Origin of the sequence: Pseudomonas putida (assembly GCF_030159595.1) — a bacterium.
Lineage (GTDB): Bacteria > Pseudomonadota > Gammaproteobacteria > Pseudomonadales > Pseudomonadaceae > Aquipseudomonas > Aquipseudomonas putida_AC.
In genome coordinates, this window is sequence record NZ_BSKJ01000008.1 from 1 (window position 1) to 112,629 (window position 112,629).

At 62.7% G+C, this 112,629-nt stretch carries 104 protein-coding genes and 1 tRNA gene (1 of these 105 only partly in view); 58 read left to right on the forward strand and 47 right to left on the reverse strand.

Annotated features, from left to right (window positions below; translation table 11 throughout):
• The 6 genes from QQL85_RS18085 to QQL85_RS18110 all read left to right on the forward strand — a co-directional run.
• A partial coding sequence (locus QQL85_RS18085) for a type I secretion C-terminal target domain-containing protein (RefSeq protein WP_284355321.1) occupies window positions 1–3,573 on the forward strand: 3,573 nt, incomplete at its 5' end.
• Between the two features lie 145 nt (window positions 3,574–3,718).
• On the forward strand, window positions 3,719–4,060 hold the full coding sequence (locus tag QQL85_RS18090) for a tryptophan synthase subunit beta (protein WP_284355322.1): 342 nt from the start codon (window positions 3,719–3,721) through the stop codon (window positions 4,058–4,060).
• Between the two features lie 198 nt (window positions 4,061–4,258).
• Window positions 4,259–5,158, forward strand: a complete 900-nt coding sequence (locus QQL85_RS18095; RefSeq protein ID WP_284355323.1) for a TauD/TfdA dioxygenase family protein — start codon at window positions 4,259–4,261, stop codon at window positions 5,156–5,158.
• Between the two features lie 17 nt (window positions 5,159–5,175).
• Window positions 5,176–6,195, forward strand: a complete 1,020-nt coding sequence (locus QQL85_RS18100) for an ABC transporter substrate-binding protein (RefSeq protein ID WP_284355324.1) — start codon at window positions 5,176–5,178, stop codon at window positions 6,193–6,195.
• A gap of 6 nt (window positions 6,196–6,201) precedes the next feature.
• Window positions 6,202–7,065 carry an ABC transporter ATP-binding protein gene (locus QQL85_RS18105; protein WP_284355325.1) on the forward strand — a complete coding sequence of 288 codons (864 nt, stop codon included), beginning with the start codon at window positions 6,202–6,204 and terminating at the stop codon, window positions 7,063–7,065.
• A 14-nt stretch (window positions 7,066–7,079) separates the two neighbouring features.
• Complete coding sequence (locus QQL85_RS18110) at window positions 7,080–7,943, forward strand: ABC transporter permease (protein ID WP_284355326.1); 864 nt, start codon at window positions 7,080–7,082, stop codon at window positions 7,941–7,943.
• A gap of 60 nt (window positions 7,944–8,003) precedes the next feature.
• On the opposite strand, the gene QQL85_RS18115 is transcribed toward QQL85_RS18110, so the two are convergent.
• Window positions 8,004–8,561, reverse strand: a complete 558-nt coding sequence (locus QQL85_RS18115; RefSeq protein ID WP_284355327.1) for a WYL domain-containing protein — start codon at window positions 8,559–8,561, stop codon at window positions 8,004–8,006.
• Window positions 8,562–8,768: 207 nt separating this feature from the next.
• On the opposite strand from QQL85_RS18115, the gene QQL85_RS18120 reads away from it, so the two are divergent.
• From QQL85_RS18120 to QQL85_RS18150, 7 genes are all read left to right on the forward strand, one after another.
• A complete protein-coding gene (locus tag QQL85_RS18120) occupies window positions 8,769–9,563 on the forward strand; it encodes a tetratricopeptide repeat protein (protein WP_284355328.1) in 795 nt (264 codons plus the stop codon).
• A gap of 151 nt (window positions 9,564–9,714) precedes the next feature.
• Window positions 9,715–10,167, forward strand: a complete 453-nt coding sequence (locus QQL85_RS18125) for a MarR family winged helix-turn-helix transcriptional regulator (RefSeq protein ID WP_060499478.1) — start codon at window positions 9,715–9,717, stop codon at window positions 10,165–10,167.
• On the forward strand, window positions 10,164–12,251 hold the full coding sequence (locus QQL85_RS18130; protein WP_284355329.1) for an FUSC family protein: 2,088 nt from the start codon (window positions 10,164–10,166) through the stop codon (window positions 12,249–12,251). Before QQL85_RS18125 ends, QQL85_RS18130 begins: the two co-directional genes overlap by 4 nt.
• On the forward strand, window positions 12,248–12,460 hold the full coding sequence (locus tag QQL85_RS18135) for a DUF1656 domain-containing protein (protein ID WP_003255905.1): 213 nt from the start codon (window positions 12,248–12,250) through the stop codon (window positions 12,458–12,460). Before QQL85_RS18130 ends, QQL85_RS18135 begins: the two co-directional genes overlap by 4 nt.
• Complete coding sequence (locus tag QQL85_RS18140; RefSeq protein WP_284355330.1) at window positions 12,457–13,332, forward strand: efflux RND transporter periplasmic adaptor subunit; 876 nt, start codon at window positions 12,457–12,459, stop codon at window positions 13,330–13,332. The genes QQL85_RS18135 and QQL85_RS18140 overlap by 4 nt, the downstream gene beginning before the upstream one ends.
• Window positions 13,329–14,747: an efflux transporter outer membrane subunit gene (locus QQL85_RS18145; protein ID WP_284355331.1), complete on the forward strand. Its 1,419-nt coding sequence runs from the start codon at window positions 13,329–13,331 to the stop codon at window positions 14,745–14,747. The genes QQL85_RS18140 and QQL85_RS18145 overlap by 4 nt, the downstream gene beginning before the upstream one ends.
• Window positions 14,748–14,869: 122 nt before the next feature.
• Window positions 14,870–16,801 carry a cytochrome c/FTR1 family iron permease gene (locus QQL85_RS18150; RefSeq protein WP_284355332.1) on the forward strand — a complete coding sequence of 644 codons (1,932 nt, stop codon included), beginning with the start codon at window positions 14,870–14,872 and terminating at the stop codon, window positions 16,799–16,801.
• A gap of 27 nt (window positions 16,802–16,828) precedes the next feature.
• Here the strand turns inward: QQL85_RS18150 and QQL85_RS18155 are convergent, their stop codons facing one another.
• Both QQL85_RS18155 and QQL85_RS18160 read right to left on the reverse strand, forming a co-directional pair.
• On the reverse strand, window positions 16,829–17,074 hold the full coding sequence (locus QQL85_RS18155) for a TIGR02647 family protein (protein ID WP_016714401.1): 246 nt from the start codon (window positions 17,072–17,074) through the stop codon (window positions 16,829–16,831).
• A 69-nt stretch (window positions 17,075–17,143) separates the two neighbouring features.
• Window positions 17,144–17,446, reverse strand: coding sequence for a hypothetical protein (locus QQL85_RS18160; RefSeq protein ID WP_284355333.1), 303 nt, complete (start codon window positions 17,444–17,446; stop codon window positions 17,144–17,146).
• A gap of 147 nt (window positions 17,447–17,593) precedes the next feature.
• Here QQL85_RS18160 and QQL85_RS18165 point away from each other — a divergent pair, with 147 nt between their 5' ends.
• The gene (locus tag QQL85_RS18165; RefSeq protein ID WP_284355334.1) at window positions 17,594–18,256 is read left to right on the forward strand and encodes a glutathione S-transferase; all 663 of its coding nucleotides are present in this window, start codon (window positions 17,594–17,596) and stop codon (window positions 18,254–18,256) included.
• Between the two features lie 124 nt (window positions 18,257–18,380).
• On the opposite strand, the gene argH is transcribed toward QQL85_RS18165, so the two are convergent.
• The gene (argH, locus tag QQL85_RS18170) at window positions 18,381–19,775 is read right to left on the reverse strand and encodes an argininosuccinate lyase (protein WP_014861057.1); all 1,395 of its coding nucleotides are present in this window, start codon (window positions 19,773–19,775) and stop codon (window positions 18,381–18,383) included.
• 296 nt (window positions 19,776–20,071) lie between these two features.
• Here argH and QQL85_RS18175 point away from each other — a divergent pair, with 296 nt between their 5' ends.
• The 7 genes from QQL85_RS18175 (at window position 20,072) to rsd (ending at window position 26,530) form a co-directional block, all read left to right on the forward strand.
• Complete coding sequence (locus QQL85_RS18175; protein WP_043203260.1) at window positions 20,072–20,815, forward strand: LytR/AlgR family response regulator transcription factor; 744 nt, start codon at window positions 20,072–20,074, stop codon at window positions 20,813–20,815.
• Window positions 20,816–21,011: 196 nt separating this feature from the next.
• On the forward strand, window positions 21,012–21,953 hold the full coding sequence (gene hemC / locus QQL85_RS18180; protein ID WP_284355335.1) for a hydroxymethylbilane synthase: 942 nt from the start codon (window positions 21,012–21,014) through the stop codon (window positions 21,951–21,953).
• Window positions 21,950–22,717 carry a uroporphyrinogen-III synthase gene (locus QQL85_RS18185; protein WP_284355336.1) on the forward strand — a complete coding sequence of 256 codons (768 nt, stop codon included), beginning with the start codon at window positions 21,950–21,952 and terminating at the stop codon, window positions 22,715–22,717. Before hemC ends, QQL85_RS18185 begins: the two co-directional genes overlap by 4 nt.
• 45 nt (window positions 22,718–22,762) lie before the next feature.
• A complete protein-coding gene (locus tag QQL85_RS18190; protein ID WP_284355337.1) occupies window positions 22,763–23,863 on the forward strand; it encodes a uroporphyrinogen-III C-methyltransferase in 1,101 nt (366 codons plus the stop codon).
• The gene (locus QQL85_RS18195) at window positions 23,860–25,098 is read left to right on the forward strand and encodes a heme biosynthesis protein HemY (protein ID WP_284355338.1); all 1,239 of its coding nucleotides are present in this window, start codon (window positions 23,860–23,862) and stop codon (window positions 25,096–25,098) included. Before QQL85_RS18190 ends, QQL85_RS18195 begins: the two co-directional genes overlap by 4 nt.
• 223 nt (window positions 25,099–25,321) lie before the next feature.
• Window positions 25,322–25,828, forward strand: a complete 507-nt coding sequence (locus QQL85_RS18200) for a disulfide bond formation protein B (RefSeq protein ID WP_284355339.1) — start codon at window positions 25,322–25,324, stop codon at window positions 25,826–25,828.
• A 231-nt stretch (window positions 25,829–26,059) separates the two neighbouring features.
• Window positions 26,060–26,530, forward strand: a complete 471-nt coding sequence (gene rsd / locus QQL85_RS18205) for a sigma D regulator (RefSeq protein ID WP_284355340.1) — start codon at window positions 26,060–26,062, stop codon at window positions 26,528–26,530.
• A gap of 9 nt (window positions 26,531–26,539) precedes the next feature.
• Here rsd and QQL85_RS18210 read toward each other — a convergent pair whose 3' ends face one another.
• The gene (locus tag QQL85_RS18210; protein WP_284355341.1) at window positions 26,540–27,178 is read right to left on the reverse strand and encodes an FKBP-type peptidyl-prolyl cis-trans isomerase; all 639 of its coding nucleotides are present in this window, start codon (window positions 27,176–27,178) and stop codon (window positions 26,540–26,542) included.
• A 179-nt stretch (window positions 27,179–27,357) separates the two neighbouring features.
• On the opposite strand from QQL85_RS18210, the gene QQL85_RS18215 reads away from it, so the two are divergent.
• Window positions 27,358–28,356, forward strand: coding sequence for an AlgP family protein (locus QQL85_RS18215; protein ID WP_284355342.1), 999 nt, complete (start codon window positions 27,358–27,360; stop codon window positions 28,354–28,356).
• On the opposite strand, the gene QQL85_RS18220 is transcribed toward QQL85_RS18215, so the two are convergent.
• Window positions 28,332–28,814, reverse strand: a complete 483-nt coding sequence (locus tag QQL85_RS18220; RefSeq protein ID WP_284355343.1) for a TIGR02444 family protein — start codon at window positions 28,812–28,814, stop codon at window positions 28,332–28,334. The genes QQL85_RS18215 and QQL85_RS18220 overlap by 25 nt on opposite strands.
• 50 nt (window positions 28,815–28,864) lie before the next feature.
• Here QQL85_RS18220 and QQL85_RS18225 point away from each other — a divergent pair, with 50 nt between their 5' ends.
• The 3 genes from QQL85_RS18225 (at window position 28,865) to QQL85_RS18235 (ending at window position 32,075) form a co-directional block, all read left to right on the forward strand.
• Window positions 28,865–30,775 carry an ATP-binding cassette domain-containing protein gene (locus QQL85_RS18225; RefSeq protein WP_284355344.1) on the forward strand — a complete coding sequence of 637 codons (1,911 nt, stop codon included), beginning with the start codon at window positions 28,865–28,867 and terminating at the stop codon, window positions 30,773–30,775.
• Window positions 30,775–31,362 carry a mechanosensitive ion channel family protein gene (locus QQL85_RS18230; RefSeq protein ID WP_019099861.1) on the forward strand — a complete coding sequence of 196 codons (588 nt, stop codon included), beginning with the start codon at window positions 30,775–30,777 and terminating at the stop codon, window positions 31,360–31,362. The genes QQL85_RS18225 and QQL85_RS18230 overlap by 1 nt, the downstream gene beginning before the upstream one ends.
• 80 nt (window positions 31,363–31,442) lie before the next feature.
• On the forward strand, window positions 31,443–32,075 hold the full coding sequence (locus tag QQL85_RS18235; protein ID WP_284355345.1) for a LysE family transporter: 633 nt from the start codon (window positions 31,443–31,445) through the stop codon (window positions 32,073–32,075).
• A 30-nt stretch (window positions 32,076–32,105) separates the two neighbouring features.
• Here the strand turns inward: QQL85_RS18235 and QQL85_RS18240 are convergent, their stop codons facing one another.
• Both QQL85_RS18240 and QQL85_RS18245 read right to left on the reverse strand, forming a co-directional pair.
• A complete protein-coding gene (locus tag QQL85_RS18240; RefSeq protein ID WP_284355346.1) occupies window positions 32,106–32,858 on the reverse strand; it encodes a slipin family protein in 753 nt (250 codons plus the stop codon).
• Window positions 32,859–32,860: 2 nt separating this feature from the next.
• Window positions 32,861–34,207 (reverse strand): NfeD family protein, encoded by a 1,347-nt coding sequence (locus tag QQL85_RS18245; protein ID WP_284355347.1) that lies wholly within the window; start codon window positions 34,205–34,207, stop codon window positions 32,861–32,863.
• A gap of 98 nt (window positions 34,208–34,305) precedes the next feature.
• On the opposite strand from QQL85_RS18245, the gene QQL85_RS18250 reads away from it, so the two are divergent.
• From QQL85_RS18250 to QQL85_RS18260, 3 genes are all read left to right on the forward strand, one after another.
• The gene (locus QQL85_RS18250; protein WP_284355348.1) at window positions 34,306–34,764 is read left to right on the forward strand and encodes an aminoacyl-tRNA deacylase; all 459 of its coding nucleotides are present in this window, start codon (window positions 34,306–34,308) and stop codon (window positions 34,762–34,764) included.
• A gap of 61 nt (window positions 34,765–34,825) precedes the next feature.
• Window positions 34,826–35,068, forward strand: a complete 243-nt coding sequence (locus QQL85_RS18255) for a DUF2789 domain-containing protein (RefSeq protein ID WP_284355349.1) — start codon at window positions 34,826–34,828, stop codon at window positions 35,066–35,068.
• 69 nt (window positions 35,069–35,137) lie between these two features.
• Window positions 35,138–35,776, forward strand: coding sequence for an NADH:ubiquinone oxidoreductase subunit N (locus tag QQL85_RS18260; protein ID WP_284355350.1), 639 nt, complete (start codon window positions 35,138–35,140; stop codon window positions 35,774–35,776).
• A 6-nt stretch (window positions 35,777–35,782) separates the two neighbouring features.
• Here the strand turns inward: QQL85_RS18260 and QQL85_RS18265 are convergent, their stop codons facing one another.
• The 5 genes from QQL85_RS18265 to QQL85_RS18285 all read right to left on the reverse strand — a co-directional run bounded on the left by QQL85_RS18265 (window position 35,783) and on the right by QQL85_RS18285 (window position 40,985).
• Complete coding sequence (locus QQL85_RS18265) at window positions 35,783–36,220, reverse strand: CBS domain-containing protein (protein ID WP_284355351.1); 438 nt, start codon at window positions 36,218–36,220, stop codon at window positions 35,783–35,785.
• A gap of 231 nt (window positions 36,221–36,451) precedes the next feature.
• The gene (locus QQL85_RS18270) at window positions 36,452–38,182 is read right to left on the reverse strand and encodes a dipeptidase (RefSeq protein ID WP_284355352.1); all 1,731 of its coding nucleotides are present in this window, start codon (window positions 38,180–38,182) and stop codon (window positions 36,452–36,454) included.
• A 161-nt stretch (window positions 38,183–38,343) separates the two neighbouring features.
• Window positions 38,344–38,420, reverse strand: a tRNA-Arg gene (locus QQL85_RS18275).
• Window positions 38,421–38,520: 100 nt separating this feature from the next.
• Window positions 38,521–39,384 carry an ABC transporter ATP-binding protein gene (locus QQL85_RS18280; protein ID WP_284355353.1) on the reverse strand — a complete coding sequence of 288 codons (864 nt, stop codon included), beginning with the start codon at window positions 39,382–39,384 and terminating at the stop codon, window positions 38,521–38,523.
• Complete coding sequence (locus QQL85_RS18285) at window positions 39,381–40,985, reverse strand: ABC transporter permease (RefSeq protein WP_284355354.1); 1,605 nt, start codon at window positions 40,983–40,985, stop codon at window positions 39,381–39,383. Before QQL85_RS18285 ends, QQL85_RS18280 begins: the two co-directional genes overlap by 4 nt.
• A 297-nt stretch (window positions 40,986–41,282) precedes the next feature.
• On the opposite strand from QQL85_RS18285, the gene QQL85_RS18290 reads away from it, so the two are divergent.
• The gene (locus QQL85_RS18290; RefSeq protein ID WP_284355355.1) at window positions 41,283–42,320 is read left to right on the forward strand and encodes an ABC transporter substrate-binding protein; all 1,038 of its coding nucleotides are present in this window, start codon (window positions 41,283–41,285) and stop codon (window positions 42,318–42,320) included.
• Between the two features lie 39 nt (window positions 42,321–42,359).
• Window positions 42,360–43,265, forward strand: a complete 906-nt coding sequence (locus QQL85_RS18295; protein WP_284355356.1) for a TauD/TfdA dioxygenase family protein — start codon at window positions 42,360–42,362, stop codon at window positions 43,263–43,265.
• A gap of 129 nt (window positions 43,266–43,394) precedes the next feature.
• Here the strand turns inward: QQL85_RS18295 and QQL85_RS18300 are convergent, their stop codons facing one another.
• Window positions 43,395–44,309, reverse strand: a complete 915-nt coding sequence (locus QQL85_RS18300; protein ID WP_284355357.1) for a LysR family transcriptional regulator — start codon at window positions 44,307–44,309, stop codon at window positions 43,395–43,397.
• Between the two features lie 192 nt (window positions 44,310–44,501).
• Here QQL85_RS18300 and QQL85_RS18305 point away from each other — a divergent pair, with 192 nt between their 5' ends.
• The 5 genes from QQL85_RS18305 to QQL85_RS18325 all read left to right on the forward strand — a co-directional run bounded on the left by QQL85_RS18305 (window position 44,502) and on the right by QQL85_RS18325 (window position 53,174).
• Window positions 44,502–46,838, forward strand: a complete 2,337-nt coding sequence (locus tag QQL85_RS18305) for a TonB-dependent receptor (protein WP_284355358.1) — start codon at window positions 44,502–44,504, stop codon at window positions 46,836–46,838.
• 17 nt (window positions 46,839–46,855) lie between these two features.
• A complete protein-coding gene (locus QQL85_RS18310) occupies window positions 46,856–48,532 on the forward strand; it encodes an aryl-sulfate sulfotransferase (protein WP_284355359.1) in 1,677 nt (558 codons plus the stop codon).
• Window positions 48,533–48,871: 339 nt separating this feature from the next.
• A complete protein-coding gene (gabD, locus tag QQL85_RS18315) occupies window positions 48,872–50,314 on the forward strand; it encodes an NADP-dependent succinate-semialdehyde dehydrogenase (RefSeq protein ID WP_284355360.1) in 1,443 nt (480 codons plus the stop codon).
• A 181-nt stretch (window positions 50,315–50,495) separates the two neighbouring features.
• The gene (gene gabT / locus QQL85_RS18320) at window positions 50,496–51,773 is read left to right on the forward strand and encodes a 4-aminobutyrate--2-oxoglutarate transaminase (protein ID WP_284355361.1); all 1,278 of its coding nucleotides are present in this window, start codon (window positions 50,496–50,498) and stop codon (window positions 51,771–51,773) included.
• 138 nt (window positions 51,774–51,911) lie between these two features.
• Window positions 51,912–53,174, forward strand: a complete 1,263-nt coding sequence (locus QQL85_RS18325) for a response regulator (protein ID WP_284355362.1) — start codon at window positions 51,912–51,914, stop codon at window positions 53,172–53,174.
• 30 nt (window positions 53,175–53,204) lie between these two features.
• On the opposite strand, the gene QQL85_RS18330 is transcribed toward QQL85_RS18325, so the two are convergent.
• Window positions 53,205–54,191 (reverse strand): GGDEF domain-containing protein, encoded by a 987-nt coding sequence (locus QQL85_RS18330; protein WP_284355363.1) that lies wholly within the window; start codon window positions 54,189–54,191, stop codon window positions 53,205–53,207.
• 141 nt (window positions 54,192–54,332) lie between these two features.
• On the reverse strand, window positions 54,333–55,517 hold the full coding sequence (desA, locus tag QQL85_RS18335; protein WP_284355364.1) for a delta-9 fatty acid desaturase DesA: 1,185 nt from the start codon (window positions 55,515–55,517) through the stop codon (window positions 54,333–54,335).
• A gap of 146 nt (window positions 55,518–55,663) precedes the next feature.
• On the opposite strand from desA, the gene dibA reads away from it, so the two are divergent.
• On the forward strand, window positions 55,664–57,559 hold the full coding sequence (gene dibA, locus QQL85_RS18340) for a phosphodiesterase DibA (RefSeq protein ID WP_284355365.1): 1,896 nt from the start codon (window positions 55,664–55,666) through the stop codon (window positions 57,557–57,559).
• A 7-nt stretch (window positions 57,560–57,566) separates the two neighbouring features.
• Here dibA and QQL85_RS18345 read toward each other — a convergent pair whose 3' ends face one another.
• The 11 genes from QQL85_RS18345 to tcyJ form a co-directional block, all read right to left on the reverse strand.
• On the reverse strand, window positions 57,567–58,817 hold the full coding sequence (locus QQL85_RS18345; RefSeq protein ID WP_284355366.1) for a HipA domain-containing protein: 1,251 nt from the start codon (window positions 58,815–58,817) through the stop codon (window positions 57,567–57,569).
• A complete protein-coding gene (locus QQL85_RS18350) occupies window positions 58,814–59,041 on the reverse strand; it encodes a helix-turn-helix domain-containing protein (protein ID WP_284355367.1) in 228 nt (75 codons plus the stop codon). The genes QQL85_RS18345 and QQL85_RS18350 overlap by 4 nt, the downstream gene beginning before the upstream one ends.
• Before the next feature lie 220 nt (window positions 59,042–59,261).
• Entirely contained in the window at window positions 59,262–59,906 is a 645-nt protein-coding gene (locus QQL85_RS18355) for a methionine ABC transporter permease (protein ID WP_008096606.1), read from the reverse strand.
• Entirely contained in the window at window positions 59,896–61,005 is a 1,110-nt protein-coding gene (locus tag QQL85_RS18360; protein ID WP_284355368.1) for a methionine ABC transporter ATP-binding protein, read from the reverse strand. Before QQL85_RS18360 ends, QQL85_RS18355 begins: the two co-directional genes overlap by 11 nt.
• A 1-nt stretch (window position 61,006) precedes the next feature.
• Window positions 61,007–61,807 (reverse strand): MetQ/NlpA family ABC transporter substrate-binding protein, encoded by an 801-nt coding sequence (locus QQL85_RS18365; protein WP_284355369.1) that lies wholly within the window; start codon window positions 61,805–61,807, stop codon window positions 61,007–61,009.
• On the reverse strand, window positions 61,800–63,191 hold the full coding sequence (locus tag QQL85_RS18370; protein ID WP_284355370.1) for an LLM class flavin-dependent oxidoreductase: 1,392 nt from the start codon (window positions 63,189–63,191) through the stop codon (window positions 61,800–61,802). Before QQL85_RS18370 ends, QQL85_RS18365 begins: the two co-directional genes overlap by 8 nt.
• The gene (locus QQL85_RS18375; protein ID WP_284355371.1) at window positions 63,191–64,372 is read right to left on the reverse strand and encodes an SfnB family sulfur acquisition oxidoreductase; all 1,182 of its coding nucleotides are present in this window, start codon (window positions 64,370–64,372) and stop codon (window positions 63,191–63,193) included. The genes QQL85_RS18370 and QQL85_RS18375 overlap by 1 nt, the downstream gene beginning before the upstream one ends.
• 141 nt (window positions 64,373–64,513) lie before the next feature.
• Window positions 64,514–65,755, reverse strand: a complete 1,242-nt coding sequence (locus QQL85_RS18380) for an SfnB family sulfur acquisition oxidoreductase (RefSeq protein ID WP_284355372.1) — start codon at window positions 65,753–65,755, stop codon at window positions 64,514–64,516.
• Window positions 65,756–66,081: 326 nt separating this feature from the next.
• Window positions 66,082–66,840, reverse strand: a complete 759-nt coding sequence (gene tcyN / locus QQL85_RS18385; RefSeq protein WP_016497536.1) for an L-cystine ABC transporter ATP-binding protein TcyN — start codon at window positions 66,838–66,840, stop codon at window positions 66,082–66,084.
• Between the two features lie 2 nt (window positions 66,841–66,842).
• Entirely contained in the window at window positions 66,843–67,511 is a 669-nt protein-coding gene (tcyL, locus tag QQL85_RS18390) for a cystine ABC transporter permease (protein WP_284355373.1), read from the reverse strand.
• Window positions 67,508–68,302, reverse strand: a complete 795-nt coding sequence (tcyJ, locus tag QQL85_RS18395; protein ID WP_284355374.1) for a cystine ABC transporter substrate-binding protein — start codon at window positions 68,300–68,302, stop codon at window positions 67,508–67,510. The genes tcyL and tcyJ overlap by 4 nt, the downstream gene beginning before the upstream one ends.
• Before the next feature lie 308 nt (window positions 68,303–68,610).
• Between tcyJ and epsC the strand changes: the two genes are divergently transcribed.
• Both epsC and betT read left to right on the forward strand, forming a co-directional pair.
• Window positions 68,611–69,543, forward strand: a complete 933-nt coding sequence (gene epsC, locus QQL85_RS18400) for a serine O-acetyltransferase EpsC (protein ID WP_284355375.1) — start codon at window positions 68,611–68,613, stop codon at window positions 69,541–69,543.
• 334 nt (window positions 69,544–69,877) lie between these two features.
• Entirely contained in the window at window positions 69,878–71,839 is a 1,962-nt protein-coding gene (gene betT, locus QQL85_RS18405; RefSeq protein ID WP_284355543.1) for a choline transporter BetT, read from the forward strand.
• A 71-nt stretch (window positions 71,840–71,910) separates the two neighbouring features.
• Here betT and tauD read toward each other — a convergent pair whose 3' ends face one another.
• The 4 genes from tauD to tauA are packed head-to-tail and all read right to left on the reverse strand — an operon-like array spanning window position 71,911 to window position 75,402.
• A complete protein-coding gene (tauD, locus tag QQL85_RS18410) occupies window positions 71,911–72,744 on the reverse strand; it encodes a taurine dioxygenase (RefSeq protein ID WP_284355376.1) in 834 nt (277 codons plus the stop codon).
• Between the two features lie 48 nt (window positions 72,745–72,792).
• Window positions 72,793–73,632 carry a taurine ABC transporter permease TauC gene (tauC, locus tag QQL85_RS18415; RefSeq protein WP_284355377.1) on the reverse strand — a complete coding sequence of 280 codons (840 nt, stop codon included), beginning with the start codon at window positions 73,630–73,632 and terminating at the stop codon, window positions 72,793–72,795.
• The gene (gene tauB / locus QQL85_RS18420) at window positions 73,629–74,417 is read right to left on the reverse strand and encodes a taurine ABC transporter ATP-binding subunit (protein ID WP_016497543.1); all 789 of its coding nucleotides are present in this window, start codon (window positions 74,415–74,417) and stop codon (window positions 73,629–73,631) included. The genes tauC and tauB overlap by 4 nt, the downstream gene beginning before the upstream one ends.
• Before the next feature lie 13 nt (window positions 74,418–74,430).
• The gene (tauA, locus tag QQL85_RS18425) at window positions 74,431–75,402 is read right to left on the reverse strand and encodes a taurine ABC transporter substrate-binding protein (RefSeq protein WP_284355378.1); all 972 of its coding nucleotides are present in this window, start codon (window positions 75,400–75,402) and stop codon (window positions 74,431–74,433) included.
• A gap of 498 nt (window positions 75,403–75,900) precedes the next feature.
• On the opposite strand from tauA, the gene QQL85_RS18430 reads away from it, so the two are divergent.
• The 8 genes from QQL85_RS18430 to QQL85_RS18465 all read left to right on the forward strand — a co-directional run bounded on the left by QQL85_RS18430 (window position 75,901) and on the right by QQL85_RS18465 (window position 82,960).
• Window positions 75,901–77,229, forward strand: coding sequence for an OprD family porin (locus QQL85_RS18430; protein WP_284355379.1), 1,329 nt, complete (start codon window positions 75,901–75,903; stop codon window positions 77,227–77,229).
• 165 nt (window positions 77,230–77,394) lie between these two features.
• Entirely contained in the window at window positions 77,395–78,033 is a 639-nt protein-coding gene (locus QQL85_RS18435; RefSeq protein WP_016497546.1) for a peroxiredoxin, read from the forward strand.
• A gap of 198 nt (window positions 78,034–78,231) precedes the next feature.
• Entirely contained in the window at window positions 78,232–78,825 is a 594-nt protein-coding gene (ssuE, locus tag QQL85_RS18440; protein WP_284355380.1) for an NADPH-dependent FMN reductase, read from the forward strand.
• An 84-nt stretch (window positions 78,826–78,909) separates the two neighbouring features.
• Complete coding sequence (locus QQL85_RS18445; RefSeq protein WP_284355381.1) at window positions 78,910–79,875, forward strand: sulfonate ABC transporter substrate-binding protein; 966 nt, start codon at window positions 78,910–78,912, stop codon at window positions 79,873–79,875.
• A gap of 59 nt (window positions 79,876–79,934) precedes the next feature.
• A complete protein-coding gene (ssuD, locus tag QQL85_RS18450; RefSeq protein ID WP_284355382.1) occupies window positions 79,935–81,083 on the forward strand; it encodes an FMNH2-dependent alkanesulfonate monooxygenase in 1,149 nt (382 codons plus the stop codon).
• 10 nt (window positions 81,084–81,093) lie between these two features.
• Window positions 81,094–81,891: an aliphatic sulfonate ABC transporter permease SsuC gene (gene ssuC / locus QQL85_RS18455; protein ID WP_284355383.1), complete on the forward strand. Its 798-nt coding sequence runs from the start codon at window positions 81,094–81,096 to the stop codon at window positions 81,889–81,891.
• Window positions 81,888–82,700, forward strand: a complete 813-nt coding sequence (gene ssuB / locus QQL85_RS18460; protein WP_284355384.1) for an aliphatic sulfonates ABC transporter ATP-binding protein — start codon at window positions 81,888–81,890, stop codon at window positions 82,698–82,700. The genes ssuC and ssuB overlap by 4 nt, the downstream gene beginning before the upstream one ends.
• 44 nt (window positions 82,701–82,744) lie before the next feature.
• Entirely contained in the window at window positions 82,745–82,960 is a 216-nt protein-coding gene (locus QQL85_RS18465; RefSeq protein WP_008095172.1) for a TOBE domain-containing protein, read from the forward strand.
• 142 nt (window positions 82,961–83,102) lie between these two features.
• Here QQL85_RS18465 and QQL85_RS18470 read toward each other — a convergent pair whose 3' ends face one another.
• The 4 genes from QQL85_RS18470 to QQL85_RS18485 all read right to left on the reverse strand — a co-directional run bounded on the left by QQL85_RS18470 (window position 83,103) and on the right by QQL85_RS18485 (window position 88,173).
• A complete protein-coding gene (locus tag QQL85_RS18470) occupies window positions 83,103–83,735 on the reverse strand; it encodes a TetR/AcrR family transcriptional regulator (RefSeq protein WP_284355385.1) in 633 nt (210 codons plus the stop codon).
• Window positions 83,735–85,312, reverse strand: a complete 1,578-nt coding sequence (gene gshA / locus QQL85_RS18475) for a glutamate--cysteine ligase (RefSeq protein WP_284355386.1) — start codon at window positions 85,310–85,312, stop codon at window positions 83,735–83,737. Before gshA ends, QQL85_RS18470 begins: the two co-directional genes overlap by 1 nt.
• A 153-nt stretch (window positions 85,313–85,465) precedes the next feature.
• Complete coding sequence (locus QQL85_RS18480; protein WP_016484405.1) at window positions 85,466–85,849, reverse strand: PaaI family thioesterase; 384 nt, start codon at window positions 85,847–85,849, stop codon at window positions 85,466–85,468.
• Window positions 85,849–88,173: a Tex family protein gene (locus tag QQL85_RS18485; RefSeq protein WP_284355387.1), complete on the reverse strand. Its 2,325-nt coding sequence runs from the start codon at window positions 88,171–88,173 to the stop codon at window positions 85,849–85,851. Before QQL85_RS18485 ends, QQL85_RS18480 begins: the two co-directional genes overlap by 1 nt.
• Before the next feature lie 217 nt (window positions 88,174–88,390).
• On the opposite strand from QQL85_RS18485, the gene ompR reads away from it, so the two are divergent.
• Together ompR and QQL85_RS18495 are read left to right on the forward strand one after the other, a co-directional pair.
• Complete coding sequence (ompR, locus tag QQL85_RS18490) at window positions 88,391–89,131, forward strand: osmolarity response regulator transcription factor OmpR (protein ID WP_284355388.1); 741 nt, start codon at window positions 88,391–88,393, stop codon at window positions 89,129–89,131.
• A 13-nt stretch (window positions 89,132–89,144) separates the two neighbouring features.
• Entirely contained in the window at window positions 89,145–90,458 is a 1,314-nt protein-coding gene (locus QQL85_RS18495) for an ATP-binding protein (protein ID WP_284355389.1), read from the forward strand.
• Between the two features lie 115 nt (window positions 90,459–90,573).
• On the opposite strand, the gene rimK is transcribed toward QQL85_RS18495, so the two are convergent.
• Together rimK and QQL85_RS18505 are read right to left on the reverse strand one after the other, a co-directional pair.
• Entirely contained in the window at window positions 90,574–91,479 is a 906-nt protein-coding gene (gene rimK / locus QQL85_RS18500) for a 30S ribosomal protein S6--L-glutamate ligase (RefSeq protein WP_012316721.1), read from the reverse strand.
• Complete coding sequence (locus QQL85_RS18505; protein WP_434482148.1) at window positions 91,476–91,958, reverse strand: ATP-dependent zinc protease family protein; 483 nt, start codon at window positions 91,956–91,958, stop codon at window positions 91,476–91,478. The genes rimK and QQL85_RS18505 overlap by 4 nt, the downstream gene beginning before the upstream one ends.
• A gap of 109 nt (window positions 91,959–92,067) precedes the next feature.
• Here QQL85_RS18505 and QQL85_RS18510 point away from each other — a divergent pair, with 109 nt between their 5' ends.
• Window positions 92,068–92,469, forward strand: a complete 402-nt coding sequence (locus QQL85_RS18510; RefSeq protein ID WP_284355390.1) for an RNA-binding S4 domain-containing protein — start codon at window positions 92,068–92,070, stop codon at window positions 92,467–92,469.
• A 40-nt stretch (window positions 92,470–92,509) separates the two neighbouring features.
• Here the strand turns inward: QQL85_RS18510 and QQL85_RS18515 are convergent, their stop codons facing one another.
• Window positions 92,510–93,304: a phosphatase PAP2 family protein gene (locus QQL85_RS18515; protein WP_284355391.1), complete on the reverse strand. Its 795-nt coding sequence runs from the start codon at window positions 93,302–93,304 to the stop codon at window positions 92,510–92,512.
• A gap of 108 nt (window positions 93,305–93,412) precedes the next feature.
• Here QQL85_RS18515 and hslO point away from each other — a divergent pair, with 108 nt between their 5' ends.
• The 3 genes from hslO (at window position 93,413) to QQL85_RS18530 (ending at window position 96,706) form a co-directional block, all read left to right on the forward strand.
• Complete coding sequence (gene hslO / locus QQL85_RS18520) at window positions 93,413–94,312, forward strand: Hsp33 family molecular chaperone HslO (protein ID WP_284355392.1); 900 nt, start codon at window positions 93,413–93,415, stop codon at window positions 94,310–94,312.
• Window positions 94,313–94,491: 179 nt separating this feature from the next.
• Window positions 94,492–96,033, forward strand: a complete 1,542-nt coding sequence (locus QQL85_RS18525) for a phosphoenolpyruvate carboxykinase (RefSeq protein ID WP_284355393.1) — start codon at window positions 94,492–94,494, stop codon at window positions 96,031–96,033.
• 232 nt (window positions 96,034–96,265) lie between these two features.
• Window positions 96,266–96,706 carry an acyl-CoA thioesterase gene (locus tag QQL85_RS18530; RefSeq protein ID WP_060501251.1) on the forward strand — a complete coding sequence of 147 codons (441 nt, stop codon included), beginning with the start codon at window positions 96,266–96,268 and terminating at the stop codon, window positions 96,704–96,706.
• Window positions 96,707–96,761: 55 nt separating this feature from the next.
• Here QQL85_RS18530 and QQL85_RS18535 read toward each other — a convergent pair whose 3' ends face one another.
• The 3 genes from QQL85_RS18535 to fdhD all read right to left on the reverse strand — a co-directional run bounded on the left by QQL85_RS18535 (window position 96,762) and on the right by fdhD (window position 100,619).
• Window positions 96,762–97,241, reverse strand: a complete 480-nt coding sequence (locus QQL85_RS18535) for a glycine zipper domain-containing protein (protein ID WP_284355394.1) — start codon at window positions 97,239–97,241, stop codon at window positions 96,762–96,764.
• Between the two features lie 196 nt (window positions 97,242–97,437).
• Window positions 97,438–99,783, reverse strand: a complete 2,346-nt coding sequence (locus QQL85_RS18540) for an FdhF/YdeP family oxidoreductase (protein ID WP_284355395.1) — start codon at window positions 99,781–99,783, stop codon at window positions 97,438–97,440.
• A 5-nt stretch (window positions 99,784–99,788) separates the two neighbouring features.
• Entirely contained in the window at window positions 99,789–100,619 is an 831-nt protein-coding gene (fdhD, locus tag QQL85_RS18545) for a formate dehydrogenase accessory sulfurtransferase FdhD (protein WP_284355396.1), read from the reverse strand.
• A 177-nt stretch (window positions 100,620–100,796) separates the two neighbouring features.
• Here fdhD and lysM point away from each other — a divergent pair, with 177 nt between their 5' ends.
• Entirely contained in the window at window positions 100,797–101,237 is a 441-nt protein-coding gene (gene lysM, locus QQL85_RS18550; RefSeq protein WP_284355397.1) for a peptidoglycan-binding protein LysM, read from the forward strand.
• A gap of 112 nt (window positions 101,238–101,349) precedes the next feature.
• Here lysM and yrfG read toward each other — a convergent pair whose 3' ends face one another.
• Window positions 101,350–102,012 (reverse strand): GMP/IMP nucleotidase, encoded by a 663-nt coding sequence (gene yrfG, locus QQL85_RS18555; protein WP_284355398.1) that lies wholly within the window; start codon window positions 102,010–102,012, stop codon window positions 101,350–101,352.
• A 64-nt stretch (window positions 102,013–102,076) separates the two neighbouring features.
• On the opposite strand from yrfG, the gene nudE reads away from it, so the two are divergent.
• Window positions 102,077–102,643: an ADP compounds hydrolase NudE gene (gene nudE / locus QQL85_RS18560; protein WP_284355399.1), complete on the forward strand. Its 567-nt coding sequence runs from the start codon at window positions 102,077–102,079 to the stop codon at window positions 102,641–102,643.
• Window positions 102,640–103,458, forward strand: coding sequence for a 3'(2'),5'-bisphosphate nucleotidase CysQ (gene cysQ / locus QQL85_RS18565; RefSeq protein ID WP_284355400.1), 819 nt, complete (start codon window positions 102,640–102,642; stop codon window positions 103,456–103,458). The genes nudE and cysQ overlap by 4 nt, the downstream gene beginning before the upstream one ends.
• Before the next feature lie 230 nt (window positions 103,459–103,688).
• Here cysQ and QQL85_RS18570 read toward each other — a convergent pair whose 3' ends face one another.
• Genes QQL85_RS18570 through rfbC form a run of 4 tightly spaced genes read right to left on the reverse strand, consistent with a single transcriptional unit; the run spans window position 103,689 to window position 107,949 of the window.
• Window positions 103,689–104,144, reverse strand: a complete 456-nt coding sequence (locus QQL85_RS18570) for a YiiD C-terminal domain-containing protein (protein ID WP_284355401.1) — start codon at window positions 104,142–104,144, stop codon at window positions 103,689–103,691.
• Window positions 104,144–105,550: a sigma-54-dependent transcriptional regulator gene (locus QQL85_RS18575; protein WP_284355402.1), complete on the reverse strand. Its 1,407-nt coding sequence runs from the start codon at window positions 105,548–105,550 to the stop codon at window positions 104,144–104,146. The genes QQL85_RS18570 and QQL85_RS18575 overlap by 1 nt, the downstream gene beginning before the upstream one ends.
• Window positions 105,547–107,361 carry a sensor histidine kinase gene (locus QQL85_RS18580; protein WP_284355403.1) on the reverse strand — a complete coding sequence of 605 codons (1,815 nt, stop codon included), beginning with the start codon at window positions 107,359–107,361 and terminating at the stop codon, window positions 105,547–105,549. Before QQL85_RS18580 ends, QQL85_RS18575 begins: the two co-directional genes overlap by 4 nt.
• Before the next feature lie 42 nt (window positions 107,362–107,403).
• Window positions 107,404–107,949 (reverse strand): dTDP-4-dehydrorhamnose 3,5-epimerase, encoded by a 546-nt coding sequence (rfbC, locus tag QQL85_RS18585; RefSeq protein ID WP_284355404.1) that lies wholly within the window; start codon window positions 107,947–107,949, stop codon window positions 107,404–107,406.
• Between the two features lie 278 nt (window positions 107,950–108,227).
• On the opposite strand from rfbC, the gene aguA reads away from it, so the two are divergent.
• The gene (gene aguA, locus QQL85_RS18590) at window positions 108,228–109,334 is read left to right on the forward strand and encodes an agmatine deiminase (RefSeq protein ID WP_284355405.1); all 1,107 of its coding nucleotides are present in this window, start codon (window positions 108,228–108,230) and stop codon (window positions 109,332–109,334) included.
• A gap of 195 nt (window positions 109,335–109,529) precedes the next feature.
• Window positions 109,530–109,727, forward strand: a complete 198-nt coding sequence (locus tag QQL85_RS18595; protein ID WP_284355406.1) for a hypothetical protein — start codon at window positions 109,530–109,532, stop codon at window positions 109,725–109,727.
• A 50-nt stretch (window positions 109,728–109,777) separates the two neighbouring features.
• Here the strand turns inward: QQL85_RS18595 and QQL85_RS18600 are convergent, their stop codons facing one another.
• Complete coding sequence (locus tag QQL85_RS18600; RefSeq protein ID WP_284355407.1) at window positions 109,778–111,853, reverse strand: TonB-dependent receptor; 2,076 nt, start codon at window positions 111,851–111,853, stop codon at window positions 109,778–109,780.
• 475 nt (window positions 111,854–112,328) lie between these two features.
• On the opposite strand from QQL85_RS18600, the gene QQL85_RS18605 reads away from it, so the two are divergent.
• Window positions 112,329–112,629: the start of an OprD family porin gene (locus QQL85_RS18605; protein ID WP_105947381.1), read on the forward strand. Its footprint extends 1,019 nt past the window's final position; 301 of the gene's 1,320 nt are visible here — the first part of the coding sequence; its start codon is at window positions 112,329–112,331; the stop codon falls past the right edge of the window.

Consider the following 112,629-nt stretch of genomic DNA (forward strand, 5'->3'; position numbering starts at 1 on the left):
GCGCTGACCTTCACGCTGAACGATGGCAAGACCACCATCACCGTGCCGGCCAACGGCACCGTGGGTACTACCACCGTGACTGCCCCGGACAACCCGTATGTGGGTGCCAACGACCCGGTCGTGAAATCGATCGCTTCGGTCAGCGGCACCGATGTCGGCAAGTTCGAGCAACTGACCCTGGACAAGGCACCGGTGACCACCACCGTGACCGACGAACCAGGCTCGGGTACTCCGGGTACGGGCAACCAAGGCGACGTCACCACAGTCGGCATCACCGGCACTACTTCGCTGACCGAGGGCGAAACCGGCCAGTACACGCTGACCTTGAGCAACGCGTCCAAGACCGAAGTCACCATCACCCTTAGCTACAGCGGTACCGCCAGGAACGGTGAGGACTTCAACGGCGTCACCACGGTCAAGATCCCGGCCAACAGCACAGGCACGACGTTCAACATCGCTACCATCGACGACAAACTGGTCGAGAGTACCGAGAACTTCACCGTGAAGATCGAGACCGCCACCGGCGGCAGCTTCGAAAACCTGCAGGTCGATAGCACCAAGTCGAGCGTGACTACTTCCATCCTCGACAATGACCACCTGCCGGTTTCGCCTGGCAGCGCAGTGTTTGGCGTGGAAGACACCGACTATGTGTTTGCCTGGAGTGACTTCAAAGTCACCGATGCCGATGGCAACACTGGCCTGTTCGTGACGATTACCTCGCTTCCGGCCGCCGGCAGCCTGCAGTTCTTCAACGGTACTGCGTGGGTGAATGTGACCGTCAATCAGGTGATCAGCCAGGCTGATATCACTGCCCAGAACCTGAAGTTCGTCCCGGCCCTCAACCAGTCGGGTGCGGACAACTATGGTGGCAACGGCGTGGGCAACCAGCAGGCCGACTACGCACAGTTCAAGTTCAAGCCGAACGATGGCACCAACCTGGGCAGCGAAGTGACCATGAAGGTCGACATCAGCCCGGTTGCCGACAAACCGACCCTGAGTTTCGGCAGTGCTGATATCGGGTCCAAAGGCCTGACCAAGGAAGTCTGGAACACCCTCAAAGGTCTGGGTACTGGCGGTAATGGCATTACCGGTGAGGATCTGAAGACGGTCTTTGCCAACTCTGGCAATGCCAACTCCAGCAGCACCACTACCAACGTGCAGTCCGATGGCAGCGTCACCGCTGGCACTGGTTCGAAAACGTCGGGCCTGATTTACCTGGAAGCCGGCAAGACCTACACCTTCAGCGGTTCCGCTGACGACAGCTTCGTGGTCACCATCGGTGGCAAGACTGTGGTCACGGCCACCTGGGGCGCTGGTGGCCAGGTTTCGGGCACCTTCACCCCGAACACCAGCGGCTACTACCCGATCGAGGTCTACCATGCCAACCAGTCCGGTCCAGGCAGCTATGACCTGAACATCCAGGTAGGCTCGGGTGCTGCCACTGACCTGAGCAGCTCGAACGTCAAGATGTACCAGAACGTGACCGAGATGGCCAACGCTGGCCTGGGCGTGTCCGATCTGCACACCGTGAATGGCCAGAGCTACTACGATGGTTACAAACTCAACGAAGGGCCGGAAGGTGGCTCGGTGAAACTGGTCGGTATCTCTACCGCCCTGACCGACACCGACGGCTCGGAAACCCTGAACGTAACCCTGAGCGGTATTCCGAAAGGTACCGTGCTGAGCGATGGTGCTGGCCATACCGTAACGGTAGGCAGTAGCCCGGTTGATGTGACGGGCTGGAAACTCAGCAGCCTGACACTGACTCCGCCGGCCTACTACAAAGGCTCGTTCGACATCACTGTCACCTCGACAGCCACCGAAAGCCTGGGCGGCTCGGCCACCACTACCGGCAATATCCCGGTGACGGTGTATGCCGCAACCTACAAGGCCAGCGTGGGTACCTCGGGTAACGACACGATGACCGGCACCGAAGGCAACGACATCATCGTTGCTGACGTGGCGGGCCTGAACGTGGTCCAGGGCAAGAACTACAACATCGCGTTCATGGTCGACAGCTCGGGCAGTATGAGCGACAAATCGATCGCCGACGCGAAGACGCAGTTGGCCTCGGTGTTCAATTCGCTCAAGGCCAGCCTGGGCTCCGACACCTCGGGTACCGTGAACATCTTCCTGGTCGACTTCGACACTCAGGTGAACAAGAACGTGGCGGTGAACCTTGCCGACCCGGATGCCCTGAGCAAGCTGCAGGCGGTATTGAACTCGATGGTGGGTGGCTACTACGGTGGTGGTACCAACTATGAAGACGCGTTTAAAACGACTTCAAACTTCTTCAACAGCACCATGGCCACCAGCAATAAAGGTGCGGAGAACCTGACGTACTTCATCACTGACGGTAAACCGACCTACTACCAGAGCGGGGAGAACACCAACCCTAGCCTGTGGAAGAATGGCAAGAACCTTGATGATGTAGTCAACGTCAACAACTACAAGATGGGCGACACTTTCAGTGCTTGGGCCGACTCGACTCACAAGGTCGAGATCAGCAGCAGCGGCGTAGTCAAAGTGATGACCTATTCAGTGAACCGCAAGGGTGAGTTGGAGCTTGACTCAACCAAGACGGTCGGCACCCTTCATGCGCAGGGGGATGGAACGTACGAGTTCTCCAGCCTGGACGGTACTGGCTACGCTGATTACTCCAACTACTACTATTCGGCAGCAGGTTCCACAGCAAGCTTTACTGTGTTGGGGGACAAAGATACGGGCTTGAGCAAGGTGCAAGCCATCGGCCTGAACAGTGATGTCACGCTGAGCGACCTGAAGCCGTACGACAGCGCCGGCAAGCCGCAGACCAACATCGACCCGTCCGACCTGGCGAAGGCGATTCTTGGCCACACCGAAGCAACGGTGCCAGGTGCCGACACCGTCGACGGTGGCAACGGCAACGACATCATCTTCGGCGACTTGATCACCCTCAACGGTGTTGTCAGCGAGGGTTACCAGGCCCTGCAGACTTACGTCGCGCAGAAGAGTGGTGTCGAGGTCAGCTCCGTTACCACCAGCAATGTCCACCAGTACATCACCGAGCACTACACCGAGTTCGATATCTCCGGTGCCAAAGACGGCAACGACATTCTGTCGGGCGGCAATGGCAACGACATCCTCTTCGGTCAGGGTGGTAACGACACGCTCGATGGCGGCAAAGGTAATGACATCCTGCTGGGCGGTACCGGCAATGACACCCTGATCGGTGGCCAAGGCAACGATATCCTGATCGGTGGCAGCGGTGCTGACACCTTCGTGTGGAAGGCGGGTGACATCGGCAACGACGTGATCAAGGACTTCAAGGTGGCCGAGGGTGACCGTATCGACCTGAAGGACCTGCTCCAGGGCGAGAAGGGCAGCACCATCGACAACTACCTGAAGCTCACCACGGTGGAAGGCACGACCACGCTGCAAGTCAGCAGCGAAGGCAAGCTGAACGCCGAAGGTGGAATCGCCAACGCCGACGTGACCATCAAGCTGGAAGGGGTGAACTGGTCCAACACCACGATCAACTCGTTGATCAGCGGTGCCGACCCAACCATCATCATCCACAACAAGGACAACTGACAGACCACCGGGGCCGCCTAGCGGCCCCGGCTCTTTCCTGCCATCCGCCAACAGCGCATACTCTTGCGCCGGGCCTGCGCGCCCGGCGATCTTTGCCTATGCTGCTGTCTACCAACAAGGATTCAACGTGACGAGGGACACCGCCATGTTCTACGTGCAACGCGACGCCGCCGGCCAGTTGCAGCGGGTAGAAGCAGCCGCTTTTGACCAGTTCACCGAAATGCTCCCCTCTGACCACGCCGAGATTCAGGAGTGGTTTGCCGACGACGTTGTCGAGAACAGCCTCAACCAGCTCAAGCAAAGCGACCTGGACATGATCCGCGTGCTTGAGGACCTGATCGATGTGCTGACCGCCAAGGGCGTATTCAAGATCACAGACCTGCCCCCAGGCGCCCAGGCCAAGCTGCTCAACCGCTCCACGGCGCGCAAGGCGCTCAGCAGCCTGAACAACCTCATCGATGAAGAAGAGCAGGGCGGGCTGATCTGATCGCTGGCCGCCCCGCCCCCAGTGCTATGGTTATGCGTTAAAGATATTTAAAGTATTTCTCTTATGACTTTATAGTCACTTCCACTGCGTACACGTCGACCAATCGATGCGCCGCACGACTTGAACCCACACGGGAAAACCCCGTGCGTTTCTGATCGTTGCGCGCCATTGAAGTCGCGCACTGCGTGGGAGTGAAAAATGTCAGCCGCCTTGAACGCCTTGTCGACCATCGACAGCGCCCAGCCGCAAGTTTTCGAGATCCGCCCCTTCTCGGGTGCCGTCGGCGCCGAGATCATAGGCCTGGACCTGGCCAAGCCGGTCAGCGCCGAGGATTTCACCCGTATCCATCGCGCCCACCTCGACCACCATGTGCTGGTGTTCCGCGACCAGCGGATCAGCCCGGAACAGCAGATCGCCTTCAGCCGCCGCTTCGGTGAGTTACAGATCCATGTGCTCAAGCAGTTCCTGCTGACAGGCCACCCCGAGATCCTGATCGTTTCCAACATCATCGAAAACGGCCAGAACATCGGCCTGGGTGATGCCGGAAAATTCTGGCACTCGGACCTGTCGTACAAAGAGCTGCCAAGCCTCGGCTCCATGCTGCATGCCCAGGAACTGCCCAGTGAAGGCGGTGACACCCTGTTCGCCGACATGCACAAAGCCTGGGACGGCGTACCCGACGCCCTGCGTAAAGTGGTCGAGGGCCGCAGCGCCGCTCACTCCTACACCGCCCGTTACGCCGAGACCAAATTCGAAGGCAACTGGCGCCCGACCCTGACTGCCGAACAATTGGCGCAGGTAAAGGAAGTCATCCACCCGGTGGTGCGCACCCACCCGGAAAACGGCCGCAAGGCGCTGTTTGTCAGTGAAGGCTTCACCACCCGCATCGTTGGCCTGCCAGACGATGAAAGCCGCGACGTGCTGCAGCAGCTGTATGCCATTAGCGTGCTGGAGCAGAACATTTACCGCCACCAGTGGCAGCCCCATGACCTGGTGTTCTGGGACAACCGCTCGCTGATCCACCTGGCCACCGGCTGCCCCGCGCAGCTGCGGCGCAAGCTGTACCGCACCACCATCCAGGGCGATGCCCCGTTCTGACGACTGAGGAAACCATCATGCGCAAATCCATCAGCCGCCTGGCGGCAAGCATCGGCCTGGGCGCAAGCCTGGTCGTCGGCAGCCTGGCTGCCCCCGCCGTGGCTCAGGCCGAAGGCAAGATCCGTATCGCTGAGCAGTTCGGCATCGTCTACCTGCTGCTGAACGTGGTGCGTGACCAGCACCTGATCGAGAAGCACGGCAAGGAGCAGGGCATCGACATCGACGTCGACTGGGCCCAGCTGTCGGGTGGTTCGGCCATCAACGATGCACTGCTGTCCGGTTCGGTGGACATTGCCGGTGCCGGCGTCGGCCCGCTGTTGACGGTCTGGGACCGCACCAAAGGCAGGCAGAACGTGAAGGCCGTGGCCTCGCTGGGTAACTTCCCGTATTACCTGGTCAGCAGCAATCCCAACGTGAAGACCATCGCCGACATCTCCGACAAAGACCGTATTGCCGTACCGGCGGTAGGCGTTTCGGTGCAGTCGCGTTTCCTGCAGTACGCCGCCGCCCAGCAGTGGGGCGACAAGGAATACAACCGCCTGGACAAATACACCCTCGCCGTACCGCACCCGGATGCCACCGCTGCGCTGCTGGCCGGCGGCACCGAGCTGAACGGGCATTTCTCCAACCCGCCGTTCCAGGACCAGGTGCTGGCCAACAAGGATGTACATGTAGTGCTCAACAGCTATGACCTGCTCGGCCCCAACTCGCCGACCTTGCTGTTTGCCACCGAGAAGTTTCGCAAGGACAACCCTAAAACCTACAAGGCCTTCGTAGACGCCCTGGCCGAAGCTGCAGACTTCGCCCAGAAAGACAAGGCGGCTGCCGCTGATACCTATATCCGCGTAACCAAGGCCAAGATCGACCGCGACGCGCTGATCAAGCTGATCGACAACCCACAGTACGAATTCACCGTTACGCCCAAGAACACCTACAAACTGGCCGATTTTCTCTATCGGGTAGGTGCCATCAAGCACAAGCCGGAATCGTGGAAGGACTACTTCTTCCAGGATGAACGCCCGCTGCAGGGGAGCTGACCGATCATGACCGCCCCATTGCCAGGCCACACGGCCAGCAACCTGAGCCGAGTCGCAACGCCGCCTTTGCTCAAGGTGGATAACCTCAGCCTCGAATACCGCACCGCGCAACGCGTGGTGCGGGCCACTCACCAGGTCAGCTTCGAAGTCGACCGCGCTGATCGTTTTGTACTGCTCGGCCCCTCCGGTTGTGGCAAGTCCACCTTGCTCAAAGCCGTAGCCGGTTTCATCCAGCCGCAAGAAGGGCAGATTCTGCTGCAGGGGCAGGCAGTCCGAGGCCCGGGCCCCGACCGCATCGTGGTGTTCCAGGAGTTCGACCAGCTGCCGCCGTGGAAAACGGTGAAGCAGAACGTCATGTTTCCGCTGTTGGTGTCTGGCCGGCTCAAGCGCGCGGAGGCGGAGGAACGGGCGCTGCATTATCTGGAAAAGGTCGGTCTGGCCGCCTTTGCCGATGCCTATCCGCACACACTGTCGGGTGGTATGAAGGCGCGTGTGGCGATTGCCCGGGCCTTGGCCACCCAGCCCAAGATCCTGTTGATGGATGAGCCGTTTGCGGCTCTGGATGCGTTGACCCGGCGCAAGATGCAGGAAGAGCTGTTGCTGCTGTGGGAGGAAGTGCGGTTCACCCTGCTGTTCGTCACCCACTCCATCGAAGAAGCGCTGGTGGTTGGCAACCGTATCTTGCTGTTGTCGCCGCACCCGGGGCGGGTGCGTGCCGAAGTGCACAGCCACCAGTACAACCTGGGCAGCCTGGGAGGTAGCGACTTCCAGGCCAGTGCCCGGCGTATCCACCGTTTGCTGTTCGACGAGGTGGATCCCCCGGAGCAGGCTGGCGACCTTGGCTTCAACGATATCCGCATCGCTTACTGAAAGGAGCTTCAGCCATGACCACTACACCTGTACGCCAGGAATACGAGGTGCAGCTGGAGCCCCTGCTCAGTGTGCCTGTAGAACGCCAACTCCCCTTGGCCCAGCGCCTGTGGCAGCAAGGTTGGTTGCGCAAGGCGGTTATCCTGCTGATGATCGCTGTGCTATGGGAGGCCGTTGCTCGCTATCAGGACAATGACCTGCTGCTGCCAAGCTTCCTGCAAACCGCCGCAGCCCTGTGGGACGGGCTGATTACGGGTGAATTGCCGGCCAAGGTCGGGGTTTCGCTGGTGATACTGCTCAAGGGCTATGTGCTGGGCATCGTCCTGGCTTTTGGCCTGACCAGTCTGGCGGTTTCGACCCAGCTGGGCCGTGACCTGCTGGGTACGCTGACTTCGATGTTCAACCCATTACCGGCCATTGCGCTGTTGCCGCTGGCCTTGCTGTGGTTCGGGCTGGGTGACAACAGCCTGATCTTCGTGCTGGTGCATTCGGTGCTGTGGGCGTTGGCGCTCAATACCTACGCCGGCTTCCTTGGCGTGTCGGAAACGCTGCGCATGGCTGGCCGCAACTATGGCCTGAAAGGGCTGCGGCTGGTGTTGCACATCCTGGTGCCGGCGGCCTTGCCATCGATTCTGTCGGGGCTGAAGATCGGCTGGGCGTTTGCCTGGCGCACCCTGATCGCTGCCGAACTGGTGTTTGGTGCCAGCAGCGGCAAAGGCGGGCTGGGCTGGTACATCTTCCAGAACCGTAACGAGCTGTATACCGACAAGGTGTTTGCCGGGTTGGCGGTGGTGATCCTGATCGGTTTGCTGGTGGAAGGGCTGGTGTTCAACACCCTGGAGCGGCTGACCGTGCGGCGCTGGGGGATGCAGCGCTAGATCGTAAGCCTGTCCCGGCCTCTTCGCGGGGCTTGCCCGCGAAGAGGCCGGGACAGGTTATCAACCAAGGTACTGAGCCGCCGCATTGCTCAAAATCTTGCCAATCTCTTCGCGCAACCCCGCCGGCTGCTCCACCACAACCCCATCCCCATGGCTCAAAAGCCACCAGCGCAACGGCCAGCCATCGCTCACAGTGGCCCGTAACCGGTGCCCATGCTCCAGCGCTGTCAACTGCATGTCGCTACTCAAAGGCGCATCCCGCAGCTGCCGTGCCAACGCATCGCTGATCCGCGCCACAAGCTCCACACCCTCACCTTGCGCCGGTTGCAACGCATCCCCCCGCAGATGCGTCAGCAAATCGAAATTGCCGCGCAACTCGCCCACCGCACTCGCCGACCAGTGCCAGCCGAACGGGATGCTCTTGTCGTTGCGTTCCAGCGGAAATATCAGCGAGAGCTCGTTGAGGTCACGCTCGACAGTACGTTTGCTGACCGTGAAGCCCACGTCACGCAGGCGCCACACCAACTCGGCGCTGGTTATGCCTGGGGAGCGGCTGGGCAGCTGGCGCAGCAGTGCCCACTGTCGGCTGAGGGTGGCGCGGGTGGTGGCGAACGGCAAAAGATAACGTCCTTGTCTAGGCTTGCCGCAATAGGATGGCGGCACGCGAGGGGCATGGCAATTGGCCACAGCCTGCTCAGATCAAGGAAGTCGCATTTGGTTGCCTGGTACCGAATCGTTCGCGACAGGTTTTGACGTGACGTCACGCAGAATCACGCCTCATCGCAGCCGAAGGTTGGGGCTGTGCGTCGTTCAATGAGGATGAACATGTCTGCTGCCAGCAATATCCATTCGCTGCTTGCCCGCCTTCTGCCCGAGCGGGTCATCGCGCCACCGACCCCCGTCGGTAGGCGGTTGCCTCTGTTCGCCGGTGTGGGCTTGCCCAGCCAGCGCTCATTGCTGGTCAACCGCCTGGATGAGGCCAGCGATCTGCAGGCGGTATACGTCGATCTGCGCTGCCAGGCGTTGCAAGGCAGTGTGGCGGCACTAAACGACCTTGGCTGGATCTGGCTCAACGGTAAGTACTGGCGCGCTGATACCGTGCTGGCCGGCCACCTGCTGCGCATGGCTGCTCTGCAGGGTAATGCCGCCGCCTGGTTCAATCTTGGGCAGCAGCATTACTTCGGCAAAGGCATCGACCCCTCCTATGTGCAGGCGGCGGAGTGCTACCGGCAGGCCTTCGAACGAGGCATGTTGCACGCGGCTGCGGCATTGGGTGACCTGTATGAGGAGGAAGTGTGCGATGGCGACCAGGATTGGCAGGTCGACCTGGTGCAGGCCTACCAGTGGTTCATGCGCGGGGCCGAACGCGGCGAGGCACGCTGCCGTTTCGAGGTGGGTTACCGGTTGATGCACGGGCTGTATGTGGACGCCGACCTCAAGGCGGCGCTGTACTGGTTGGAACTGGCGGCAGCGGCGGGGGTGGTACAGGCAGCCGAGGAGCTGGCGGTGCACTTCAGCAGCCGGGACGCGGTGCGCTACCAGGCGTGGCGGGACCGGGCGGTACAGATGGGCAGTACATTGGCCCTGACCATGAAACTGGAAGATCAGATTCAGCCCTGACCGTCTGTCGTCTGTACCCGCGAAGAGGCCGGTACAGGCGAAAAAATGAACAACATTTAACCTGGGCTATCCGTCGCCCCCTGTTGACGACAGGGGGAGGGCAAGGCGTATATTGATAGTTAGCAAACTATGAATATCCTTGGTTCCTTCCATGTCCCTTGATCTCCTGCGCCTGCAAGTCAGCAGCGGCATGGTGGTTGCCGCCCGCCACTGGCGGCGCATCTGCCACACCGCCCTGACCGGTTACGGTATTTCCGAGGCCTGCGCCGCGCCTCTGCTGATGATCGTGCGCCTGGGTGATGGCGTGCATCAGGTGGCTGTTGCCCAGGCTGCCGGCCTCGAAAGCCCGTCGCTGGTGCGCCTGCTCGACCAACTGTGCAAGGCCGGCCTGGTATGCCGCAGCGAGGACCCACTGGACCGCCGCGCCAAAGCCCTGAGCCTGACCGCCGAAGGCCGCGCCTTGGCCGAAGCCATCGAAGCCGAGCTGGTGCGCCTGCGTCGCGATGTGCTGAACGGCATCGACCAGGCCGACCTGGAAGCTGCCTTGCGCGTGCTGCGCGCCTTCGAAGCGGCCGGCCTGGGCAGCACGGGCGGGGCGGCATGAACGGTTTCTTCAGCTCAGTCCCCCCGGCGCGTGACTGGTTCTACGGCGTGCGTACCTTCGCCGCCTCGATGATCGCCCTGTACATCGCGCTGCTCATGCAGTTGCCACGTCCCTACTGGGCCATGGCCACGGTGTACATCGTCTCCAGTCCGTTCGTCGGCCCAACCAGCTCCAAGGCCCTGTACCGCGCCGTGGGCACGTTGCTGGGGGCCGGTGGCGCGATTTTCCTGGTGCCGCCGCTGGTGCAGTCGCCGTTGTTGCTGAGCATCGCCATTGCCCTGTGGACGGGCACCTTGCTGTTCCTTTCGCTGAACCTGCGTACGGCCAACAACTATGTGCTGATGTTGGCCGGCTACACCCTGCCGATGATCGCGCTGGCGGTTGTGGATAACCCGCTGGCCGTGTTCGACGTGGCATCGTCCCGGGCTCAGGAAATCTGCTTGGGCATCGTCTGCGCGGCAGTGGTCGGCGCCATCTTCTGGCCGCGCCGGCTGGCCCCCGTGGTGGTCGGTGCGACCGGTAACTGGTTCACCGAAGCGATTCGTTACAGCGACACTTACCTGGCCCGCGCAGCCAGCGCCGACAAGGTCGGCGGCATGCGCGGGTCGATGGTCGCCACCTTCAACTCGTTGGAGCTGATGATCGGCCAGCTCGGCCACGAAGGCGCAGGCCCGCATACGCTGAAAAACGCCCGCGAGTTGCGTGGGCGCATGATTCACCTGCTGCCCGTGATCGACGCCCTCGATGACGCACTGATTGCCCTGGAAGGCCGCGCCCCGGCCCAGTTCGTCCAGCTTCAGCCCGTGCTTGAAGCCGCCCGCGAATGGCTGAAAGGCACTGCCGAAAGTGCTTCGGTAGCACGCTGGGCCGCGCTGCATGAACAGATCGATCGCCTTCAGCCTGGCGCTGCCGCCCTCGACCAACGCGCCGAGTTGCTACTTTCCAACGCCCTGTACCGCCTGACCGAATGGGCCGACCTGTGGCAGGACTGCTGTACCCTGCAACATGCCCTGCGTACCGACGATGCCAAGCCTTGGCGCGCGGTGTACCGCCACTGGCGCCTTGGCCGCCTGACGGCGTTCTTCGACCGTGGCCTGATGCTGTATTCAGTGGCCTCCACCGTATTGGCGATCGTTGTCGCCTGCGGCCTGTGGATCGGCCTGGGCTGGAACGACGGCGCCAGCGCGGTGATCCTCGCCGCTGTGTCGTGCAGCTTCTTTGCCGCCATGGACGACCCGGCACCGCAGATCTATCGGTTCTTCTTCTGGACGCTGATGTCGGTCATCTTCTCCAGCCTGTACCTGTTCCTGGTGCTGCCCAACCTGCACGACTTCCCGATGCTGGTGCTGGCCTTCGCCGTGCCGTTCATCTGCGTTGGCACCCTGACCGTGCAGCCGCGCTTCTACCTGGGTACCTTGTTGACCATCGTCAACACCTCGACCTTCATCAGCATCCAGGGCGCCTACGACGCCGACTTCTTCACCTTCCTCAACGCTAACCTGGCCGGCCCCGTGGGCCTGCTGTTCGCGTTCATCTGGACGCTGGTCATGCGCCCGTTCGGCGTAGAACTGGCGGCCAAGCGCATGACCCGCTTCGCCTGGCGCGACATCGTCGACATGACCGAACCCGCCACCCTGGCCGAGCATCGCCAGGTGGGCGTGCAAATGCTCGACCGCCTGATGCAGCACCTGCCGCGCCTGTCGCAAACCGGCCAGGACAGCGGCGTGGCGCTGCGCGACCTGCGCGTGGGGCTGAATCTGCTCGACCTGCTGGCCTACATGCCGCGTGCTGGCCAGCAGGCCCGCGAACGCCTGAGCACGGTGGTCGAAGAAGTTGGCGCGCACTACGCCGCGTGCCTGCGTGCCGGCGAACGCCTGCACGCCCCGGCCGCGCTGCTGCGCAACATGGAGCGCGCACGCTTGGCACTGAACCTGGATGAACTGTACGAGCGCGGCGATGCCCGCACCCACCTGCTGCATGCCCTGAGCGGTTTGCGGTTGGCGCTGTTGCCTGGCGTGGAAGTGATGCTCGAGCCCGCCGAACAACCGCAACTGCCCCCCGGCCTGGACGGAGCGCCCCTGTGATTGGTGAACTGGATATCAGCGGGGTGTTCCTGCCCACGCTGCTGGTGATGATGTTTGGCACCTACCTGTTGTTCCTGGGGGTGCACGCGGTGCTGGTGCGCCTGCACTTCTACCGCCTGGTCTGGCACCGGGCGTTGTTCAACGTTGCTCTGTATGCCGTGCTGCTTGGCGCGGTGGACCACTTTTGCCGAAACCTGATGCTGCCATGAAAAAACCTTTGCTGACCCTGGGCCGTGTGGTCCTGACCTTGCTGGTAGTGACCTTCGCCGCCGTGCTCGTGTGGCAGATGGTGGTGTACTACATGTTTGCCCCCTGGACCCGCGACGGCCACATCCGCGCCGACGTGATCCAGATTGCCCCGGATGTGTCCGGGTTGATCCAGAAGGTCGAGGTGCGCGACAACCAGACCATCAAGCGCGGCGACGTACTGTTCACCATCGACCAAGACCGCTTCACCCTGGCCCTGCGCCAGGCCAAAGCCACTCTCGGCGAGCGCCAGGAAACCCTGGCCCAAGCCTCCCGCGAAGCACAGCGCAACCGCAAACTGGGCAACCTGGTGGCCGCCGAGCAACTGGAAGAAAGCCAGTCCCGCGAGGCCCGCGCCCGCTCGGCTGTCAGCGAGGCACAGGTGGCGGTCGATACCGCCCAGCTCAACCTCGACCGCTCGGTGGTGCGCAGCCCGGTGGACGGCTACCTCAACGACCGTGCGCCGCGTAACCACGAATTTGTCACCGCCGGCCGCCCTGTACTGTCGGTGGTCGACAGTGCTTCGTACCACGTCGATGGCTACTTCGAGGAGACCAAACTTGGCGGCATCCACATCGGTGATGCCGTGGACATCCGCGTGATGGGTGACAGCACCCGCCTGCGTGGCCATGTGCAAAGTTTCGCTGCCGGCATTGAAGACCGCGACCGCAGCAGTGGTGCCAACTTGCTGCCCAACGTTAACCCGGCGTTCAGCTGGGTGCGCCTGGCCCAGCGTATTCCGGTGCGTATCGCCTTCGACGAAGTGCCGGCAGATTTCCGCATGATTGCCGGGCGTACCGCCACGGTGTCGATTATCGAGGGTCAGCGCCCATGAAACAGCTGATCCTGGCCGGCCTGTGCCTGTCGCTGGGGGCCTGCATGATGGTGGGCCCCGACTATGAGGTGCCGAAGGACGCGGCGGTACAACGCAGCGACGTCAACGGCCCGTTGCGCCAGGATGCCGACAGCGTGGTCTCGGCACCGGTGCCTGAGGACTGGTGGCAGCTGTATCAGGATCAGCGGCTGAACGAGCTGGTGCGCCAGGCTTTGAGTGCCAATACCGAATTGCGCGTAGCCGCCGCCAACATCGCCAAGGCCCGCGCCCAGGTCGAAGTGGCCGAATCGCAAGGTGGTTTCAACGGCGGTGTCAAACTGGGTGCCCAGCGCTTGCAGGAGTCGGGTGAAGCCTTCCTGCTGCCCGAGAAGGTGCCGGTGGCCAACATCGGCGAGGCCATCATCAGCGCTTCGTATCAGTTCGACCTGTGGGGCACTTTCAAGCGTGGTACCGAGGCTGCCAAGGCCAATGCCGACGCAGTGCAGGCCGCTGCCGACACTGCCCGCATCACCCTGGTGGCAGATGTGGTCAAGGCTTATACCCAAGTGTGCTCGGCCAACGAGGAATACCACATCGCCCGCGAGTCGCTCGATTTGCAGGAGCAGAGCGTGAAGCTGAACCAGCGCTTGCGCGATGCTGGCCGCGGCGATGAAACCCAGGTCACCCGGTCGCAAACCCAGTTCAAGTCGTTGCGTGCCGAACTGCCGCGTTTCAAGGCTGAGCGCGAGACCGGCATGTATACCCTGGCGGCTCTGCTGGCCAAACCTGTTGACCAGTTGCCTGCTGGCACCGCCGATTGTGCCGAGCTGCCGCACCTGAACCAGTTGGTTCCAGTGGGTGATGGCGCTGCGTTGCTCAAGCGCCGTCCAGACGTGCGTCAGGCTGAACGTCAATTGGCCGCAGCCACCGCGTACATTGGCGTTGCCACCGGTGCGCTGTACCCGGACATCAGCATCGGTGCCCAGGTCGGTACTATCGGCATCCTGGAGAACCTGGGTGAGCCCGCGACCAACCGCTGGGGCTTTGGCCCGCAAATCAGCTGGACCATCCCCACCAACGGCACCCGTGCGCGCATTCGCATGGCTGAAGCCTCTACCCAGGCGGCCTTGGCGAACTTTGATGGCGTGGTGCTGAACGCCATTCGCGAAACCCAGACCCGCCTGGCGCAATACAGCGCGCTGCTGGACCGGCGCGATGCGCTGGCCGAGGCAGAAAAATCGGCCAAGGAAGCGGCGGACCAGACGCATCGCTATTACCAGGCGGGACGTGAGTCGTTCCTGGCGGATTTGCAGGCGACGCGGACCTATACCGACATGCGCGCGCAGTTGGCGGCGGCCAATAGCCAGGTGACGCAGGGGCAGATTGGGGTGTTTCTGGCGTTGGGTGGGGGGTGGAAGGGCACCGCCAAGCCTTGAGGCCCAATCGCCGGCAAGCCCGCTCCCACGAGTCCCGCGAATCCCCGCCCCATCAGATTTGTAGCAAGATTTTTCATGAAATCCGCCCAGCACCCTTGAGGGAAGCCAAGTCGGAGTGAACAATGTTCTCTTTCGCATTCCCTTCGAGACTGGCCATGAAAACCCGTTCCCGTCTGCTTGCCTGGCTTCTGTGGCCGGTGCTGGCGCTGTGCAGCACCATGGCGATGGCCGAAGCCCCCGCCGAGGCCGCCAAGGCCTTGCACCTGCTCGATTACATCGGCGCCGACTACCCGCCGACTGTGCGCGATGGCAAGGTGATCGACGATGGCGAATACCGTGAACAACAGGAGTTCAGCACGGTATTGGCCGACCTGGTAAAAGCCTTGCCGGCACACGCTGAGCAAACTGGGCTTGAGCAGGGTGTACGGGCGCTGCGCCAAGCCATCGATGAACGCCAGGATGGCGCTGCTGTGGCCAAGCAAGCCAGGCAACTGGGCGCACGTCTGGCGGTGGCTTACGAAGTTAGCCAGGCCCCGGTAATTACCCCGGATCCGGCCCGTGGCGCCGCGTTGTATGCGCAGAACTGCTCCATCTGCCACGGTGACACAGGCGCAGGCGATGGTCCTGCGGGCGTTGGGTTGGAGCCTGCGCCTGCTAACCTGCGTGACGCCACGCGCCTCGACCAGTTGAGCCTGTTCGACCTCTACAACACCCTGGCCCTTGGTATCGACGGCACCGAAATGCCGTCCTTTGCCGACCAGCTGGATGATCGCCAGCGCTGGGATGTAGCCGCTTACATCGCCAGCTTCTCAGCCAACCCACAGGCCGCCAAAGGCGACAAGACCTGGAACATCGCCGACCTGGCACGCCAGACCCCGGCCGAGGTCGCTGCCAACGAAGGCGCGGCGGTGCTGGAGGCGTTCCGCGCCCAGCGTGCCCAGCCGCCGCAGGTCAAACGCGGCCCGGCGCAATTGCTCGAATACACCGCCAGCACGCTGGACAAGAGCCTGGCTGCCTACCGTGCAGGCGACCACGACCAGGCCTATGACCTGTCGGTGGCGGCCTACCTGGAAGGCTTCGAGTTGGTGGAAAGCTCACTGGACAACATCGACACCCAGGTGCGCAAGGACACCGAGAAATCCCTGATGGCCTACCGCCAATCGTTGCAGGACGGGCTGCCCGTGGCCCAGGCCGAGCAACGGCTAGCCGAAGCCAAGATCAAGCTCGACCAGGCCGCGAAGCTGTTGGGTAGCGATGGCCTGAGCTGGTCGCTGAGCTTTATCTCCGGTTTGCTGATCCTGCTACGCGAAGGCCTTGAAGCCATTCTGGTTCTGGCGGCGATCCTGGCCTTCCTGCGCAACACCGGCCAGCAGTCGGCGGTGCGTAGCGTCAACATTGGCTGGGGCCTGGCGCTGGTTGCAGGCTTTGCCACCTGGGCGCTGGCGGCTTATGTGATCGATGTGGGTGGTGCCCAGCGCGAGCTGCTGGAAGGTTGCACGGCGCTGTTCGCTGCAGTGATGGTGCTGTGGCTCGGCGTGTGGATGCACGACCGACGCCACGCCGCAGCCTGGCAGAACTACATCAAGAGCAGCCTGGTCAGCGGCGGTGGGCGATTCGGTTTCGCCTTGCTGGCGTTCTTCTCGGTTTACCGCGAACTGTTCGAAGTGATCCTGTTCTACGAAACCCTGTGGCTGCAGGCAGGCCCTGCCGGGCACCAGGCGGTGCTGGCGGGGGGCGCCACGGCGCTGGTGGTGTTGGTGGGATTGGCCTGGGTGATCCTGCGTGGTTCTGCGAAGCTACCGCTTTCGCTGTTCTTCAGTATCAATGCCGCGCTGCTGTGCGCGCTGTCGGTGGTGTTCGCGGGGCATGGCGTGAAGGCGCTGCAAGAGGCCGGGGTGCTTGGCACACGACCGGTGGCGTTCTTCGAGTTCGACTGGCTGGGGATTCACGCAGATGCCTACTCGCTGTCGGCACAGGCGGTGGCCTTGCTGGCCATCATGTTCCTGTATGGGCGCTCGCGGTTGGCGGAAAAACGCAGGGCGGCGGCCAACTGAGGCCGCCATCCTGGGAAAGCTATATGATCAGGCAGGTTGTGGCGCCTTGAGAATGTTCTGCAGCAGCTGGACACTTTCGACGGCGTCATGACCCAGGCTGGTCAGGTAGCCGCCATCGGGTTGATCGGTCAGCCCTTTTTCATGCAGGCGTTGCGCAGCCGCGATCAGGGCAGGGGCGGCGGTGCTGGTTATCTTGATGCCTTCCTGGCTGCTGTCGTGTTTGAACAGCGCGAGTACTTCCAGTTCGTCGATCAGATCGGGGGTAAAAGGCATGGCAGCTCCTGACTTCCAGACAAGGATGGCGGCACCGTCAGCGGTGCCTGACCTTCGAGTGTAGTCGGGTTATTCGTCCTCGCCTTGATCCATCTCAGGCGGCAGCTCCGGCAGCGCCCGCAGAGCGCTCTCATACCACTCGCCGTTGAACGCGCGGTCCTCTACCAGCATGTTGTCGATCTCGAAGGCCAGCACATGGGCCATCAGGTTGAGGATGTCCTCGCGCTCGTAACCGACCAGGGTCAGCTTGTTGAAGGTGGCCTTGGCCGCAGGTGGCTCGCCGCTTTCAATCTGGTTCTCGATGGCCTGGGTCAGCGTCGCCTCGGCGAAGGCTTCGTCGTCGTCATTGTCGATGTCGGTGGGCTCGCTCATGGCGGTACTCCTGTGATGGGATGCACAGTGTGCCACGCCTGTGGCGGCAATGCCCGGGCATTGACGGGGTGCATGACGCTGGTCAGGTAAGGTCGATGGGTCTATAAAAGCCGAGCCAACCCCTTACGGCCTGGAGGCTGTTACCTCATGCTCAAGCTCTACGGATTCTCGGTCAGCAATTACTACAACATGGTCAAGCTGGCCCTACTGGAAAAAGGCCTGCCCTTCGAGGAAGTCACCTTCTATGGCGGCCAGGCGCCACAGGCGCTGGAAGTGAGCCCGCGGGGCAAAGTGCCGGTGCTTGAAACCGAACACGGCTTTCTCAGCGAAACCAGTGTGATCCTCGACTACATCGAACAGACCCAAGGCGGCAAGGCACTGCTGCCAGCCGATCCGTTTGGCCAAGCCAAGGTGCGTGAGCTGCTCAAGGAAATCGAGCTGTACATCGAGCTGCCGGCGCGTACCTGCTATGCCGAGTCGTTCTTTGGCATGTCGGTTGAGCCGCTGGTCAAAGAGAAAGCCCGTGCCGATTTGCTGGCAGGGTTTGCCACCCTCAAGCGCAACGGCCGCTTTGCGCCGTTTGTGGCAGGGGAACAGGTGACGCTGGCAGACCTCATGTTCTGCTTCTCGGTCGACCTGGCGTATGCCGTGGGCAAGAAAGTGCTGAACATCGACTTCCTGGCGGACTTCCCGCAGGCCAAGGCGTTGCTGCAGCTGATGGGCGAGAACCCGCACATGGCGCGGATCGTGGCGGACAAGGAGGCGGCGATGCCGGCCTTCATGGAGATGATTCGCAGCGGTAAACGCTGAAATCAGAGGTGGGCCATTCGCGGGCAAGCCCGCTCCCACAGGTACAGCACCGCTTTTGAGGCCAGTGCAATACTTGTGGGAGCGGGCTTGCCCGCGAACGAGGGCGAAGCCCTCGCAATGGGCCTTAACGCGAAGCCAGCAGCGCTTTGCCGCGCACAACCGCGGCACGCACCTGCGCCGGTGCCGTACCACCAATGTGGTCACGGGCATTCACCGAACCTTCCAGGGTCAGCACGGCAAACACGTCCTGCTCGATCTGGTCGCTGAACTGGCGCAGTTCGTCCAGGCTCATCTCGGCCAGGTCCTTGCCGGTGTCCACGCCATACTTCACCGCGTGGCCAACGATTTCGTGGCAGTCACGGAACGGCAGGCCACGGCGTACCAGGTAGTCGGCCAGGTCGGTGGCGGTGGAGAAACCGCGCAGGGCCGCTTCACGCATGATGGCGTGCTTGGGCTTGATCGCCGGGATCATGTCGGCAAAGGCACGCAGCGAGTCGCGCAGGGTGTCGGCGGCGTCGAACAGCGGCTCCTTGTCTTCCTGGTTGTCCTTGTTGTAGGCCAGCGGCTGGCCTTTCATCAGGGTCAGCAGGCCGGTGAGGGCGCCGAACACGCGGCCGCTCTTGCCACGAACCAGCTCTGGCACGTCCGGGTTCTTTTTCTGCGGCATGATCGAGCTGCCGGTGCAGAAGCGGTCCGGCAGGTCGATGAACTGGAACTGCGCGCTGGTCCACAGCACCAGTTCTTCGGAGAAGCGCGACAGGTGCATCATCGCCACGCTGGCAGCGGCGCAGAATTCGATGGCGAAGTCACGGTCCGACACGCCGTCCAGCGAGTTGCCGGCCACGGCTTCGAAGCCCAGCAGCTTGCAGGTCAGCTCGCGGTCGATCGGGTAGGTGGTGCCCGCCAGCGCGGCGCTGCCCAGAGGCATGCGGTTGGTGCGCTTGCGGCAGTCGACCAGGCGCTCGTAGTCGCGGCTGAGCATTTCGAACCAGGCCAGCAGGTGGTGGCCGAAAGTGACCGGCTGGGCCGTCTGCAGGTGGGTGAAACCAGGCATGATGGTTTCGGCTTCACGCTCGGCCTGCTCCAGCAGGCCCTGCTGCAGGCGGGTGATTTCGGCCAGGATCAGGTCGATTTCATCGCGCAGCCACAGGCGGATATCGGTGGCCACCTGGTCATTACGGCTACGGCCGGTGTGCAGCTTCTTACCAGTGATGCCGATGCGGTCGGTCAGGCGTGCCTCGATGTTCATGTGCACGTCTTCGAGGTCGACGCGCCAGTCGAAGTTGCCGGCCTCGATCTCGCCCTGGATGGTCTTCAGGCCATCGATGATGGTGTCGCGCTCGGCATCGCTGAGCACGCCGACCTGCGCCAGCATGGTGGCATGGGCGATCGAACCCATGATGTCGTGGCGGTACAGGCGCTTGTCGAAATCGACCGAGGCGGTGAAACGGGCGACGAAGGCGTCGACGGGCTCACTGAAGCGGCCGCCCCAGGACTGATTGGTCTTGTCGGTGCTCATGGATTCACTCATTGCAGGCGTGAACGAAAAAGTGGCGCCGATGATAGCAGGGTTGGGCTGGCCGCCGCAGGGCGCTGGTCGAGAGAAATGCCCGGATAACGGCAGAGAACGATTTTAAGGAATGAACGGCAGTGTTCCACGGACCGTCTACAGTTGGACAAAGGACAGGCAGTGAATCTGCCGTCCGAGTGAATCTTTGGCCATCGCACCGGTCTAGAGCGTGACCGCAGTGTCGCTCGAACCACACCTGTCTACGCTATACCTGTGCGAGACTCATTCAGGAATCCAGCGCAATTATGAATGTCCTGATCGTTGATGACGAACCCCAAGGCCGTGAACGCCTCAGCCGGCTGCTCGGCGAACTGGAGGGTTACACCGTGCTGGAGCCTAGCGCCACCAACGGCGAGGAGGCCCTTGCGTTGATCGAAAGCCTCAAGCCCGATGTGGTCCTGCTGGACATCGGCATGCCAGGCCTGGATGGCCTGCAGGTCGCCGCTCGCCTGTGCGAACGTGAGGCGCCGCCGGCGGTGGTGTTTTGCACCGGGGATGATGAATACGGTGCCGAGGCATTCAAGGACAGTACCCTCAGCCATGTGACCAAACCCTTCCAGGCCCAGACGCTGCGCGATGCCTTGCGCAAGGCCGAAAAACCCAACCGCGCCCAGCTGGCGGCGCTTACCCGGCCGGCCAATGAAGGTGGTGGCCCACGCAGCCATATCAGTGCCCGCACGCGCAAAGGCATCGAGCTGATCCCTTTGCCCCAGGTGATCTACTTCATTGCCGACCACAAGTATGTGACCTTGCGCCACGAGGCAGGGGAAGTGTTGCTCGACGAGCCACTCAAGGCCCTGGAAGACGAGTTTGGCGAACGTTTTGTACGTATCCACCGCAATGCGCTGGTCGCCCGCGAGCGCATAGAGCGCCTGCAGCGCACCCCGCTGGGGCATTTTCAGTTGTACCTGAAAGGCCTGGACGGTGATGCCCTGACTGTCAGCCGGCGGCATGTGGCCGGCGTGCGCAAGATGATGCAGACCCTCTAAACCTGTACCGGCCCAATCGCCGGCAAGCCAGCGCCCACAGGTACAGCGCCAACCTTGAACCTTGCACGGTTCCTGTGGGCGCTGGCTTGCTGGCGATTGGGCCGGTACAGGTGAGCACAGGAACCTGATCCACATCTGCTAGCGATACCGGCGATGCTGTTATCATCGACGGTATTTCTCTGGATCGGGGCGTTTCATGTCCACTCGCGAAATCCGCATTGCCACCCGTAAAAGTGCCTTGGCCCTGTGGCAGGCCGAATACGTCAAAGCCCGCCTCGAGCAGGCCCACCCCGGTCTGCTGGTGACCTTGGTGCCCATGGTCAGCCGTGGTGACAAGTTGCTCGATGCGCCGCTGGCCAAAATCGGCGGCAAGGGCCTGTTCGTCAAGGAACTGGAAACCGCCCTGTTGGACAACGAAGCCGACATCGCCGTGCACTCGATGAAGGACGTGCCCATGGACTTCCCCGAAGGCCTGGGCCTGTACTGCATCTGCGAGCGCGAAGACCCGCGTGATGCCTTTGTTTCCAATACCTTTGACAGCCTGGAAGCGCTGCCTGCCGGCAGCATCGTCGGCACATCCAGCCTGCGCCGCCAGGCCCAGTTGCTGGCGCGCCGCCCGGACCTGCAAATCCGCTTCCTGCGTGGCAACGTCAACACTCGCCTGGCCAAGCTGGATGCCGGCGAATACGACGCCATCATCCTCGCCGCCGCCGGCCTGATCCGCCTGGGTTTTGAAGACCGTATCACCGCCTCCATCAGCGTCGATGACAGCCTGCCCGCTGGCGGGCAGGGCGCGGTGGGTATCGAATGCCGCAGTGCCGACGTCGAGATCCACGCGCTGCTGGCGCCGCTGCACCATGCCGACACCGCCGACCGGGTGGTGGCCGAACGCGCCTTGAACAAACGGCTGAATGGCGGCTGCCAGGTGCCGATCGCCTGCTACGCAGTACTCGAAGGCGACCAATTGTGGCTGCGTGGCCTGGTCGGCCAGCCTAGCGGCGGCACCTTGCTGGTGGCCGATGCCCGTGCTCCCCGCGCGGCTGCCGAAACCTTGGGCGTGCAGGTGGCCGAAGACCTGCTGGGCCAAGGTGCCGAGGCCATCCTCAAGGAAGTCTACGGCGAGGCCGGCCACCCGTGAGCCAATGGCGCCTGTTGCTGACCCGGCCTGCCGAGGACTGCGCGGCACTGGCGCAAAGCCTGGCAGCAGCGGGGGTAGGCAGCAGCTGCCTGCCGCTGCTGGCGATAGAGCCTGTCACCGTGGAGGCCCGGCAACAGCAGCTGTTGCAAGGCTTGCATGGCTTCCAGGCGATCATCGTGGTCAGCAAGCCGGCGGCTCGGCTGTTGCTTGAGCGACTGGCCGAGGCCAATCGGCAGCCGCCACGTCAAGGCTGGTTCACCGTGGGCGAGGCAACCGCTGCCGTGCTGCAAGGTGCGGGGCTGGAGGTAAGCACCCCTGCGCGTGGCGATGACAGCGAAGCCTTGCTGGCGCTGCCGGCCTTGCTTCAGGCCGTTGCCGTGCCTGCACCGCGAGTGTTGATCGTTCGCGGCCTCGGAGGTCGCGAACTGCTGGCAGAGCGTCTTGCAGAGCAAGGTGCTAGTGTCGAATATCTGGAACTGTATCGTCGCTGCCTGCCGGCTTACCCGGCGGGCACCCTGAAGCGCCGCATCGAAGCGGAACGCCTCAATGGCCTGGTGGTCAGCAGTGGGCAGGGTTTTGAACATTTGCAGCAGCTGGCCGGCGCCGATTGGCCGCAGCTGGCACGCTTGCCGCTGTTTGTACCCAGCCCTCGGGTAGCCGAACAGGCCAGGGCCGCCGGGGCCCAACAGGTTGTGGATTGCCGTGGCGCCAGTGCCACGGCCTTGCTGGCAGCTGTGCAGCACAGCGCTGCACCTGCCTCTTAAGGCGCTAAGCTGAACGCGATGCGCCCCCATGCAAAGGATGGATACGTGAGCGAGACTGTCTTGTCCAATAACGATCAGCCGTCGGCACAGGCGCCGGCGGAACCCGTTACCGCCCCACCTGCCAAGCGCTCCGGCAGCGGCCTGGCAGCGTTGGCCTTGTTACTTGGCGCCGCCGGGGTGGCAGTAGGTGGTTGGGGTGTCTGGCAGGTGCGTCAACTGCAAGGCAGCGAGTTCAACCAGGGCCAGCACATCGAGGCGCTGAACCAGCGCGCCGAAGCCCTGCAGCAGCGCGAACAGCAGATCAGCGCGCAGTTGGCCAGCCTACCGGCAGCCAGCGAGCTGGAAGACCGCCGCCGCCTGGTGGCGCAATTGCAGGGCGACCAGCAACGCCTCAGTCAGCGGCTGGAAACCGTGCTTGGCGAGAGCCGCAAGGAATGGCGCCTGGCCGAGGCCGAGCACTTGCTGCGCCTGGCTACCCTGCGCCTGTCGGCCTTGCAGGACATCACCAGTGCCAAGGCGCTGGTCGAAGGCGCAGACGAAATCCTGCGCGAGCAGAGCGACCCGGGTGCCTTCGCCGCCCGCGAGCAACTGGCACGCAGCCTGGCCACGCTTAACAGCACCCAGCAACCGGATCGCACCGGCCTGTTCCTGAAACTGGCCGCTCAGCGCGAGCTGGTGCAGCAGCTCAGCGCCCAATCGCCCGAATTCGCCAGCGATGCCGATGCGCTCGGCGCCCTGACCGCTGACGGTGATGGTGCCAGCCGCCTGTCGCAGTGGTGGGCAGAGATCTCCAAGTACTTCCAGATCGACTTCAATGCCGATGACAACGTGCGGCCACTGCTGGCCGGGCAGCAACTCAATCAGCTCCGCCTGGCCCTGAGCCTGACCATCGAGCAAGCTCAGTGGGCTGCACTCAATGGTGATGCCAAGGTCTACACCCAGGCGCTGGACGACGCCCGCAGCGTGCTGCTGGCCAATTTCAACGCCGACAACCCGCAAAGCAAAGCCATGCTCGACAGCCTCAACGCCTTGGCCGATCAACCGGTGTCGGTGGTTACCCCCGACCTCAGCGAAAGCCTGGCGGCCGTGCAGGCCTACATTCAGCGCCGTCACCTGCCGGCCGAGGCTGAAGGGGGCAAGCCATGAAGCGTGTCTACCTGCTGGCCGTGCTGGCGATCGTGGTCGCTGCGGCGTTGGGTATCGCAGTCGCCAAGCACAGCGGCTATGTACTGATTTCCTATGGCGGCTTCCGCTACCAGTCCGGGCTATGGGCGGCCTTGGCTGGCCTGCTGGCCGTGGTCGCACTGCTGTGGCTGTTGCGCTACCTGGTTGGTCTGGTGCTGACCTCCAGCGGCGTGGTCAACCCGTGGTCGCGGCGTAACCGCAGCCGACGCATCCGTGTGGCCATCGAACAAGGCCAGCTGGACCTTGCCGAAGGCCGCTGGGCCAGTGCCCAGCGCCACTTGCACCGTGCCGCCGAGGCCGAACGCCAACCGCTGTTGTACTACCTCGGTGCCGCGCGTGCTGCCAACGAGCAAGGCCGGGCCGAAGACAGCGATAACCTGCTGGAGCGTGCCCTGGAGCGTCAGCCGCAAGCGGAATTGGCCATTGCCCTGACCCATGCACAATTGCAGATGGACCGTGGCGAAAGTGACGGAGCCCTGGAAACCCTGCTGGCCATGCAGGAACGCCACCCGCACAACAACCAGGTGCTGCGCCTGTTGCAGCGCCTGCACCTGGAGCGCGGCGACTGGTCGGCACTGATCCGCCTGCTGCCGGACTTGCGCAAGGGCAAGGTGCTGCCGGCCGCTGAGCTGGCTGCCCTGGAGAAACGTGCCTGGGGTCAGAACCTGAGCCTGGCGACCACGCGTGGCGAAGATTCGCAAAGTGCACGCCAGGCCCTGGAACGCGCCTGGCAGCAACTGACCGCAGCCCAGCGTCAGGAACCACAGCTGGTGCTGGCCTACGCCGAGCAATTGCGCCAGGTCGGTGCGCAGAGCGAAGCGGAGCAAGTACTGCGTACGGCCCTCAAGCGCGACTACGAAAGCCACCTGGCCCGCTTGTACGGCCTGGTGCGTGGTGATGACCCGGCGCGTCAGCTGCAAACCGCTGAAGGTTGGCTCAAGGCTCACCCGCAAGACGCCAGCCTGCTGCTGACCCTGGGCCGCCTGAGCCTGCAGAACCGCCTGTGGGGCAAGGCGCGTGATTACCTGGAAAGCAGCCTGCGCATGGAGCGCAATCCCGAGGCCTGTGCCGAACTCGCCCGCCTGCTCGCCGGCCTGGGCGAGACCGAGCGCAGTAACCAGCTGTTCCAGGAGGGCCTCGGCCTGCTGGACGAACGCCTGCTGGCCCTGCCGTTGCCAGAAGGCGTACGCGCCTGACCTACCCCAGGGCCCGCGCCAAGGTGCGGGCTTTGGGGGTCGGTAATTTATCTATCCTTGCAAGTTAGATCTGAAGTCCATTTCTTCAGGCACCTCCTACTGCATCTCTGGAAATTTCCTACGCGATTCAGCGATTTGTCGTTGCTGTCGCGCCTTGAAACAAAGCACGTCTTTCCTCTACCGTTTCAAGCCACTACATCTTCCCCCGGGACCTTCACTGCCCATGCTGCCGGCCCGATTGCGCGCTTGTTTCCTTCCTGCCTGCCTGGCCGCCCTGGCGGTACTGGTTGCGTCTTTTCAACTGGAAAACATCCCAGGGCTGGTGCCGTGCCCTTTGTGCTTCAGCCAGCGCTTGCTGCTGGGTGCGTACGCGCTGCTGAGCCTGGCAGCCGTGCTGCAGGCACCGGGCACGCAGGGCATCCTTCGTTATGCACGGGTGGCGTTGGGTTGCTCACTGGCCGGCGCGTTGCTGGCAGCACGGCATGTCTGGTTGCAGGGCGCTGACGGGGCCGCTCATGTATGCCCGGTGCCAATCGGGCGGGTGTTCGAGCAATCCTGGGGCGAAGCGGTGCGGCAACTGCTGCTCGGTGGCCCGGATTGCAGTTCGCTGACCTGGAGCTTTTTCGACCTGACGTTACCCGAGTGGAGCCTGTTGGCCTTCCTGCTGTTGGCGGCGCTGCCCTTGAGTTGCCTGTTGGCGTATCGTTTCCGCACCCTGGCAAGAAGTTGACCTGGAACAAGGCTTGGCCACTAGCGCGACCAGTGGTGGTGTAACAGCGTATTAAACACTTGTATGAACTTTGTCCGCTGCGTACCTTGATGGGCAGCACGCGCGGGAATAATCTCCCAGCACGGATACCGAAAATACAACTGCCCGATGCCGTCCTGCTGATGTCACCTTTGTGCCGCGCGGTCGTGGTGCGAGGTGCAGCGGCATCTACCCAGAAGGGAAGAGATCGCCATGCTCGATAGTTGTCAGAACGCCCAGGAACGCTGGGGTGGGGTTCATGATCTGATCGACCGTTGGCTGACGGAGCGCCAGGAACTGGTGCAGGCTTTCCGCGCCCTGCGCGATGTGAAGCCGGCCTTCGCCGACAAGGATACGCACGGGGACTTCTGTGCTCTCCTTGTCGACTATGTGTCGGCGTGGCACTTCGAGGTCAGCGAACAATTGGTCAGCGAAGCCAAGGCATTTGGTGACACGCGCGGTCTGGAGCTGGCTACGCAGATCAATCCTCGTATTGATGACAGCACCCAGATTGCGCTGGCCTTCAACGACCATTGTGCCAAGGGTGAGTGCTCGGACCCGGAGCGTTTCGCCGAGAAACTGGCGAAGTTGGGTGCCTTGCTGCACGAGCGCTTCGAACTCGAGGATTGCCTGATCGAAGTGCTGCACAACGCGCACAAGGAAGAGGGCGCAGTCCAGGCCTGAGGGTTGGCGTCAGTCGCTAACCGCCAGCAGTTCGATCTCGAATACCAAGGGTGTAAAGGGTGCGATAAGGTCACCCGCGCCCTCGGCGCCGTAGGCTTTCGCTGATGGAATCACCAGGCGCCATTTGGCGCCCGCGTGCATCTGCGGCAGGGCCACCTGCCAGCCTTCGATTACCGAATCCAGATTGAACCACTGGGGCGTCTGGTTCTGGTCGAACACCGAGCCATCCGGCAACCTGCCCACATAGCGTACCTGTACTTTGCCGTCTGCTTTGGGCTGCGCGCCATTGCCCGCCTGCAGTTCGCTGTAGAGCACGCCTTCTGGTAGTTCGTGTACCCCATAACGCCCACGCTCATTGGCCATGAAGCGTGTTTCGGCTGCCTGCAGTTTCTGCGTGGCGGCATCACCTTCCTGCGCTTCATGCTGCTGAAGTACTGCCTGCATGCGTGCCTTGTCGAGCTTTAGCGGTTGCCCCTGATAGGACTGTTTAAGGCCTTCGACCAGTGCATCCACTTGCAAGCCCGGCATCTCCTGGCGTAGTCGCTCACCCAGGCTGGCTCCCAGGCTGTAGGCCAGGTCGTGGTCGTCGCTGTCGGCCAGGGCGATGGGTGCCAGCAGGCATAAACCTAAAACAAAATATCGAGGCAATGCCCTGGCTCCCAAATATCAGCAATGATTAATTCAGCAACTACACTTTCACGCAGCTGCAAGATAACAACTTTGCCCAGGCATGCAACGCGGCGTAAATATTACGGTCAACATGCCCTAGCGGCGGTAGCAGCAGAAGCATAGTATGAGCCGCAATCTCGTCAGCCAGGAGGTAAACCATGTCGGCCAAAAAGAAGCCAGTAAGTACGCCGTTACACCTGCTCCAGCAACTTTCGGGCAGCCTGCTCGAACACTTGGAAGATGCCTGCTCGCAAGCGCTGGCTGATGCGGAAAAACTGCTGGCCAAGTTGGAAAAGCAGCGTGGTAAAGCCCAGGAAAAACTGCACAACGGTCGCCTGAAATTGCAGGATGCGGCCAAGGCAGGTAAAGCCAAGGCGCAGACCAAGGCGCAAAAAGCCATTGGCGAACTTGAAGGGCTGCTCGACGCCCTCAAGGAACGTCAAACCCAGACCCGCTCTTATATCCAGCAACTCAAGCGTGACGCTCAGGACAGCCTCAGGCTGGCCCAGGGTGTCGGCAAGGTTCGCGAAGCAGCAGCCAAGGCGCTGGATTCGCGTGCTGCCAAGACCACCAAGCCGGCTGCCAGAACCGCTGCAGCAGCCAAACCTGCAGCCAAGCCAGTTGCCAAAGCGACCGCTGCTGCCAAGCCTGCGGCGAAACCCGCTGCGAAAGCGACCGCTGCTGCCAAGTCTGCGGCGAAACCCGCTGCGAAAGCGACCGCTGCTGCCAAGCCTGCGGCGAAGCCAGCTGCGAAAGCGACCGCTGCTGCCAAGCCTGCGGCGAAACCCGCTGCGAAAGCGACCGCTACTGCCAAGCCTGCGGCGAAACCCGCTGCGAAAGCGACCGCTACTGCCAAGCCTGCGGCGAAGCCAGCTGCCAAAGCGACCGCTGCTGCCAAGCCGGCGGCCAAACCAGCGGCCACAGCCGCCAAGCCTGCAGCCAAGCCAGCGGCGAAACCCGCAGCTGCCAAGGCCCCAGCACGCACGGCTGCCAAGCCAGCTGCCGCCAAACCTGTTGCCAGCAAGCCAGCCGAAGCCAAACCCGCTACGCCTGCCAGCACCGCGGCCGCCGCAACCAACTCGGCCACTCCGGCTGCTTCGGTAGCACCATCGGCACCCGCCAGCACCCCGGCTCAGGCCCCGTCTTCGGCGTCCTGAAGCGTAGCTGCCGCGACGCGCAGCTGATCCAGCGCGTCGTGGCGGCGGGCAGGCTCCGGCGCCAGCCGGGTCAGCCAGTCGTCCGTGAGCCCACGCGAGTCCGTGGGCCACTGTCGCGAGCGTTCCTGCAAACGCTCCAGCAAAGTCTTCTCGGCCTGCAACTCCAGCCCCTTCACCTGCTCACGTAACGCTGCCAGCTGCGCATCACTCTGCGCTGCCGCTCGCCATTGCTGACGCAGGCTGCGTAACGGGAAGACCACTTCACGCTGCCAACGCTCGGCAATCTCGCTCAACGCCTGTGCGCGCTTATCCAGCACAGCCACGCCACGCGTCTGCAGCCAGGTTGCGCATAACAGCAGGCAGACATCGCCACCCTGCGCCTGAAGCTCCAGGCAAGCCGCTTCCACGCCGGGCCGGGCATACAGGGCCAGGGCGTGATTCCACAGGTCGGTGTACATGGTTCTACTCGCGCTATGGGCCGAGGAAGCTGATAGACTCCGCGACCATCATGATCAGACTATCCAACCTCACTTTACAGCGTGGTCCGCAGCGCTTGCTAGACGGCGCCGACATGACCCTGCACCCCGGTCACAAGGCCGGCCTGATCGGCGCCAATGGCGCCGGTAAATCCAGCCTGTTCGCCTTGCTGCGCGGTGAGCTTTCGCCCGACGGCGGCGATTGCCATTTGCCCGGCGACTGGCGCATTGCCCATATGCGCCAGGAAGTCGATACCCTCGACCGCGTGGCCGTGGACTATGTGCTCGATGGCGATGTGCGCCTGCGCAAGGTCCAGGCCGAGCTGGCCGCTGCCGAGCAGGCACACGACGGTACCGCACTGGCGCGCCTGCACAGTGAGCTGGAAAGCGCCGACGGCTATACCGCCGACGCCCGCGCCCGAAAATTGCTGGCGGGCCTGGGCTTCACCAACGAGCAGATGGACCGCCGTGTCGGCGACTTCTCGGGTGGCTGGCGGATGCGCCTTAACCTTGCCCAGGCACTGATGTGCCCGTCCGACCTGTTGTTGCTCGACGAGCCCACCAACCACCTCGACCTCGACGCCATCCTGTGGCTGGAAGACTGGCTCAAGGGTTACCCCGGCACGCTGATGCTGATTTCCCACGACCGCGACTTCCTCGACGCCGTGGTCGACCATGTGCTGCACGTCGAGCAACGCAAGCTCAACCTCTACAAGGGCGGTTACACCGCTTTCGAGCGCACCCGTGCCGAGCGCCTGGCGCAGCAGCAGCAGGCCTACGAGAAGCAGCAGGCGCAGCGCGCGCACATGGAAAAGTACATCGCCCGCTTCAAGGCCCAAGCCACCAAGGCCCGCCAGGCACAAAGCCGGATCAAAGCCCTGGAGCGCATGGAGGAGCTGTCGGCGGCGCATGTGGATTCGCCGTTCGACTTCGTCTTCCGCGAGTCGCAGAAAATTTCCAGCCCGTTGTTGAGCCTGTCCGAAGGCCGCCTGGGGTATGGCGACAAGGCCATCCTCGACAAGGTCAAATTGCAGCTCATTCCGGGCGCACGCATTGGTTTGCTCGGCCCCAACGGCGCCGGCAAGTCGACCCTGATCAAGAACCTCGCTGGCGAGCTTGAGCCGTTGTCGGGCCGCCTGGTACGTGGCGAGAATCTGGCTGTTGGCTACTTTGCCCAGCACCAGCTGGACTCACTGGACGACAAGGCCAGCCCGCTGCTGCACCTGCAGCGTATTGCTCCCGCCGAGCGAGAACAGACCCTGCGCGACTTCCTGGGTGGTTTCGACTTCCATGGCGACCGCACTGACGAGCCGGTAGTGAATTTCTCTGGTGGCGAGAAGGCCCGCCTGGCGCTGGCGTTGATCGCCTGGGAACGGCCGAACCTGCTGCTGCTCGATGAACCGACGAACCACCTCGACCTGGAAATGCGCCTGGCGCTGACCATGGCCTTGCAGGAGTTTGCCGGTGCCGTGGTGGTGGTATCCCACGACCGTCATTTGCTCAAGAGCACCACCGACGACTTCCTGCTGGTAGCCGACGGCAAGGTCGACACCTTCGACGGTGACCTGGACGATTACAGCCGCTGGCTGGTCGAGTACCGCCAGCGCAGCGCGCCGGCCAGTACTGCCCCGGTCAACCCGGACAAAACCGACAAGAAAGCCCAGCGCCAGGCTGCCGCAGCCCTGCGACAGCAACTGGCTCCGCACAAGAAGGCGGCCGACAAGCTGGAAACCGAGCTTAACCAGGTGCATGCGCAGCTGGCCGAGATCGAGACCGCGCTGGGTGACGGTGGCCTCTACGAAGCGGCGCGCAAGGATGAGCTGCGTGACCTGCTGGCGCGTCAGACCAAGCTCAAGCAACGCGAGGGCGAGCTGGAAGAGGCCTGGATGGAAGCGCTGGAAACCCTCGAAAGCATGCAGGCTGAGCTCGAGGCGCTGTCCTGATGGAGGAACTGCGTTCGCTGTTGCCAGGACAATGGATGGACACCTTCTGGCTGGGCTTGCAGATCCTGTTGATCCTGGTGGCGGCCTTCGTCCTGCAGCGCATCGTCGCACGTGGGTTGAGCCGCCTGGGCCAGCGTTATCCGCTGCCACCTGAGCTGCTGGTGCCGGTGCGTGGTGGCTTGCGTTGGCTGATCATGGGCAGCGCGCTGTTGTTCGTGCTGGAGCGGCTGGGCGTTTCGGCTACCGTGCTCTGGACGGCATTGTCCGGCTTCGTCGCGGTGGCGGCGGTGGCGTTCTTCGCCATGTGGAGCGTGCTGTCCAATCTGCTGTGCGCCGTGCTGATCTTCACGGTCGGGCCGTTTCGCATCGGCGACGTGGTCGAGCTCGTCGACACCCTGGACAAGCCAGGTGTCAAAGGGCGGGTAATCGCCATCAACCTGCTGTTCACCACCTTGCTGGAAATGCCCGAGGCGGGCGGGGCGCTGGTGCAGGTGCCCAATAGCCAGTTCTTCCAGAAATCAGTGCGGCGCTGGCGCGGGGCCGAGGTGCAAGCTATGCACAAGGATGCGGCTGTCGAGGCTGATTAAGTCCTGCAGATTTTGCTGGTTATTTTTTCGCCAACACCTTAGCTTAACGTTTTGTAACAGATGTTCGAGCGAGGTGTGTGATGTCGATGGAAGTATGGTTGGGCTTCTTTGCCGCCTGTTGGGTGATCAGCCTTTCACCCGGTGCCGGGGCGATTGCCTCGATGTCCAGCGGCCTGCAATACGGCTTCTGGCGTGGTTATTGGAACGCCTTGGGCCTGCAACTAGGCCTGATCGTGCAGATCGCCATCATCGCCGCTGGCGTCGGCGCTATCCTGGCCGCCTCGTCAACGGCGTTCCAGGTCATCAAATGGTTCGGCGTCGCCTACCTCGTCTACCTGGCCTACAAGCAATGGCGTGCCTTGCCGATGGACATGGCCGATGAATCGGGTGTGCGCCCGATCGGCAAACCGCTGAGCCTGGTGTTCCGTGGCTTCCTGGTCAACGTCAGCAACCCCAAGGCGCTGGTGTTCATGCTGGCGGTGCTGCCGCAGTTCCTTAATCCACATGCGCCGTTGCTGCCGCAATATGTGGCGATCACCGTGACCATGATCAGCGTGGACATGCTGGTGATGGCGGGGTACACCGGGTTGGCTTCGCGGGTGTTGCGCTTGCTGCGTACGCCCAAGCAGCAGAAGCGCCTGAACCGGACCTTTGCCGGGTTGTTCATCGGCGCGGCCACGTTCCTGGCTACCCTGCGTCGCGCACCTCTCTGATAGATGACTGGGGCCTCGTCGAGGCCCCAGCTATTTCTGCCTGTCCACCAACCCCTTGAGCAGATCCACCGGCAACGGGAAGACAATGGTCGAGCTCTTGTCCCCGGCAATCATCCCCAGCGTCTGCATGTAGCGTAACTGCATCGCCCCCGGTTCCTTGCTCAACATCTGCGCCGCCTGCATCAGCTTCTCCGACGCCTGCAACTCGCCTTCGGCATGAATCACCTTGGCCCGTCGTTCCCGTTCAGCCTCAGCCTGCCGGGCGATGGCACGCACCATCGATTCGTTGAGGTCCACATGCTTGATCTCGACGTTGGCCACCTTGATGCCCCAGGCATCGGTCTGCGCGTCCAGCACCTGGCGGATGTCCAGGTTCAGCTGCTCGCGTTCTGCCAGCAGTTCGTCCAGTTCGTGCTTGCCCAGCACCGCACGCAGGGTTGTCTGGGCCAGCTGGCTGGTCGCCACCAGAAAATCCTCGACCTGGATGATTGCTTTCTGCGGGTCGAGTACACGGAAGTAGAGCACCGCATTGACCTTGACCGAGACGTTGTCGCGGGTGATCACATCCTGTGGCGGTACATCCAGCACCACGGTACGCAGATCGACCCGCACCATTTGCTGGATCACCGGGATCAACAGGATCAGCCCCGGCCCCTTCACCTGCCAGAAGCGCCCCAGCTGGAACACCACGCCGCGCTCGTATTCGCGCAGGATGCGAAACGCCGACAGCAACAGCATCGCCAGCACGATCAGCACGGCACCGAAACCCATTTGCATGAACATGGTCATTCTCCTTGCGCCGCAGGCGCGGCGGCGCTCACGTCCAGCATCACGCCATGGCGCGCGGTTATCCGCACGTTCTGGCCAGCGTGCAGCGGTGTTGCGCACTGCGCTTGCCATTGCTCGCCCTGGGCTAGCACAACGCCACAGAACGGGTTGCCTGCCATCACCTGGGTAACGGTGACCAGGCTGCCGACCAGCCCGGCGTCACCGCTTACCAGAACCCGTCGACGGGCCTTGATGGCCATGCCCAGCACGCCACCGATCAGCAGCGCCGAAAGCACTGCAAGGGTACCGATCAAGGCCAGCGGGATGCCGAAGCCGGGTGCATCGGTGTCGATCAGGATCAGCGCGCCAACCACAAAAGCGACGATGCCGCCAAAGCCGACCACGCCGAAACTGGGCAAGAAGGCTTCGGCGATCATGAAGGCGATGCCGAGCAGGATCAGCGCCACCCCGGCAAAACTCACCGGCAACAGTTGCAGGGCGTACAACGCCAGCAGCAGGCTGATACCGCCAACCACGCCGCCTACCGTAGAGCCGGGGTTCATGAACTCGAACAGCAGGCCGTACACGCCGATCATGATCAGGATAAGTGCCACGCTGGGGTTGGTAATCACGGCCAGCACGCGTGTGCGCCAATCCGGCAGATGCTCGACCAGGCTGGCGCCAGTCGTGTGCAGCGGGTACGGCTGGCCGGCAACCTGAAGCGTTTTGCCATCGAGCTTGCGCAACAGGTCGGGCAGGTCATCGGCTACCTGGTCGATCACATTCAGCCGCAAGGCTTCGTTGGCAGGCAGGCTGACCGCCTCGCGCACGGCTTTCTCTGCCCAATCGGCATTGCGCCCGCGCAGTTGCGCCAGGCCACGGATGTAGGCTGCAGCGTCGTTGACCTGCTTGCGAGCCAAGGTTTCATCATCGCCGCGCTTGGCCTTGTCGTCCTTCGGCGTACCTGGAGGGCCGCCGATCTGCACGGGGGTGGCGGCACCCAGGTTGGTCCCCGGCGCCATCGCGGCAACATGGCTGGCGTAGAGGATATAGGTGCCGGCACTGGCGGCGCGCGCCCCGCTGGGCGCTACATAGGTGGCCACTGGCACGGGGCTCGCGAGAATCGCCTTGATCATCTGGCGCATGGCGCTGTCCAGTCCGCCCGGGGTGTCCATGCGGATGACCACCAATTGCGCGCCTTGCACCTGGGCTTGGCCGAGGCTGCGTACCAGGTAATCGGCGCTGGCAGGGCCGATGGCATCATCGATACCCAGCACCCAAACTGCACCAGGCGCGGCCTGGCCGCCGGGCGTAATGCCAAGCAGCAACAGCAGCAACAGCCAGCGCCAGCACCGGGCGATCACCTGTCGTCACCTCGTTTGCCTCTATTGCACAAGTTTAGCCCTGCCTGCTGCTGCCAGGCCTAAAATTGGAAATTGGGGGGCGAAACCGGAGGTGCATCATGCGTATGGCTAAAACACTGCAGGCTCGCCTGGACAAGGCCAACTGCGACTACGACATCATTCCCCACCCACATTCGGCCACCAGCCTGGAGTCGGCCCGTACGGCCGGCGTGCCCGCCGAGCGGGTCGCCAAGTCGGTGATGCTGGATGACCGTCATGGCAACTACATCATGGCTGTGCTGCCGGCCAACCGGCACCTGGACATGACCAAGGTGCGTATGTCAGGGGCCTGGCAACTCACCCGCGAAAGCGGTCTGCCGAGCCTGTTCAATGACTGCGAACGCGGCGCCGTGCCGGCCCTTGGCGATGCCTACCAGATAAAAATGCTGCTTGACCCGAGCCTTACCCGCCAGGGTGATGTCTACCTGGAGGCGGGTGACCACGATCACTTGATCCACATGAGCATGGAGCAGTACATGAAACTGGTGCCGCACGCCGAAGTGCGCGAGCTGTGCTGATGTTTTCACACCAATGCCAGGCGGGCGTCGTGGACGGCTTGCCTGGCACCGAGGAGGAACCATGGAAGCGCCGATCCATCGCTTTGCCGACCTGTTCAAGCAGTTGGGCCTGCCCGACGACCCCAAGAGTATCGATCAGTTCATCACCAGCCATTCACCGCTGAGGAACGAAATCAAGCTGGTGGATGCGCCGTTCTGGACCGACTCGCAGCGTGCCTTTCTCAAGGACAGCATCATTGAAGATGCCGATTGGGCGGAGCCGTTCGATCAACTCAACGAGGCGTTACGCCGCCCCCGAAAATAAAGCGCCGAGCGGCACCTGACGAGTGATTGGCCGTTGCTATGCTCAGGAAAACAATAAGGGGATAGCGCGATGAAAGATCCCTACGCACCAGGTTTCTGGTGTTCCGTGACGATCCTGGGCACCCTGACGGCCAGTTACTTCTACGGCATCAGGCAGACGCAGCAGATGAACCAGGCAGTGCATTTCCTGTATGCCGCTGCCGCAGTCACTGTGGCGGTTGCACTGGTGGCGCTGACCTGGATTGCCTGGCAGCAGTTGCACCTGAACAAGCGTGAAGTGATTCAGGGACGAACGTTGCTGACCATCTGGAACACCAAGGTGGCGTTACGCCGTGTCGAGACGGTGTTCGACCGCTATTTCTGGGGCAGCTACTGGCATTCGGGGCGCACGTTCGAAGAGGTCATGGGCGAGCTCAAGGGCACACCGCTGGAGCAGAGCCTGGATGCCCTGAAGCGCCAGTGCCGAGCACTCGACCGCGAAATCCACGATCACCATCACCACTGGCTGGCCAACGCTCGCGACTTGTCCAGTGTGGCTCAGGCCATGGCCCGCGAACGTTATCAGCTGGACCTGGGGGAGCCCACGCACAGCGGCCACGGCAATACCGCCGTGCTCAACCGTGATCTGGAGGTGCTGGTGTACACCTGGTCGGCGCGCCTGCGCAGCTTCGACCATCAGCTGGACGAGCTGGAGCGCACCTACCATTGAGGCGCGTCATTCACCGCGGATGTATTGCTCCAGTTGCTTAATCAGGCTGGCCTGTTCGGTGATGGTCTCCTTGACCAAGTCGCCGATCGACAGCAGGCCGAGCAGCTCGCCGTTGTCGACCACCGGCAGGTGACGCAGGTGACGGTCGGTCATCAGGTTCATGCAGAAATCGAGCTTCTGCTTCGGTTCCACGGTGACCACGGGTGCACTCATGATTTCGCGCACCGGGGTGGCGGCGGAAGAGCGGCCCTTGAGTACCAGTTTGCGCGCATAGTCCCGTTCACTGACGATACCCACCACCTTTTTGCCCTCGACCACGGGCAGCGCACCGACGTTTTTCTCCGCCAGCATTTTCAGGGCGTCGAGCACCGAGTCATCCGGGCCGATGGTGTACACGGTCTGGTGCTGGGACTTGGTCTTGAGGATTTGTTCGACGGTCTTCATACGGGCCTCTGCGGGTGAAAAAACGCTGTCTCGGTGTAACTAAAGCATCCGACACGGCGCTCTGCACGGCAATGCAGGAAACGGCATGGAGTCGATTGAAAAACGTCATGGGTGTTCGCCTGTGCCGGCCTCTTCGCGGCTGAAGCCGCTCCCACAGGAACTACACCGCCTTCAAAATCTGTGCGGTCCCTGTGGGAGCGGGTTTACCCGCGAATAGGCCAGTACTGCCGATCAAAGCTTCGGCATCTGCCCAAGCCGCGCGACCATCTCGCTCACGATCTGCAGGTCCAGCATGAACTGGTCCACGGTCTTGAACTCGTTGTCGTTGTGCCCGGTGTACTTCACATCCGGCATGGCCAGGCCAAACTGCACACCGTTGGGCAAGTCGTGCACCGACGTTGCGCCAGCCGAGGTGCCGAACTCGTGCTTCATGCCCAGGTTCTCGGTGGCCACCGCGAGCAGGGCCTTGACCCATTCGCCTTCAGGGTTGCGGTACATCGGCTCGTCCAGGCTGTAGTCGAAGGCCACCGAGGTGTGGCTTTTTCGGGTCCATTTGCCCAGCTTGTCAGCCAGCTCGTCCTTGATGGTAGCGATTGGCTTGCCCTTGGGAATACGCAGGTTCACCGCCAGTTTCAGGCCTTTGTCATCCACCCCGACAAAAGTCAGCGAGGCAGTCAGCGGGCCCATGAACGAGTCCTTGAACGCAACGCCGAGCTTGTTGCCCAAATAGTCCAGGCCCCAGTTGTCGGCGGCATAGCGGGCGGCGTCGGTGAAGTGGTTTTGCTTGAGTGGCACCTGCGGGCCCAGCCCGTTGATGAAGTCGAGCATGCGTGCAACCGGGTTGACGCCGGACTCTGGCTCCGAGGAGTGCGCGGAAACACCTGTCACGGTGAGCAACACCTGTTTGCCGTCGGCTTTGGCGTCGATGCTGAAGTCGCTGCCATGCTGCTTCACATATTTGGCACCGGCTTGCTGCAGGTGTTTGGCCAGTTGTGTCGGGTTGTCAGAAACCAGGGTCGCTACCGAGGTGGTCGGGATCTGGTTGGTGGCCAGGCCGCCGGTCAGGTTGACGATTTCTGCACCCTTGCCGGTGCCCGCCCGCTTGCTGAAGCTGGCCATGACCGTGCCGTAACCTTTCTCGGCGATCACCACCGGGTAGCCGCCGTCGAGGGCCAGGTTGTAGTCGGGCGTGGGGTTGCGCTCGAAGTAGTAGGGGATGGCGTCACCGCTGGTTTCTTCGGTGGTGTCGATCAGCAGCTTGAACTGCCGGGCCAGCGGCAGGTTCTCGTCCTTGGCAACCTTCAGGGCGTACATCGCCACCACGATTCCGTTCTTGTCGTCTTCGGTGCCGCGGCCGTACATGCGGTCGCCGACCAGGGTGACCTTGAACGGATCCAGGCGTGTGCCGTCGGCCAGCTTCCAGTTGTCCGGGTTGACCGGCACCACGTCGGCATGGGCATGGATGCCGATCACTTCCTTGCCGCTGCCGAGCGAAATCTCGTACACCCGGTTGTCGATGTTGCGGAAGGCCAGGCCGAAGCTGTCGGCCAGGGCCTTGATCTTGTCGGCGATCTTGAGGAACTCGGGGTTCGCGTGTTGCGGCGTGCCCTCGACACTGAAGGTGGGGATGGCCACCAGTTCGCGCAGGGTTTCGGTGGCGGCCTTGCCATATTTGACGCGGGTATACAGGCCGAGCAGGCGGTTGATCTCGTCTTGCTGCTCAGCGGCCAGTGGCTTGTTGGCCAGGTAGGCGTCGAGGGTTGCCTCAAGGTTATCGGCCTTGGCCAGGTCGCTGCCTTTGAGCTTGCCGAGGAACTGCTTGAAGTCGCTTGGGTTGCTGCCGTCGAAGGCTTTGACGATGGCAGCGGACTGCTGCTGGGTGAGGTTGGCCTGGGCCGGCTGGGTGAACAGGCCGATGCTGGCCAGCAGCAGGGTGGTGGCGGTCAGTTTTTTCAGGTGCATGGTTGCGCGCATTCCTTCGCCAATCATTGTTATGGGTTACCCGTCAGGAAACGGGAAGACGCCCACGCTAACACCAATGACCCGTGGCACGGGAGTACCAGAAACGCGACATGTCGCACAAACGAAAAAGCCCCGGGCTCAGGCCCAGGGCTTTTTTGATATGGCGCACTCGGCGGGATTCGAACCCACGACCCCTGCCTTCGGAGGGCAGTACTCTATCCAGCTGAGCTACGAGTGCAACGCGCACGCATGATACCCATCTGAATCGGTGGCGTCCATCGCCTTGATCTGTAGCTGTTTTTACCTGCCAAGTCACTCCGCTTGGGCGGCTAACCCGATCAGAGTGCGATCAGTTCCGGCCTCAGTCCTTCCACGCGACGCACCGACGGCGGCAGGTAGCCGCCATCCCCCGTGATCTGGTGCAGCACCTTCTCGCGCAGGCCATGCAGTGCAACGCCCGTGCGCAAGCGTGGGTGCGGCAGGTCGATTTCGACCACCGACTTGATCCTGCCCGGGCGTGGCTCCAGCACCACGACCCGGTCAGCCAGGTAAGTGGCCTCTTCTGCATCGTGAGTGACCAGCAAGGTGGTAATGCCGGCCCGCTCGCGTATGGCCAGCAACTCGTCCTGCAGTTGCTGGCGGGTCAACGCATCCAGCGCGCCGAATGGTTCATCGAGCAGCAAGATCCGAGGGCTGGCAACCAAGCCGCGGGCAATGGCCACGCGCTGGGCCATACCGCCGGACAGCTGGTGCGGGTAGGCCGATTCGAAGCCCACCAGCCCCACCAGCTGCACGAATTCATGCACGCGCCGCGCACGCTCACCTTGGGTCAGCGGTTCGTTGACCAGGCCCAGGGCGATGTTCTGTTCCACGGTCAGCCAGGGGAACAGACGATGCTCCTGGAACACGATGCCGCGCTCTCCACCAATGCCGTTCACGCGCTGCCCGTCGACGCGGATGCTGCCGCTGTAGTCGGTGTCCAGGCCCACCAGCAAACGCAGCAAGGTGGACTTGCCGCAACCGGATGCACCGACAATGGCGATGAACTCGCCTTCGTTGATCGCCAGGTTGAAGTTGCGGATGGCCTCTAACGGTTGGCCGTCCACGGTGAACACTTTACCGACCCCCTCGAAGCTGACCAGAGGCGGGGTGGTGTCGGGCTGGTTGGCCGCGTGCAGGTGTGAGGTGTTGAAGGCGTTCATGCGGTTCTCCAGCGCGTGGCGCGCGATTCGAGGCGTTGTCCAAGGGCTCCGAGCAGGGCGCCGACCAGGCCGATCAGAACCATGGCGGCCATTACCTGGTCCATGCGGAACAGTTGCTGGGCGCCGATCATCAGGCTGGCGATGCCACCGTCCGAAGGCATGAAGTATTCGGCGCCGATGGTGCCCAGCCAGGCGTAGATCAGTGACAGGCGCAGGCCGGCAAAGATTGCCGGGGCTGCGCCGGGCAGAACCAGCAGGCGCAGGCGTTGCCACAGGTTCAGGCGCAGGGTGCGGGCCGCTTCGCCCAGCTGTGGCGAGAGGCTGGCGATACCGCGTTGGGTAGCGATCAGCAGGGGAAAGAACGCGGCCAGGCCGACGAACACATGCTTGGCACCTTCCCCCAAGCCGAACCAGGCGGTGAGCAGCGGCACCCAGGCGAACAGCGCTACCTGCCGCAAGGCCGAAAGGCTGGGCCCGAAAAGGCGTTCTGCGTGGTTTGAAAGCCCCAGTAGCAAGCCGGTCAGCAGGCCGGCCCCGCCACCCAGCAGCAGGCCAGTGAGGGTGCGTTCCAGGCTCAGCAGCAAAGCCTGCGGCAACGAACCATCGGCCAGGCCGACCAGCAGCGTGCGCAGCACCTCAAGTGGCGAGGTCAGGATATTCGCGTCAACCCAGCCAAAGCTGCTGCTGGTTTGCCACAGCGCCAGCAGTGCCAGTGGCAGAAGCAGGCTTTGCCAGCCGCGAGGAACCGGCCCGCGCTGTTGTTCACCCGTGGCCGGTTGTGGCCAGTACAGCAGGCGCTTTTCCAGGGCCGAGAAGCTGCGCTCCAGCACGGCACCGACCAGGCCGATCACCAGGATGCACAGCAGCACCAGGTCGAGCATGAACAGCTGCCGACCCCACACCATCAGGTAGCCGATCCCTTCGCTGGAGGCCAGCAACTCGACCGCCAACAGCGAGGTCCAGCCGGTGGCCAGGGCCAGGCGCACGCCCGTGAGGAAGGCAGGCAGGGAAGCCGGCAGTAACAGGCGCAGGAACAGCAGGTGCCGGGGCAGGCGCAGCGCCGCTGCGGCCTCACGCAGTTTTGGCTGGGCATCGCGCACCCCGACCAGTGTGTGCAAGGTGACGGGGACCACCACGGCTTTTACCAGCACCACCAGCTTGAGCAGTTCGCCGATGCCGAAGAACAGCATGAACAACGGAATCCAGGCCAGGGTCGGGATCTGGGCCAGTGCCACGAAGGTTGGCAGCACCAGCGTCTGCGCCTGTCGCGAAGCGCCCAGCCACACCCCCAGCAGCAATCCGCTGCCGATGCCCACCGCCAGCCCCCAGAACAACCGCTGCAAGCTTATCCACAGGTGCCCCCAAAGCTCGCCGGAGCCGAACTCCACCGCGCTCTGCCACACCAGCGCCGGCGCTGGCAGGATCTGCTCGCTCATCCAGTGCTGCCGGCTGGCCACTACCCACAGCAGCGCAATCGCCACAGGCAACAACCACGACAGAACCCGTTTTCCAGAGAAGACGCGGACCCTGTGGGAGCGGCCTTGCGCCGCGAATGGGCCGCGTAGCGGCCCCCCCCGATTCCCGCTCAGAACTCCATTCATCGGCCATCTCTCGAAGCGTTGTTAGATTATTCACTTATGGAATTAAAAATTCACAAAAGCATATTTCAAGAGATAAGAGCATGCGTCCTCTGCATACGGAAGCCCCTCGCCGTTGCGTTTTCCTCATATTTTCCATGCGCTTTCCGCAAGCCCCTCGCAGGCCCGCATGCCGCCTGATTTATGCCTTCCAGTTACTGAAGAATGAAGTTTTGATCTTTGTAGGTTCTAACCAGACCTGACTAGCTTCTGGCCAAAGCGCCGGCCATCGCCGGTGGCAGCCTGCCAAGGAGCCTTGCCATGAAAACCCCGTTGCGCCACCTCGTTACCGCCCTTGGGCTGGCTTTCACCCTCGGCGCCCAGGCGGCCGAGCCAGCCAAGCCTGAGAGCATTCGTATCGCCGTGCCCGACCTCAGTGCCGGCAGCAAGCCCAGCGCGGGCGGCGTTGTCGATGTGCTGCGTGACCAGCAGCTGCTTGAGAAGGCATTTGCCAAGGACGGCATCCGCATCGAGTGGCACTTCTTCAAGGGGGCCGGCCCTGTGGTCAACGAGGCGTTGGCCAACGGCCAGGCCGACTTCGCCTACCTGGGTGACCTGGCCGCGATCGTCGGCAAGGCCAATGGCCTGGACACCCGCGTGCTGTCGGCGGGGGTGCGAGGGGTAAAGAGCTACCTGGGCGTGGTGCCCGGCTCTGGCATCAAGACCCTGCATGACCTCAAGGGCAAGCGCGTGGCGGTGTTCCGCGGCACCGCCAACCAGCTGTCGTTCGCCAGCGCGCTCGCCAGCCAGGGGCTGACCGAACGCGAACTGAAGGTGATCAATCTCGACTTCAACGCTGCCAACGCCGCGCTGGCCGCCAAGCAGATCGACGCCACCTGGGGCCTGTCCAACCTGTTGTCGCTGCGTGAGCGCGGGCTGGTCGAGTTGCCGGTCAACTCGCGGGACCTTGAAGGCGCCGGCAGCACCCAGGCGGTGCTGTTGGGCACGGGCGACTTCATCCGCAAGTACCCCGAGCTGGTCCAGCGCCTGGTCAACGCCCAGGAGCAGGCCAGTACCTGGCTGCGTGATGAGCACAACCGCGAGGCGTATGTCGACCTGGTGGCCAACAACGCCAACTGGCCGCGCAGCATCCTCAGCGATGACCTGGCCAAGGAAGACCTCGCCCACTACTTCGACCCACGCCTGGACGCCGAATTCGTCGGCCAGTTGCAGCAGGGCGTCGACCTGGCTGCCAAGGAGCGGCTGATCCGCCGTGGCTTCCAGGTCGCCGACTGGATCGAACCCCGTTTCCTCGATGCCGCCCTGCAACAGGAACAGGCCGTGCAGGCCGCCCGCTGAACCTTTGAAAACCCGACAATGACCGCAAGGACCACGACCATGAGCAATGCCGCCCTGGCCACCGCGCCACAAACCCTCGAACTCGACATTCACCTGGTAGCCGGCCGTATCGGCGCCGAAATCCGCGGGGTAAAACTGTCCGCCGACCTCGACGCAGCCACAATCGAGGCCATCCAGGCTGCACTGGTACAGCACAAAGTGATCTTCTTCCGCGACCAGGCCCACCTGGATGACCAGAGCCAGGAAGGTTTTGCCAAATTACTCGGCGAGCCGGTCGCCCACCCAACCGTGCCGGTGGTGGACGGCACCAGCTACTTGCTGCAACTCGATGGCGCCGAAGGCCAACGGGCCAATTCCTGGCACACCGACGTGACCTTCGTCGACGCCTACCCCAAGGCTTCGATCCTGCGCAGCGTGGTCGCGCCGGCCTCGGGTGGCGACACTGTGTGGGCCAACACGGCTGCGGCTTATCAGGAATTACCCGAGCCACTGCGCGAGCTGGCCGACAAGCTGTGGGCAGTGCACAGCAACGAATACGACTACGCCAGCATCAAGCCCGATGTGGACCCGGCCAAGCTGGAGCGTTACCGCAAGGTGTTCACCTCGACTGTTTACGAGACTGAGCACCCGGTGGTGCGTGTGCACCCGATCAGTGGCGAGCGGGCACTGCAACTGGGGCATTTCGTGAAGCGCATCAAGGGTTATTCGCTGGCGGATTCGCAGCACCTGTTCGCTGTGCTGCAAGGGCATGTGACGCGCCTGGAAAACACCGTGCGCTGGCGCTGGCAGGCGGGGGATGTGGCGATCTGGGATAACCGGGCGACGCAGCATTATGCGGTGGATGATTACGGGACCCAGCCACGAGTAGTGCGCCGGGTGACGTTGGCGGGTGAAGTGCCGGTCGGGGTGGATGGGCAGTTGAGCCGGACTACGCGTAAAGGCTGATATCGCCGGGGCCGCTTTGCGGCCCTTTCGCCGGCAAGCCAACTCCCACAGGTTCAGTGCAAGGCCCAAGGCAGCGGCGCTCTTGTGGGCGCTGGCTTGCCGGCGATTCGGGGGCAAAGCCCCCGCCAGTTATACCTCGGTATCACAGGCAATCAACTGCCTGACCAGCCCCTGAGCCAACGGCGACAAGCCATACCCCACCCGGCTCACCACCCCATAGCGGGTATGGCACGCCTCTTCCTGCTCGGGCGTCAGGTCTGCCAGCTTCAACTTCACCAGCCCGCCCTCGCGTTGATACGGGCGCAAGTTGGCATTGCAGGCAATGCCGATGGTGTTCGAGTGCATCACCACATTCAGCAGCGCATACCCGTGCTCGCACTCCACTGAGGGCAGGAAGTCCTGCCGCCCGCTGAGGTCGCTGAGGATCTTGCGGATGTTCGGTGGGCGGAAGGTGGTGGCCATCGGGTAGTCGAACAGGTCTCGCGCCTGCACGGTCTCCTGCTCGGTCAGCGGGTGCCCGGCGCGGCAGCAGAAATGCCAGCGCTGCGGCGTCAGCTTGTGCACCTGGTAGTCCGGGTCGGACTCGAACTGGCGGGTGTCGGCAACAAAGAACTCGATCTCTTCGGCCACCAGCTTGCGGTTCAGCGCCTGCCAGTTATCCACCTGGAAGCAGGTCCGCGCCGCGGGGTACTCGGCAACGAAGCGTGCCACCGCGCGCGGCACCAACCCCCCGGCTGGCGCAGGGCCGGAACCGAAGCGCACCAGCCCGGTGGTGGCCCCGTTGAACTGGTGAATTTCATTGACCAGGTTGTGCGCCCCATGCACCAGGCGCCGCGAATGCTCCAGTACCAGCAAGCCCTGGCGGGTGGGCGCCAGTTCCTTGCTGGCGCGGTCCACCAGGCGGCAGCCGATGTTGTGCTCCAGGGTCTGGATGCTGCGGCTGAAGGCCGATTGAGACAGGTTCACCGCCGCCGCAGCGGCCACGAAACTGCGGTGCTCGACAAGGGCGATGTAGTGGCGCAGCTGACGCAGATCGATATGCATTTTCTACATTAAAACCTTCGGTCAAATGCAATTGCTGACAAGGGTGAGTCCCCTTATAAAGGGAGTTACTTATTCCACTAAATATGAATTACAAATATTTATATCACTTAAAAGGATATAAGCCCGACTGACCGCGATTCGGTTCCGCCAACGGAAATGCTCGCCAGGGCCCATGCCTCAAGGAGCATTTGCATGTCCGGACTTTCCCGTTGGCCTGCGCGCGCGTCGCGTTTCACCTTGCAACCCTTGGCCGCCGGCGTACTGCTGGCGGCGTCCTCTGGCAGCTTCGCCGAAGAGCCGGTCAGCGCCACCCCGGCGGTGGAACAGGAGGCCAAGCTCGGCACCGTCACGGTCAATGCCCGCCGCCGCGAAGAAACCGCGCAAAGCGTGCCGACGCCGATCAGCGTGCTCGACAGTGAGACCCTGGAAACCCAGCGCATCTACCGCGTGCAGGATCTGCAACAGCTGGTGCCCAGCACCAACGTCGCCTATGTACATGCCCGCCAGTCGAGCATCTCGATCCGTGGCCTGGGCAACAACCCGGCCAGCGATGGCCTGGAGGGCAGCGTCGGCATCTACCTGGACAACGTCTACCTCGGTCGCCCCGGCATGGCGGTGTTCGACCTGCTGGACGTGGAGCAACTGGAAGTGCTGCGCGGCCCGCAAGGCACGCTGTTCGGCAAGAACACCACGGCCGGCGTGCTCAACATCACCACGCGCAAGCCCACCTTCCACCGCGAGGGCAGCATCCAGCAGTCGATTGGCGAAGACGGTTACCTGCAGACGCAGGGCAGCTTCTCGGGGCCGATCAGCGAGACCCTGGCTGGGCGCATCAGTGCCTATCGCACCGAAGACGATGGCTATGTGAAGAACATCCACAACGGCGACGACCTCAACGGCGGCAAGCGCCAGGGCTTTCGTACCCAGTTGCTGTTCAAGCCCAGCGAAACCTTCAACCTGCGCTGGATCGGCGAATACAACGAAGAAGATTCGAACAACGGCATCCTCAGCCTGTACAGCACCGGCCCGACCATCAATGGCGTCAACCGCTACGAAAACCTGGCCGCCCAGGCGGGGGCGACGCTGGTGTCGGGCAAGGACCGCAAGGTCAATTTCGACGCCGACCAGCAGGTGACGGTGTTCCAGGGCGGCACCTCGGTCGAGGCCAACTGGACCCTGCCTAACGACTTCACCCTGACCTCGATCACTGCCTACCGCTGGTGGGACTTCACCCCGCGCAACGACGATGGCCTGAACGTGCCGGTGTTCTACAGCGCCGGGGTTTCGGTACGCGACAAGCAGTACTCCCAGGAAATCCGCCTGGCTTCGCCTACGGGTGGCGCCTTCGACTATGTGCTGGGTGCCTATTACTTCAAGCAGGACCTGGACAACAAATCCTTCACTTACTACGGGCCGCAGGCGGATGTCTGGAACCTCACACCGGCCGGGGCGCTGAACAACGTCAACACCCTTGGTGATGGGCACATCGACACCGACAGCTACGCGCTGTTCGCCCAGGGCACCTGGCATGTCACCGACCGCCTGGATTTCACGGCTGGCATTCGAGGTACCTATGAAGAAAAGAGCGCCTGGGTAACCCGCGATGCGCCAACTGGTGGCGCGGCTGTAACCGGTGCCGCCGCCGCCGCGCGCCAGGCCCGGATAGGTGCCTACGATTCGGGCGACCTCAACCAGTACAGCTTCAGCCCTTCCGGTCTGTTGGGCCTGAGCTACCGCTTCAACGAGCAGTTGCTGGGCTACGCCACCCTGACCCACGGCGAGAAGTCGGGCGGCGTCAACCTTACCGTCGGTGCTGCGCCACGGCTGGGTACCGACTCGCTGCTGGTCGGTACCGAGCGGGTCAACAATGCCGAGCTGGGCTTGAAAAGCACCCTGTTCGACGGTCGCCTGCAACTCAACAGCAACCTGTTCTGGGCCGAAGTACATGGCTACCAGGCCAACGTCTATGACCAGATCAACCGCGTGCAGTACCTGGCCAACGCCGGCCGCGTGCGGTCGCGCGGGCTGGAGTTCGAGGCCACGGCGCTGCCGATCCGCGGCCTCACCGTCAACTTTAACGGCTCGTGGAATGATGTGCGCTACACCGAATACAAAGACGCGCCATGCCCGCCGGAGGTGAGCCTGGCCAATGCCACCGCCACTTGCGACCTGTCCGGCCACCAGGTGGTTGGCGCTTCCAAGTACATCGCCAACCTCAACACCCAGTACAAGTGGCAGGCCACCGAGCATGTCGAGCCTTACGTCACTGCCAGCTACGCCTTCCGCTCCAAGGCGGTGGGCACCATCGACGACTCCGATTTCGGCCAGATCCCCAGCTATGCGCTGGTCAACCTTTCCGCCGGTGTGCGCCTGGACCAGGGCGACGGCGTGGTCGACCTCTCGCTGTGGGTGAAAAACGCCGGTGACAAGACCTACTTCACCAGCCTGTGGAACTCCGCCAACGGTGGCTATGCCGGTGTTCTCGGCACCCCGCGCACCTTCGGCGCAACTGCCCGTTACGACTTCTGAGCACAAGGAGCTTTGCCATGAATGCCAAGACTGAAACCCCTGCATTGCCTGAAGGCGCCTGCCTGACCGCGAAAGTGCCGGAACGCGACGAAACGCTGCTCGGCGACGTGGTGGTCAACCCGTACCGCCTGGCACCGCTGACCGCGATTATCCGCGACGGTGGGCGCAGCCTGAGTGACGCGCATGTGCGCGTGCTGGGGCGCGGGGAGCGCGGAGTGGACATCGTCTATGACGTGTCTGATCGCTCATTGTGGACCTACGGCGGCATCCCGGTGTTTGGCCTGTACCCGGACCACGTCAACCGGGTGGAAGTGACCTACAAGCTGGACGGCGAGCGTATTCGCCAGCAGTACCAGATCTACGCCCCGGCCGTGCGCCTGCCTGTGGTGGCGAAGCAGACCGCCGCGTTGCCGGAAGTCGAGCCGATCAAGGTGGCGCCAGGCTTTGAAAAGCGCCTTTACCTGTTCAACCATTTGCAGGGTGACATTCCGGGTGGGCGTGCCTTCAAATGGAACGCCCTGGGCGGCGCGGCGGAATGGGACCAGGTCGGCAACAACTGGATCGCCGACAGCAATGGTGATGTGCGCTGGTACCTGGATATCGAACAGATCCACGACTCCAACCGCCGCGACAGCCTGGGTGGCACCATGGGCTTCCAGCAGACCCGCGATGGCAAGCTGATCTGGGGCCAGGGTCAGACCTATTCCAAGTACGACCTGCTGGGCCGGCGTATCTGGCAGCGCACGCTGCCCGACAAATTCGCCGACTTCTCCCACGAAATCCGCGAGACCACCAACGGTACCTACCTGCTGCGGGTGGGCACCAGCGACTACCGCCGCCCTGACGGCAAACGTGTACGTTCCATCCGCGATCACATCATCGAGGTAAACGAGGCTGGGGATGTGCTGGACTTCTGGGACCTTAACCAGATCCTCGACCCGTACCGCGGCGACCTGCTGGAAACCTTGGGCAAGGCCGCTATCCAGCTGCCGGAGGGCGTACAGAAGCAGGACGACCGGCTGGCCAACGAACTGGCCGAGGGTGATCTGCCCTTTGGCGATACCCCTGGCGTGGGTACCGGGCGCAACTGGGCACACGTCAATGCCATCGATTACGACGCCGATGACGACAGCATCATCGTTTCAGCACGGCACCAAGGCGTGGTGAAGATCGGCCGCGACAAGCAGGTGAAATGGATTCTTGCCTCGCCCCAAGGCTGGCCGCAGCATCTGCGTGAAAAGGTGCTGAAGCCGGTCGAGAGCGAAGGCTTCGACTGGTCGTGGACCCAGCACACGGCCTGGCTGACCGGCAAGGGCACGCTGACCGTGTTCGACAACGGCTGGGGCCGTGACTTTGCACCGACCAAGCTGAGCGGCAACTACAGCCGGGCAGTGGAATACCGCATCGACGAGGCCAAGGGCACGGTCGAGCAGGTGTGGGAGTATGGCAAGGCGCGCGGTGACGAGTGGTACAGCCCGGTGACTTCGGTGGTGGCCTACCGACCGGAGACCGACACCCAGTTCATCTACTCGGCTTCGGTAAACTTCCTGACCCCGGAGAAGCTGACCACTACCGTGCTGAACGAAGTACGGCGCGGGACCCAAGAGGTGCTGGTGGAGTTGAAAGTGCACAGCCGTCAGCCGGGCAGTGTCGGCTACCGGGCACTGGTGATCGACCTGGCCAAGGCGTTCTGATTCATCCCTGCCGGGAGGGCCGTCGGTCCTCCCTTCACATTTCTTTCAGCTCGTTCGTCTAACCTGTACCGGCCCTTTCGCGGGTAAACCCGCTCCCACAGGGACCCCACAGATTTCAGAGGCTGTGGGGTCCCTGTGGGAGCGGGTTTACCCGCGAAGAGGCCGGTTGCCATCATGCAGAATGATGAATTTTCCGCCAGGCTGTTCAACCATTCGTTCTTTTTTTCGAACAGCCTATTGTCCAACACCCCAGCAGCCGCTTAGCATTCGTTTGAGATTTCAAACGCTCGATGCCCTGCCTTGGGCGCTTTTCAACAATCAACAATTCGGGAAGCCGACATGCAGCTCAAAGACGCTCAGTTGTTCCGCCAGCAAGCCTATATCAATGGTGAGTGGCTGGATGCGGACAACGGCCAGACCATCAAGGTGACCAACCCGGCCACCGGTGAAGTCATCGGTACCGTGCCGAAGATGGGCACCGCGGAAACCCGCCGCGCCATCGAAGCCGCCGACAAGGCCCTGCCGGCCTGGCGTGCACTGACCGCCAAAGAGCGTTCGGCCAAGCTGCGTCGCTGGTTCGAACTGATGATCGAGAACCAGGACGACCTGGCTCGCCTGATGACCACCGAGCAGGGCAAGCCACTGGCCGAAGCCAAGGGCGAAATCGCCTACGCCGCCTCGTTCATCGAGTGGTTCGCCGAAGAAGCCAAGCGCGTCTACGGTGACACCATCCCGGGCCACCAGCCAGACAAGCGCTTGATCGTCATCAAGCAGCCAATCGGCGTTACCGCGGCCATCACCCCGTGGAACTTCCCGGCCGCCATGATCACGCGTAAAGCCGGCCCGGCCCTGGCCGCTGGCTGCACCATGGTGCTCAAGCCTGCTTCGCAAACCCCATACTCCGCCCTGGCCCTGGTCGAGCTGGCCCACCGTGCCGGTATCCCGGCTGGCGTGCTGAGCGTCGTTACCGGCAGCGCTGGCGAAGTTGGCGGCGAGCTGACCGGCAACTCCCTGGTACGCAAGCTGTCCTTCACTGGCTCGACCGAAATCGGTCGTCAGCTGATGGAAGAATGCGCCAAGGACATCAAGAAGGTTTCCCTGGAGCTGGGTGGCAACGCCCCGTTCATCGTGTTCGACGACGCCGACCTGGACAAGGCGGTCGAGGGCGCGATCATCTCCAAGTACCGCAACAACGGCCAGACTTGCGTCTGCGCCAACCGTATCTATGTGCAGGACGGCGTCTACGACGCGTTCGCCGAGAAGCTGGCTGCCGCAGTGGCCAAGCTGAAAATCGGTAACGGCCTGGAAGACGGCACCACCACTGGCCCGCTGATCGACGGCAAAGCTGTCGCCAAGGTCCAGGAACACATCGAAGACGCCGTCTCCAAAGGCGCCAAGGTACTGTCTGGTGGCAAGCTGATCGAAGGCAACTTCTTCGAGCCGACCATTCTGGTTGACGTACCGAAGACTGCTGCTGTCGCCAAGGAAGAGACCTTCGGCCCACTGGCGCCGCTGTTCCGCTTCAAGGACGAAGCCGAAGTCATCGCCATGTCCAACGACACCGAGTTCGGCCTGGCTTCGTACTTCTACGCACGCGACATGAGCCGTGTGTTCCGTGTTGCCGAAGCGCTGGAATACGGCATGGTAGGTATCAACACCGGCCTGATTTCCAACGAAGTGGCACCGTTCGGTGGCATCAAGGCTTCGGGCCTGGGCCGCGAAGGTTCCAAGTACGGTATCGAGGACTACCTCGAAATCAAATACCTGTGCATCAGCGTCTGATGGCACGGTAAAGGCTTTACCTCTGCCAGCGGGGCGCGAGAGCGACGTCTCGCTGGCCTTTTTTACATCGCAGTACCTGGTGGCCAGGGCGTTTGCGGCAGTCGATCAACGAATACTGTTCGCGAGCACTCCCAGCCCCCCCGAATAAAAGCGCCATTCCTGTCGGCGCAATGAGGGCATTATGAGCAAGACCAACGAATCCTTGATGCAACGCCGTGTAGCTGCCGTCCCACGTGGCGTCGGCCAAATTCACCCGATCTTCGTCGACACCGCGAAGAACTCGACCGTGATCGACGTTGAAGGCCGCGAACTGATCGACTTCGCTGGCGGCATCGCAGTACTGAACACCGGCCACCTGCACCCGAAAGTGGTTGCAGCCGTGCAAGAGCAGCTGACCAAAGTCAGCCACACCTGCTTCCAGGTGCTGGCCTACGAACCCTATGTAGAGCTGTGCGAAAAGATCAACAAGCTGGTACCAGGCGACTTCGACAAGAAGACCCTGCTGGTCACCACCGGCTCCGAAGCCGTTGAAAACGCCGTCAAGATCGCCCGTGCCGCCACTGGCCGCGCTGGCGTCATCGCCTTCACCGGCGGCTACCACGGCCGTACCATGATGACCCTGGGCCTGACCGGCAAGGTTGTGCCGTACTCCGCTGGCATGGGCCTGATGCCAGGCGGCATCTTCCGCGCCCTGTTCCCGAGCGAACTGCACGGTATCAGCGTTGACGACGCCATCGCCTCGGTCGAGCGCATCTTCAAGAACGACGCCGAGCCGCGTGACATCGCCGCGATCATCCTCGAGCCCGTACAAGGCGAAGGCGGCTTCCTGCCAGCGCCGAAAGAGCTGATGAAGCGCCTGCGCGCCCTGTGCGACCAGCACGGCATCCTGCTGATCGCCGATGAAGTACAGACTGGCGCTGGCCGTACTGGCACCTTCTTCGCCATGGAACAGATGGGCGTTGCGCCTGACCTGACCACCTTCGCCAAATCCATCGCTGGCGGTTTCCCGCTGGCCGGTGTGTGCGGCAAGGCCGAGTACATGGACGCCATCGCTCCGGGCGGCCTGGGCGGCACCTACGCCGGCTCGCCGATCGCTTGCGCCGCGGCCCTGGCCGTGATCGAAGTGTTCGAAGAAGAGAAACTGCTGGACCGCAGCAAGGCTGTGGGTGAGCGCCTGACCACTGGCCTGCGTGAAATCCAGAAGAAGCACCCGATCATCGGCGACGTCCGTGGTCTGGGCTCGATGATTGCTGTCGAAGTCTTCGAGAAAGGCACTCACACCCCGAACGCTGCAGCTGTTGGCCAGGTTGTGGCCAAGGCACGCGACAAGGGTCTGATCCTGCTGTCCTGCGGCACCTACGGCAACGTTCTGCGTATCCTGGTACCGCTGACCGCCGAAGATGCACTGCTGGACAAAGGCCTGGCCATCATCGAAGAGTGCTTCGCTGAACTCGCTTGATGTGACGCGCTTCAGAAAAAACCCGCCTCGGCGGGTTTTTTTTGTGCCCAGAAAAGCCATGGGGCGCTATCGTTAGCGGAGGATTTGCTTTGGAAGCTGCGACGGACTGTGTGTCAGGCTATTCAGGAGTTGTTGGCGATGAGCGCTGCAAACCCCACCGCACCAAACGTACTGATTGTCGAGGGCGATCCCTGGGTACGTGACATGCTCAGCGAGATGCTGCTCAGCGTGCGCTGTGATGCCCGCCTGCAGGTGTGCGCCGACGGTTCGCAGGCACTCAACCTGTTGGCCAACAAACCCGACCTGATCATCGCTGCCCGCGAGCTGGCCGGTGTCGATGGCCTGGACCTGCTGCGCAAGGTCCGCGCCAAAGGGCCGGGGTTGCCGTTCATCCTCATGAGCAACCGCAGCGACAGTGCCAGTGTGCGTGAGGCATTGCCCTTGCACCCTACCGCCTACCTGAGCAAACCACTGAACCTGGACAACCTGCGCAAGCGCCTGGAAGAGCTGCTGGTGGCTGTTGGCGAAGAGATCGCCTGCCCGGTGGTGCCGGCCTTGCAGGCCGGTGCCAGCCTGCCCGCCTACCTTGAGCAGCGCCGCGCTACCGCCGATGGTGGGCCGCTGTTGGCCGATGTGCAGGTGGCGATCAAACGGGCACTCAACCCCCAGGGCCTGAACCTGAAAGTGCTCGAAGAGGAAGTGCGTAACGACCCCCAGGTCACCGCCGTGCTGATCGCGGCGGCCAACAGCGCCGCGCTGCACCGCGAAGCACCGGTGCAAACATTGCTGCAGGCCCTGAACAAGCTTGGCAGCACCCAGAGTATGAACCTGATCCTGGGCATGACCCTCAAGCGCAGCGCACGCCTCAGCGACCCGTTGCTGGCGGAGCATGCGGCCCGTTACTGGGACCTGTCGCTGCACACTGCCGAATATGGCCGTACCTTGGCGCGCATGCTCGAACTGGACGAAGGGCGTTGCTATTGCGCGGGTCTGCTGCATTGCCTGGGTGACCTGGCGGTGTTGCGCTGCCTGCAGGAGTGGCGCCTGGCCGGCGGCGAGCTGGACGAGGACAAGGTGCAGCTGTCACTTGACGCGTTTGGTGCAGCGTTCGGCTCGGCGCTGCGTACCCGCTGGCGCTTGCCGTTGGCGCTCCGCGAGTTGATCGCGGCCATCTACCAGCTTGGCGGTGGCGTCTATTCGCGGGAGATCCTGGCCATGAACCTGGCTGGGCAGTTGTCGCGGCTGCCGGCTGATCAAGGGATGGAGAAGGTGGCCAGTGGCAAGACGGCGCGGTTGCTCAAGCTGGGTTTGCCGGAGTTGAGCCGGCTGCGCAAAGTAGAGAATCCGGAGGCGAAGCCACAGGAAGAGCCGCCTTTGGCTGAGGCGGAAGTTTCCAACTGAAGACGTGGGGCCGCGAAGCGCCCCCAAAGGCTAGCCGCGGACGATCTGGTTCTTGCCCAGCCGCTTGGCCTGGTACATCGCCGCATCGGCCCGGGCATACAGGCTGTCCAGTGTCACATCGTCGTCAGTCATCTCGGTCAGCCCCTGGCTCACCGTCACCCCATACGCCTGCTCGCCATGGCTGAAGCTCAAGCGCTGGATTTCCCGCTGTAACCGCTCGGCAATCTGCGCTGCCATCTGCGCATCGCAACCCGGGAACACCGCCGCAAACTCCTCACCGCCAATGCGTCCGAACAGGTCCCCGCGGCGTAGCACGGCTTTGCCGCTGTCGGCGATGCGTTGCAGCACCTGGTCGCCTTCCTGGTGACCGTAGCTGTCGTTGATGCGTTTGAAGTCGTCGATGTCCAGAAGCACGAAAGCCAGTGGCGTACCGTCTTCGCGGGCGCTGTCGAAGGCTTGCTGGGCGCACTCGAAGAAGTGCCGGCGGTTGCTGCTCTGGGTCAGCACATCGGTGGTGGCCAGGCGTTGCAACTCGCTTTCAAGCTGCTTCTTTTCGGTGATGTCTTCGGCGATGCCGACAATGATCACCCGGTTACCCTCGTGCTGCTGGTTGATGTAGCACTTGTCGCTCAGCCAGCGCAGCTGGCCGTTGGCATTGAGGATGCGGTATTCGCGGTCTTCCACCGAGCCCTTGAGCAGTACTTGGGCCAGGCTGCGCTCGGCAAACTCCAGGTCGTCGGGGTAAATGCTGTCGCGCCATTCGTTGTAGTCGGCCAGCACCAGGCTCACCGGTCGGCCGAAGATGCGCTCGTAGGCGGGGCTTACATACAGCACCTGGCGGGTTTCCCAGTCGAAGGCCCAGAGCACCGCATTGACGCTGTCGAGCAGCGAGCTGAACAGCTGCTCGCGTTCGCTCAGGCGGGCAACCTCGCCTTGGGCGTGGAGCAAGGCCAGCAAGGTCTGGGCGGCTTCAGGAGGCGGGGTACCGGGCAGGATCGTGGGGATGTTCTTGGCCATGTGCACGAATCAGGTCTCGACTTGAAAGCGTGCGGCCAGCATCCTGCCCGCCACGCGGGCGATGTGCCAGTTTCGACTGGTGACGCGCGGGGGAAGTTCCGAATGGCATGCCCCGTTCTGGGGCATGCCGACTAACGGTGGTCAGGCGCTGGTTGGGCGCAGAGAGTAGGTCTTGAGCTGCGCGGCAAAGTCGCGCAGGGCGTGGATACCGCTGGTTTCGGCTTCGTGTACCCAGTCCTTCATGGCCGCTAGCATGTCGTGCCCGTTGGCACTGGTGCGCGCCCAGATCTGCTGCAGGGCCAGGCGTTTTTCGTAAATGGTCTTCAATGCCTGGCTGTGCGCAAGCATGGACTCGATGCGCATGTGGTGGCGGTCTTCCAGCAGGCTGGTTTCACGCGACAGCAGGCGCTTGGCGCGGCGGAAGTGGTGACTTACCGAGGCGTCCACCCGGGCCAGCTCCTGCTTGACCAGCGGGCCGATCACCAGCTTGCGGTACTGCGCCATGATCTGGAAACGGTTGTTGAGGATGGCCATGGCAGTGTCCATGTCCAGGTTGGCCTTGCCCGCCACCCGGTGGGCGATGGGTGCCACGCGCTGCACCTTGGCCAGGCGCAGCAGGCAGAACAGGCGTATCCAGGCCCAGCCCATGTCGAACTCCCAGCGTTTGACCGACAGCTTGGCCGAGTTGGGATAGGTGTGGTGGTTGTTGTGCAACTCTTCGCCACCGATGACGATGCCCCAGGGCACCAGGTTGGTGGCCGCGTCGCGGCATTCGAAGTTGCGATAGCCCAGCGCGTGGCCCAGGCCGTTGACCACGCCGGCCGCCCAGAACGGAATCCACATCATCTGCACCGCCCAGATGGTGATGCCGATGGTGCCGAACAGCAGCAGGTCGATAACGGCCATCAGTGCAATGCCGCCCAGCTTGTAGCGCGAGTAGAGGTTGCGTTCGATCCAGTCGTCCGGGCAGTTCTTGCCATAGATACGCAGGGTTTCGGGGTTGCGGGCCTCTTCACGGTAGAGCTCGGCGCCCTTGCGCAATACCGTGCTCAGGCCCTTGTGCACCGGGCTGTGCGGGTCGTCGGGGGTTTCGCATTTGGCGTGGTGCTTGCGGTGGACGGCGGTCCACTCGCGCGTGTTCTGCGCCGTGGTCAGCCACAGCCAGAAGCGGAAGAAGTGCTTGAGCGCGCCGTTGAGCTCCAGGGCCCGGTGCGCGGAGTAGCGGTGCAGGTAGACCGTGACGCTGACGATGGTCACATGGGTCATCAACAGAGTGATGCCGACCAATTGCCAGGCCGACAAGTCGAGCAGGCCGTTGTACCACATAGGTGTAAAAACCCTCGGAATGCGGGAGGAGGGGCTGATTATCCCTCGGGAGGGAAATAAAACCAGTCACCCGTTCAGATAGGAGGTCACGACATGTTTCAGCCTTTATACTGCCCCATTATTTTTGATGGGCTATCCCACCCGACATGTCTGTTTCCGTTCGCGACGCCTTGCGCATGGCTGCGCTGTATGTGGTGCTCTCGATCCTCTGGCTGGTGCTGGCCGAGGTGGTGCTGCACGGCATGACTGACGACCCCCTTGCATTGACCGTGGGGCGGCAGATCAATGTGGTGCTGTGGGTGCTGTTCAGTGCTTTGCTGATTTATGTGTCGCGCGTGCGCCTGCTCAACTTCATCGGCCATGGCGCCCGCTTGCGTTGCGAAGACCGTGAACGGCTGCGCATGGCGGCTGCGGTGTTCGACAGCACACTCGAAGGGGTGCTGGTCACCGATCGCCAGGGCCTGATCGTGCACGTCAACCGTGCGTTCATGCGCATCACCGGCTACCAGCAGGACGAGGTCATCGGCCAGCGCCCGAACAAGTTCAAATCCGGCCGCCATGGCCTGGCCTTCTACGAGCAGATCTTCGCCACTCTTGCCGAGAAGGGTGAGTGGAGCGGCGAAATCTGGAACCGGCGCAAGAGCGGCGAGATCTACCCGCAATGGCAGACCATTTGCGCCATCCGCGACGACGAAGGTGAGCTGAGCCATTATGTGGCGGTGTTCAGTGACATCAGCGCGATCAAGCATTCGGAGCGGGAACTGGCCTACCTGGCTCACCACGACCCGCTCACCGGTCTGCCCAACCGCCTGCTCTTCACCGACCGGGTCGAGCAAGCCTTGGCAGCTGCCCAGGCCAATAAGCGTGGTTGTGCCTTGTTGCTGCTGGACCTGGACCATTTCCAGAGCATCAACGATGGCCTGGGCCACACCATCGGCGACCAGTTGCTGAAACTGGTGGGCGAACGCCTGGGCGAGGTACTTGGCGCAGGCGTGACCCTGGCACGCCTGGGCGGCGACGAATTTGGCGTGCTGGCGGAGAGCTGCCAGCAGGTTGGCCAAGCGGGCAAGCTGGCGCAGTGCATCATCGAGCGTATGCGTGAGCCGTTCCAGTTCGATGGCCATCGCCTGTTCATCAGTGTCAGCGCGGGCATCAGCCTGTTCCCCAGCGATGCCTTGAGTGCCGAGCAACTGCTGCGCAATGCCGATTCGGCGCTGTTCAAAGCCAAGAGCAACGGGCGGGCCTGTTATGCACTGTACACCGAAGAGCTGACCGCCCACGCCCAGCACCGGGTAGAGACCGCCGGTGAGTTACGACGGGCCCTGGAGCAGGATGAGCTGCGGGTGTACTTCCAGCCGGTACATGACTTGGCTTCAGGCCGGCAGGTCGGGGTCGAAACGTTGGTGCGCTGGCAGCACCCCCAGCGCGGCCTGGTGCCGCCGGGCGAGTTCATCCCGATTGCCGAGCGCACCGGGCTGATTGCCGAGATCGATACCTGGGTGCTGCGTCAGGCCTGCCGGCAAATGGTGCAATGGCAGGCGGAAGGCCGGCAGCTGGAGTTCGTGGCGGTAAACATCTCCAGCCGCCTGTTTGGCCAGCACGAGTTGTACCGGCAGGTGGCCGAGGTGCTGCACGAGACGGGCCTGGCCCCGGCGCTGTTGGAGCTCGAAGTGACCGAAAGCGCGGTGATGGAAGACCCTGAAGTGGCACTGGAGCAGCTGCACCGTTTGCGTGAGCTGGGGGTGACCTTGGCCATCGATGACTTTGGCACCGGGTATTCGTCGCTGTTGCGGCTCAAGCGTTTGCCGGTGCAGAAGCTGAAAATCGACCAAGGTTTCGTGGCTGGCTTGCCGCATGATGAAGACGACATCGCGATCGTGCGGGTGATCATCGCCCTGGCCCACAGCATGGGTATGCAGGTGCATGCCGAGGGTATCGAGCAGGCCGAGCAGGCCAGCTTCTTGCTGCAAGAGCAGTGTCAGCTGGGGCAGGGCTATTGGTTCGGGCGGCCGGTGCCGGCTGGGGATCTTCGCTGGGATTGAGGTGCCCTCAACGCATTCTTTGAGTCATATCGCGAATCACGCCATGCACGATACGCCGGACAAGCCTGCATTCGCCGGCATTCCAGCTGTCTGCATGTTTGTCCAGCAGCGCTCGAGCTGCATTTTCAACGCCCGGAACCAACGTACCGATGATCTTCTGAGCAAGGAGTGGCCGAACGCCAATGGCCTCTCCAAGGCTGATGACGCTGGCCTTGGTGACTTCGGCATGGGTTCGGATGCCCTCAGGTTTCCAGACCAGCTCTGCGTCTAGCCACGGCGCAGCTGAATCCCCATAGACGGCAGTGCATAGCAGGTCGTAGTGCGGTGCCAACTGGTAAGCGTTCGGGCGCACAAAGAATGACAGGTTCTTCAAATGTGCATCGTTGTTGCCTACCAGAATGTTGAAAACCAGCCATTTGAATAACTGTATCCGTGTCTGGGCTACATTCCGGACAAGGCCTAGAACCTTCTGCAATGTTGCGGTAGTCGCTTGCTGATACTTGAAGCTTTTGTCCAGTGTGAGCAGTTGGCAGGCATCCAGAACATGTATTCGCTCAAGCTGGTCATGAACCCGTCGCCGGTCGAAGCGCTCGATCAGGTAGGTCGCCTCAGGTACACGTCGAATGGTCACATCTGGAACATCGAGACCTACCGCACCCGCAATGTTCATCACAAACCACTCGTTTACCGAGGTCGCGTCGTACAGGTCGCGGTGGGGGTGGTCCGGTTTGAGGATATGGGTGGACGGTGTACTGCCTATGGGCTCGAAGAGCGAGTCCTCCATCATGACGATGGGAAGCTTGTGTTGCGCCCCGGCCAGCGACATACGCTTTGGTGCCCCGGTTGTCAGGGCAACACGAGGGAGGTGACGGATACGCTCACTCAGTTGCGCATGCGAGAGCGGCTGTAAACCGCTCGCTTGTGGCAGTCGCCCATCGGGTAGCAAGGTGATTGCACCTGCTGACTCGGAGCCGTAGTAACTCAATAAGCCAAAAGCGTCCGCGAACTCGACTTTCGCATCGTTTGCCAGTAAAGCGCGTGCTTGCTCTTCCGGGAGCAGGTTGTCGAAGAACCACTGCACGGGACGCGATGATGAGGTATCCGTGAGGGTACCTTTATGTCTAGGCAGTGCAGGGGAAAGATCGTAGCTTTCAGGGCTAGCCTCCCATTCGCTGGTATAGCCGAGGCTCCAGACGCCGGCATTGTCGCTGAGCGTTGCCACATGCTGGCTGTTGATGATGACGTCGAGGCTTCTCATTGGTCAGGGACATCTACATAGAGGCGTATGCCCAGTTCCTGCATTACCTGCAGCACGCTTGCGAGAGAAACACTGCCTTTGCCTTGTTCGATATCTCTGAGCAAAACATGGCTTTTACCGACGATGAGCGCCAGATCTGTTTGAGTGATTTCCTGTCTCTTACGGACCTGACGGACTGTGTTACCCACGTCAGCAGGGGTTTTAACTTGCGTGAGGGTGCCCATGGATGCTCTGCCACATTCGAAACGATACCTTCGATTATGGTGCTGGATAACGAGCATTCAAGGAAAAATAAAATATTTCTTAGTTTTTATGGCCGAGCATATTATTTCAGTGAAAAACGAAATGATGGTTTCGTTATGGTCCACAATGGCGAATGCAAGCTAGAAAGCTAAAGTAAGTTTTAGAGCTTACAGGCTGGGGCCACGGTGTGGCCCGTATGATTCAACGCTTGTTCAAGCCCTTCGCCAAGCGGTCCCCGCCCAGCTGGATCAACGCCACCAACGCCACCAACATGGCGATCACGGTCAGCATGATCTGGCTGTCGAAACGCTGGTAGCCGTACCGGTAGGCGATATCTCCCAACCCGCCTGCACCAATCGCTCCGGCCATGGCCGAGGAGTTGATCAGGGTCACCAGGGTAATGGTGAAGCCGCCGACGATGCCCGGCAGCGCCTCGGGCAACAGCACATGCCAGACGATGTGCCAACGCCGGCAGCCCATGGCTTGTGCGGCTTCAACCAATCCATGGTCGACTTCGCGCAGGCTGACCTCGGCAATCCGCGCAAAGAACGGTGTGGCGGCAATGGTCAGCGGTACCACTGCCGCCCACACGCCGTAGGTGGTGCCTACCACCAGGCGGGTGAAGGGGATCAGCGCGACCATCAGGATCAGGAACGGGATCGAGCGGAACAGGTTGACGAAGGCGCCCAGCACCCTGTTCAGCAGCGGCGCCTCGAAGATCCCGCCCTTGTCGCTGGTGACCAACAGCACCGCCATCGGCACCCCTACCAGCAGGGCGATCAGCGACGACACGCCGACCATCAGCAGGGTATCGAGCAAGCCTTCCAGCAGGCGATCAAACCACATGGCCCAGTACCTCCACGTCCTCGGCCCAGCGACGGGCACGTTCCAGCAGTTGATGGGTGTCGTGTGGCGAGTGTTGCACCGACAGGATCAGTTGCCCCAAGGCATGTTCGCCAATGGTTTCCACACCGCCTTGCAGCAGGCGCACGCGCCCACCCAGGTCGTTGAACAGGGCAGACAGCTCGGGCTCGCCCAACACCGTCAGTTTCAACACCACAGCGCTTTCGCGGCTCACCGGGCTAGCCCGCAAGCTGGCTTGCAGTGCGGTAGGCAACCTGGCCTGCAACGGCGCAAGGAGGGTGCGGGTGACCTCGTGGCGGGGAGCGCCGAACACCCGCCAGACTTCGCCCTGCTCGACCACTTCGCCGCGCTCCAGCACGACCACCCGCTGGCAGATATCACGGATCACCGCCATTTCGTGGGTGATCAGCACGATAGTCAGGCGCAGGCGCTGGTTGATGTCGCGCAGCAGCTCAAGGATCGAGGCAGTGGTTTCCGGGTCCAGCGCCGAGGTGGCCTCGTCGCACAGCAGGATCTCGGGGTCGTGCACCAGCGCCCGGGCAATGCCCACGCGTTGCTTTTGCCCGCCGGACAGCTGCGCCGGGTATACATGGTGCTTTTCCTGCAGGCCAACCAGCTCCAGCAGTTCACGCACCTTGCGCTGGCGCTCGGCCTTGGCCACGCCGGCCACTTTCAACGGCAGCTCGACGTTCTGCCACACGGTCTTGGCCGACATCAGGTTGAAGTGCTGGAAGATCATGCCGATGCGCCGGCGCAGCGCCACCAGGTGGTCTTCGTCGAAGGGGGCGATGTCCACCTGATCGATCAGTACCCGGCCCTGGCTGGGTTGCTCCAGGCGGTTGATGGTGCGCAGCAGCGATGACTTGCCTGCGCCGCTGCGGCCGATGATGCCGAAGATCTCGCCATGGCGGATGTTCAGGTCGATGCCTTGCAAGGCCGGTTGTGCCTGGCCAGGGTAGGTCTTGCCCAGGCCGATGAAGCGCACATGGGCTTCATTGACCTCCGGGCGCAGGGCCTGTTCCTTGACCGTTGGCGGCAATGGTTGGGGGGTAGGCGCCCTGAGCGCGCTGGCCTGGCTCATGTCAGCCTTCCCAGCCGGCTTGGTAGAGCTTGCCGTGGGCTTTGTCGAGCGCTGCACGCACGGCTGGCGAGTGCTGGTAGATGTCAACGAACTTGGCCAGGCGCGGGTCGTCCTTGCTCTGTGGGCGAATGACGAACTGGATCACGTATTCCTTGTTCTCCAGGCCGTCGAACAGCAGCGCAGAGCCTGCGTCGAAGCTGTTGGCCAGGCGGATGTAGGCCGGGTAACCCTGCACCAGGTCGGCGTCATCGTAAGCGCGGACCAGCTGAACCGCCTCGACCTGAAGGATTTTCAGCTTTTTCGGGTTGGCGACGATGTCGTCCTCGGTGGCCTTGTAGCCAACGCCTGGCTTCAGCGTGATCAGGCCGGCCTTGGCCAGCAGTTGCAGGCCACGGCCGCTGTTGATCGGGTCGTTGGCGATGGCCACGCTGGCGCCTTCTGGCAGGTCGGCGAAGCTTTTGTACTTTTTCGAGTACAGGCCAACGTTGTTGATGATGCCCGACGCGTAAGGCACGAGGTTGAAGCCGGCAGCAGCCTTGGCGTTTTCCAGGAACGGGATGTGCTGGAAGTAGTTCACGTCGATGTCGCCGCTATTGAGGCTGACGTTGGGCGCGATCCAGTCGCTGAATTCGATCAGCTTCACTTCCAGGCCTTGCTTGTGCGCTTCTTCCACCGCGGCCTCCAGCGGAATGGCAAAGGCTGAGGTGGTGCCGATCTTCAGCGGTTCGGCAGCCAGGGCACTGGCGGACAGGCCCAGTGTGAGGGCAATGGCCGCGACGGGCCGGAACAGTTTCTCAAGCATGGTGCAGGGCTCCAGTCGGGGCAGGGGTTGGGGTAAAGCGGTAAGTCGAGCCCGGGTGATCGGCGGGCAGGTGCGGGTGGTCGGCCTGGAACAGCTTCTCGCGCAGGGTGCCTTCGGCGTAGGCCGTCTTGTAGCGGCCACGCTGCTGCAGTTGCGGGATGACCAGGTCGATGAAGTCTTCAAAGCTTTCCGGGGTGACGGTGCGGGTCAGGTTGAAACCGTCCAGGCCGGTTTCATCGATCCACGCGATCAACTGCTCAGCCACCAGGTCAGGTGAGCCGACCAAGGTTACATAGCGGCCACCGAGGGCGTGCTGTTCAAGCAGACGGCGGCGGGTCCAGGCGTTGTCCTGCAACTGGCGCGTGGCGGACTGGATGGCGTTGCCCTGGCTGAAGCCGATTGGCTCGTCCAGCTCATAGGTCGCAAAGTCGATGCCGGTGGATGCAGCGAAGTGCGCGACGCCAGCTTCAGGGCTGGCATGGCGCAAGTACTCGGCATGCTTGGCCTGGGCTTCTTGCTCGGTGGCGGCGACGATCACCGTGATACCCATGAACACCTTGACCGCCTGCGGGTCGCGGCCGGCCGCTTGTGCAGCAGCACGCACCTTGTCGACCTGAGCGCGGGTGGCGGCCTTGTCCTGGCCACTGATGAATACGCATTCGGCATGATTGCCGGCAAAGGCCAGGCCGCGTTGCGAGCTGCCGGCCTGGAACAGCACCGGGGTGCGCTGCGGCGAGGGTTCGCTCAGGTGATAGCCTTCGACGTTGTAGAACTCGCCGTGGTGGCTGACCTTGCGCACCTTGTCGGGCCGGGCGTAGACGCGCTGCTCGCGATCGGCGACCACGGCATCGTCGGCCCAGCTGCCCTCCAGCAGCTTGTACAGCACTTGCAGGTATTCGTCGGCCTGGTCGTAGCGGCGGTCATGCTCCGGTTGCTGCGTCAGGCCCATGGCCCGGGCGGCGCTGTCGAGGTAGCCGGTGACGATGTTCCAGCCCACCCGGCCATTGCTCAGGTGGTCGAGGGTGGAAAGGCGCCGGGCGAACAGGTACGGCGCCTCGTAGGTGAGGTTGGCGGTAAGGCCGAAACCAAGATTACGGGTGACCGCGGCCATGGCCGAAACCAGCAGCAGCGGGTCGTTGACCGGCAGCTGGATCGACTCCTTGAGGGTGACGTCCAGCGACTGGCCGTAGATGTCGTAGGTGCCGACGATGTCGGCGATGAACAGCCCGTCGAACAGGCCGCGCTCCAGCAGGCGCGCCAGGTTGGTCCAGTAGTCCAGGGTTTTGTACTGGGTCGAGGTGTCCCGTGGGTGGGTCCACAGGCCGTGGTTGATGTGCCCGATGCAGTTCATGTTGAAGGCATTGAGCAGAATCTGTCTGGCCATCAGAGGGTCCCCCGGCGTGGCGGGTTGGCATCATTGAGGTAGTAGTTGCCGATGGCGTGGTACTTCCAGCGCACCGGGTCGTGCAGGGTGTGCACGCGGGCGTTGCGCCAGTGGCGGTCGAGGTTGTGTTCGGCCAGGGTGGCCTGGCTGCCGCCCAGTTCGAACAGGGCGGTACCGGCGGCAAGGGAAATCTCGGTGCTGATGGCCCGTGCTTCGGCCACGGCGATGGAGGCGGCGGCCACATTGTCGGCGGTGCTGTCGTCGCGGGCGCGGTCGAGGTATTCACCGGCGCGTTCCAGCAGGGCCTCGGCGGCGTGCAGGCGGATTGCCAGGTGGCCGAAGCTTTTGAGGGTCAGCGGGTCGTCCGTGGCTTTGTCCAGGCCGGAGTCGACCCACGGGCGGCTGCGGGTGCGCACAAAGTGCAGGGCATCTTCGTACGCGGCACGGGCGATACCGGTGTCGATGGCGGCATGAAGGATCTGCGCCAGCGGGCCGACCGGGGTAGGGCGCTCGAAGGCGCTCTGGAACGGCACGACGTCGGCAGCGCTGACGTACACGTTGTCGAACACCACCGAGCCACTGCCGGTGGTGCGCTGGCCGAAACCGCTCCAGTCGTCGATCACCTGCAGGCCCTGGCTGTCGGCCGGGACGAAGGCCAGCTGCTGCACGCCTTGTTCATCGACGACCGAGGTAGGAATGCGCTGGGCGTAGATCGCGCCAGTGGAATAGAACTTGCGGCCGTTGATGCGGAAACCGTCACCGTCACGGCTCAGGCGGGTGGTGCGTTCGTTGGCGGTCTTGGTACCCAGTTCGGCCAAGGCGTTGCCGAAGCGATTACCTGCCAGTACTTCGGCATACAGGCGGCGTTGTTGCTCGGGGGTGCCGTTTACCCGCAGCACTTCAAGGCCGTAGAAATGGTTTTGCGGGATCTGCCCGAGCGAGCCGTCGGCCTGGGCGATGCGGGCGATGACCTTGGCCAGGGTGACGTTGGACACGCCGGCGCCGCCGAAAGCCTTGGGCACGCTGATGGCCCACAGGCCGGAGCGGGTGAACAGCTCCAGTTCGGCGTGCGGCAGGCGGCGTTCGCGGTCGCGCAGGGCGCTGTCGCGGCGCAGTTGCTGGGCGATGTCTTCGGCGACGGCCAGGGCTTGGGTGTCGCTGGTGATGATAGCGATTGTCATAGTGTTCTCCGGGGGCCGCTTTGCGGCCCTTCGCGGGCTTGCCCGCTCCCACAGGTAAAGTGATACCCGTTCAGGTAGTGGTAATCCTGTGGGAGCGGGCAAGCCCGCGAAGGGCTGCGCAGCAGCCCCAAAGGCAGCAAATCAGATCCAGGAATGCCGCGCAGGCAGGGTGCCGTTGAGGTGGTACGCGCCCACCGCGTGATACTTCCAGCGCACCGGGTCGTGCAGGGTGTGCACCCGGGCATTGCGCCAGTGGCGGTCGAGGTTGAACTCGGCAAGGGTGGCTCGGCTGCCGGCCAGCTCGAACAGCTTCTCGCTGGCCTGCAGGGAAATTTCGGTGGTCAGCACCTTGGCCTCGGCCACCGCAATCGATGCCCGTGCCGCGCTGGCTGCATCGATTGGCGCGGCATTGACCTCATCGAGCACTCGCGCAGCCTTGCGCAGCAGCGCTTCGGCAGCGTGCAGCTCAAGCTTCAGCCGGCCGATGTCGGCGATCACATAGGGATCGTCGCTGGCGCGGTCCACGTTGGCTTCAATCCACGGGCGGGACTTTTCGCGCACGAACGTGATCGCATCATCGATCGCTGCTTTGGCAATGCCGGCGTCGATCGCCGCCTGGATCAGCTGCGAAGCTGCGCCCTGGATGTTGGGGATATCGCGCTGACGCCAGTTGTCGATCACCAGTTCCGCGTCTACCGGCACCTGGTCGAGCAGTACGGTGCCGCTGGCGGTGGTGCGCTGGCCGAACCCGGACCAGTCATCGACGATGCGCAGCCCCGGGCTGCCACGGCGTACGAACGCCAAGCGCTGGCGGCCTTCGTCGTCCAGTGCCTTGACCGCCACCCAGTGGGCGAACAGGGCGCCGGTGGAATAGAACTTCTCGCCGCTGATGCGATAGCTGTCGCCAGCACGAGTGATCCGGGCCTTGAGCGTGAGGGTGTCCTTGGTGCCGCGCTCAGGCCCGGCATTGCCGATGCGCCAGCCGTCGAGCACGCTGCGGAAGATCAGCGCCTGTTGCGCCTCGGTGGCCGTCAGGCGAATCAGTTGCAGCATGCCGAACTGGTTCTGCGGGATCTGCCCCAGGGCCGGGTCGGCGGCGCTGATCAGGCGGAACACTTCGGCGACGGTTTCGAACGACACGTCGGGGCCGCCGTGGGCCTTGGGTACGCTGATGCTGCCCAGGCCGCTGCGGGTGAACAGCTCGATCTCGGCCCATGGCAGCTTGCGTTGCTGGTCGCGGCGGGCGGCCTGCTCGCGGGCGACCTCGGCCAGTTCGCGGGCCGCTTGCAGGGCTTCGGCGTCGTTGCGCAGTACCCTGGCCGGCAGCAGCAGGGGCGAGCTGTCGAGATCGCTGTGGAATTGGGTGTTTGGCTGGCTGGACATCAGTACCGCTCCTTGGCTGCACTCAATGCCCTGGCGTTACGCACTGGGGTGATTGTGATCCTGACCATTCCTGACCTCACAAAAAAGTTGTGTCGCTACAGCTGGTCGCGACAAATGTGTGCTGGTCCGGTGGTCCGGTTTATATACCCTAATGCTTTATAAAAAGTTTATGAACTAACTCTTTGGAATATGTATAGAAGGAGGGATTTGCTGGGGATGTACCGGCCCTTTCGCGGGCAAGCCCGCTCCCACAGGATCCCCACCAGCCTTGAAAGCGGTGAGGTTCCTGTGGGAGCGGGCTTGCCCGCGAAGAGGCCGTAACAGGTTTACTCGGAGGCGGCAGTACCCAGGAACTTGCGCAAGAACTGCCGGGTGCGCTCTTCCTTCGGCGCCGCAAACAGCGCCTTGGCCTCACCCTGTTCCACGATCACGCCCTTGTCGAAGAAGATCACCCGGTTCGCCACGTCCCGGGCAAAGCTCATCTCGTGGGTGACGATGATCATCGTGCGCTTCTCCTCGGCCAGGCCGCGGATGGTCGCCAGTACTTCACCCACCAGCTCCGGGTCCAGTGCTGAGGTGGGTTCGTCGAACAGGATCACCTCCGGCTCCATGGCCAGGGCGCGGGCGATCGCCACCCGTTGCTGCTGGCCACCTGACAGGCGCCGGGGGTAGGCGTCTTCCTTGCCTGCCAGGCCAACCTTGGCCATCAGGCGCCGCCCCAGCTCGATGGCTTGCTCGCGGGGCGTCTTCTTGACGATCACCGGCCCCTCGATCACGTTCTCCAGGGCGGTGCGGTGCGGGAACAGGTTGAAGTTCTGGAACACGAACCCGGCCTGCTGGCGCAAGCGGCGTATCGCACTTTGCTGGCCACCCAGCGGGCGGTTGGCATCGATGCTGATGGCGCCGATCTTGATCTGCCCGGCATCGGGCGTTTCCAGCAGGTTGAGGCAGCGCAAAAAGGTGGTCTTGCCCGAGCCGCTGGGGCCGATGATGGCCACCACTTCGCCGGGCTGTACGGTCAGGTCGATACCGTTGAGCACGGTCTGGCCCTTGAACCGCTTGGTCAGGCCTTTGACTTCAATCATGCTCAGTGCTCCTGGTCATGCTGGTTGACCCGCGCTTCCATGCGGTTCTGGAAGTGCGCGAGGATGCTGCACAGCACCCAGTAGATGACCGCCACCGCCACATACATGGTGAACACTTCGAAGGTGCGTGCGGTAATCAGCTGCGCCTGGCGGAACAGCTCGGGCACCTGGATGGTCGCCGCCAGGGCGGTGTCCTTGACCAGCGAAATGAAGCTGTTGCCCAACGGTGGCAGGGCGGTACGCAAGGCTTGTGGCAGGATCGCCCGGCGCATGGCCTGGACGCGGGTCATGCCGATACTGGCAGCTGCTTCCCACTGGCCGCGGTCGATCGAGGAAATCGCTGCACGCAGGATTTCGCAGATGTAGGCCGCCATGTTTAGCGACAAGCCGATCAGCGAAGCGGGGATGGGGTCGAGTTCGATGCCGATCTGCGGCATGCCGAAATAGATCACGAAAAGCTGCACCAGCAGCGGCGTGCCGCGGAAGAACGACACATAGATCCGCGCCAGCCAGTTCAGCGGCAAAATCTTCGACAGCCGCATGAGCGCCAGGGCAAAGCCCAGCAGCAGGCCGAAGAACATGCCGCCGACACTGAGCAGCACTGTATAACCCGCGCCCTTCAGCAGGAAGGGCGTGGAGTCGACAACGAGTTGCAGGCTTTCAGCGATCATTTGGTGACATCGGCACCGAAGTATTTCTCGGACAGCTTGGCCAGCGTGCCGTCAGCCTTGAGCTTGTCGATGGCCTTGTTGATGGCCGCCAGCAGTTCAGGCTCGCCCTTGCGCAGGGCCACGCCGCTTTCCAGGCGCGAGAAGGCATCGCCGGCCAGTTCCGTGTCCTTGGCCTTTTGCGCGTACTCCAGTGCGGCCAGGCGGTCGATCAGGATGGCGTCGATGCGGCCGTTGCGCAGGTCGGCGAACTTGCTCGGGTCGTCTTCATAGGTGCGTACATCGGCTTGCGGCACGTCCTTTTTCACCCACTGCTCGTAGTTGGTGCCCAGGCCCACGCCCACTTTCTTGCCGGCCAGGTCGGCGGCCTTGTGAATGTTCAGCTGCTCGGCCTTCTTCTTCAGGATCAGCGCCTGGATACCAGAGATGGTGTAGGGCTCGGAGAAGTCATACTTCTTCTTGCGCTCTTCGGAAATGGTCACCTGGTTGATCACCACGTCCAGTCGCTTGGACTCCAGGGCAGCGAGGATGCCGTCCCATTTGGTCGGCTGGACCTTGGCCTTGACTCCCAGCTCCTTGGCCAGCAACTCGGACAGCTCCACTTCGAAGCCGGTCAGCTTGCCGTTCTCGTCCTGGAAGCTGAACGGTGGGTAGGTGCCTTCCAGGCCGACGTTGATCACGCCTTTTTCCTGGATGGTTTTCAGCTGCTCGCCGGCGAAGGCCTGGCTGAGCAGGCCGGTACCCAGCAGAAGGGCCAGGGTAGCGTTGAGTAGCGGTTTGGCGAATTTCGACATGTCAGAGCCCCGCGCTTGTTGTGTAAGTAGTGAGGTGGCGACTATAGGGTTGGCTGCTTAGGCCAGGAAATACTAAAAAATTATTTTGTTATTTCCATTTTGATTGGTGCCAGGGAATGGCTGCTTTGAGGGTAGGCGAGGATGCCCACGCCGTCATCGCGGCTTATGCCTGACTTAGCGCAGGATGGAATAAAGCGTTGTTTTTTCCAAGGGGCTGATTTGCCGTAGAGTGGATCGCATGCAGGCAGGCCCGGCCTCTTCGCGGGCCTGGCGACAACATGAGATGGCCTATACGGCAGGAGAAAACCGTGAGCGAACAACCTTCATCCGCGCACTGGCAGTTGCAGAGCATCGTCACCGGCCTGCGCGGCGCCCGTGAGCAATGGCGCACCCGCAATGGCCGCAGTATTGGCGAGCAGGGCGGGCGTGAGCTACCGTCGCGCGAGGCGATGCGGCAGATTCTGGAACAACTGTGCGGCGCGCTGTTCCCCATGCGCCTTGGGCCTGTGGACCTGCGCGAGGAGAGTGAAGACTTCTACGTTGGCCATACCCTGGATGCCGCGCTGACCGCCTTGCTCACCCAGGCGCGTCTGGAATTGCGCTATGCCGCCCGGCAAAGCAAGGCTGAGCTGGCCAGCGTCGATGCCCATGCGTTGAAGCTGATCCAGGGCTTTGCTGCTGCGCTGCCGGAATTGCGGGTGCTGCTCGATACCGACGTGCTGGCCGCCTACCACGGCGACCCGGCGGCGCGCAGCGTGGATGAAGTGCTGCTGTGCTACCCGGGCATCCTGGCGATCATCCACCACCGCCTGGCGCACCACCTGTATCAGGCCGGCTTGCCGCTGCTGGCGCGCATCAGTTCGGAGCTGGCGCATTCGGCCACCGGTATCGACATTCACCCTGGCGCGCAGATTGGCCCGAGCTTCTTCATCGACCATGGTACCGGTGTGGTGATTGGCGAAACCGCGATCATTGGCGAGCGCGTGCGCATCTACCAGGCAGTGACCCTGGGCGCCAAGCGCTTCCCGAGCGATGAGTCGGGGACCCTGCACAAAGGCCTGCCGCGTCACCCGATTGTCGAGGACGATGTGGTGATCTACGCCGGGGCCACGGTGCTGGGGCGCATTACCATCGGCAAGGGTTCGACCATTGGCGGCAATGTGTGGTTGACCCGCAGTGTGCCGGCTGAAAGCAACATTACCCAGGCCAACCTGCAACTGGATTGCCAGGACAAGAATTGATCTAGCATTTGTGTGGCCTGCGCCGGCCTCTTCGCGGGTAAACCCGCTCCCACAGGTACTGCACAGGTTTCAGGATCTGTGAGGCCCCTGTGGGAGCGGGTTTACCCGCGAAGAGGCCGGCACAGGAAGGCGCCAATCAGCGCCCCGGTTCGCATTGAAATTCGATCCATGTTTAACTTGAACGCTTGTTCAATGAAGAAAACGCTGGTCCGCTGCCGGTGTTCAACAGGAGGATTCCTTTGCTGAACCCGTTCATTCCGAACCTTACGTCATTTGACGAGGTGCATACCCCATGAGTGCACCGACCCCTTCACTTGCCAATGGCAAGATCCGCATGAACCCTCCGGTGTTCTATTTTGCGGCAAGTTTCATCCTCATTTTTGGCCTGGTAGTCATTTCCAACCCGCAAGCCGCAGGTGACTGGTTGCTGGCGGCGCAGAACTGGGCGGCCAACACGGTCGGCTGGTACTACATGCTGGCGATGACGCTGTACCTGGTCTTCGTGGTGGTCACCGCCTTGTCCGGCTACGGCAAGATCAAGCTCGGTGCCGACCACGACGAACCCGAGTTCAGTTACCTGTCGTGGGCCGGCATGCTGTTTGCCGCTGGCATCAGCATTACCCTGTTCTTCTTCTGCGTGTCCGAACCGTTAACCCACATGCTGCAGCCGCCCCAAGGCGAAGCGGGCACGGCCGAGGCTGGGCGCCAGGCGATGCAGATCCTGTTCCTGCACTGGGGCCTGCATGGCTGGGGCGTGTTCGCCTTCGTCGGCATGGCACTGGCCTACTTCGCCTACCGGCATAACCTGCCGCTGGCGTTGCGTTCGGCGCTGTACCCGCTGATCGGCAAGCGCATCAATGGGCCGATCGGCTACGCGGTCGATGGCTTCGGCATCATCGCCACGGTGTTCGGCCTGGGTGCCGACATGGGCTTTGGTGTGCTGCACCTGAATGCCGGCCTGGATTACCTGTTCGGCATCAGCCACAGCCAGTGGGTGCAGGTGATCCTCATCACCCTGATGATGGGCGCGGCGGTTGCCGTGGCCGTTGCCGGGGTAGAGAAGGGCGTGCGGGTGATGAGCGACATCAACCTGTTCCTGGCCTGTGCGCTGTTGTTGTTCGTGTTGTTCGCCGGGCCAACCCAGCACCTGTTCAACACATTGATCCAGAACCTGGGTGACTACCTGGGCGCCTTGCCGCGCAAGAGCTTCGATGTGTATGCCTACGGTGAAAACCGTGACTGGCTGGGCGGCTGGACAGTGTTCTACTGGGCGTGGTGGATTGCCTGGGCGCCCTTCGTGGGCCTGTTCATCGCCCGTATCTCGCGTGGCCGCACCATTCGCGAGTTCGTCTTCGGTGTGCTGCTGATCCCGCTGGGCTTCACCCTGGCGTGGATGTCGATCTTCGGCAACAGCGCCCTGGACCAGGTCATCAACCACGGCATGACTGCCCTCGGCCAGTCGGCCCTGGACAACCCGTCGATGAGCCTTTACCTGCTGCTGGAGACCTACCCCTGGAGCAAGGCGGTGATCGCCACGACGGTGTTCATCAGCTTCGTGTTCTTCGTGACCTCGGCCGACTCGGGCACCGTGGTGTTGTCGACCCTGTCGGCCAAGGGGGGTGAAGCCGATGAGGATGGGCCGAACTGGCTGCGCATTTTCTGGGGCGCGATGACCGCGCTGATCACCAGTGCACTGTTGTTCGCGGGCAGCATCGATTCGCTGAAGTCGGCGGTGGTGCTGACCTCGTTGCCGTTCTCGCTGATTCTGCTGTGCATGATGTGGGGGCTGCACAAGGCGTTCTACCTGGAGTCGCAACGGCAGATCGCGCAGATGCACTCGCTGGCCCCGTTTGCCCAGTCACGTCGCGGCCGTGGCGGCTGGCGCCAGCGCTTGAGTCAGGCTGTGCACTTCCCGTCGCGCGATGAGGTGTACCGCTTCATGGATGACGTGGTGCGCCCGGCAATTGCCGAGGTGCGTGAGGTGTTCGAGCAAAAGGGCCTGGTACTGATTACCCAGGATGACCCGAGCCACGACAACGTCAGCCTGAAGATTGGCCATGGCGAGGAGCAGCCGTTCATTTACCAGGTGCAGATGCGTGGCTACTTCACGCCGTCGTTTGCCCTGGGTGGGCTGGGGACGCAGGATCTGAAAAACCGCCGTTATTACCGGGCGGAAGTGCACCTGAGCGAAGGCAGCCAGAACTATGACCTGGTGGGCTACAGCAAGGAGCAGATCATCAACGACATCCTCGACCAGTACGAACGGCACATGCAGTACCTGCATCTGGTTCGCTAGATAGTCGTTGGCTGTGCCGGCCTCTTCGCGGGCTTGTCCCGCGAAGAGGCCGGCACAGGCCGCATCAATTTTCAGAAAGGCGCATCCCCCAGGATGGTCGCCCGGTGCATCACCCGCCGGTTCGGTCGGTAATCATCCACCGCGAAGTGCTGGGTCACGCGGTTGTCCCAGAACGCCACGTCATTCTCCTGCCAGCGCCAGCGAATGCTGAACTCTGGTCGCGTCGCATGGGCAAACAGCAGCCTCAGCAGCGCATCGCTTTCCAGTTCGCTCAGCTCATTGATGCGCGTAGTGAACCCTTCATTGACGAACAACGCCTTGCGCCCGCTCACCGGATGCGTGCGCACCACCGGGTGCGACAGTGGCGGGTTGTTGCGCCGGGTCGCCTCCCAGCGCGCCAGGTCTTCCGGCGTGGTGCCAAAGCGCTCCAGCGGGAACGACTTGGTGAAATCGTGGGTGGCGGTCAGCCCGTCAAGCATCTCACGCAGCGGCGCCGACAAGGCCTCGAAGGCCGCAATGCCGCTGGCCCACAGGGTATCGCCACCGTAAGCAGGCAACTGCTTGGCGCTGAGCACCGCGCCCAGTGCCGGGGTCGGCAAGAAGGTCACGTCGGTGTGCCACACGGCGTTGTCACGTACATCGGTAACCGCCGTGTCGAGCACCAGCACCTGCGGGGTTTCCGGCACGTTGGGGTAGATCGGGTGAATGTGCAGGTCGCCAAAGCGGGCGGCGAAGCGCGCCTGCTGCTCCGGGTTGATCGGCTGGTCGCGGAAGAACAGCACCTGATGCTTGAGCAGCGCCTGTTCGATGGCGTCGCGCTGTTCGGTCGTGATCTCGCGGCTGATGTCCACGCCACTGATCTGAGCGCCGAGGGCCGGGCTAAGGGGGGTAACGGTCAGGCTCATGTCTTTTCTCGTTCTAGGCGCCGGGCTGCCGGCGTGGTCAGTCGGCAATCAGTGGCTCTGCCCATGCCAGGGCACCAGTTTGCGTTGCAGGGCACGCAGGCTCATTTCCAGGGCGAAGGCGATCAGCGCAATCAACAGGATGCCCAGCACCACCACATCGGTAACCAGGAACTGCGCCGCCGACTGCACCATGAAGCCCAGGCCGCTGGTGGCGGCAATCAGCTCGGCGGCCACCAGGGTCGACCAGCCGACACCCAGGCCGATACGGATGCCGGTGAGGATGTCTGGCAGCGCGCTGGGCAGGATCACATGGCGGATCAGCTGAACCTTGCTGGCGCCCAGTGACTGCGCCGCCCGCAGCTTGGCCGGGTCGACCGTACGCACGCCGGTGGCGGTGGCAATGGCGATCGGGGCGAAGATCGCCAAGTAGATCAGCAGCACTTTCGACAGCTCGCCGATGCCGCACCAGATGACGATCAGCGGCAGGTAGGCCAGCGGCGGAATAGGCCGGTAGAACTCGATCAGCGGGTCAAGGATGCCCCGGGCTACACGGTTGTAGCCGATGGCGATGCCGACCGGGATCGCGGTCAGGGTCGCGGCGACCAGCGCCAGGCCGATACGGCCCAGGCTGGCGCCCAGGTGCTGCCACAGGCTGGCATCCATGTAGCCTTGGGTGAGCAGGGTCCAGGCCCTGGCCAGGATGTCGCCGGGCGATGGCAGGAACAGGGGCTCGATCCAGCCGGCGGCCGTCACCAGCCACCAGACCAGCAACAGGCTGGCCAGGGTCAGGGTGCTGATCCAGCGGGTGGACAGTGGCCGGCGCGGCTTGGCGGCTGGCCGGGTTTGGGCGTTGTGTTTGCCGGCGACCGGCAGGTCCAGGCTACTCATGCGCGCTCCTGCAGGCTTTGGCGTTGGGAGAACACCCGCGCCAGCACATGCTCGCGGGTTTCGATGAAGGCGGGGTCGGACTTGATGGCCCGGGCCGATTCGCCAGCGGCATAGCGCTGGCCGAAGTCCAATTGCAAGCGCTCCACTACACGTCCCGGGTTGGGTGCCAGCAGTACCAGCTCGCTGGCGAGAAACACCGCTTCTTCGATGTCGTGGGTAATCAGGAACACCGGCTTGGCGGTGCGTTGCCAGACCTGCAGCAGCAGTTCCTGCATCTGCTCGCGGGTGAACGCGTCGAGGGCGCCGAACGGTTCATCCATCAGCAATACGCGTGGGTCGGCCGCCAGTGCGCGGGCCAGGCCTACGCGCTGCTTCTGGCCACCGGACAGTTGCCAGATACGCCGCTCGCCGAAGCCATCGAGGTCGACGAGGGCGAGCATTTCACGCGCCTTGGCCTCACGCTGGGCGCGGGGTACGCCGGCCAACTCGAGGCCGAAGGCGACATTGCCCAGCACGTTTTGCCATGGCAGCAGGGCATCGTCCTGGAACACCACACCGCGCTCGGCACCCGGGCCCTGCACCGGTACGCCGTCGAGGGTGATGCGCCCGCCGCTGGGGGCGACAAAGCCGGCGATCAGGTTGAGCAGCGAAGTCTTGCCGCTGCCGGAAGGCCCCAGGGCCACCAGCAGCTGGCGTGGCCCCAGGCTCAGGTTGATGTCGGCCAGCACCGGGGTGCTGGCGCCAGGGTACTGTGCGCTGATGCGCTCCAGCTCGAGCAAGGCCATGACGGGCTCCGGATCAGTTTGGAAGGAACTTGGCGCTGACGTACGGCGAGTAGTCCGGCAGTACGGCGTCGACCTTGCCTTGCTGCTTGAGGAAATTGGCCGTGTCGGTCAGTGCCTGGGTGGTCGGCGCGCCCAGGGCATTCGCCTGGTCTGCGGCCAGTGGGTAGACATTGCCCTCCAGCAGCACCGGAATGTCGCTGGCCTTGGCGCCGGACAGTTTCACCAGCTTGTCTACGTTGCCCTTATCGGCCAGCCAGGCTTTCGGGTCCTTGCGGTAGTCGGCGTAGGCGTCCAGGGTGACTTTGGCAAAGGCCTTGACCACATCCGGGTGCTTCTCGGCGAAGTCCTTGCGCACGATCCAGGCATCGAAGGTGGGGGCGCCTTTCTGGGCCAGTTCGCCCGAGGTGATCAATACCTTGCCGTTTTCCTTGGCTACGCCCAGGGCCGGGTCCCACACATAGGTGGCGTCGATGTCGCCACGCTTCCAGGCGGCAATGATGGCCGGTGGTGCAAGGTTGAGGATCTGTACCTTGGACGGGTCGATATTCCAGCTCTTGAGGGCGGCCAGCAGGCTGTAATGGCCGGTGGACACGAACGGCACGGCGACCTTCTTGCCAACCAGGTCTTGCGGGGTCTTGATGCTGTCGCGGGCGACCAGTGCTTCACCGGCGCCAATCTGGGTGGCGATAAGGAAAGTCTCGACGGGTAGCTTGCGGGTGGCGGCGGCGGCCAGCGGGCTGGACCCCAGGTAGCCGATTTGCACGTCGCCGCTGGCCACAGCAGTGATCACGTCAGCACCGTTATCGAATTTGCGCCAGTCGATGCTGGCCTTGCTGGCTTTTTCGTAGTCGCCGTCCACCTGCGCCACTTTGGCCGGGTCGACGGTGGTCTGGTAGGCCACGGTCAGGTCGGCAGCCTGGGCAAACCAGCTGGTGCTGGCGAGGGTCAGGGCGGCGAACAGGCGCAGCGGAGCGTGCGGGATCATGGTGAACCTCTCGTCAGGCAATCGGTGTGATGGATGGCGAGAAGACTAAATGATCTAAGAATTCTAAAATAAATAACTTTTTTGCATTAGCTTAGGAGCCAAATGCTTTAAGCCCAGGATCGGTGATTACCCTCAATGGCGAATGTCGAGGCACCTGCTAGGCTTTTTCGTCCCTATAGAACGATACGGAATTAGGTTATGAGCAAACGTTTGCAAATAACCAAACGTTATGAATGGCGTTGCTGCTACAACGAATGGCAGTAAAGGTTCCTAACATATTCCGTAAAAATCTTACAAATTCATAAAACGGTCATTTTGGATTTATAGGATTGTCATTATCCTGTAGCGCAGGTGGCGCCTTAGACCAAAGTCGCGAAACGTTTAGAAACGATTGACTTACTGGTCACGCTTTGGGACTAAATCGCCAATCCACGGTGAGCGGGGCAGAAGACCCCGCCGCCAGAGATACACAAGAATTAGAACGTAGAGGAGCAAATTATGTACAAGTCCAGCCTGGCTCTGGCCGTGGCACTGGGGGTTCTCGCCCAACAAGCAGGCGCTGCCGGTTTCGTTGAAGACAGCAAACTGTCGCTCAGCTCGCGCACCATGTACTTCAACAACGACAACCGTGACGGCGGCGCTGACAACCGCGAATCGGGTCAGGGCTTCAAGCTCGACTACATCTCCGGCTTCACTGAAGGCACCGTTGGTTTCGGTGTCGATGCCCAGGCCCTGTGGGGTATCCACCTGGATGGCGGCCGTGGCAAGCACCCAGACAACAGCAGCTTCTTCCCGAGCGACAGCGACGGCTCTGCTGAAAGCCAGTGGGCTCGCGTTGGCGCCAACGCCAAGGCGCGCTTCTCGAAGACCGAAGTTCACTACGGTAGCGCCCTGGCGCCGAACCTGCCGATCCTGGTCTCCAACGATGGCCGTCTGCTGCCGCAAACCTTCGAGGGTGGCACCATCCAGTCGAAGGAAATCGACAACCTGACCATCAACGCCGGTCAGCTGACCCACGCCATGGGCCGTGCTTCGAGCAACCGTACCGGCCTGTCGGTAGCCGGTGCTACCCAGGACAGCAACAAGTTCCGTTACGGCGGCCTGGACTACAAGCTCACGCCAGACCTGACCCTGCAGTACTACTACTCGAACCTGGAAGACTTCTACAAGCAGCACTTCCTGGGCGCGACCCATGTGTTCAAGATCGCTGACGACCAGTCGTTCAAGACCGACCTGCGCTACTTCGACAGCAGCAGCGACGGCAAGAACGGTGAGGCCGGCTACCGCTTCAGCAACAACGGTGGTTTTGCCAAGAACGCTGGCGAGGTCGACAACAAGACCTGGTCCGCGATGTTCACCTACACCCTGGGTGGCCACTCGCTGATGCTCGGCCACCAGCGCGTCAATGACGACGGTGGTTTCGTCTGGCTGAACCAAGGCAACGTAGTTGACGGCAACGGCCGCAACGAAGGCGCCGGCGGTTCGAGCTTCTACCTGTTCACCGACAGCATGATCAACCAGTTCGCCAAGGCGGGTGAAAACACCACCTTCGGCCAGTACGCCTACGACTTCGCTCGCCTGGGCGTTCCGGGCCTGAAAGCCTCGGTTGCCTACCTGAAAGGTGAAGACGGCAAGAACGCCAACGGCAACGGTACCTTCAGCGAATGGGAACGTGACGCTCGCGTCGACTACGTTATCCAGGAAGGCACCTTCAAGGGCCTGGGCGCCAGCCTGCGTCACGGCGTATACCGTGGCACCGGCACCAGCTCGCTGGCTGACCAGGATCAGACCCGTCTGATCTTCAACTACACTTACAACTTCCTGTAAGCCGTAGCTGAACAAGAAGCCTCGCCTAGTGCGAGGCTTTTTTGTGCCTGCAAATTCGTATGCATTACGGTTATAAATAAATCGTTATTTATTCTTTTTGTTTTTAATCGAATGCAGGCACATTGAACCCATACGGTACAGAACCCAGCCAAGGAGCCGCAGCCCATGAGCCTCAAACTCGGCGATATCGCCCCCGATTTCGAACAGGATTCCAGCGAAGGCAAGATCCGCTTCCACGAGTGGCTGGGCAACAGCTGGGGGGTGTTGTTCTCCCATCCGGCCGACTTTACCCCGGTGTGCACCACCGAGCTGGGCCTGACCGCCAAGCTCAAGGACGATTTCGCCAAGCGCGGGGTCAAGGCCATCGCTCTGTCGGTAGACCCGGTGGACTCGCACCATAAGTGGATCGAGGACATCAACGAGACCCAGAACACCGTGGTCAATTTCCCGATCATCGCTGACGCCGACCGCAAGGTGTCCGACCTGTACGACCTGATCCACCCGAACGCCAGCGACACCCTGACGGTGCGCTCGCTGTTTGTCATCGACCCGAACAAGAAGGTGCGCCTGACCATCACCTATCCGGCCAGTACCGGGCGCAATTTCAATGAAATCCTGCGGGTGATCGACTCGCTGCAACTGACCGACAACCACAAGGTCGCCACACCAGGTAACTGGCAGGACGGTGACGAGGTGGTGATCGTGCCTTCGCTCAAAGATGAGGAAGAGATCAAGCAGCGCTTCCCGAAAGGTTACCGGGCGGTAAAACCCTACCTGCGGCTGACGCCTCAGCCCAATCGTTAATGGATTCCTCGTTGCATTGCTCTTAGCCAAGCAGGGATTTTCGGGCCGTTTCGACGGCCCTTTTTTATGCCTGCAGAAACCGCGAAGAGGACCTTGAGGTAAAGATAAAAGTGGAATAAACAAATGAAAAAATATGATTTCTAGATATATATGCCAGCTGTTAATGTCACCTCTAACCGAACACAAGGAAGCGCTGCAATGCTGGTCGTATCAATCGGTGGTAGCCCAAGTCCTCGCTCACGCTCCGGCGTGCTACTCGAGCGTTCGCGCCAGTGGCTACAGAACCGTGGCGTCGAAGTAGTGACGTTCCAGGTACGTGACTTCCCCGCCGAAGACCTGCTGCATGCCCGTTTCGACAGCCCGCAGGTGCAGCACTTCCAGCAGTTGGTAGCCCAGGCTGATGGCCTGATCGTTTCCACCCCGGTGTACAAGGCTTCGTTTGCCGGTGCGCTGAAAACGTTGCTCGACCTGCTGCCCGAACGCGCCCTGGCACACAAGATCGTGTTGCCGATCGCTACAGGCGGCAGCATCGCCCACATGCTGGCGGTGGATTACGCATTGAAACCCGTGCTGTCGGCACTCAAGGCACAAGAGACCCTGCAAGGGATCTTTGCCGACGACAGCCAGGTTGCTTATGCAGAAGGCTCAAAGCCTGCGCAGCTGGTACCGGCGCTGGAAGAGCGCCTGCTGGACTCGCTGGAAACCTTCCACGTTGCCTTGGCCCGTCGGCCGCGCCCCGTGGCCCCTGGTTTACTGAATGAACGCCTGATCAGCGCTCGCTGGAGCATCTGACCGGCCCAACCCGCTTCACCACCTTACTCGCCCGATAACGAGGCAAGCAGGTGCAACCCGAACCCAAACGTACAGGAGAGCGCCATGCGCACAGTCTTCTTGCGTCGTGGTCTGGTCGCCCTGTTTGCGGCGGCTGTGTCCTTCGGCGCCATCACCCAAGCCCAAGCCGAAAGCCTGCGTATCGGTTATCAGAAATACGGCACCCTGGTGCTGCTCAAAGCCAAGGGCACGCTGGAAAAGCGCCTGGCCGAGCAGGGCGTGCAGGTGCAGTGGACCGAGTTCCCCGGCGGCCCGCAGCTGCTTGAAGGGCTGAACGTCGGCTCCATCGATTTTGGCGTGACCGGCGAGACCCCGCCCGTATTTGCCCAGGCCGCCGGGGCCGACTTGCTCTATGTGGCCTACGAGCCGCCAGCACCACACAGCGAGGCGATCCTGGTGCCGAAGGGTTCGCCGATCCAGTCGGTGAAAGACCTGAAGGGCAAGAAAGTCGTCCTCAACAAAGGCTCCAACGTTCACTACCTTTTGGTCCGTGCCCTGGAAGACGCCGGTCTGAAGTACAGCGACATCCAGCCCGTCTACCTGCCGCCAGCCGATGCTCGCGCCGCCTTCGAGCGGGGCAGCGTGGACGCCTGGGTAATCTGGGACCCGTATCAGGCCGCCGCCGAACAGCAGTTGCAGGCCCGCACCTTGCGTGACGGCAAGGGCCTGGTCGACAACCACCAGTTCTACCTTGCCACCCGCAACTACGCGACCCAGCACCCGGCAGTGATCAGCACCCTGATCGAAGAAGTGCGCGCCGTGGGCGAGTGGTCCCAGGCCAACCCGCAGGAAGTGACCGATCAGGTCGCCCCGCTGCTCGGCCTGCCCGCCGACATCACCCTGACCTCGGTCAAACGCCAAGGCTACGGTGCTGCGCCGCTTACCCCTGAGGTAGTGGCCGCGCAACAGAAGATCGCCGACACCTTCCAGGCGCTCAAGCTGATACCCAAGCCGCTGAGCATCAAGGATGTGATCTGGACACCCCCGGCCAAGGTCGCTAGCGCGCCTTGATTGATTCGCCTGTGCCGGGGCGCCGCCCTGGCTTGAGCCACCCTGAGGAGACAACTCCAATGAGCCTTAACATTTTCTGGTTCCTCCCAACCCACGGTGACGGCAAGTACCTGGGCACTTCCGACGGCGCACGTGCGGTCGACCACGGTTACCTGCAGCAGATCGCCCAGGCCGCCGACCGCCTCGGCTTCGGTGGCGTGCTGATCCCCACCGGCCGCTCCTGCGAGGATTCCTGGCTGGTGGCCGCGTCGTTGATCCCTGTGACGCAACGTCTGAAATTTCTGGTAGCCCTGCGCCCAGGCATCATTTCGCCAACCGTGGCAGCACGCCAGGCGGCAACGCTGGACCGCCTGTCCAATGGCCGTGCGCTGTTCAACCTGGTGACGGGTGGCGACCCGGACGAACTGGCCGGTGATGGCCTGCATCTGAGCCATGAAGAACGCTACGAAGCCTCGGTCGAATTCACCCGTATCTGGCGCAAAGTGCTGGAAGGTGAAAACGTCGATTACGACGGCAAGCACATCCAGGTGAAGGGCGCCAAGCTGCTCTACCCGCCAATCCAGCAGCCGCGTCCGCCGCTGTACTTCGGTGGTTCGTCCGAAGCGGCACAGGACCTGGCCGCCGAGCAGGTCGAGCTGTACCTGACCTGGGGCGAGCCGCCGAGTGCGGTCGCTGAAAAAATTGCCCAGGTGCGCGAGAAAGCTGCCGCCCAAGGCCGCGAGGTGCGCTTTGGCATCCGCCTGCATGTGATCGTGCGGGAAACCAACGAAGAAGCCTGGGCCGCCGCCGACAAGCTGATCTCGCACCTGGACGATGACACCATCGCCCGTGCCCAGGCCTCGCTGGCGCGCTTTGACTCTGTGGGCCAGCAGCGCATGGCTGCCCTGCACGGCGGCAACCGTGACAACCTGGAAGTCAGCCCCAACCTGTGGGCGGGTGTTGGCCTGGTCCGTGGTGGTGCCGGTACCGCACTGGTGGGCGATGGCCCGACTGTAGCGGCTCGGGTCAAGGAGTATGCCGATCTGGGCATCGATACCTTCATCTTCTCGGGTTATCCACACCTGGAAGAGTCTTATCGCGTGGCTGAACTGCTGTTCCCGCACCTCGACGTAAACCGTCCGGAGCAACCGAAAACGGGCGGCTATGTCAGCCCGTTCGGCGAGATGGTGGCCAACGATATCCTGCCCAAGTCCGTGTCGCAGAGCTGAGGGCCGGACCATGAGTCGTGCAACTTCCTCCAACTTGGCCCAGCGCCTGGCGCCGTGGGCGCTGCCGGTGCTGTTGTTGGCGGCCTGGCAACTGGCGGTGAGCGCCGGCTGGCTGTCGACGCGCATCCTGCCTGCGCCTAGCGCAGTGGTCAGTGCGGGCGTCGAACTGGTACGCAGCGGCGATATCTGGACCCACCTGGCCATCAGTGGCTGGCGTGCCGGGCTGGGCTTCGCCATCGGCGGCAGCATCGGCCTGGTGCTGGGCTTCATCACCGGTCTGTCGAACTGGGGTGAGCGCCTCCTCGACAGCTCGGTGCAGATGATCCGCAACGTGCCGCACCTGGCGCTGATCCCGCTGGTGATCCTGTGGTTCGGTATCGACGAGTCGGCAAAGATCTTTCTGGTTGCGCTGGGCACGTTGTTCCCGATCTACCTGAACACCTACCACGGCATTCGCAACGTCGACCCGGCACTGGTGGAAATGGCGCGCAGCTACGGCCTCTCAGGCTTCAGCCTGTTCCGTCAGGTGATTCTGCCGGGCGCGCTGCCTTCGATTTTGGTGGGGGTGCGATTTGCCCTGGGCTTCATGTGGCTGACCCTGATCGTGGCCGAAACCATCTCGGCCAACGCCGGCATCGGTTACCTGGCAATGAACGCCCGTGAGTTCCTGCAGACCGACGTGGTGGTACTGGCCATCGTCCTGTATGCCGTGCTCGGCAAGCTCGCCGACCTCGCTGCCCGCGGCCTGGAGCGTGTATGGCTACGTTGGCACCCGGCCTATCAAGTGGCCAAGAAGGAGGGTGCATGACTGTGCTCAAGGAACAGCCGCCACGCCTGCTGCGTGGCATCCCACTGGCCTCCAACGGTCTGCGCAAGACCTTTGGCCAGCGCGAAGTGTTGAAGGGTATCGACCTGCACATTCCGGCGGGGCAGTTTGTTGCCATCGTCGGCCGCAGCGGCTGCGGCAAGAGCACCCTGCTGCGGTTGCTGGCCGGGCTCGACCAGCCTACGGCCGGGCAACTGCTGGCTGGCGCTGCGCCGCTGGAGGAGGCCCGTGAAGAAACCCGCCTGATGTTCCAGGACGCACGCCTGCTGCCGTGGAAGAAGGTGATCGACAACGTTGGCCTGGGCCTGTCGGGTGACTGGCGCTCACGTGCGCTGGAAGCGCTGGAGGCGGTTGGCTTGGCCGACCGTGCCAATGAATGGCCGGCAGCCCTCTCGGGTGGCCAGAAGCAGCGTGTGGCCTTGGCCCGCGCCTTGATTCACCAGCCACGCCTGCTGCTGCTGGATGAGCCGCTGGGTGCGCTGGATGCATTGACCCGTATCGAGATGCAGCAATTGATCGAGCGCCTGTGGCGTCAGCATGGCTTCACCGTGCTGCTGGTCACCCACGATGTCAGCGAAGCCGTTGCCGTGGCTGACCGGGTGATTTTGATCGAGGACGGCGAGGTCGGGCTCGACCTCACTGTCGACCTGGCACGGCCCAGGGCGCGTGGTTCGCACCGCCTGGCCGCGCTGGAAAGCGAAGTGCTCAACCGTGTTCTGTCGGTCCCGGGCACTGCGCCCGAGCCGGATCCTGTAGCCCCTCTGCCCACGCAACTGCGTTGGGCGCACTGAACGACTCACTTACCCGACTGAAGCCATAGAGAAGGAATTACATCATGACTATCAAAGCCATCAACGTCCGCAACCAGTTCAAAGGCACCGTGAAAGAAATCCTCGAAGGCCCGGTACTGTCGGAAATCGACGTGCAGACTGCCTCGGGTATCGTGACTTCGGTCATCACCACCCGCTCGGTAAAAGAGCTGGAGTTGCAAGTGGGCAGCGAAGTGATTGCCTTCGTGAAGTCGACTGAAGTGTCTATCGCCAAGCTGTGATGGCGCTGCTCGATATTGGGGCTGCTTTGCAGCCCTTCGCGGGCAAGCCCGCTCCCACAGGTACTGCGTAGGATCCAGTGTGCACGCGGACCCTGTGGGAGCGGGCTTGCCCGCGAAGGGCCGCAACGCGGCCCCAATGATTTCAGCTGGAGCGCTTGGCCAGAAACGGCGGCAGATACAACCCCAGATACGCCTCGAACACCCGCTTGCCTTCTTCGGCCATTCGCGGGGTGATCGCTTCGTGCAACTGCACCGATCGCGCATACACCCGATCGCTCAGTTCCATGGCCAGGGCAAACACATCCACATCCAGTGGCATCACCGGCAGGTGAAAATGCTGGTCGAACAACTTGTGCATCAAGTCGCCCAGTTCCATGTCGTGCTGCCGATCGGCCTGCACCACTTCGCTCAGCCCATGTTGGGCCAGGATTAACTGGCGCGCCGCCGCATCTTCGTTATAGATACAAAGCATGCGTTCTTCGATGAGCCGTGACAGTTCGTGCCAGGTGCTGAATGCGCTGCTGTCGATCGGTGCACTCAGTGCTTCGCGAAAGGCCCGGTGTACGTCGGCAGTCAGTGCTTCCAGCAACGCTGGCACGCTGGCGAAGAAGTGATACACCGACGACGGTGGAATCTGTGCCCGTTCGGCCACGCTGTAGATGGACAGTGCCGCCACCCCTTGCTCTGCCAGCAACTCGCGCGCAGCCGCCAGGATCGCTTCGATCCTGGCCTGGCTGCTGGCGCGCGGCTTGCGCGGGGTGGCGGTACGGGTCATCAGTTGCTGATCGCCAGGATACTGGCCTGGTAGGCACCGACGAACAGGTCGAAGTCACCGACTTCGTCCTGTTCCAGCTCAGACTGCTTGGCGAGCGATTCGCGAGCCAGTGTTTCGAACGCCTGTTGCTGTTCGTTGCTCAGGGGCTGTTCGCGGAATGTCTCGGCGTGGACCCGGCTTTGACGCAGGGAGAACTGGATGAAGGTTTCATCGTGCTCGGTCATGCGTGCCAGCACCTGGGCCGACGGGGTGAGCGCGGCGTCATCGACCTTGGCCTGCTGGGCATCCAGGGCTTTGCCGTGGGCGTCGCCGCCTTGCGCCTGGTCGAGCAGGTCGGCCAGTGGCCGGATACGCTCGATCAGCTCGCTGGCCCACGCCTTCAGGGTGATCGGCTGGCCATCACGATGCAGCTCCAGGCCCGGGCGACGGCCTTCCTTGACCACGGTCAGGAAGTTGTCGGTGCACTGGCCGCATTCGCCGTTGTCCAGCTGCGGGCTGTCTTCCAGTGCGCAGAACAGCAGGAACGCATCGAGGAAGCGCGCCTCGGGCAGGTCGATGCCCACCGGCAGGAACGGGTTGATGTCCAGGCAACGCACTTCCACATACTGCACGCCGCGCGAGGTCAGGGCCTGGATCGGCCGCTCGCCGGTGTAGGTGACCCGCTTGGGGCGGATGTTCGAGTAGTACTCGTTTTCGATCTGCAGGATGTTGGTGTTCAGTTGCACCCACTCGCCGTCCACATGCGTACCGACTTCGACGTAAGGCGGGTAGGGCGTGCCCACGGCCTTGCGCAGGCTGTCGGTGTAGCTGGCCAGGTTGTTGTAGCACGGCGTCAGGCCGGCCTGGGCGTTGCTCTGGTAGCCCAGGTCGCTCATGCGCAGGCTGGTGGCGTAGGGCAGGAACAGCGTTTCGGCGTCCAGCTCTTCGAGCTGGTGGGGGCGGCCACGCAGGAAGCCTTTGTCCAGGGCCGGCGAAGCGCCGAACAGGTACATCAGCAGCCAGCTGTAGCGGCGGAAGTTGCGGATCAGGGCAATGTAGGCCGATGACTGGTAGTCGCGGTTGTCTTGCGTGCTGCCTTCGGCTTCGCGCAGCAGCGGCCACAGGGCTTCGGGCAGCGAGAAGTTGTAATGGATACCGGCGATGCACTGCATGGTGCGGCCGTAGCGCAAGGCCAGGCCCTTGCGGTAGACGTGCTTGAGCTTGCCGATGTTCGAGCTGCCGTACTCGGCGATCGGGATGTCCTCCTCGGCCGGCAGCGTGCACGGCATCGACGGGCTCCACAGGTATTCGTCGCCCAGCTTGCTGTAGACGAAACGGTGGGTCTGTTCGAGGCTTTCGAGCACTTTGGCCGGGTCGGGCAGGGCTGGGGTGATGAACTCCAGCAGCGACTCGGAATAATCGGTAGTGATCTGCTCGTTGGTCAGTGCCGATCCCAAAGCTTCCGGGTGCGGGGTCTGGGCCAGGCGACCTTCGTCGGTCACGCGCAGGCATTCGCGCTCAATACCGTGCAGGCACTGCTTGAGCAGGGGAAGATTGGCGCCGAGCAGGCTCAGGCGGCGGTTGAGGAGTTCGCTCAAGATGTATTCCTTCACGCGTCAGTCGCCCCAATATGGGGGTAGAGATAACGGTCTACAAGGGTAGGAAGAAAGGAACTGGCGTTGTCGCCTGGTTTACGCGGTTCCAGCAGTGCCAGCGCACTGCTGAAAATACCGCAGATACGGCTTGGTGAGCTAGAGAACCGCGAAGGTTCCTTGCGCTTTCGCCACCAGCTTGTCGCCCTGGACTACGTCGGCGTCGACCACCAGGGTACGCCGCCCGGCGTGCAGCACACGGGCGGTGCACAGCACTTCGCCGTCACTGACGGCGCGCATGTAGTTGATCTTGCACTCGATGGTGACGCTTTGTTGGTCAAAGCCATGGCTGGCCGAGCAGGCCAGGCCCATGGCGATGTCCACCAGGCTGAAGATCGCCCCGCCGTGCAGCTTCTGGCCACGGTTGCGCAAGTGCGGTTCGAGGGGCAGGGCCACCTCGGCAACACCCGTATCCAGGCGTTGCAGGCGGCAGCCCAGCAGCTGGCTGAAGGCGCTTTCGACGTATTCGCGTGGTACGTCCATCACTTCTTCTTCAACTGCTTGGCGTTGGCAAACAGGGAGGCCATGGCGTTGTTGGCCGGTGCGGCAGTGGCCGTTTCACGCGGGCGTGGGGCCTGCTGCTGACGGTTGCCGCCATTACCACGGTTGCCGCCGCGGTTGCCTTCGACCTTCTCGCCCGGGGTGTCGCTCATGCGCATGGACAGGCCGACGCGCTTGCGCGGGATGTCCACTTCCATGACCTTGACCTTGACCACGTCGCCGGCCTTGACCGCTTCACGCGGGTCTTTGATGAACTTCTCCGACAATGCCGAGATGTGCACCAGACCGTCCTGGTGCACGCCGATGTCGACGAAGGCACCGAAGTTGGTGACGTTGGTCACCACGCCTTCCAGGATCATGCCGGGTTCCAGGTCCTTGAGGTCTTCGACGCCGTCCTGGAAGGTGGCGGTCTTGAACTCGGGGCGTGGGTCGCGGCCAGGCTTGTCCAGCTCTTGAAGGATATCGGTGACGGTCGGCAGGCCGAAGGACTCGTCGGTGAACTTCTTTGGGTCCAGGCGCTTGAGGAAGCTGCTGTCGCCAATCAGCGAGCGGATGTCGCGATCGGTGTCGGCAGCAATGCGTTGCACCAGCGGGTAGGCCTCGGGGTGCACTGCGGAGGCGTCCAGCGGGTTGTCGCCGTTCATCACGCGCAGGAAGCCCGCGGCCTGTTCGAAGGTTTTTTCACCCAGGCGGCTGACCTTTTTGAGTGCCGCACGGGTGGCGAACGGGCCGTTGGCATCGCGGTGGGCGACGATGTTCTGTGCCAGCGTAGCGTTGAGGCCAGAGATGCGGGTCAGCAGCGCCACCGAGGCGGTGTTCACGTCCACGCCTACGGCGTTCACGCAGTCCTCGACCACGGCGTCCAGGCCACGCGCCAGTTTCAGCTGGGACACATCGTGCTGATACTGGCCGACACCGATGGATTTCGGGTCGATTTTCACCAACTCCGCCAGCGGGTCCTGCAGGCGGCGGGCAATCGACACGGCGCCACGGATCGATACGTCGAGGTCCGGGAACTCGCGGGCGGCCAGTTCCGAGGCCGAGTACACCGAGGCACCGGCTTCGGAGACCATGATTTTGGTGATTTTCAGCGCTGGATATTTTTTGACCAGCTCAGCTACCAGCTTGTCGCTTTCGCGGCTGGCGGTACCGTTGCCGATGGCGACCAGTTCCACCGAGTGCTTGGCGCACAGGGCGGCCATGATGGAAATAGTGCGGTCCCAGTCATTTTTTGGCGCGTGCGGGTAGACCGTGGTGTAGTCCAGCAGCTTGCCAGTGGCGTCGACCACGGCGATCTTGCACCCGGTGCGCAGCCCCGGGTCGAAGCCCAGGGTGGCGCGCGGGCCGGCCGGAGCGGCCAGCAGCAGGTCGTGCAGGTTGTGGGCGAACACGTTGATCGCCTCGCCCTCGGCGTTGTCGCGCAACTCGCCGAACAGGTCGGTTTCCAGGTGGGTGTAGAGCTTGACCTTCCAGGTCCAGCGCACCACCTCGCCCAGCCACTTGTCGGCCGGGCGGCTGCGGTTTTCAACGCCGACGTGGTTGCCGATCATCACCTCGCACGGGTGCAGGGTGCCAGGCAGTTCTTCGCCCACTTTCAGCGAGGCGCTCAGCACACCTTCGTTGCGCCCGCGGAAGATTGCCAGGGCGCGGTGCGACGGGGCATTGCGCAGCAGTTCGTCGTGGGCGAAGTAGTCGCGGAACTTGGCGCCTTCTTCTTCCTTGCCCGCTACCACGCGGGCGCTGAGCACCGCTTCCTGCTTGAGGTAGTTGCGCAGTTTGTCGAGCAGGGCAGCGTCTTCGGCGAAGCGCTCCATGAGGATGTACTTGGCGCCTTCCAGCGCAGCCTTGACGTCGGCCACGCCTTTTTCGGCGTTGACGAAGCGTGCGGCTTCGCTCTCCGGGGCCAGGGTCGGGTCGTTGAACAGGCCGTCGGCCAGCTCGCCAAGGCCAGCTTCCAGGGCGATCTGGCCCTTGGTGCGGCGCTTCTGCTTGTACGGCAGGTACAGGTCTTCAAGGCGGGTCTTGGTGTCGGCCAGCTTGATTTCGCGGGCCAGTTCCGGGGTCAGCTTGCCTTGTTCCTCGATGCTGGACAGGATGCTGACGCGGCGCTCGTCGAGTTCGCGCAGGTAGCGCAGGCGCTCTTCCAGATGGCGCAGCTGGGTGTCGTCCAGGCTACCGGTCACTTCCTTGCGGTAACGCGCGATGAAGGGCACGGTCGAGCCTTCGTCCAACAGGCCCACGGCCGCCTCGACCTGCTGGGGGCGTACGCCCAGTTCCTCGGCGATACGGCTGTTGATGCTGTCCATGTAAACCACCTGACATTTGTGAATACGGGGGTCGCCTGTGGGCTTTTCGCTCGGCGGCGCTGGATGAAAGCCGCGCATTATACCCATCGCAAACGGCTTGCGGTGATGGCGCCCGGCCAGCCGGAACTGGCGCCCGGGGAAAAATCTGCTAACAATGCTCACGCAACGTGCAGCAATGGCTACGCCATAATGCGCGGCGATATCAGAGGAGTTATTCATGACCGGCACGCCAAACACCGCTGAAGGTGACAAGATTCTCATCGTCGACGACGATCCTGGGCTGAGCAGCCTGCTGGAACGTTTCTTCACCAGTAAGGGCTACCGTGCCCGCGCGGTGCCCAACACCGAGCAGATGGACCGCCTGCTGCAGCGCGAGGTGTTCAACCTGGTGGTGCTCGACCTGATGCTGCCGGGCGAAGATGGCCTGTCCGCGTGCAAGCGCCTGCGCCAGCAGAACAACCAGATCCCGATCATCATGCTCACTGCAAAAGGCGATGAGCTGAGCCGTATCAAGGGCCTGGAGCTGGGCGCCGACGACTACCTGGGCAAACCGTTCAACCCGGACGAGCTGATGGCGCGCGTCAAGGCCGTGCTGCGTCGACAGGCGCCTGCTGTACCGGGAGCCCCAGGCAGCGAGGACGAGTCGGTCACCTTCGGCGACTACGAGCTGTCGCTGGCCACCCGCGAACTCAAGCGTGGTGACGAAGTGCACATGCTCACCACCGGCGAGTTCGCCGTGCTCAAGGCCTTGGTGATGCACGCCCGCGAACCGCTGACCCGCGACAAGCTGATGAACCTGGCCCGTGGTCGCGAGTGGGATGCACTGGAGCGCTCCATCGATGTGCAGATCTCGCGCCTGCGCCGCATGATCGAGCCGGACCCGTCCAAACCGCGTTACATCCAGACCGTGTGGGGCGTGGGCTACGTGTTCGTGCCAGACGGAAACGCGGGTAAATGATGCCTCGTCGTCCATGAAGACACCGCTCTGGTTTCCGCAGAGTTTCTTCGCCCGCACCCTGTGGCTGGTGTTGATTGTCGTCCTGTTCAGCAAGGCCTTGACCCTGGTCTACCTGTTGATGAACGAGGACGTGCTGGTCGACCGTCAGTACAGCCACGGCGTGGCGCTGACCTTGCGCGCCTATTGGGCTGCCGACGAAGAAAATCGCGACAAGATTGCCGAGGCGGCAGGCCTTATCCGCGTCACCGGCTCGGGTGTGCCCGAGGGTGAGCAGCACTGGCCCTACAGCGAAATCTACCAACGGCAGATGCAGGCGGAGCTGGGCGAAGACACCGAGGTGCGGCTGCGCATTCATGCGCCACCGGCGTTGTGGGTCAATGCGCCAAGCCTGGGCCCCGGCTGGCTGAAAGTGCCGCTGTACCCGCACCCGCTACGCGGGCAGAAAATCTGGAACGTGCTGGGTTGGTTCCTGGCCATTGGCCTGTTGTCCACAGCCTCGGCATGGATATTCGTGCGCCAGTTGAACCAGCCGCTCAAGCGCCTGGTGTTCGCCGCTCGCCAGCTGGGCCAGGGGCGCAGCGTGCGCCTGCCGATCAGCGATACGCCCAGCGAGATGACCGAGGTGTACAAGGCGTTCAACCAGATGGCCGAGGATGTCGAGCAGGCCGGGCGTGAGCGCGAGCTGATGCTGGCCGGGGTGTCCCATGACCTGCGCACACCGCTGACCCGCCTGCGTCTGTCGCTGTCATTGCTGAACAGCGACAGCGATTTGAGTGACGACATGGTCCGCGATATCGAAGACATGGACGCGATCCTCGATCAGTTCCTCGCCTTTATCCGTGACGGGCGGGATGAGCCGCTGGAGGAGGTCGACCTGGCTGACCTGGTGCGCGAAGTGGTGGCGCCGTACAACCAGCCGGAAGAACGTGTGCGCCTGTGCCTGGAACCGATCCCGCCGTTCCCGCTGCGTCGGGTGTCGCTCAAGCGCATGCTGGGCAACCTGATTGGCAACGCCCTGCACCATGCTGGCAAAGGGGTCGAGGTGGCCGCCTATGTGTCGGGTGACGAGAGCGCACCCTATGTGGTGCTGAGCGTGCTTGACCGTGGCACCGGCATCGACGAGTCGGAGTTGGAGACCATCTTCAACCCGTTCATTCGTGGTGACCGGGCGCGGGGTGGCAAGGGCACCGGGTTGGGGCTGGCGATCGTCAAGCGCATCGCGGCCCAGCATGGCGGGAATGTGGAGCTGCGTAACCGGTCTGGCGGTGGGATCGAGGCGCGGGTGCGGTTGCCGTTGGGGCTGTTGTTACCTCGGAATGCTGTGTGAAATTTGCCGGCCTCTTCGCGGCTAAAGCCGCTCCCACAGGTACTGCACAGGCCTGAGGGCTGTGGTAATCCTGTAGGAGCGGGTTTACCCGCGAAGAGGCCGGTACAGGCTTACATCAGCCTTTACCCTTGGTCCGGGTCTGATTCGGCCCGCCGTTCTTCTCAAGGTGTTCGATGATCATCCCGGCCACGTTCTTGCCGGTGGTCACTTCAATCCCCTCCAGCCCCGGCGATGAGTTCACCTCCATCACCAGCGGCCCATGGTTGGAGCGCAGGATATCCACACCCGCCACACTCAATCCCATCACCTTGGCCGCACGAATCGCGGTAATCCGCTCCTCAGGGGTGATCTTGATCAGGCTGGCGACGCCCCCCCGGTGCAGGTTGGAGCGGAACTCGCCCGGCTTGGCCTGGCGCTTCATAGAGGCAATCACCTTGTCTCCCACCACGAAGCAGCGGATGTCGGCGCCGCCAGCCTCCTTGATGTATTCCTGAACCATGATGTTCTGCTTCAGGCCCATGAACGCCTCGATCACCGACTCGGCCGCCTGGGTGGTTTCGCACAGCACCACGCCGATGCCTTGGGTGCCTTCCAGCACTTTGATCACGAGCGGGGCGCCATTGACCATCTGGATCAGGTCGGGAATATCGTCCGGCGAATGGGCGAAGCCGGTGATTGGGAGGCCGATGCCGCGTCGTGACAGCAGTTGCAACGAGCGCAGTTTGTCGCGGGAGCGGGCAATGGCCACCGACTCGTTGAGCGGATACACACCCATCATCTCGAACTGGCGCAGGACTGCGCAGCCGTAGAAGGTGACCGAGGCACCGATACGCGGGATGACCGCGTCGAAACCTTCCAGTGGCTTGCCGCGGTAGTGGATCTGCGGCTTGTGGCTGGCAATGTTCATGTAGGCCCGCAGGGTATCGATCACCACCATTTCGTGACCACGCTGGGTACCGGCTTCAACCAGGCGGCGGGTGGAATACAGACGCGGATTGCGCGACAGCACAGCGATCTTCATGCAGCACCTGTGGCAGGAGAAAGAGTGGCCGGAAAGGCCGGTTTGTCTTGTACATATTTCAGACCAGGGTTTACCACCAACTGGCCGTGGATCAGGGCCTTGGAGCCAAGCAACAGGCGGTAGCGCATGTTCTTGCGGCAGGCCAGGGTGAATTCCACCTCCCATACACCATCGCCCAGCGCCAGTGACGTGCGGATGACATAACGGGTCTGGGCCTGGCCGTTGGAGCTCTTGATGGTTTTCATGGTCACCAGCGGTGCCTCGCATCGGCGGTGACGCAACTGCACCACCGAGCCCAGGTGTGCGGTGAAGCGGACCCACGGCTGGCCGTCGCGTTCGAACGGTTCCACCTCGGTAGCATGCAGGCTGGAGGTGCTGGCGCCGGTGTCGATCTTGGCGCGCAGCCCTGCCACGCCAAGGTCGGGCAGGGCGATCCACTCACGCAGGCCGATCACTGTCAAATGGTCAAATGTCTTCACGAAGCGCACCCTGCGAATGAGGTGGTGAACTGTAAGCACGGCGGGGATTTTTTGCATCCGCTGGTTACGGTAGTACAGTTCGATGAAACACAGTATTCGAGGTAACGGGATGGCACAAAAAGCCGAAGACGACGACAAGGTTCGCCTGGACAAGTGGCTGTGGGCGGCGCGCTTCTACAAGACACGGGCGCTGGCCAAGGCAGCGATCGAGAGCGGCAAGGTGCATTGCCGGGGGGAGCGTTGCAAGCCGGGCAAGGAGCCGCGGGTGGGCGACGAATTTGTGCTGCGCACCGGGTTCGATGAGCGCACCGTGGTGGTGAAGGCGTTGTCGGTGGTGCGGCGTGGGGCGCCGGAAGCGCAGACGCTGTACGAAGAAACCGAAGAGAGCGTGCGTCGTCGTGAACAGGCGGCCGACATGCGCAAGGCAGGGGCCATGGGCGTGACCACCGATGGCCGGCCGACCAAGAAGCAGCGGCGGCAGATTCACCAGCTGCATGGGCGCTTTGAATAGACGGGGCCGCTTTGCGGCCCGTCGCAGCAGCCCCAAGGATCTAGCGGACTACCGCCAACCGCCCGACCAACGGTAACCTGGCTGCGATCGTGAACAACGGCGCCGTCCACCGCATCAATGCCGCGCTCCCTTTGGCCGCCAGCGGCGTGTAATAGCTCCAGCCCAACGCCAGCACCGCCATCAGCAACCCGCCGATGTAATCATCCTGCCCCCAGTGGGCACCGGCCACCAGGCGCGGCAGCATGAACAGCACCGCCAGCCCCCAGATCACCAGGTACTGCACCAAGCGGCGGCTGAACACGCTCATGAACAGCGCCCAGATCAGCAACACCGAGGCGTGATCCCCCGGGAAACTCTTGCTGGAACGGTCTTTCAGCTCCCAGGCCGCCTCCAGGTTCGGGTAGTAGTCACTGAGGTGGACGACGTCGTCAAACATCATCGACGGGCTCTTGTGTTGCCACCCGGCTGCATCCACCCACTTGGAAAACAGCGCGCGAATCACCACTAAGAGGAGTAGCGTGACCAGAAAGCCGAAAAACGCCTGACGAACCTGGGTTGCCTTGAACACCCAGTCGCCACGGATAAGGGCTGCGAGAAGGATCAGGCCGACAACAATGTCGAACGGGCGCAGGCTGCCGACTGTCCAGATGTAGCGCCAGGTGGTGTTGTCGGCCAGCGGCGTATTCAGGCTGTGGAACAGCCACTCGTCGAAAGTCAGGCACAAGATCTGGCCAATAGGCCATAACCAGAAACACAGTAATGCGATGGGTAGCAGCGTGCAGGCTGCCAACGGGCCCCATGACCACCTTGCTTGGAACAGTGGTCGATTGTCCATAAAATACCTCGATCTACAGCAGTGAATGAGCGCCTTGCGGGCGCTCTACGACGGGTTTTTCAAAGCCCGGTAATTATTTTGTCATCATTTTCAGATAGCCAGACAACCATGAGCGACTTGCCAGATACAGATTTCACTCAACGTTTCATCTTCGACGAGCGCGATGTGCGCGGCGAGTGGGTGTCTCTCGACGACAGCTACGCGGCGGTGCTGGCGCGTCATGAGTACCCTCAACCGGTCAAGGCATTGCTCGGCGAACTGATGGCCGCCACCGCCTTGCTGGTAGGGGCGTTGAAGTTCGATGGCCTCCTGATTCTGCAGGCGCGTTCCGCAGGGCCGATTCCGCTGCTGATGGTGGAATGTTCCGGTGACCGCGAGATCCGGGGCATGGCTCGCTACGAAGCAGACCAGATCCCGGCAGATGCCAGCCTGTCGCAGTTGATGCCCGACGGCCATCTGACCCTGACCATCGATCCGGTCAAGGGCCAGCGTTACCAGGGCACCGTGGACCTTGATGGCGCCAACCTGTCGGAGTGTTTCACCAACTACTTCGTCCAGTCGCAACAGCTCAATACCCGTTTCTGGCTCAACGCCGAAGGTGGTAAAGCCCGGGGCCTGCTGCTGCAGCAACTGCCGCGTGATCGCCAGCCAGACGACGAAGAGCGCGAAGACAGCTGGCAACATGTGATCGCCCTGGCCAAGACCCTCAAGCCTGAAGAATGGGCGGAAGACAACGAAACCCTGCTGCACCGCCTGTACCACGAAGATGCCGTGCGCCTGTTCGATATCCAGCCGCTGCGCTTCAATTGCAGCTGCTCGCGCGAACGCTCCGGCAATGCACTGGTCAGCCTGGGCGAACACGATGCCAAGGCCTTGGTGGAAGAATGCGGCGGGACGGTGGAGATCGATTGCCAGTTCTGCAACGAGCGCTATTTCTTCGATGCCAGCGATGTGGCGCAACTGTTTGCCGGTGGTGGTACTGACGCAGCCTCAGAAACTCGCCACTGAAACGTTTAATCGCAGGATAATCTCCTGTCGAATTGCGCAAAAGCGCAGTTCTGACAGGAGGGGCCTACTTTTTTTGGGCGTTTCTGGCATAATCCGGCCACTTTTTTCGCTGTAGTAGTTTTTTCAAGACAACTACAAAACGTTTGGAGCACTCGGCCTCGGGCCGGATGGGGTATCTCATGACGCAAGCCAACAACACCGTGTACACCGACCTGAGCGTCGATGAGCTGGTAAAAGAAGCGCTGCAACGCGGTGAAGGCGTATTAGCCGATACTGGCGCACTGGTCGTAGAGACTGGTCACCGTACTGGCCGTTCGCCGGCTGACCGTTTCATCGTCGAAGAACCTTCCACCCAGGACGCCATTTCCTGGGGCCCGATCAACCGCAAGTTCCCGGCCGACAAGTTCGATGCCCTGTGGGACCGCGTCGAGGCGTTCAACAACGCCCAGGATCACTTTGTTTCCTACGTTCATGTAGGGGCCGCCGCCGAGCACTACTTGCCGGTGAAGATGACCACCCAGACTGCCTGGCAGAACCTGTTCGGCCGTTGCCTGTTCATCAACCCGGAGCAGTTCAACCCGGCTGGCCGCGACCAGTGGCAGGTCCTCAACGTCGCCAACTTCGTGTGCGAGCCTGAGCGTGACGGCACCAACTCCGACGGTTGCGTGATCATCAACTTCGCCAAGAAGAAGGTGCTGATCGCAGGCATGCGTTACGCCGGCGAAATGAAGAAAGCCATGTTCTCGGTGCAGAACTTCCTGCTGCCGGCTGCCGACGTACTGCCAATGCACTGCGCGGCCAACATCGGTGAAGAAGGCGATGTGACCCTGTTCTTCGGCCTGTCCGGCACCGGTAAGACCACCCTGTCGGCCGACGAAAGCCGTTACCTGATCGGTGACGACGAGCACGGTTGGGGCGAAGGCGTTGTCTTCAACATGGAAGGCGGCTGCTACGCCAAGTGCATCGACCTGTCCGAGAAGAACGAGCCGGTCATCTGGAAAGCCATCAAGCACGGCGCAGTGCTGGAAAACGTCGTTCTCGACGCCAACAAGCACGCCGACTACACCGATGTCAGCCTGACCCAGAACAGCCGTGCGGCCTACCCGCTGGAGCACGTTGCCAAGCGTTCCGAAGCGAACCTGGGCGGCGAGCCTAACGCAGTCATCTTCCTGACCTGCGACCTGACTGGTGTTCTGCCTCCGGTGTCGATCCTGAACAACGAGCAGGCGGCCTACCACTTCCTGTCCGGCTACACCGCACTGGTCGGTTCCACCGAAATGGGTTCGGGCGGCGGCATCAAGTCGACCTTCTCCACCTGCTTCGGCGCACCGTTCTTCCCGCGTCCGGCTGGCGAGTATGCCGAGCTGCTGATCAAGCGTATCAACGGCTTCAACTCCAAGGTCTACCTGGTCAACACCGGCTGGACCGGCGGTGGCTACGGCGTTGGCAAGCGCTTCAGCATCCCGACCACCCGTGCGGTGATCGCTGCGATCCAGAGCGGCGCGCTGGTCGGTGCTGAAACCGAGCACCTGGACATCATCAACCTGGACGTGCCTAAGGCCGTTCCGGGCGTTGAAACCGAGCTGCTCAACCCGCGCACCAACTGGGCTGACAAAGCGGCCTACGACGAGGCCGCCAAAGGCCTGGCCAAGCTGTTCATCGAAAACTTCAAGAAGTTCGAAGTTTCCGACGCCATCAAGGCTGCTGGTCCACAGCTGTAAGCTGAAACCAGCCGCAACAAGAAGGCCGCCCCTTGGGGTGGCCTTTTTGTTTTCTACTGCCTGTGCGGGCCTCTTCGCGGGTAAACCCGCTCCCCCAGGTACAGCGCACATCTTGAATGCAGTGGTAATCCTGTGGGAGCGGGTTTACCCGCGAAGAGGCCCGCACAGGCAGCCAAAGTCCGGAAATTCTGTTTCACTGTCAGCATCCATTGCGAAGACAAGAGCCAGACAGATGACCGAATCCCCTCAGCGCACTGCCTTCTCCCACTTCCACCCCATCCTTACCCGCCCTCAGGACAACGACCTGAACGGCCATATCGCCGGCGCCACCGTGCATGGCTTCTTCGAAACGGCCATTCAAGCGTTTCTTGTAGAGCAGGCCGAGCTGGACCTGCGTGACGGTGAACTGGCGGCCTTCGTGGTCAGTTCGGCGGCGGACTTCTACGCGCTGCCGGGCTTCCCGGATGTGCTGGAGGTGGGCTTGGGCGTGACGCGCCTGGCGGGCAGTACGGTGGAGTACCGCCTGGCGCTGTTCCGCCCAGGCGAGCCGGAGGCGTGCGCGGCAGGCACGGTGGTGCAGGTGTTCATCGAACGTGCCAGTGGCCGGCCTGTGACGCTGCCAGAGGCGCTGCAGGTGATCCTGTCCGGCCTGGTGCTGGAACCGCAGGCATAAAAAAGCCCCGCCGGCAGGGGCGGGGCTTTTGTTGCCGGGGCAGGGCCCTCAGGCATTAGTCGCGCCAGTGGCGCTTGTGCTTGCGGTGGCCGTAGTGGTGGCCACGGTCGTAGTGGCGACGGTCGTCGTAGTCACGGCGATAGCGACGGTCGTCATGGCGCTCGTCTTCGTCGGCCTTGTTGCCCATGTAGTTACCCAGCGCACCACCCGCGCCACCGCCGGCTGCTGCGCCAATGTAGCTACCTGTGGTACCCCCTACCGAGCGACCGACCACGTTACCGCCAGCCGCGCCCAGCGCGCCGCCGATAGCAGCCTCGCCACGCTGGCGCTTGTCGGCGCCCAGGGCACCGCCGGCCGCGCCGCCCAGGCCGGCACCAATGGCGCCGCCGGTGCTACCACCGATGGAGTTGCCTACCACTGAGCCCAGTACCCCACCCAATGCGCCGCCAATGCCGGCCTCGGTGGTGCCGCCTGCCATGGCCACGCCGCTGAGCAAGCTGAAAGACAACAACAGAATCGAGGAGTACTTCTTCATCAAGAGAGCCTCATAAGGATGACGAGGCGAATTTGAGGCTATCGAGCGTGGCTGGCAATGGAAATCCGACGAGTAACACGAGTTGTACACAATTCTCTAAGTTACTGTATTTGCTATGAAACTTTCTCGATTCTTGGCTGTCTGAGACTTTTATGACAAAGCCCTGAACCGCCACGGAACAGGGCTTTTTTCGTTTTTACAGGATACGCCCGCTGTCCTGCGCCCGCTCCAGTTTGATGGCGATGAACTTCGACGTTGGCGTATGGCTGTCAACGCCAATGCTCTCCAGCGGCACCAGCGGGTTCACCTCGGGGTAATAGGCCGCCGCCTGCCCGGCAGGGATGTCGAAAGCCAGCAGGGTGAAGCCCCGCACCCGGCGTACATGGTCATCCCCCCACAGCGAAACGATGTCGACTTTCTGCCCCGCCTGGAAGCCCAGGCGAATGATGTCGGCTTCGTTGGCGAACAGTACCTCGCGCTGGCCGCGCACGCCGCGATAGCGGTCGTCCAGGCCGTAGATGGTGGTGTTGTACTGATCGTGCGAACGCATCGATTGCATGATCAGGTCTGGCAGTTGGCCGCTGGCGCGCACACGTTCATCCAGCAACGTGTCCGGCAGCAGGTTGGCCTTGAAGTTGGCGCGGCCGGTGTTGGTCTTCCACTCGCGGCTGGCTGCGCTGTTGCCCAGGTAGAAGCCGCCCGGGTGCTGCAAGCGCTGATTGAAACCGCTGAATCCGGCAATGGTATCGCCAATCAGGTCGCGGATACGGTCGTAGTCGGCCACCAGCCAGTGCCAGTCCACCGGTTGCTTGCCCAGGGTGGCGGCGGCAATGCCGGCTACCACTGCCGGTTCCGAGCGCATCTGTGACGACAGAGGCTTCAGCTGCCCGTTGGATGCATGGACCATGCTGAACGAGTCTTCCACCGTTACCGCCTGCGGCCCGTCGGCTTGCAGGTCGATGTCGGTGCGGCCCAGGCACGGCAGGATCAGTGCCTGATTGCCATGCACCAGATGGCTGCGGTTGAGCTTGGTGCTGATATGCACGGTCAGTTCGCAATTGCGCAGCGCCTGGGCCGTGCGCTCGGTATCTGGCGTAGCTTGGGCGAAGTTGCCGCCCAGTCCGATGAATACCTTGGACCGACCGTCGAGCATGGCGTGGATCGCTTCGACGGTGTTATGGCCGTTGTGGCGCGGCACGGCGAAGCCAAAGCGTTTTTCGATGGCATCCAGCAGCGCGACCGGCGGGCGCTCGTTGATACCCATGGTGCGGTCACCCTGCACGTTGCTGTGCCCGCGTACCGGGCACAGGCCGGCGCCTGGCGCGCCGATGTTGCCGCGCAGCATCTGCAGGTTGACGATTTCCTGAATGGTCGGCACCGAGTGGCGGTGCTGGGTGATGCCCATCGCCCAGCACATGATCACCCGTTTGCCACGGCAGTACATGCGCGCGGCCAGCTCGATGTCGACCAGCGCCAGGCCGGATTGCGTCTGGATATGTTCCCACGGCGTGGCATCCACCACCGCCAGGTACGCGTCGACGCCATGCCCATGTTCGGCGATGAACGCATGATCGAACACGGCCGGTTCGCCGTTGGCCTGGGCCTCGCGCTCCCACTGCAGGACGAACTTGGCCATACCGCGCAGCATCGCCATGTCACCGCCCAGCGCCGGGCGGAAGAAGGCGGTGTTGGTCGGTCGGTCACTGTTGGTGAGCATCTCCAGCGGGTTTTGCGGGTGCTGGAAGCGCTCCAGGCCACGCTCCTTGAGTGGGTTGATGCACACCACCTGGGCGCCACGTTTCACCGCATCGCGCAGTGGGTCGAGCATGCGAGGGTGGTTGGTGCCAGGGTTCTGGCCCCAAACGAAAATCGCATCGGCATGCTCGAAGTCGTCGAAGGTGACGGTGCCCTTGCCGACCCCGACGCTCTGCCCCAATGCCACGCCGCTGGCCTCGTGGCACATGTTCGAGCAGTCGGGGAAGTTGTTGGTGCCGTAGGCACGTACGAACAGTTGGTACAGGTACGCCGCTTCGTTGCTGGCGCGCCCCGAAGTATAGAACTCCGCCTGATCAGGGCTGGCCAGCCTGTTCAGCTCGCGGGCGATCAGGGCGAACGCGGCGTCCCAGCTGATAGGCAGGTAGCGATCGCTGGGCGCGTCGTAGACCATCGGCTCGGTCAACCGGCCTTGGTACTCCAGCCAGTAGTCGCTCTGCTGCAGCAGCGAGGTGACGCTGTAGCGGGCAAAGAAGGCGGCATCCACGCGGCGTTTGGTCGCCTCCCAGTTCACCGCCTTGGCGCCGTTCTCGCAGAACTTGACCATACCGCTTTCCGGCGAGTCGCCCCAAGCGCAACCGGGGCAGTCGAAACCGCCGTTCTGGTTGGTCTTGAGCAGGGCGCGAATATTCTTCAGCGCGTTGTCGCTGCCAACCCAGGCCTTGGCCACGCTGCGCAGTGCGCCCCAGCCACCGGCGGGGCCGTGGTAGGGCTTGTAGCGAGGGGTGGAGGCTGGGGCGTTGTCCGGAAGGTGCTGGTACGAGGTCACGGCTGTTACGACTCCGCCGCTGGGCTGTAGACCCGCGGTGCGCTGTGCTTGGGAAAATGGATGAGGTTGAGGTTGTGCTTGCGTGCCCATTGCAGGGCAAGGCCGGTGGGCGCTGACAGGCTGACCAGGGTCTGGATGCCGGCGCGTAGCACTTTCTGGATCAGCTCCAGGCTGCAGCGGCTGGTGACGATGGCCAGGCCGCCCTGGCTGTCGATACCTTGGCGCAGCAGGGCGCCGATCAGCTTGTCGAGGGCGTTGTGCCGGCCAATGTCTTCGCGGCCGAGCAGCAACTCGCCATGGCGATCCATGAACAGTGCCGCATGCACGGCGCCGCAATGCTGGCCAAGCGGCTGGAAGGCATCGATGCGCTCGCGCAGGCCGACCAGCCATTGCGACGGTGGCAGGGGCGCACCCGGCAGCACGGCCAGCTCTGGCAGCGCCTGCTCCAGGGCCTCGACCCCGCACAGGCCGCAACCACTGGTGCCGGCCAGTTGGCGGCGCTGGTTTTTCAGGTTCCAGAATGCCCGGCTGGAGATTTCCAGGTCGGCATACATCGCCGAACCGCTGCCGGAGAGCTTCAGGTCGTAGATTTCTGCCGTGCTTTCGACAATGCCGCTGCCAACGCTGAAGCCGACGGCAAAGTCTTCCAGGTCGGTGGGGCTGACCAGCATCACCGCCTGGTTGAGGCCGTTGTAGGCAATGGCCAAGGCCACCTCTTCGGCCAGCGGCGTGCTGTCGCGTTTGGCGTCGCTGAGCTGGACGTAATCGTAGGTGTTGCTGGCGGCGGGCATGGACAAGGGCGATGAGGCCGCGCAGACCGGAGGTTTGCTGTTCATCGGGGCGTTGAGTACCGGCGGCTTTCTGATAGCACAAGCCTAGGCTTGCGGGCCGGTGGCGTCTAATCGCTAGGGTCTATGCCTTGATAGACCGCGTCGATTGGTCGCACAGGGGGCGGGAGTGGAAAAGCTGGCCTAGACTCGTGTGTCCGAGGTTTCGTCAACAAGGAGAACGCTATGAGCTTGTTCAGTTTCGTGAAGGAAGCGGGCGAGAAGTTGATCGACCTGCTGACCCCTGGCAATGCCAATGCCGAGGAGCAGCTGAAGAAACATGTGCAAGACGTTGGCCTGGGTAACCCGAACATCACCGCCACTGTAGAGGGAGACACAATCATCCTCAAGGGTGAAGTGGCCAGCCAGGAAGAGAAGGAGAAGATCATTCTCGCAGCCGGCAACATCAATGGCGTGGCCAGCGTGGATGACCAGATTACCGTGACCGGGCCGGTGGTGACGGCGGCCAGGTTTGTTACGGTGAAGAAGGGTGACACGCTGTCGGCCATCTCTGTGGTGGTTTACGGCAATGCCAACCAGTACAACAAGATCTTCGAGGCTAACAAGCCGATGCTCAAGCACCCGGACAAGATTTATCCGGGGCAGGTGCTGCGTATTCCTGAGTGATCTTTACTGCCTGTGCCGGCCTCTTCGCGGGCAAGCCCGCTCCCACAGGTACAGCGCAAGCCTCAGGGCCTGTGATATCCCTGTGGGAGCGGGCTTGCCCGCGAAGAGGCCCTCACAGGCCGACCAACAATTCCCGGTAATCCTCGACCGCGGCAAACTCCTCGGTATCCCGCGGCCCAGCCTGGCTGTCCGGCTGGCGCACCGCCAACAAATGCCCCACACCAAACTGCCGAGCACTGCGCAGTATGGCCAAGGTGTCATCGATAAACAGGCTGCGCTCCGGCTCAAAGCCGATATCCGCCTGCAACGCATCCCAGAACTGCGGGCTTTCTTTCGGGTAGCCATAGTCATGCGAGCTGATCAGCCGCTCGAAATACGGCGCCAGTTCCACCCGCTCCAGCTTCAGCGACAGCGAATCACGATGCGCATTGGTGATCATCACCACGCGCTTGCCCGCTTGGCGAATCGCTGCCAGGAAAGTATCGGCATCCGGGCGCAGGGCAATCAAATCTGCAATTTCCTGCTTCAGCTCGCGGATTGGCAGGCGCAGCTCACGGCTCCAGAAGTCCAGGCAATACCAGTTCAGCGTGCCGGCATTGCGCTCGAACAGCGGCTGCAGCTCCATTTCCGCCATGGCCCGGCTTACCCCGTGCAGCTCGGCATAGCGCTGGGGCAGGTGCTCCAGCCAGAAGCGGTTGTCGTAATGCAGGTCGAGCAGGGTGCCGTCCATGTCCAGCAGGACGGTATCGATGGCAGACCAGGGAAGAACAGGCATGGGAAACTCTCGTTCAGTCGGCAAGCCACGGTATAGTAACCCGTTCACGCCAAGGAGCCGCCCCATGCGCCAGAAACCCACCGTCCTCAGCCGCGAAATCGTCGCCAGCAGCCGCCTGTTTCGCGTCGAAGCCGTGCAATTGCGCTTCAGCAATGGCAACGAACGTACCTACGAGCGCTTGGTGGGCCGGGGTAACGGCTACGGCGCGGTGATGATCGTGGCCATGCTCGACGCCGAGCATGCCGTGCTGGTGGAGGAGTACTGCGGTGGCACCGATGAGTACGAGCTGTCGTTGCCCAAGGGCCTGATCGAGCCGGGTGAGGACGTGCTGGCGGCAGCGGACCGGGAGCTCAAGGAAGAAGCCGGTTTTGGTGCGCGCCAACTGGAACACCTGACCGAACTCTCGCTGTCGCCGGGCTACATGAGCCAGAAGATCCAGGTGGTGCTGGCCACCGACCTGTACGAAGAGCGCCTGGAAGGCGATGAGCCAGAGCCGATGCGGGTCGACAAGGTCAACCTGCGCGAGCTGTCGGCATTGGCCATGCACCCGCAATTCACCGAAGGGCGTGCGCTGGCGGCGCTGTACCTGGCCCGTGATCTGCTGATTCAGCGGGGGCTGCTGGAGCTATGAACGACCTGCAACTGATGCACGAAGTGGTCAAGCTGGCGTTGACCGCAGGCGAGGCGATCCTGCCGTTCTGGCGCGCCGATGTGGCCGTGACCAACAAGGCCGACGATTCGCCGGTGACCGCCGCCGACCTGGCGGCGCACCGGGTGATCGCCGATGGCCTGCTGGCGCTGGCGCCGCACATTCCGGTGCTGTCCGAGGAAGACTGCAACATTCCGCTGGCCGAGCGTCAGGGGTGGAGCCGCTGGTGGCTGGTCGACCCGCTGGATGGCACCAAGGAGTTCATTGCGGGCAGTGAGGAATTTACGGTCAACATCGCCCTGGTTGAAAACGGCGAGGTGGTGTTTGGCGTGGTGTCGATGCCGACCAATGGGCGCTGCTACTTTGGAGGGCGCGGGTTGGGGGCTTGGCGTGCGGAGGCCGGTGAGGCAGCACAGCCGATCCAGGTGCGCAACGCACCGGCACAGGGCGAGCGCTTTACCGTGGTGGCCAGCCGTCGGCATTCCAGCCCGGAGCAGGAGGCGCTGTTGGCCGGGCTGGGTGCCGCTGTGGGTGAACTCGAGTTGGCCAATATTGGCAGCTCGTTGAAATTCTGCCTGTTGGCTGAGGGCAGCGCCGATTGTTATCCGCGCCTGGCGCCGACTTCGCAGTGGGATACGGCGGCGGCGCAGGGTGTGGTGGAAGGGGCTGGCGGGGAGGTGATCGGGCTGGATGGCTTGCCGTTCCGGTACCCGGCGCGCGAGACGCTGCTGAATCCGTATTTCCTGGCATTGCCGGCCAATGCTGCATGGCGCCAGGCCTTCCTGAAGCTGATCTGACGCGTATCACCCTACCCTGTGGGAGCGGGTTCACCCGCGAAGAATCCAGCGCGGTGCATGGCACCGGCTTCGCCGGTGTTCGCGGGTAAACCCGCTCCCACAGGATTGCGCAAAATCTCAAGCTTGCGCTGTACCTGTGGGAGCGGGCTTGCCCGCGAACACCGGCGGAGCCGGTGCCATACACCGCGGTGCCTGTTTCGCGGGCAAGCCCGCTCCCACAGGGATCCACGTTAGCGGTGCAGGACGTACTGGCCGCTGAACTTCACGGCAGGCTCGTTGCTCGCGGCATTGCTCACGGTGGTCTCCAGCGTCAACCGTGCCCGCCCGCGGCGCTGGTACATCGTCACGAAACGCTCCCAGGTTTTCTCATCCGGTGCCGCGCAGCGTGCCACTGCGGTGCCGGTAACCGGCAACGGGTAACTGATCTGCCCCTCCTGGATGACGATATGCCCGTCATCAATCCCCAGTTCACGCAAGCGCAGATGCAGCCAGCCCCAGCCCACCAGCACGGCGGCGCAGTACAGGCTGCCGCCGAACATGGTGCTCTTGTGGTTGACGTTGGCCGCCAGCGGCAATTGCAGGCGCAGGGTGTGCTGCTGCCAATCGAGCACTTCCAGGCCCATTTCGCGGGTCAGTGGGATGTCGCTGTGCAGTACGGACTGCAAGTACTGGCTATCGGTGCTCATCAACGGTTGTCCTCGTGATCTTCGTGCCCGCCACTGCCGCCGTCGAAGCTCAGGCTGTGCTTGCGCAGCTTGTCGTGCAGGGTTTTACGGGGGATGCCCAGCGCCTCGGCCAGGCTGCGCATGGAGCTGTGTGGCTGGGCCAGCTCGGCAGCGATCAGCGAGCGCTCGAACTGCTCGACCTGTTCGCTGAGGTTGCCGCTCAGCACGGGTGCCGTAGCTGTTGTCGCTGGGGGCGCCTGGCCATCCAGGGCCAGCTCCAGGCCAAGGGCGAAACGCTCGGCAGCATTTTGCAGCTCGCGTACGTTGCCTGGCCAGTCGTGGCGCAGCAGCACGGCGCGCTGAGCAGGTTGCAGGGTGTGCGGTGGCAGGCCATGGCGCTGGCTGGCGGCGTCAGCGAAGTGCTGGAACAGCACCAGAATGTCGTCGCCGCGCTCGCGCAGCGGCGGAATACGCAGCGGTGCCACGTTCAGGCGGTAATACAGGTCGGCACGGAAGCGCCCTTGGTCGGCGGATTGGCGCAGGTCTTCCTTGGTCGCGGCGATGATGCGGATGTCCAGCGGGATCAGCTGGTTACCGCCCAGGCGTTCGACCACCCGTTCCTGCAGCATGCGCAGCAGTTTCACCTGTACATCCAGGCTCATGCTCTCGATTTCGTCGAGGAACAGCGTGCCGCCGTTGGCAAACTCGAACTTGCCGATGCGGCGTTTCTGCGCGCCGGTGAATGCACCGGGCTCATGGCCGAACAGCTCGCTTTCCACCACCGACTCGGCCAGCGCGCCGGCGTTGATCGCCACGAACGGGCCGTCGCGGCGGCTGGACAGGTCGTGCAGGGCGCGGGCCACCACTTCTTTGCCCGCGCCGGTTTCACCCAGTATCAGCACATCGGCGCGGGTGCCGGCCAGCGCGCCGATCTGCTCGCGCAGGCGCAGCATGGATGGCGAATGGCCGACCAGGCGGGTGGCCAGTTGCTGGCGGTCGCTCAGCGCCAGGCGCAGGCTGCGGTTGTCCAGCACCAGCCGGCGCAGGGCCAGGGCGCGGCGCACGCTGTCGAGCAGGGCGTCTGTGGCAAAGGGTTTTTCCAGGAAGTCATACGCTCCGGCGCGCATGGCCTGCACCGCCAACGGCACATCGCCGTGGCCGGTGATCAGCAGCACCGGCAACTCACTGTCGCGGGCGTGCAGTTGCTCCAGCAGTTGCAAACCATCGATACCGGGCATGCGAATGTCGCTGACCACCACGCCGGGCCAGTCGGCCTCGATGCGGTCGGCCAGGCCTTGGGCATCGGCCAGGGCGACCACCTTGAGGCCGGCCAGGTCCAGGGTCTGGCTCAGTGCCTGGCGCAGGTGCGGGTCATCGTCGACCAGGATGACCTGGGCTCGGCTGTCGATCAGTGTCTCGGTGGTCATGCCGAGGGGTCCTCTGAATTGGGCAAAGTAGCGCCAGGCGCGGCCACACGCAGTTGCAGGGTCAGCAGTGCGCCCCCTTCCGGGTGGTTGGCCAGCAGCAGTTCACCGCCCAGGGCGCGCATCAGGCTTTCGCAGATGGCCAGGCCCAGACCCAGGCCCTGGGTGCGGGTCTTGGTGGTGAAGAACGGTTCCTTGGCATGCTCCAGGGCCTGGCGGCTGAAACCGGGGCCGTTGTCGCGGATGTACAGGTAGACGCAGTCATCACGTTGTTCGGCACTTAGCCACAGGCGGCGCGGGTTGGCTTTTTCGGTCAGGGCGTCGAGGGCATTGGCCAGCAGGTTGCCGAGCACCTGGCGCAGGCGGGTTTCACCGGCCTGTACCCACAAGGTGGCTTCCGGCAGGTCGCGGATCAGCTCCACGGCCATTGCCCGGCGACGCTTGGCCAGCAGCGCCAGGGCATCGTCCAGGGCCGGCTGCAGGGCCACGCTCTCCGGGGCATGGCGGTCGCGGCGGGCGAAGGCGCGCAGGTGGGCGATGATCGAGGCCATGCGCCCGGTCAGCTCGCCGATCAGCTTGAGGTTGCCGCGGGCGTCTTCGGTGCGTTGGTGGTCGAGCAGGATCTCGGCGTTTTCCGCGTAGCTGCGGATGGCGGCCAGCGGCTGGTTGAGCTCGTGGCTGATGCTGGCCGACATGGTGCCGAGAACCGACAGCTTGCCGGCCTGCACCAGTTCGTCCTGGGCGCGCACCGCCTCCTGCTGAGCGTTCTCGCGCTCCAGCACGGCGCTTTTGAGGCGGGTGTTCAGGCCTTCGAGGTCGGCCGTACGCTCGGCCACACGGTTTTCCAGCTGCTGGCGGCCACGGGCCTCGAAGTCGATGCGGTCGATGTAGTGGCGCCGCCGCTGCATCACCAGCCCGGCCAACAACATCACCACCAGCAGGGTGCCTGCGCCGATGGCCATCACCGTCTGTACCGAACGGTCGACCAGTAGGCGAGGGGCGAGGATGCTGACTTGCCAGCCGGTTTCCTTGATATCGCGGGTCTGGGTGATCCAGGCGTCCGGGGTGAGCACCAGCGGTTGCGGTGCCTGGGTCGGGTAGGGCTGGATGGCAATGATGGCCTGGCGTTCGGCTTCGGTCAGCACGCGGGTAGCGCGGAAGCGCCAGTCAGGCCGCGAGGTGAGGATGACCACGCCATTATGGTCGGTCAGCAACAGTTGCTCGGGTGTGCGGCCCCAGAGGGTCTCGGTGTGGTCGAGGTCAACCTTCACCACCAGCACGCCAACGACGCGCTCACGGTCCCGCACGGCTGCGGCAAAGAAGTAGCCGCGCTTGGCCGAGGTGGTGCCTTGGCCGAAGAAGCGGCCCAGATGGCCGGCCATGGCTTCGTTGAAGTAGGGGCGGAAGGCGAAATTGCGGCCGACGAAGCTGTCGTGCTTGTCCCAGTTGGAGGCGGCCAGGGTGTTGCCGCTGACGTCCATCAGGTACATCACCTCGGCACCGGTCTGCTGCACGATGTCCTTGAGCAGCCGGTTGGCATTGGTCACCGCTTCCAGGCGGAACGGGTCGGCCAGTACGCCACGCAGCGCTGGCAGGTCGCCGAGGATCTGCGGCAAGGTTTCGTAGCGGTGCAGGGTGCCGAGCAGGTTGGCGACGTAGAGGTCGAGGGTCTGGCGGTTCTGCGAGGCCAGTTCATCCTGGTAGTAACGCTCGGCAAGGTGATGCAGGGGCCACAGCAGTGGCGCCAGGCACAGGGCCAACAGGGCCAGGCTGCGCCAGCGGGGACGGCGAGGGGGCGTGGGTTTTGCAATCATCACGTAAATGCGCCAGAAAAGTCTGACGCAATTATGCGCTAGTTAAGGCAGCAGTTCCGCCTCTGCCAGTGGCAGCCCGACCTTGTCCTTGTCTGATAGCACCGGGGGGTGCTGCAGCCCCCAGTCGATCGCCAATTCTGGGTCGTCCCAGCGGATGCAGCGGTCAGCGCCCGGGTTGTAGTAGTCGGTCGTCTTGTAGAGGAACTCGGCCGACTCGCTCATTACGGCGAAGCCATGGGCGAAACCGGGTGGAATCCACAATTGATGGTGATTGTCGGCTGAAAGATGCACGGCGACCCATTGGCCGAACGTTGGCGAGCTTTTGCGCACGTCCACGGCGATATCACGTATTTCCCCGTGCACCACGCGCACCAGTTTGCCTTGGGTATTTTCCACCTGGTAATGCAGCCCGCGCAGTACGCCCTTGATGGAGCGTGAATGGTTGTCCTGCACGAACTCGGCCTTGACGCCGGTTTTTTGCGCGAACTCACGCGCGTTGAATGCCTCGAAGAAAAAACCACGGCTGTCACCGAAAACCTTCGGCTCGATGATCAGTACTTCAGGGATTGCAGTAGGGATGATGTTCATAGCGGCTCGCTGGCCCGTTGCCCAAGTATTGACCCTAGTCGGCCTTGCCGGATTTTTCCGCGCGCAGCTGTAACAGGATGCATGAGGTGTGGCTATGGTAGACGGCATGCCGTTACTTTCACCAGAACAGGCTTGGCGTGTGTCGATTGTTATCGGTTTAATTTTGCTGAACGGTCCGTTTTTATCGGTTTTTCAGGCTTCAAATATCGATATATATCGGTTATAAATTGACAATTGCCCCAGCGCATCCAGGCTCAGGGCCATCACAGAGGTCACCCATGAAAACCCTCAACTCCACGCCCCGTGCCGATGGTTTCCACATGCCCGCCGAGTGGGCTCCGCAAACCCAGGTGTGGATGGTCTGGCCGGAGCGTCCGGACAATTGGCGCCTGGGCGGCAAGCCTGCACAGGCAGCCCACGTCACCTTGGCCAAGGCCATTGCCCGCTTCGAACCTGTGACCGTCGCAGCTTCTGCCGGCCAGTACGAGAATGCCCGCCGCCAGCTCGACCAGCCGAACATTCGCGTGGTTGAAATCAGCAATGATGACGCCTGGGTGCGTGACACCGGCCCGACCTTCGTCATCAACGACCAGGGTGAAGTACGTGGTGTGGACTGGGGCTTCAATGCCTGGGGCGGCTTCGATGGTGGCCTGTACGCACCCTGGAACCGCGACGAGGAACTGGCCGCCAAGGTGCTGGAAATGGAGCGCTGCCAGCGCTACCACACCGAAGGCTTTGTACTCGAGGGCGGTTCGATCCATGTGGACGGCGAAGGCACCGTGATCACCACCGAGGAATGCCTGCTCAACCGTAACCGCAACCCGCACCTGAACCGCGAGCAGATCGAAGCGGAGCTGCGCGATCAGCTGGCGGTCGACACTGTGGTGTGGCTGCCCGATGGCCTGTACAACGATGAAACCGACGGCCACGTCGACAACTTCTGCTGTTACGTGCGCCCGGGCGAAGTGTTACTGGCCTGGACCGATGATTCCAACGACCCCAACTATGCGCGCTGCCACGCGGCCATGGAGGTATTGAAGAATACCCGCGATGCCAAGGGGCGTGAGTTCATCGTGCACAAGATGCCAATCCCGGGCCCACTGTTCGCCACCGCTGAAGAGTGTGCCGGTGTCGATCAGGTGGCAGGTAGCCAGGAGCGCGACCCGTCGGTGCGCCTGGCCGGTTCGTATGTGAACTTCCTGATCGTCAACGGCGGCATCATTGCGCCAAGCTTCGATGACCCGGCAGATGCCGAAGCCAGAGCGATTCTGGCGAAGATCTTCCCAGACCACGAAGTGGTGATGATCCCCGGCCGCGAGCTGTTGTTGGGCGGTGGCAACATTCACTGCCTGACCCAGCAGCAGCCTGCACCAGTCAAGCGTTGAGCGCGTATTCAATGAAAAGGCCCGTCAGGTGACGGGCCTTTTTTTTGGGGCGACATCCGGAGGCCAGGCTGGCATACGTTTTGTATTACTTTTCAAACAGATAGCCAAGCAGATAGCTCGGCCAGACCGCGCGCTCGGATCTGTAACAATACTTACGTTAAATTGCCGCTCACGGGCCAGGGAGTACGTGTAGAAATGAACGCAGCAAGTGAGTCGGCATTGCGCCCATCGGCAGTGAATCACCAATCACTCAAGCTGGTTGCGAAGTGGATGAAGCACCATGGAAGCAACAAGGTCAGGACGACCGACCCACAGCGGTTGCTTGCAGGACGCTACCCTCAGGGGCTGATCAGCGAAGCAGAGATGCAGGCGTTGATGGGGGTGTGGCACTGATCGATGGGTTATGCCTGTGCCGGCCTCATCGCGGGCACAGGCAATAAAGATCAGAAGCTGTAGCGACCTGTCACCACCAGGCTACGCGGGTCGCCTACTTGAATCTGCGCCGCACTGGTCGCCGAGCTGTAGTAGGTCTTGTCGGCAATGTTGCTCAACGCCGCCCGCACATCCCAGTCATGGGTGCGATAACCCGCCAGCGCATCCCAACGACCATACCCCGGCAACACCGTGGTGTTCTGGTTGTCCGCGTAACGTTCACCCACCAGCGTCAGGCCGGTTTCGGCATACCAGCCCATCTCCGGTTTCCAGGTGACGAACAGGCTGCCGTTGCGCTTGGCCACATCATTGATGCGGTTGCCTTCCTGGGCGTTGTTGTCCTTGACGATGATCGCATCCTGCAGGCCGATACCGCTGCGTACATACCAGTTGCCGACGATGTTACCGGTGGCGGTCAGCTCGATGCCGCGCGAGCGCTGCAAGCCGCTGAGCAAGATGTTGTTCGGGTTTTCCGGATCACGCGTGCGGCGGTTGTAGAGTTCCAGCTCGTAGACGGCCAGAGTGGTGGTCAGGCGCTGGTCGAGCCAGTCGCTTTTCACCCCGATTTCTTTCTGGCGAGTTTCTTCCGGCTTGGCGTCGTTGCCGTTGCCCGGCGCATCCGGGGTGATACCGATCAGGCCGCCGCCCACCGGCGAGAAGGTCTTGCTCCACGAGGCGTAGAACGAATGGTCACGCCATGGCGTGTAGACCACGCCCAGGCGCGGGCTGGTGCTGTTACTGTCCTGCGGTTCGCGCACGCCATCCTTGTTGGTGGTTTCCACGTCGAACTGGTCGAAGCGTACGCCAGCCAGGATTTGCCATTGATCGTTCAGGCGGATCTGGTCTTGCAGGTAAAGGCCGCGGCTATCGACCACAGTGTGGTTGTCACTCGACAGCAACAGCTTGCCATTGTGCTGCTGGTTGTTGCCAGGTCTTCCCAGGCCCGGAAGCGCCTGACTAACGGCGCTATACAGCACCGGGTCTCGCTTCTGGTTACCGATCTCCAGGCCCAGCAGCAGCTTGTGCTCCAGGCCCAACGTATCGAAATCGCCCTCAGCCTCCAGGTTGTTGAACAGGTTGCGGGTGTTCAGGTCCTGCTGCCAGCGCTGGCGGGTCAGGGTATTGGTGCCGGCGTTGTAGCCCGTGACATAGGTGTTGTCGAACTCACTGTCGAGCTTGAACAGGCCCAAGGTATGGCGCAGCTGCCAGGTTTCGTTCAGCTGGTAGTTCAGGCGTGAGCGCAGGGACTGGGCGTGGTCATCGATGTAGTCGCGCTGGTCGCCGTAGGTGGTACCACGGCTGACGTCGGCCGGGCGACCGTTGACCCCGGGGATGCCACGGTCCGGGGTGCGGTTGTAGCGGCTGTATTCGTATTGCACCAGCCAGTTCAGGTCGGGGTTGATCTGCCAACTGATCGACGGGGCGAACAGCTGGCGGCTGCCGTCGATACCCTCGCGGAAGCTGTTGTTGTCCTGGTTGCCCATGTTCAGGCGCAGGCTGACGGTGTCGCTGGGGTCGGCGCTGAGGTCGGCATACAGGCTGCGCAGGTCTTCACTGCCGGCTTGCGCCTCGACGGTCGAACGGCGGCCCGGCTCCGGTGCCTTGCTGACCCGGTTGACGATACCCCCTTGGCTGCCACGGCCGTACAGCACCGCTGCTGGCCCTTTCAGTACCTCGACCCGCTCGATGTTGTGCAAGTCGCGGATGTACTGGCTGTCGTCGCGAATGCCGTCCAGATAGAAGTCGTTGCTGGCCTCGAAGCCACGGATGCGCACGCTATCGAAGCGGGTGTCGGCGCCGCTACTGACGTTGGGAATGCCTTCCAGTGCCTTGCCCAGCGTGTTGCTGCCGTAGTCCAGCACGTTGGCGGTCTTCACCGTGTCAATGGCCTGGGGCACATAGCGCACCGGCGTCGAGGTGCGGGTGGCGGTGCTCACCTCCTTGACCCGCGGGTTGTCCTTTTCGCGCTCGCTGTCAGCGGTAACCGACGACTCTGGCAGTGTGGTGGTGGCGGCACTGGCCAGGCTGGCGCTGAACAGCAGCGACAAGCCAAGCGTGAGGGGGGAAAGACGGCAGGGTACAAGCATGGGCACATCCGGACCGGGCAGGTGAAAAGAAGTCGCGAATGGTAATGCTTGCTATTTGCTCTTGCTTGGGTATTTGTAAAGGCTTGTCTTTACATATGTGTCTGTTTGTAACAGTGTCTGCCGTCATGTGTTTGCCGGCTACCCGGAAATTGTCCGTTCGATCAAATGGCGTTTTCCCGCACAAGATAAATTGTTTGCTGATAGCGCAAACCTGCATGGAAATGCACCAGACACGTCTGTAATTTTGGTTATATCAACCTGCATTTCACGACTTTTTGACATTTGTAATCGCACACGGCTAGGATTCGGCCAACGCCTGCTGGCCATGATCTTGGCCAAGCTGCTGCCAAGGGCCGCCGTGTACTTACCGGCAGGCCCACCAGGCTGGATCCGCATAGCGTCGAACCTACGAAGGGGCGTTGGTTCCTGGCGTCATAGTGCAGAGCGTTTTTGATTAAGAAATAAGGAAAACAACATGTTGAAAACCAGGATCAGCCTGGTCGCCCTGGCGATGATCGCCGCGACCCAGGCACAGGCCAATGACCAGGCCGACAGCAAGGGCTTCATCGAGGACAGCCACGCCAACGTCCTTCTGCGCAACGCCTACATCAACCGCGACAAGAAGCACGGCACCGACGACCAGATCGAATGGGGCCAGGCGTTCATCGGCACCTTCAACTCCGGTTTCACCCAAGGCACCGTTGGCGTCGGCGTCGATGCATTCGGCCTGTACGCTGTTCGCCTTGATGGCGGCAAAGGCCACAACGGTGGCGGCG

Excerpts from the sequence above, each read along its gene's own strand:
- QQL85_RS18255 (WP_284355349.1), top strand. The coding sequence starts at position 34,826 with ATGGAAGCGCCGATCCATCGCTTTGCCGACCTGTTCAAGCAGTTGGGC.
- QQL85_RS18375 (WP_284355371.1), bottom strand. The coding sequence starts at position 64,372 with ATGACAATCGCTATCATCACCAGCGACACCCAAGCCCTGGCCGTCGCC.
- QQL85_RS18290 (WP_284355355.1), top strand. The coding sequence starts at position 41,283 with ATGAAAACCCCGTTGCGCCACCTCGTTACCGCCCTTGGGCTGGCTTTC.
- nudE (WP_284355399.1), top strand. The coding sequence starts at position 102,077 with ATGCGCCAGAAACCCACCGTCCTCAGCCGCGAAATCGTCGCCAGCAGC.
- QQL85_RS18175 (WP_043203260.1), top strand. The coding sequence starts at position 20,072 with ATGAATGTCCTGATCGTTGATGACGAACCCCAAGGCCGTGAACGCCTC.
- QQL85_RS18305 (WP_284355358.1), top strand. The coding sequence starts at position 44,502 with ATGTCCGGACTTTCCCGTTGGCCTGCGCGCGCGTCGCGTTTCACCTTG.
- QQL85_RS18225 (WP_284355344.1), top strand. The coding sequence starts at position 28,865 with ATGATCAGACTATCCAACCTCACTTTACAGCGTGGTCCGCAGCGCTTG.
- hslO (WP_284355392.1), top strand. The coding sequence starts at position 93,413 with ATGAGCGACTTGCCAGATACAGATTTCACTCAACGTTTCATCTTCGAC.
- QQL85_RS18150 (WP_284355332.1), top strand. The coding sequence starts at position 14,870 with ATGTTCTCTTTCGCATTCCCTTCGAGACTGGCCATGAAAACCCGTTCC.
- gabD (WP_284355360.1), top strand. The coding sequence starts at position 48,872 with ATGCAGCTCAAAGACGCTCAGTTGTTCCGCCAGCAAGCCTATATCAAT.
- QQL85_RS18310 (WP_284355359.1), top strand. The coding sequence starts at position 46,856 with ATGAATGCCAAGACTGAAACCCCTGCATTGCCTGAAGGCGCCTGCCTG.
- QQL85_RS18370 (WP_284355370.1), bottom strand. The coding sequence starts at position 63,191 with ATGGCCAGACAGATTCTGCTCAATGCCTTCAACATGAACTGCATCGGG.
- QQL85_RS18285 (WP_284355354.1), bottom strand. The coding sequence starts at position 40,985 with ATGAATGGAGTTCTGAGCGGGAATCGGGGGGGGCCGCTACGCGGCCCA.
- yrfG (WP_284355398.1), bottom strand. The coding sequence starts at position 102,012 with ATGCCTGTTCTTCCCTGGTCTGCCATCGATACCGTCCTGCTGGACATG.
- dibA (WP_284355365.1), top strand. The coding sequence starts at position 55,664 with ATGTCTGTTTCCGTTCGCGACGCCTTGCGCATGGCTGCGCTGTATGTG.
- QQL85_RS18430 (WP_284355379.1), top strand. The coding sequence starts at position 75,901 with ATGTACAAGTCCAGCCTGGCTCTGGCCGTGGCACTGGGGGTTCTCGCC.
- tauD (WP_284355376.1), bottom strand. The coding sequence starts at position 72,744 with ATGAGCCTGACCGTTACCCCCCTTAGCCCGGCCCTCGGCGCTCAGATC.
- cysQ (WP_284355400.1), top strand. The coding sequence starts at position 102,640 with ATGAACGACCTGCAACTGATGCACGAAGTGGTCAAGCTGGCGTTGACC.
- QQL85_RS18125 (WP_060499478.1), top strand. The coding sequence starts at position 9,715 with ATGTCCCTTGATCTCCTGCGCCTGCAAGTCAGCAGCGGCATGGTGGTT.
- QQL85_RS18330 (WP_284355363.1), bottom strand. The coding sequence starts at position 54,191 with ATGGCCAAGAACATCCCCACGATCCTGCCCGGTACCCCGCCTCCTGAA.
- QQL85_RS18360 (WP_284355368.1), bottom strand. The coding sequence starts at position 61,005 with ATGAGCCAGGCCAGCGCGCTCAGGGCGCCTACCCCCCAACCATTGCCG.
- QQL85_RS18130 (WP_284355329.1), top strand. The coding sequence starts at position 10,164 with ATGAACGGTTTCTTCAGCTCAGTCCCCCCGGCGCGTGACTGGTTCTAC.
- QQL85_RS18480 (WP_016484405.1), bottom strand. The coding sequence starts at position 85,849 with ATGGACGTACCACGCGAATACGTCGAAAGCGCCTTCAGCCAGCTGCTG.
- QQL85_RS18600 (WP_284355407.1), bottom strand. The coding sequence starts at position 111,853 with ATGCTTGTACCCTGCCGTCTTTCCCCCCTCACGCTTGGCTTGTCGCTG.
- QQL85_RS18300 (WP_284355357.1), bottom strand. The coding sequence starts at position 44,309 with ATGCATATCGATCTGCGTCAGCTGCGCCACTACATCGCCCTTGTCGAG.
- QQL85_RS18355 (WP_008096606.1), bottom strand. The coding sequence starts at position 59,906 with ATGTGGTTTGATCGCCTGCTGGAAGGCTTGCTCGATACCCTGCTGATG.
- desA (WP_284355364.1), bottom strand. The coding sequence starts at position 55,517 with ATGTGGTACAACGGCCTGCTCGACTTGTCGGCCTGGCAATTGGTCGGC.
- QQL85_RS18145 (WP_284355331.1), top strand. The coding sequence starts at position 13,329 with ATGAAACAGCTGATCCTGGCCGGCCTGTGCCTGTCGCTGGGGGCCTGC.
- rimK (WP_012316721.1), bottom strand. The coding sequence starts at position 91,479 with ATGAAGATCGCTGTGCTGTCGCGCAATCCGCGTCTGTATTCCACCCGC.
- QQL85_RS18495 (WP_284355389.1), top strand. The coding sequence starts at position 89,145 with ATGAAGACACCGCTCTGGTTTCCGCAGAGTTTCTTCGCCCGCACCCTG.
- QQL85_RS18365 (WP_284355369.1), bottom strand. The coding sequence starts at position 61,807 with ATGCTTGAGAAACTGTTCCGGCCCGTCGCGGCCATTGCCCTCACACTG.
- ompR (WP_284355388.1), top strand. The coding sequence starts at position 88,391 with ATGACCGGCACGCCAAACACCGCTGAAGGTGACAAGATTCTCATCGTC.
- QQL85_RS18220 (WP_284355343.1), bottom strand. The coding sequence starts at position 28,814 with ATGTACACCGACCTGTGGAATCACGCCCTGGCCCTGTATGCCCGGCCC.
- QQL85_RS18090 (WP_284355322.1), top strand. The coding sequence starts at position 3,719 with ATGTTCTACGTGCAACGCGACGCCGCCGGCCAGTTGCAGCGGGTAGAA.
- QQL85_RS18200 (WP_284355339.1), top strand. The coding sequence starts at position 25,322 with ATGCTGCCGGCCCGATTGCGCGCTTGTTTCCTTCCTGCCTGCCTGGCC.
- QQL85_RS18105 (WP_284355325.1), top strand. The coding sequence starts at position 6,202 with ATGACCGCCCCATTGCCAGGCCACACGGCCAGCAACCTGAGCCGAGTC.
- QQL85_RS18155 (WP_016714401.1), bottom strand. The coding sequence starts at position 17,074 with ATGCCTTTTACCCCCGATCTGATCGACGAACTGGAAGTACTCGCGCTG.
- QQL85_RS18270 (WP_284355352.1), bottom strand. The coding sequence starts at position 38,182 with ATGCACCTGAAAAAACTGACCGCCACCACCCTGCTGCTGGCCAGCATC.
- QQL85_RS18215 (WP_284355342.1), top strand. The coding sequence starts at position 27,358 with ATGTCGGCCAAAAAGAAGCCAGTAAGTACGCCGTTACACCTGCTCCAG.
- tauC (WP_284355377.1), bottom strand. The coding sequence starts at position 73,632 with ATGAGTAGCCTGGACCTGCCGGTCGCCGGCAAACACAACGCCCAAACC.
- QQL85_RS18325 (WP_284355362.1), top strand. The coding sequence starts at position 51,912 with ATGAGCGCTGCAAACCCCACCGCACCAAACGTACTGATTGTCGAGGGC.
- QQL85_RS18295 (WP_284355356.1), top strand. The coding sequence starts at position 42,360 with ATGAGCAATGCCGCCCTGGCCACCGCGCCACAAACCCTCGAACTCGAC.
- fdhD (WP_284355396.1), bottom strand. The coding sequence starts at position 100,619 with ATGAACAGCAAACCTCCGGTCTGCGCGGCCTCATCGCCCTTGTCCATG.
- QQL85_RS18485 (WP_284355387.1), bottom strand. The coding sequence starts at position 88,173 with ATGGACAGCATCAACAGCCGTATCGCCGAGGAACTGGGCGTACGCCCC.
- QQL85_RS18380 (WP_284355372.1), bottom strand. The coding sequence starts at position 65,755 with ATGTCCAGCCAGCCAAACACCCAATTCCACAGCGATCTCGACAGCTCG.
- ssuB (WP_284355384.1), top strand. The coding sequence starts at position 81,888 with ATGACTGTGCTCAAGGAACAGCCGCCACGCCTGCTGCGTGGCATCCCA.
- QQL85_RS18165 (WP_284355334.1), top strand. The coding sequence starts at position 17,594 with ATGCTCAAGCTCTACGGATTCTCGGTCAGCAATTACTACAACATGGTC.
- QQL85_RS18140 (WP_284355330.1), top strand. The coding sequence starts at position 12,457 with ATGAAAAAACCTTTGCTGACCCTGGGCCGTGTGGTCCTGACCTTGCTG.
- QQL85_RS18525 (WP_284355393.1), top strand. The coding sequence starts at position 94,492 with ATGACGCAAGCCAACAACACCGTGTACACCGACCTGAGCGTCGATGAG.
- QQL85_RS18445 (WP_284355381.1), top strand. The coding sequence starts at position 78,910 with ATGCGCACAGTCTTCTTGCGTCGTGGTCTGGTCGCCCTGTTTGCGGCG.
- QQL85_RS18470 (WP_284355385.1), bottom strand. The coding sequence starts at position 83,735 with ATGACCCGTACCGCCACCCCGCGCAAGCCGCGCGCCAGCAGCCAGGCC.
- QQL85_RS18095 (WP_284355323.1), top strand. The coding sequence starts at position 4,259 with ATGTCAGCCGCCTTGAACGCCTTGTCGACCATCGACAGCGCCCAGCCG.
- ssuE (WP_284355380.1), top strand. The coding sequence starts at position 78,232 with ATGCTGGTCGTATCAATCGGTGGTAGCCCAAGTCCTCGCTCACGCTCC.
- QQL85_RS18530 (WP_060501251.1), top strand. The coding sequence starts at position 96,266 with ATGACCGAATCCCCTCAGCGCACTGCCTTCTCCCACTTCCACCCCATC.
- tcyL (WP_284355373.1), bottom strand. The coding sequence starts at position 67,511 with ATGATCGCTGAAAGCCTGCAACTCGTTGTCGACTCCACGCCCTTCCTG.
- QQL85_RS18510 (WP_284355390.1), top strand. The coding sequence starts at position 92,068 with ATGGCACAAAAAGCCGAAGACGACGACAAGGTTCGCCTGGACAAGTGG.
- QQL85_RS18235 (WP_284355345.1), top strand. The coding sequence starts at position 31,443 with ATGTCGATGGAAGTATGGTTGGGCTTCTTTGCCGCCTGTTGGGTGATC.
- QQL85_RS18230 (WP_019099861.1), top strand. The coding sequence starts at position 30,775 with ATGGAGGAACTGCGTTCGCTGTTGCCAGGACAATGGATGGACACCTTC.
- rsd (WP_284355340.1), top strand. The coding sequence starts at position 26,060 with ATGCTCGATAGTTGTCAGAACGCCCAGGAACGCTGGGGTGGGGTTCAT.
- argH (WP_014861057.1), bottom strand. The coding sequence starts at position 19,775 with ATGAGCACCGACAAGACCAATCAGTCCTGGGGCGGCCGCTTCAGTGAG.
- QQL85_RS18580 (WP_284355403.1), bottom strand. The coding sequence starts at position 107,361 with ATGATTGCAAAACCCACGCCCCCTCGCCGTCCCCGCTGGCGCAGCCTG.
- ssuD (WP_284355382.1), top strand. The coding sequence starts at position 79,935 with ATGAGCCTTAACATTTTCTGGTTCCTCCCAACCCACGGTGACGGCAAG.
- QQL85_RS18260 (WP_284355350.1), top strand. The coding sequence starts at position 35,138 with ATGAAAGATCCCTACGCACCAGGTTTCTGGTGTTCCGTGACGATCCTG.
- gabT (WP_284355361.1), top strand. The coding sequence starts at position 50,496 with ATGAGCAAGACCAACGAATCCTTGATGCAACGCCGTGTAGCTGCCGTC.
- QQL85_RS18345 (WP_284355366.1), bottom strand. The coding sequence starts at position 58,817 with ATGAGAAGCCTCGACGTCATCATCAACAGCCAGCATGTGGCAACGCTC.
- QQL85_RS18160 (WP_284355333.1), bottom strand. The coding sequence starts at position 17,446 with ATGAGCGAGCCCACCGACATCGACAATGACGACGACGAAGCCTTCGCC.
- tauA (WP_284355378.1), bottom strand. The coding sequence starts at position 75,402 with ATGATCCCGCACGCTCCGCTGCGCCTGTTCGCCGCCCTGACCCTCGCC.
- QQL85_RS18515 (WP_284355391.1), bottom strand. The coding sequence starts at position 93,304 with ATGGACAATCGACCACTGTTCCAAGCAAGGTGGTCATGGGGCCCGTTG.
- tcyJ (WP_284355374.1), bottom strand. The coding sequence starts at position 68,302 with ATGTCGAAATTCGCCAAACCGCTACTCAACGCTACCCTGGCCCTTCTG.
- QQL85_RS18240 (WP_284355346.1), bottom strand. The coding sequence starts at position 32,858 with ATGTTCATGCAAATGGGTTTCGGTGCCGTGCTGATCGTGCTGGCGATG.
- QQL85_RS18120 (WP_284355328.1), top strand. The coding sequence starts at position 8,769 with ATGTCTGCTGCCAGCAATATCCATTCGCTGCTTGCCCGCCTTCTGCCC.
- QQL85_RS18535 (WP_284355394.1), bottom strand. The coding sequence starts at position 97,241 with ATGAAGAAGTACTCCTCGATTCTGTTGTTGTCTTTCAGCTTGCTCAGC.
- QQL85_RS18100 (WP_284355324.1), top strand. The coding sequence starts at position 5,176 with ATGCGCAAATCCATCAGCCGCCTGGCGGCAAGCATCGGCCTGGGCGCA.
- QQL85_RS18350 (WP_284355367.1), bottom strand. The coding sequence starts at position 59,041 with ATGGGCACCCTCACGCAAGTTAAAACCCCTGCTGACGTGGGTAACACA.
- QQL85_RS18570 (WP_284355401.1), bottom strand. The coding sequence starts at position 104,144 with ATGAGCACCGATAGCCAGTACTTGCAGTCCGTACTGCACAGCGACATC.
- lysM (WP_284355397.1), top strand. The coding sequence starts at position 100,797 with ATGAGCTTGTTCAGTTTCGTGAAGGAAGCGGGCGAGAAGTTGATCGAC.
- tauB (WP_016497543.1), bottom strand. The coding sequence starts at position 74,417 with ATGGCCTTGCTCGAGCTGGAGCGCATCAGCGCACAGTACCCTGGCGCC.
- QQL85_RS18280 (WP_284355353.1), bottom strand. The coding sequence starts at position 39,384 with ATGAACGCCTTCAACACCTCACACCTGCACGCGGCCAACCAGCCCGAC.
- hemC (WP_284355335.1), top strand. The coding sequence starts at position 21,012 with ATGTCCACTCGCGAAATCCGCATTGCCACCCGTAAAAGTGCCTTGGCC.
- QQL85_RS18465 (WP_008095172.1), top strand. The coding sequence starts at position 82,745 with ATGACTATCAAAGCCATCAACGTCCGCAACCAGTTCAAAGGCACCGTG.
- rfbC (WP_284355404.1), bottom strand. The coding sequence starts at position 107,949 with ATGAACATCATCCCTACTGCAATCCCTGAAGTACTGATCATCGAGCCG.
- QQL85_RS18195 (WP_284355338.1), top strand. The coding sequence starts at position 23,860 with ATGAAGCGTGTCTACCTGCTGGCCGTGCTGGCGATCGTGGTCGCTGCG.
- tcyN (WP_016497536.1), bottom strand. The coding sequence starts at position 66,840 with ATGATTGAAGTCAAAGGCCTGACCAAGCGGTTCAAGGGCCAGACCGTG.
- ssuC (WP_284355383.1), top strand. The coding sequence starts at position 81,094 with ATGAGTCGTGCAACTTCCTCCAACTTGGCCCAGCGCCTGGCGCCGTGG.
- QQL85_RS18595 (WP_284355406.1), top strand. The coding sequence starts at position 109,530 with ATGAACGCAGCAAGTGAGTCGGCATTGCGCCCATCGGCAGTGAATCAC.
- QQL85_RS18575 (WP_284355402.1), bottom strand. The coding sequence starts at position 105,550 with ATGACCACCGAGACACTGATCGACAGCCGAGCCCAGGTCATCCTGGTC.
- QQL85_RS18265 (WP_284355351.1), bottom strand. The coding sequence starts at position 36,220 with ATGAAGACCGTCGAACAAATCCTCAAGACCAAGTCCCAGCACCAGACC.
- betT (WP_284355543.1), top strand. The coding sequence starts at position 69,878 with ATGAACCCTCCGGTGTTCTATTTTGCGGCAAGTTTCATCCTCATTTTT.
- aguA (WP_284355405.1), top strand. The coding sequence starts at position 108,228 with ATGAAAACCCTCAACTCCACGCCCCGTGCCGATGGTTTCCACATGCCC.
- QQL85_RS18435 (WP_016497546.1), top strand. The coding sequence starts at position 77,395 with ATGAGCCTCAAACTCGGCGATATCGCCCCCGATTTCGAACAGGATTCC.
- QQL85_RS18250 (WP_284355348.1), top strand. The coding sequence starts at position 34,306 with ATGCGTATGGCTAAAACACTGCAGGCTCGCCTGGACAAGGCCAACTGC.
- QQL85_RS18110 (WP_284355326.1), top strand. The coding sequence starts at position 7,080 with ATGACCACTACACCTGTACGCCAGGAATACGAGGTGCAGCTGGAGCCC.